The following is a 115,343-nucleotide window of genomic DNA, read 5'->3' on the forward strand; positions in this document are numbered from 1 at the left end:
TTGCGGATGGTGGTCCAGTTGCCCGGCAACGGAATTCCGAAGTTGCGGAACTCGAGCAGCGGTGCGATCAGTTCGCGCTCGGTCCGTACAGCTTCGTCGGTGATCGTCGCCTTGAGGGCGGGGTCACGTGCAGCGGCATCGACCAGCGCCAAGGCCTTTGCGTATTGGGCCTGCTCGCCCGGAAGTGGCGTGGTGTCGGCCAGCACCGTGGCCAATTCATCCCAGAACGTGGCCGGGTCCACCTTGGGCGCTTCGCTGCCATCCGGTTGCGGCGGGGGCGCGGGAAAGTCCGGCGTGCTGCTCCAGTCGCGTGTCTTCATGCGGCCATCGAACTGTGACAGTGGGTACATGTCGATCTGGCTCAACAGTGCCTGCACCGCTTGTCGATCTTCTTCAGTGTCGTCAAGGAAGACGCGTGGTATGGCGTAGCCACTGAAGGTGGTGCTGCGGAAGACACGGTTGATCTTCTCCGGCGGCTCCCCCTTCCAGTCTGGCCCCACCAGCAGGTAAAAACCCGGCGGCGTTGCGTACATGCTGCCCAGCTCGGCGAAGCTGTCGGTCCGCGTGTCGACCACCTGGTACACCCAGAAGCGGGTGCCGAAATCCGGCACCTGCAGGACGACCGGTTCAATGTCCAACGCCAGTGGACCGCCGCCATACACCACGTCCTGGTTGGGGCACGCCACCTCACGTTCGCTCGGTGCGACATAGTCGGTCAGCATGCTCAGCTGGTTGGGGGGCGCCGCCGGCAGGACCCCTCCCAGCCGGCCCGGGCCAGGGAGTGACTGGAAGTTCACCCGACGGTTGTAAATGTTCACCATCGGCCATGCCCAGAAGTACACGTCTCGCGCCGCCGATCGGGCATAGGCTTCGGTCAGTCGCGTGCCCGGCATGGGGCCCGCGGTTTCATCTGATGCAGACGTGGGCGAACGGTGCGTTTGGTCTGCCATGGCAGTTCCCGTGCGGTGGGCCGAAGCCACGATGCTGGGGTATGCGCAGAGCGCCCGCCTCTGGTGTTCTACGCAGGGGAAGCCAGTAAAAGTACGGTGTCTCCTGTACCTGATTAACCAGATTTCGCCGAAAAGCTTATCTCTGGTCACCCAGCTGCCGAAACTTCACCGCTAATCTGCCGACTCCGCTTTCGGCCAGTAGAAGACCTCTGCCCTACCCCTGATAACGATCCCTTATCACTAGGGTCACGGGCCTGGGGAATTCGCGTGAGCCATAGCTCCTGATTCGCCTCGTAAGGGGCAAGTAGGGTTCCAACTGTGCACGCCGGCCATCGTCGGCCACCCACGTACCGATGGAGCCCCGAAATGTCCGCTTCCACCAACCGTCTGCCACCCGGCGTGGAATCGCGGCGAAGGCGCAACGCCGAGTTGCGCCTCGCCTGCGCTGAAATCAAGCCGATGCTTTCGCGGCAATCTTGATCGACTTGACGTTCACGAACTCCTTCAGACCTTCCGGACCGTGCTCGCGACCATAGCCCGACGCCTTCACGCCACCGAACGGAAGCGTTGGCGATGCCACGTCGAAGGTGTTGATGAAGATCATGCCGGTGTCGAAGTACTTGCTGGCCAGCTCCCGGGCGCGCTGCACGTCACGGCTGAAGATGCCCCCGCCCAGGCCGTAGCGGCTGTCGTTGGCGATGCGCATGGCATCCTCATCGTCCTCGGCGCGGATGATGGCCGCTGCAGGACCGAACAGCTCATCTTCGTAGGCCACCTGCCCCGGCGCCACATCCGCCAGCACCGTGGCCGGGTAGAACCAGCCGGTGCGGTCCGGCACTTCACCGCCCACCAGAAGACGGGACCCTTGCGAGACGCTCTTGGTCACCTGTTCGTGCAGCTTGTCGCGCTGCGCCTTGGAGACCATGGGGCCGAGCTGGGTGTCGTCGGCATTCGGGTCGCCCATCCGGATCGCTTCGAACGCCTTTGCATAGCCGCTGACGAAGGCGTCATAGTTCTTCTTTGTCACGATGAAGCGCTTGGCGTTGACGCAGGTCTGGCCGTTGTTGAACAGGCGGCCCTTGACGCAGGTCGCCACCGCCAGATCCAGGTCGGCATCGTCCAGCACCAGATAGGCGTCGTTGGAGCCCAGTTCAAGCACGGTCTTCTTGAGGGCCGCACCGGCCTTGGCTGCCACGGTGCGCCCTGCCGCCTCGCTGCCGGTCAGTGTCACCGCGCGCACCAGATCGTTTTCCACGATGTCATTGGATTGATCGTGGCTGATCAACAGCACCCCGAACAGCCCCTTGGGCAGCCCGGCACTTTCGTAGATATCACGCAGCAGCAGCCCACTGCCGGTGCAGCTCTCGGCATGCTTGAGCAGTACGCCATTGCCGGCCATCAGGCTGGCGATGGAATAGCGGATCGCCTGGTAGGCCGGGAAGTTCCACGGCTGAATGCCGTAAACCACGCCGATGGGCGCGTGGGTCACGATGCCTGTGGCACCGTCCACATCGCGCTCCTCATCGGCCAGCACGACCGGCCCCTGCTTGGCGGTGTAGTCACAGATGCCGGCACACAGCTCGATCTCGGTACGGCTGTCTTCGATGAGCTTGCCGACCTCGTCGGTCATCAGCTGTGCGAACTCTTCCTTACGCTCGCGGAGTGCTTTTGCGATGCCAGCGATGACGGTTGCGCGCTCATCCAGGCTACGCAGACGCCATTGCAGAAACGCTTCATGGCTTGCCTTCACGACGGCGGCTGCTTCAGCGTCGGACATGTAGGAATAGGTGGCGACCACTTCCTCGGTCAGCGGATTGATCGTGGTGAGTTGCTTGTTGGGCATGGAAAGAGACTCTTCACTTCAAAAGGCGGTCCGGAAAGGGTCGCTTTCGTGCAGTTCCTCTGCCGTGAATTCTTCGGCGGTGCGCCTCACTGGAGGTTCACTGGACCCCATTGCTACAGTGCGCCTTCGGCTTGCCCTGACGAACTCCCTACATGCGCTCCTGGTTGCGAACAGTCTCCATCACCCTGACTGCCTCCTTGGCTACCGCCGCTGTGGCCAGCCTGATGCAGACCCAGATCAATCTGCATGCGCTTACCCAGCTGGGCCTTGAGGTCAGCTGGCAGGCCCGGGCTGCCGTTACCGTGGAGGATCTGGCCCGGTTCGGACCTGTGATGGTTGGTTTTTCGCTGGCCGGCTGCGTCCTCGCGCTAGGTCTGCAGGCGGGCCTGCGGCGGTTGGGGTTGAGCGCCCTGCCCTGCGCGCTGCTCGCCAGTCTGGTTGGGTTGGCCATCGTGCTGGCGCTGCTGCGCAGCGTGATCCCGATGCCGGCGATCGCTGCGATCCGGGAGATGCCCGGCCTCGCCGTGCTCAGCGTGTGTGGGCTGGTGGGAGGGTACGTGAGCCACACGCTGAAAGTACGTGTCGTGCACGGAGCACGCCGGCACGGCCGGGCGGCTTACCTGCTGCCTGCTTGCCTGGTGTTGCTGCCGCTTGCGTCGTTCCTGTTGATGCGCCCGATGCCGGAACGGTCACAGCCCCCTGCGGCGGCGGGATACCACGCCACCATCGTCGCCGACGGCCTGCAGTGGCCGTGGTCGCTGGCGGAACTGCCGGACGGAAGACTGCTCGTCACCGAGATGGCTGGCCGCCTGAAGGTGATTGACCACGCCGGCGAACGTGTGGACGTCGACCTTTCCAGATTGCCCGAGGGGTATCAGCGGGAGCGCGTGATCGGTCTGATGGACATCGCCCTCTCCCCCGATTACGAGAACGACCGCCGCATCTATCTGACGCAGGGCTACCGTGATCCGCGTGGCGTGGGCGTCCGTTTGATGCGTAGTGCGCTCAACTTCGCCGGCGATGAGTGGTCGATAGATCAGGTGGAGGTTCTATTCGAATCCACGCCAAAGCCCAGCGACGGCAACAACGGCGGGCGCTTGGCGTTTCTCGACACGCACACCCTGCTGATGACGGTGGGCGATGGGAGTGCACGCCGGGAGGAAGCCCAGAACCAAAGCAACTCGCTGGGCAAAGTGATGCGCATTTCGCTCGCCCCGAGTGCAAACGGCGCGGCCATATACACCTCAGGCCACCGCAACCCGCAAGGCATCGTGCGTGACCCCTTCACCGGCGCCGTGTATGTGAGCGAACACGGGCCGCGCGGCGGCGATGAGCTCAACCGGCTTCGACCGGGTGGCAATTACGGCTGGCCGCTGGTCAGTCACGGAATCGATTACCCGTTTGCCCGGGTGAGCCCGTTTACGCATCACCAGGGGTTCGAGGACCCGGAGGTGATCTGGTCGCCGTCCATCGCACCCTCTGGCTTGGCCGTCTATCAAGGCGCCCTTTTCCAGGGATGGCAGGGCGATTTCCTGGTGCCGGCATTGCGTGAGCGGAGTGTCCGCCGCCTTGTTCGCGATGGTGACCGTGTAGTGCGCCAGGAGCTGTTGCTCGGTGAACTCGGCGAACGTATTCGTGACGTCAAGGTCGCTGGAGATGGTTCCATCTACGCGCTCACCGACGGGGTGGACGGGAAGCTGCTGCGGATGGTGCCAAGGGACCCCTTGAGCACGCCGCTCAAGTGACGCCGGCCGCGACGCTTGCGGTGTCGCGAGCGCTGGAACTATCGGGAATTCATGCCCACTAGCTGCCGTGATCGGCCAACGCATCGTGAAAGTCGAGCTCGTGGACGATGACAACCCGAGATCCTGCTTTACGCAGCTTAATGGCCTTCTCGACCTTGCGTCCGTAGCACGCAAACGCCCAGCACGGATTCCCTTCTGCACCAATGACCAGGTAGTGGACTTTCTTTGAAGGCGATGAATGGGCCGATCCCCCAAGCCTCTTAACGACGCCTTCGAATTCGGCGCGGGTGAAGCGCGACGATGCGCCTGTAAAGCAGAAGCCCCTTTCCATGAAGCTGATCTCTGGATCCACCGCGCATAAGCCAACGATCTGCCGCCCTTCCAACACGCGCGGACTGGTGATTGTGCGGTCGTCAAGCAAGGGCGTGAACTCTGCGAAGAAAGCTTGGAGCATCGCGTGTTCCTTCGCGTCTATCTGCTTGTCGGCAAGCACCCCTGTGATCAGGCTGCCCACCTCGTCGAAGGGCCAGCATGTTTTCAGGTGCTCGTGATCTGCCATCCAATCGGACAGGGCGCGCAGCTCTTCCACGGAGATATGCGTGTCCGCGACGATGCCCCCCATGATGGCGTGCAACCGCTGCAGGTCGGCAGTCACGTCGTCGTAGAACTCAGTCGAGCGCAGGCGTTCACACAGCCACACGATGTCTGCGTGTTCTTCCTCGGTCAGGATGCCGTCGGCTACCGCGGCAGTGACAACCGGCACGAGCTCGTTGAAGGAGTGCTGGTCACGCACGGCGTCGTGCTCGGCCAGCCACAGATTGAGGTAGTCGAGCTCAAGGGCGTTGATCTGGCCGTCGATCACGATACCTTCGACGATGCCGATGAGCGCGTTGACGGACTTGTCCAGCCGGGCTTTCGAGGTGAACTTGAAATAGTTGCGGTGATCCGAGTGCATTGCGTTACGTCCCTGTTCAACGCCGTCCAGTGGCGTGTTGTGGAAACTTACCGCCTTATCGCCATCAGGCGCTAGAGCCGAGATTACACCCGCCCGGGACCGGTCACGGGCATTCTGGCAGCGTGCCCGCGCGTCCACGCGCTATGTGCAGGTTCTTGGGGGGTACCGGCTGGTAGAGGCAATGTCGCGTTTCGCTCCATCCCATGCTGCGCTGTCCCGCGTCATTCCGCGCGTGGGGTAGTTACATTGCCCCAACGCAGCTCGAACCTCAGTTCCAGCGCCTGCCCCGACTCCAGCCGCTTCGGCGCCAGCGTGAACCCATCAGGCGGCCCAGTCTGAGGCTCCACACAGGTCGCGTGCGCAGTCCCGTCATACACCACCCAGTGATCCGAGTCCGCCCGCAGCTCCAGCCGCTGCGCCCCAGACACCAGCACCACCTCAGCCTGGTTGATGAAACAGTCATCCCACGGCCCGGTCGCGGGCGCGGGCGCGACACAAGGCAATGTAGCGATGCCCTCCCCGTCCCGTGGATACATCGCACTCGGCGAGAACAGCAGCTGATCCGGCTTCCGGAACCACGGGTGCCAGCCAAGTACCGCCGGCATCGCCTGGTCGCCGGCTTGCACCGCCAGCCTCAGCTTCAGACGGTCGGGCAGCACATGGATCGCCTGCGTCGCACGCCCCCCGAAAGGCCAATGCCCATCCTCAGGAAGCGCCAGTGACAGCGTCGCGGTATCCGCCCCAAGATTTTCAATCCGCCACGGCCGCGAGAACCCTACGCCATGGATGGCATGCGCCCCAAGGTTCGGTGGGAGCTCAAACGCCTTGCCATCAAACACAAAGCGCCCCTGCCGAATCCGGCCCGCCCAAGGCACCATCGGATAGCACCCCCATCCAATGGCGGCCGCCCCACCCTCGTCCTCGCCCACCAGCCAGTCCACATCGTCGTACCGCATCTGGGCGATACGGCCACCGGCGTCCGGTGCAAGCGCGACCTCCAGCCTGCCCGCGCGCAACCAGTACAGGCGCCCACCATGCAGGGGCGCCTGCGCATCATCCTTGGGTGACGCCGCTTCAAACGCCATACGGATCGATCGTCCGGATGCTGCCGTCCGCCTCCATGTGCAGCGGCGTGCACTTGACTGAGCGCAGATGGGTCACGCCGCCGGACAACAAGGCGTCGTGATAGAAGAGATGCCACTGGCCCTCGAACGCGCAGATGGAGTGGTGCGTGGTCCAGCCCACCACGGGCTTCAGGATCACGCCGCCATAGGTGAACGGTCCGTACGGACTGTCGCCGATGGCGTAACACAGCAGGTGCGTATCACCGGTCGAGTACGACAGGTAATACCGCCCATCGTACTTGTGCAGCCACGGCCCTTCGAAGAACCGGCGCGCGTGGTCATCAGCCCGCAGCGGCTGTCCGTGCTCGTCCAGGATGACGATCTCGCGCGTGGGCTCCGCCAGTCGGGTCATGCCCGCGTCCAGCCGCGCTACACGCGGCCCCAGTGCAGGCGCATCGCCGGTGGGCTCCTCATGTTCCGCATCAAAGCGATTGTCCCGGTACTTCTGCAGTTGGCCGCCCCAGATGCCGCCGAAGTAAAGGTAATGCGCGCCGTCGTCGTCCTCGTACACGGCCGGATCGATGGAGTACGTGCCCTCGATCGGCTCGGGCTCGGCGGTGAACGGGCCTTCGGGACGATCCGCCACGGCGACGCCGATGCGGAACATGCCCTGCCCGTCCTTGGCCGGGAAATAGAGGTAGTAGCGGCCGTCGCGGTGGGCCGCATCCGGCGCCCACATCTGCTGCGCGGCCCAGGGCACGTCGCGCAGATGCAGCGCTAGGCCGCAGTCGGTGGCCTCACCTTCGGGGGAGTCCATCCGCAGCACGTGGTAATCCTCCATGCGGAAGTGGCCACCCTCGTCGTCGAAGGACGCGCCGCCGTCGATATCGTGCGACGGATAGAGGTACAGGCGCCCTTCGAACACATGGGCCGAGGGGTCGGCCGTGTAGATGTGGGTCACCAGCGGCGGGGAGATGGCATGCGCCGCGAGCCGATCAAGGGTGCTTCCCTGCCGACGCAGGTGCAGGTCCTGCTCGATGCGCGTCTCCATCCCTTTGTCGATCTTGTAGAGGAAGAGCAGTGCAACGGCGACCAGGAAGGGAATGGAGCAGTAGAGGCTCACCGTCAGCCGGATGCCGTCCACCACCGCCTGCGGCTGTTGTTCCGCGCCGGTCTGATAGCCGTGGTGCGCAAGAATGCCGGCGACCAGCGCACCGCCGATGCTGAGCCCGATCTTCAACCCGCACAGCATCGCGGAGAAGATGATCGCGGTGGCGCGGCGATGGTTCTTCCATTCGGAGTAATCGGCCACATCGGCGATCATCGCCCACAGCAGCGGGATGGTGATGCCGTAGCAGAACCCGTGCAGCATGAAGGCGCCGAAGGCCACGCCGACCGCCGTGGGCGGAAACAGGTAGAACACCAGCAGGAACACGGTGGATACCAGCAGTGCGCCACCGAATACGTCACGTTTGCCGAAGCGGTCGGCCAGGCGCCGGGAGACCCCGATGCCCAGGATCATGCACAGGATGCCGCAGGCGTTGAACAGGCTGAACGCCGAGGTCGCCGGGTCCTCCGGCCAGGTGAAGCCGGACAGGCCCCACCCGTTGAGTGTCGCGTTCAATCCGCCGATGAAGCGGTTGAAGCCGGTGGTGTCGAGGAAGCCCGCCAGCGCGGCCTCGCTCATGTAGTACTGGAAGTAGTAGATGTAGGTGCCGCCCTTCAGGGCCAGGTTGATGAAGACCAGCACCGTCAGGGCCAGCATCACCTTCCACGGCCGGTTGTGCAGCAGGTCGGACAGGTCCTGCATCACCCCGCCGGTCTGTTCCTTGGCCGGCACGATGCGCTCGCGCGTGGTGGCGAAGGTGACCAGGAAGAACAGCGTGCCCACCACCGCGAACACCGTCATCACCCGCTCGAAGCCCTGCACCCGATCCCCGTCGCCCAGGATCAGCACCAGCGGCAACAGCAGGACCTGGATGATGAACTGCGCGATCATCACCGCCACGAAGCGGTAGGCAGAGAGGCTGTTGCGCTGGGCCATGCTGCCGGTGAGCACGCCGCTGAGCGCGGAGTACGGCAGGTTGTTGGCCGCGTACACGAACATCAGCAGGCCATAGGTCACCAGCGCATAGAGAACCTTGCCCTGCGCACCCAGGTCCGGCGTGCTGAAGGCGAGCAGCGACAGCACGCCGAACGGGATCGCCGTCCACAGGATCCAGGGCCGGAACTTTCCCCACCGGCTGACGGTGCGGTCGGCGGCAATGCCGATCAGCGGGGTGAACACGAAGGCACCCAGCAGGCCGATCACGAAGATGATCGTGGCCGCCGTGGCGGGCGGCAACCGGTACACATCGGTATAGAAGAACGCCAGATAGGTGATCAGCGTCTGGAAGATCAGGTTGGCCGCGAGGTCGCCCAGGCTGTAGCCCAGCTTCTCCCGGACGGACAGGATGTGCTCGGGGGTATCGCCGTGGCGGGCATCAGTCACGATTCGCCTCCACCGTGAAGCGGCTCCGCACGCGGGCATCGGCGCTTGAGCCGCCTATCCGCACCTCATACGCCCCGGCCGGAACGACATAGGTGCCGCGCGCGTCGTCGTACTCGCGCAGCGCCTGCTGCGCGTCCAGCTCGAAGGTCACGGTACGCCGCTCGCCCGGCGTCAGGTGAACGCGTTGGAAGCCGCGCAGGGTCTGTTGCGCATCGCCTGCACCCGCTGCAAGCCGCCGCACATACAGCTGCACCACTTCATCGCCCGCCCGCTTGCCGGTGTTGGCCACCTCCACCTGCACCTTGAGCGTGCCGTGGTCGGCCATACGGGGCGCATCGAGGCTTGGCTTGCCGTAGTCGAAACGGGTATAGGACAGGCCGTAGCCGAAGGGATACAGCGGCGTGCCGCGGAAATAGCGGTAGGTGCGGCCCTCCATCGCGTAATCATCGAACGCGGGCATTGCCTGGTCTGCGCGGTAGAACGTCACCGGCAGCCGGCCGCCCGGATTGACGTCGCCAAACAGCGCCTCGCCCACGGCGGTGCCGCCGCGTTGCCCGGGATACCAGCTCATCAGGATCGCGGAGAGGTTCGTCTGGGCCCACTCCACCGCCAGCGCCGATCCTCCCGTCAGCACCATCACCACAGGCTTGCCCGTGGCGTGCAGCGCTTCCAGCAGGGCGCGCTGGGTAGCGGGCAGACGCAGGTCGGTGCGGTCGCCGCCGGCGAAGCCCGGATAGTTGACCGTCATCTCTTCGCCCTCGACATCGCCGGTCAGGCCGCCGACGAACACCACCACGTCCGCACTCCGGGCGGCATCGACGGCTTCTTCGAACGGCGGCTTCGCCCCGGGCATGCGCCAGCCCAGCCGCACGCCGGCGTCGCGCTCGGCATCGTAGTACTCCAGCGTCAGCGCATAGGCACGGCCCGCCTGCAGGTCCAGATCGACACCGTCGCTGCGCAGGCGATCACTGTTGGCCCAGTGGTCCAGCACCCGCTTGCCATCCACGTAGAGGCGGAAGCCGTCGTCGGCCGCCGCCTCGATCCGGTAGCGGCCCGATACCGGCGGCAGCAGTTGGCCACGCCAGCGGATGCTGAAGCCATCGTTGGGGATGCCCTGCCCTGGTGCGGCCTCGCCGCGGGCCAGCAGGTTGTCGGTCGGCGAGCCGCGGTCCCAGCGGAACCCGATCTGGGCATCGGTGCGCACCAGCGCCGGCGTCCCTGACAGATCGGGCGTACGGAAGTACTCACCGCGCAGGCCGCGTTCCGGGGAGTCGGCCGAGGGCCGCAGATACGCCGCCTCGATCAGCGGCGTCGCGCTGGGATCGTCGCGCCCTTCGACCAGGTCCACACCACGCGCATAGCGCACCTCGATGCCCTTCGCCGCCTCGCGGATGCCCTGCAGGATCGTCACCGGTGCCGCCGGGGTGCCGAAGTAATTGCCGAGCAGTGCCATCGTGTCATCGGCCGTGGGGCCGACCACTGCGATGCGCTTGAGGTTGCGTGACAGCGGCAGCACGCCATCGTTCTTCAGCAGCACCAGTGATGCCTGCGCGGCCTTCAGGGCCAGCGCATCGTGCGCCGGGGCCTGGTTCACCGAGGCCGGAATCCGTGCCCAGCGCACGCGCTCGGGCGGATCGAACATGCCCAGCCGCATCCGCGCGGTGAACAGGCGCGTCACCGCATCGTCGATCTCGGCTTCGCTGATCAGGCCTTGGCGTACGGCGGCCGGCAGCGTGGCGTACTCCTGGCCGCACTCCAGCTCGGTGCCGTTCTTGACCGCCAGTGCCGCCGCAGCTTCGCGGGTGGGGACGATGTTGTGATGCTTCCAGATATCCACGATGGCCCAGCAATCCGACACCACGTAGCCCTTGAACCCCCACTCGCGGCGCAGCACGTCGCGCAGCAGGAACTGGCTGGCGCTGGCGGATTCGCCGTATACCCGGTTGTAGGCCCCCATCACCGCATCCACCTGGCCCTCCTTCACCAGCGCCTCGAACGCCGGCAGGTAGGTGTCGTACAGATCGCGCTTGCTGGGGCGGGCATCGAAGTGGTGGCGATCGGCCTCGGGACCGCTGTGCACGGCAAGGTGCTTGGCCGTGGCGTCCAGCTTGCGGTACACCGGGTCATCGCCCTGCAGGCCCTGCACGAAGGCGACGCCCATCCGCGCGGTGAGGTACGGGTCCTCACCGTAGGTTTCCTGGCCGCGTCCCCAGCGCGGGTCGCGGAAGATGTTGATGTTCGGCGACCAGTAGGTCAGCCCCTGATAGCGGGCGTGAAAACCTTCACGGACGAACTGGTGATGCTTGGCCCGCGCCTCGTCGCTGATGGTGGTGGCCACCTGCCCCATCAACGGCACGTCGAACGTGGCGGCCAACCCGATGGCCTGCGGGAACACCGTCGCCTGCCCTGCCCGCGCGACGCCGTGCAGGCCTTCGTTCCACCAGTCGTAGGCCGGAACGCCCAGGCGCTCGATGGCGGGCGCGGCGTTCTGCATCTGGGCGGCCTTTTCTTCCAGGGTCATCTGCCCCACCAGCGCGGCGGCGCGGGTTTCAAAGCTCGCCGATGTATCCAGCCACGGCTGGGTGTCGGCGGCGTGACCGGTGCTCGCCACTGTCATGGCAGCGCACAGCGCCAGCGTGCGGAAGATGGGGCCGCGACGGCCGCTGTGGAGGGAAGACGTACGCGTCATCAGTTGCTCCTCAAAGCGCGCTCGTCGCGCGCGAATGGTCCCAGCAGGGCGCCGACGAAGCCGCTTGCGCGATCCGTACTCAATACCGTTCCGTCCACGTCGGCGGCGAGGGTCTGCCAGCCACGCCTTTCGTCCGTATCGAACGCGAAGGCATAGCGCCCCTCGTCACCGGCGATCTGCAAGCGCAACGACGTGGCTGCGGTCACCTCACGCGTGGCCAACGTGCGGGTCACGCCGCTGCCGTCGCGCGCTTCAAGGAAGATCGCCACGCGATCGCCGCCGAGGCTGCGCACGCCCAGGAAGTACCAGTACGCCTCGTTCTGGAACGCAGCAAGGCCTGCCGCCACACCCGCCCCCGGCCGCGTCATGTCGGTGCTGGCCTCGAAGCGCAGGTGCTGCTGGCGACGCCCGAGGAAGGCGGGATTGCGCAGCGTGTCCAGGTTCTCCGTCAGCGGATGCACGGCCAGGGCGCCCGGACGCAGGCTGAGGTCTGCCCACGCCTGTTTGGGGACGCGTACCTGCACCCATCCGGTGCCAAGCGTGGGTGCATCGAAGTCGTCGCGATCGATGAAGTTGCCGGTCGACGGTGCCTGCGCGGCATCGCCCTGCATCCATGACGGTACCTTGACCGCATACGGAATGGTCTGCTCGGCCGGCAGGATCACTGGCCAGCCGTCACGCCATTGCACGGGCAGCAGATACGTCTCCCGCCCCGTGTTGTAGTGTCGCGTCTGGTAGTTGCGGCTGGCCAGAAACACGGCCCACCAGGTGCCGTCCGGACCTTCCACCAGGTCGGCGTGCCCGGCATTGGTGATCGGCAGCGGCCGGTCGTCGGGCAGGTCGCGCTGGGTGAGAATCGGATTGCCCGCATACGGGAGGTACGGCCCCCACACCTGGCGGCTGCGCAGAACCACCTGGGAATGCTGCGGGCCGGTGCCACCCTCGGCGTCGGAGAGGTAGTACCAGCCGTCGTGCTTGTAGATGTGCGGCCCCTCGATCCAGATCGGGTTCTTCGCCGGCTCCACGCCGCCGTCGATCAGCACCCTGCGCGGCCCTATCGGCTTGAACGCGGTCAGATCGATCTGCTGCATCCAGATGGCGCGGTGGCCTTCGTAGCGCTGCGGACCGGGCGGCACATCGTTGTTGACCAGGTAGACGGCGCCGTCTTCGTCGAAGAACAGCGACGGGTCGATGCCCTCCACGCTGGCCAGCCAGTGTGGGTCGGACCAGGGGCCGGCAGGGTCGCGCGCGGTCGCGATGAAGTTGCCGCCACTGTCGACGGCCGTGGTGACCACATAGAACATGCCGTCGTGGTACTCGATCGCCGGCGCGAAGATGCCACGGGAGACGTTCAGGCCATCGAAGTCCAGCTGCGTGGGGCGATCGATCACGTTGCCGATCTGCTTCCAGTGCACCAGATCGATGCTTTCGAATACCGGAATACCCGGGAAGTAGGTGAAGCTGGAAGTGACCAGATAGAACCGGTCATTGGCGCGGACGATGCTCGGGTCCGCATGGAAGCCGGCCAGGATCGGGTTGCGGTAGTGACCGGCGGGCAGCGGAGTCTCGAAGGCCGCGTCGTGACCGGCATATTCGAACCAATCGAAGTAGACCGGCGGCGCCGGCGTGGCACCGAGCGATGGCGCAGCAGGCAGCAGCAGGAGCAGCGTGGCAATCAGCAGGCGCATCAGGGGACCTCCGCGGCGGTGAGGGAAATCTCGAAGGGGCCGGCCGGCGCACCGCTGCTGTCGCGCAGCGTGCAGACGGGACCGTCCGCCCAGCAATAGCGCACACGCAACGCGCCGCTCCGGTAGTGCCGGCCGCTGGCCGGCTCCACGCAATCCATGCAATCCAAAACAACCTCACGCCCCTCCAGCACCGCGTCGGCATAGCGGCAGTGGCGTGCGTCGGCGTCACAGAGCTCGAATCCTATGGGGCCGTTCGCACCGGTCGTGGCCAGGGTGCCGGTGACGTTGTCGAACGCGAGCGTTGTTTCGCCCTGCGCGCGCGACGCCGTGCGAACCGTCGGGCCGGAAGGTGCCAGCGCCCGTTCGCCGTAGACCACGTGACGCGCCACCCGGGCGAGGCGCCGGCCCAGCTCCTGTTTGTTGGGCGGGTGGATGTCGTACGCGTCGCCGATGTCGATCGCCACCGCGAGCCCGGTATGCGGGTCTTCCGCCGCGACGCGGCGCTGCGCCTCGCGCACCTGTGCCCAGCCACTCTCGCCCGGGGCTTGAGGCGGCTGCCCATAGCCGGCCAACTGCACCACCAGCAGCGGCATCCGCGCACCGAACCGGCTGCGCCAGTCATCGCGCAGGCTGCGCAGCCGGTTGGCATAAGCGGCGCCGTCACCCGTGTTGGACTCGCCTTGGTACCAGAGCATTCCACGCAGGCCATAGCCGCCGAGCGGCGCGATCATGCCGTTGTACAGCGTCGACAGACCCGTGGCGGCATGCCAGGGCGCCAGCGGCGGTGCCTGTGCACCGGCCGCCACCCGGTAGTGCCACGGCGCGTCCAGGACGATGCGCGTGCCGTCGTCCAGCTCCACCGCATGGGCGTCGGCCGGTCCCGACAGCCCACCCTCGCCGTAGGTATCCAGCACGTTGATCACCACCGTGTTCTCGCCGGCGTTCAAGAGACCGGCGGGAAGGGTATAACGCCGCGCCTCCGCTGCACCGTACTGGCTGCCCACCGCCACGCCGTTGACCCAGGTCATGTCCGTCTCATCGACGGCGCCCAGCGCAAGCCGTGCGCCCTGCGCCGCCTGCGCGGCGGTCAGCGTGACCTGGGTGCGGTACCAGACCATGCCGTTGTAGTCGGCAAGCGCCGGCACGCCCCAGCGCTCCCATGCGCCCAGCCCGGCGGGGGCCGTGTGCCATGCCGTGTTGTCTTCGCCCGGCTGCCAGGGAGTGTCGCCTTGCAAGGCTCCGTCGCGCATCGACCACCACTGCTGCCATACCTCGCCCCAGCCCGCGGTTGCCGCCGCAGGGTTGCTTGCGTAGACCGTGAGCAGGTCAAGCGCGGGGTCCATGCCGCCCTGCATACGCAGCGCGTCGGCGCTGGTCCACGCCTCGATCCGCGAGCCGCCCCACGCCGCCTGGATCAGCCCCATCGGGACGTCGACGGTCTTCTGCAGTTCACGCGCGAAGTAGAAGCAGGCGGCGGAAAAGTCGCGCACCGCGGCTGGCGACGCCGGCTTCCACGCGGTCGGCGCCGGGAACGTGCTCTGCGGCGTAACGGCTGCCGCCTTGGGCACGGTGAACAGGCGGATCGTCGGGTGCGTGGCGGAGGCGATCTCACTGTCTGCGTCGAGCGCGCGCCGCACCGGCAGTTCCATGTTCGACTGCCCGGAACACAACCAGACATCGCCCATCTGTACGTCATGCACGTTCTGGGTGGCCGTCCCTGCGCGGACGGTCATGTCGTGAGGGCCGCCGGCGGGAATGGGTTTCAGCGTTGCATGCCACTGGCCGCCGGCGTCCGCGCGCGTGGTGACGGTTTGTCGCGCGAAGACCACGGAGACCGGGGTGCCGGGCGCAGCATGGCCCCAGACCGGAATCGGCTGGTCGCGCTGCAGCACGGCGTGATCCTGGAACAGCGGATGCAGCAGCGGTGTTGCCGGTTCCTGTGCCACGGCCGTCATGGCAGCGCATGCCACGGCGGTCGCCAGCATCCAGACGATCACCCGTGTCCGACTCATCGCCCATCTCCCGGCGCGGAAGGAAACTGCAGGCGCTGGTACCACGCCAGCGCGTGTGGCGGCGCGGTTTCGCCCGCAGGCAAGGGCCTGCCGCTGACCGACTGGAAGTACGCGACACTGGCATCGCGCCACCACTGCGCTTCGCGCCGCTGGATGCCGAGGAAGGCGGCGACCTGCGCATGCCGCTGCGCATCCACCCTGCCCTGCAGGCCTGCCCAGGTGGCCTTCATGCCCTCTACCTGGCGTACACCCAGGGAGTAACGCCCCACCAGTTCGTCCCACAGCGGTCGTCCTGAGGCCATGCGGTGATCCCACGGGACATGGTGGAACCACAACAGCAGCGGCTCCGGCACCCGTGCCAGGTCGCCGTACACGGCGGCCACCTCGGGGGAGTACTGGGCCACCGCGTTGCTGCCGCGCGCGGTGCGATCGAAGCCGATGCCATCGCGGTCGGCGCGGTGGTAGTACACGGCGGTCCAGTCCGCGCGCGGACCGCCGTCCACCCAGGGCCCCGGCCCGTAATGGTGCCCGCGCGCCATCAGGTGGTGCAGGCCCAGCGGCGTCATGTAGTTCACCGCCGCCTCGCGCGAATCCATCATCATCTCGACGATGGGTTGCACCACCTCGGGATCCGGCGTGAACGTCATCGCCGCCCAGTCCGCCGCGATCTTGCGGCTGGAGCGCTGGGGATTCCAGGCGAGACGACCGAAGGCATACCAGTTGGCCTGATCGAAGTGCGAGCCGCTCCAGGTGCGGTCATTGCCGATGTTGGCGACGCCGGCAATGCCGGTCAGGAGCTGCGCGACCGTGGCGCCCGCGCTGCCTGCATGGGTATCGGACTGCAGCACCTCCTCGTACAGCGGCCCCAGGTACACCAGATGTGTGGCGAAGCCGAGATACTCCTTGGTGATCTGGACCTCCATCATCAGCGGCGTGCGTGGCATGGCCCCGAACAGCGGATGGAACGGCTCGCGTGGCTGGAAATCGATGGGCCCATTCTTCACCTGCACGATCACGTTCGGGAGGAACGCACCGTCCAGGCCGGCGAACTCGGTGTACGCCTGGGTGGCGCGGTCCGTCGGCACCTCGTGCGCGTAGACGAAGGCCCGCCACATCACCACGCCCCCGTGCGGTGCCAGCGCGGCGGCCAGCAGGTTCGCGCCGTCCGCATGCGAGCGACCATAGTCCTGTGGGCCGGGCTGCCCCTCCGAATTGGCCTTCACCAGAAAGCCGCCGAAATCCGGAATGCGTGCGTAGATCTCGTCGGCCTTGTCGCGCCACCAACGCTGCACGGCCGGGTCGAGCGGATCGGCGGTTTTCAGCCCGCCCAGCTCGATGGGGGCGCTGAAGCCCGCGCTCAGGTACACGCGGATGCCGTACGGCCGGAACATGTCCGCCAGCGCGGCCGCTTTGATGAGATATGCCGGCGCAAGGCTCTGCGCGCTCGCGTTTACATTGTTCAGTACGGTGCCGTTGATGCCGAGCGAGGCGTTGGCACGCGCATAGTCCGTATAGCGTGGGTCCCGCCACTCCGGCAGGGTCTGCCAGTCCCACAGCGAGCGGCCCGCATAGCCGCGCTCCACGTAGCCGTCCAGGTTGTCCCAGTGGTCGAGCACGCGCAGCCCGAGCCGTGGCGATTCGCGAACCTCGAGGTCATCGAGTGACGCACCGGTCTGCAGCAGTCGCAGCAGATGGAACACGCCATACAGCACCCCGATATCCTGGCGTGCGGCCACCAGCAGCACCTCGCGCCCGCCGATGTGCGCACGCCTGAGCAGGTAGCCGTCGTCGCCGAGTGATTCCATCTCCTTGCGGAGCGGCGCGATCACGGCCGACGAATCGGGGGTGCCCAGCACCACGCTGGCCTCCGCGCTGGGCGAGATCTGCATCCGCGGCGCGCGACCCAGCAGGCCGGTGAGGCCACGCACAAGCTCCTCGCGCGCGGCACGCTGCGTCGGGGTCTGATCGGGGGCCACGACCCCGCCCAGCCGTGTCCGGTAGTCGGTCGCGAGGGCAGGTTCCAGCGGTGCGTAGCGCAGCCAGAGGGCGTAGCCGTCCTCTGCGCGCACGCTGCCCGCGCAGGCGAAAAGTGCCAGGGCGACACCCAACATCCAGTGACACCGCTCGACATTCCAGCGGAGCAGCAGCGTTGCCAGCAAACCTTGTAAGCTGCGGACGTGCCCGCCTTGCGGCAGCGTCACAAAGAAGAAAGGCAACGCGTATTGGACAAGCCGAAGAAATCGGTCCGCCGCAAAACCAGCGGCGTGACGATCGACGAGGTGGCGGCGCTGGCCGGGGTATCGCCGATGACCGTGTCGCGCGCGATCAACCAGGGCAAGGTGCGCGATGTCACCCGCGAGCGCGTGATGCGCGCGGTGCGCGAGCTGGGTTATACGCCCAACCTGGCGGCGAGTTCGCTGGCCGCCGCGCAGCACACGCGCATTGCGCTGATCTACACCAATCCCAGCGGTGCCTACCTGCGGGAGCTGTTGGTCGGCCTGCTGCGGGTTGCCTCCAACGCCGCCATCCAGCTGGTCATCCACTACTGGGACAACTTCGATCCCGACGCCGAGCGCAAGGCCGCACGTGCCTTGGGCGGACGCGTGGATGGCGTCATCCTGCCGCCGCCATTGTGCGAATCGCAGGCTGCCGTGACCGAGCTGGTCAAGGCAGGCATCCCGGTGGTCGCGATCGCATCGGGTCACCTCAGCAACGATATTTCCTGCGTGCGCATCGACGATTTCCACGCGGGCAAGCAGATGGCCGAGCACCTCATCCAGCACGGTCACAGCCGTATCGGTTTCATCTGTGGCCGCACCGATCTCAGCGCGAGCGCGCGGCGCTACGATGGGTTTGTCAGCGCCCTGCATGACGCAGGCCTGCAGGTGGAACCCGGCCTCATCCAGCAGGGGGACTACACCTACCGTTCGGGGCTTGCCGCGACCGAGAAGCTGCTGTCCCACCGCCGGCCGCCGACCGCGATCTTCGCCAGCAACGACGACATGGGCGCGGCGGTGATCTCCGTCGCACACCGGCGCGGCCTGGAGGTGCCGCGCGACCTGTCGGTGGTGGGCTTCGATGACACCTCGGCCGCAACCACCGTCTGGCCGGAACTCACCACCATTCATCAGCCGATCGCCTCGATGGCCGATGCAGCCATCGATATCCTGCTGCGCACCATCCGCCGCAGGACGGATGATAGCCGCGTGTTGACCGACCACGTCGTGCCACACCGGCTGGTGATGCGCGATTCGGTCGCGAGCCCACCCAAGCGCCGATGACGCAGGGCGCATTGTCACGCGCCCGGGCATGCGATGGTGGTCTCGGCTTCATTCAAGGCACCCAGCGCGACGCGTGACACCGAGACGGTCATGGTTCCCGACGTTGCCAGCGACCAGGGGCGATCCAGCTTGCCGACCTCCGCGCCGGCCGCCGCCAGGCATTTCAACGGCACCCCCACGCGCGTCCATTTGCCTGCGGGCAAGCTCGCCAGGGCCGGTCCGATCGCAATGCGCGCCGTGCAGCCCGTGCCGCAACCGACCGCCAACCAGGCCTCGCCATGCGGGGCGGCGTCAACGCGCAGCGTGGTCAACAGCATCAGATCGCCGTTGCTCTCGCGCTGCAGGTCCAGCGGCGTGTGCGATTGCAGCGCGACGATCGCCTCCCCCTTGCCCGACCACGCAAGCCGACGGCCATCTTCCTGCGCCAGGTGATCCACGCCGGTGACCTTCAGTAGATCGCCCTCGAGCGATTCGGGCACCTGGGTGACGGTCACCCCCTGCCCTGTGCTGTCCTCCAGCCGCAGGGCCATGCCGGAGCCGGCATCCCCGCGCGCAAAGAACACACCGGCCGCCCCTTCGTTGCCGGTGACGCCCGACGCTTCCGGCAGCGCGGCCAGATCGCCATTGTCGGCATAGGTCAGGCCGAAGCCGAAGGCGAACTGCGGGTTGTAGTCCTTCTGCCTGACATTGTTGGCGTACTGCGTTGCCGTGCGCGGCCAGCTGAAGCTCAGCTTTCCCTTGAAGTCGTGCTGCACGCTGCCGTCCGGTCTGCGCAGCAGCACATCGGCAATACCGGCGCCTTCCGAGCCGGGCAGCCATGCCGCCACGAAGGCATCGGCGGCGTTGATCTCACGGTTCACCCACAGTGGGCGCCCGCTGAGGAACACCGCCACCACCGGAATGCCGTCGGCCTTGAGCCGCTTGAGCAGCGCAAGATCCGTGTCATCTCCCGGCTTGTACGCCAGCGTGGGCAGATCGCCCTGGAACTCGGCATAGGGGTTCTCGCCGAACACCACCACGGCCACATCCGGCTTCGTCGTGTATCTGCCATCCACCGCAAACAGCGCCTCGCCGCCGGCGGCCTTCGCCTGCTGTGCAATGCCTTCGTAAATCGTATCGGCATTCGGGAAGTCGTTGCGGGTGGTGCCGGTGCCCTGCCAGTTCAGCGTCCAGCCGCCGGACTGCTTGCCGACATCGTTGGCGCCATCGCCGGCCACCAGGATGCGTTGCTTCGGCGACAGCGGCAGTACGCCGCCTTGGTTTTTCAGCAGTACCAGCGATTCGCGCACCGCCTGGCGTGCAACCTCGCGATGCGCCGGCGCACCGATCAGCGCGAACTGGCCGCCGACCGCGCGCGACGACGGTTTGCCCGCTTCGAACAAGCCGAGTCTCATCTTGACCCGCAGGATCCGGCGCACGGCGTCATCCAGGCGCTCCTGGGTGATGGTGCCGGCCTTGACCGCCGCCAGTGTGGTTTCGTAGAAGCCCTTCCAGCTGTCCGACGCCATGGCCATGTCCAGGCCGGCGTTGATGGTGGCCGGGCAATCGGTGGTGGTGCAGCCTTTGACCTGCCCGTGGCCATTCCAGTCGCCCACCACGAAACCACCGAAATTCATGCGGCCCTTCAGCGCGTCCGTCAGGTACCCGGTGTGCCCGTGCATCTTTTGGCCGTTGACGCTGTTGAACGAGGCCATGACCGTCTGTGCGCCAGCCGCGATCGCTGGCGGGTAGCCGGCGGCATGGATGCGGACCAGCTCGGCCTCGCTGATCCGGGTATCGCCCTGGTCCTTGCCATCGGTGGTGCCGCCGTCACCGAGGAAGTGTTTGACCGAGGCGATGACATGACGGCCGTCAAGGAAGGCTGGCGAGCCCACCTTGCCCTGCAGGCCCTCGACCATCGCACCGGCATAGCTGGCCACCACCTCGGGCGATTCGGAATACCCTTCGTAGGTACGTCCCCAGCGATCGTCCTGCGGTACCGCCACGGTGGGCGCGAACGCCCACTCCATCCCGGTCGCGCGGGTTTCCAGGGCGGTGATCTCACCGATGCGGCGCAGCAGTTCCGGGTTGCGGGTCGCGCCCAGGCCGATGTTGTGCGGGAACAGGGTCGCGCCGATGATGTTGCTCTGGCCGTGCACCGCGTCGATACCGAACAGCACCGGAATCGCCTTGCCGCCGTGCGAGGTATCCATCGAAGCGGCATGGAACGCATCGGCCAGCGCCAGCCATTCGGCAGGCGAGGCATCGTAGCGGCCGCCGGGGTCGGAGTTGCCCCCGGCCAGGACCGAGCCCAGCCGGTACCGGCGCAGGTCCTCCGGCGTGATGCTGGCAATATCCCCCTGCACCAGCTGGCCCACCTTATCCTCCACCGTCATGGTGGCCATGAGGTCGGTGATCCGCCTTTCCAGTGCGGCATCGGGCGGCAGCGGCCAGGTCACCGCCGGCCATGGGTTGGCCGGGGCCTGGGCCTGGGGAGGTGCCGCGGCCTTGTCCTCGCCCTTGCAGGCGGCAAGCGCAAGCAGCAGCACCGACACCAGAAAACCGGTGCGGCACGTGGGGTGGTGGTGGGTCATGGTGCTCTCCTTGCCGCCGCGCTCAGCGCAGCAGGTACTGGTTGATCAGGTTTTCGTAGCGTTCCTGCTTGCCGCTGATCTGCCGGGGCTCGCCACCCTTGGCACCCAGCGCGGCCAGATCGATGAGGCTGAGCCCGCCGCGCTCAAACTCCTTGCCGGCACCGCTGTCGAAGCTGGCATAACGTTCCTTGCGCCACTGCTCCCACGGCGATTCATGCAGCAGGGCGTGGGCGACTTCCAGCCCGCGGGCGAACGCATCCATGCCGCCGATATGGGCAATGAACAGATCGTCCAGGTCGGTCGATTCACGGCGGACCTTGGCGTCAAAGTTCAATCCGCCCTCCAGCCCACCCTGCCGCAGCACCACCAGCATGGCGCCCACGGTGTCGTACAGGTCGCTCGGGAACTGGTCGGTATCCCAGCCGTTCTCGGCATTGCCGCGGTTGGCGTCGATGCTGCCCAGCAGGCCGCTGTCCGAGGCGACCTGCAGATCGTGTTCGAAGGTGTGGCCGGAGAGCGTGGCGTGGTTCGCCTCGATGTTGAGCTTGAAGTCCTTGTCCAGGCCATGCGTCTTGAGGAAGCCCGCCACGGTCGCACTGTCGAAATCGTACTGGTGCTTCATCGGCTCCATCGGCTTGGGCTCGATCAGGAAGTTCCCCTTCAGGCCGATGCTGCGGCCGTAGTCCCGCGCCATGGTGAGGAACCGTGCGAGGTGGTCGACCTCGCGCTTCATCTGCGTGTTCACGAGCGAGGCGTAGCCTTCGCGGCCACCCCAGAACACGTAATGCTCGCCACCCAGTTCAACCGTTGCCTCCAGGGCCGCCTTCACCTGCACCGCCGCCCGCGCCACCACCGCGAAATCGGGATTGGTCGAGGCACCGTTCATGTAGCGCGGGTGCGAGAACAGATTGGCGGTGCCCCACAGCAGTTTCATTCCAGTGGCGTCCTGGCGCGCTTTGGCCAGGCCCACCATGTGCTTGAGGTTCTTTTCGTACACGCCGACATCGTCGGCATCCGGCGCCAGGTCGATATCGTGGAAGCACCAGTACGGCACGCCCAGCTTGGTGAAGAACTCGAAGGCCGCATCCACCTTGGCCTCGGCGGTCGCCATCGGCGAGCTGGCTTCCCAAGGGAAATGGCGGGTGCCTGGACCAAACGGATCATGCCCGGCGTTGCAGAAGGTGTGCCAGTAGCAGACCGCAAAGCGCAGGTGCTCCTGCATGGTCTTGCCGCCGATGATCTTGTGGGCGTCATAGACCTTGAAGGCGAGCGGGTTGTCCGAGTCCCGGCCTTCGAAGGGGATGCGGCCGATGCCGGGGAAGTATTCCTTGGCGCCGATGAAGGGCTGCGTGCTCATGGTGGCTCGTCCTGTCGTTGTGCGAGGGGTCGCGGAAAGGGGGATCAGCCGCGATACAGCGGCGTGAGGGCGTCGAGATGACGCAGGAAACGTGCATACGCGGTGGCATAGGCCTGGGCGCGCGCCGGATCCGGGCGCGCGGACAGCTGCGGCGCGAGCGCGACATGCTGGTCAGCGATAGCGGCGATGGAGGTGGCATCACCGCGTGCCTTGCCGAAGGCCCACAGGGCCTGCAATGCGGCGCCGAACGCCGCGCCTTCGGCGTGGATCGGCACATCCACCGGCAGGCCGAATACATCGGCCACCAGTTGCCGCCACTCGGTGCTGTTGCTGCCACCGCCGGTCAGCACGATGCGCTCGAACGACATGCCGGCGCCCACGAAGGCATCGAAGCCGTACTTCAGGCTGTACGTCGCCCCTTCCATGGCCGCGCGATAGAAATGCGCCGGGGTCATGTTGGTGGTGTCCAGCCCCGCCAGCACGCCCTTGCCGAGCGGCAGATCCGGCGTGCGCTCGCCGTTGAGGAACGGCAGCATCACCAGGCCGTCGGCGCCGGGCGACGTGGCGCGCAGGTGGCCATCGCCGTAGCGGGTGCTGAAGCCGAAGGCGTCGGCGACCTGTTCGGTCACCACCGTGCAGTTCATCGTGCAGATCAGGGGCAGCCAGCCGCCGGTGGAGGAGCAGAACGCGGCCCACGCCCCGTCGGGATCGACCACGGGCGTGTCGGAGTAGGCAAACAGGGTGCCCGAGGTGCCCAGGCTCATCGCCAAGCGGCCCGGTGCAACGCAGCCGGTACCGATGGCCGCCATCATGTTGTCACCGCCCCCAACGGCAACCTTCACGGTGTTAGGCAGCCCCAGTCTGGCCGCCGCGGCCGGATCGATGTCGAACAGCTCGTCGGGCGCGGCGATGCGCGGCAGGCAGAGCGCAAGGTCACGCTCCGGATCGGTCGCACGCAGCAACTCGGCCGACCACGTGCGGGTGCGCACGTCCAGCCAGCCCGTGCCCGACGCATCCCCGTATTCGCAGAAGCGCTGGCCGGTCAGCATGAGGTTGAGATAGTCGTGCGGCAGCAGGATCGTAGCGAGCCGGGCGTAGGCGTCGGGCCGGTGCGTCTTCGTCCAGGGCAGTTTGGACGCGGTGTAACCGGTAAGGACGGGGTTGCCGGCGAGCGCGATGGTGCGCGCTGTTCCGCCGACCGCCTCCATGATCTGCACGCACTCGGCCGAGGTGCTGGTGTCGCACCACAGTTTGGCCGGTGCCAGGACCTGCCCGGCGGCGTCGACGGGTACGAAGCCGTGCTGTTGGCCCGAGACCGCCAGCGCGCAGATGCGGGACCTGATCTTGGAATCGATCGCACGGAAGCAGGCCTGAAGGGCTGCGACCCATGCTGCCGGGTCCTGTTCACGGCTGCCATCGGCAGTGGAGGTCAGTTCCAGGGGCGCGCTGGCGCTGGCAATGAGATGCCGCCCGGCAGGGTCGTACACCACGACTTTCAAACTCTGCGTACCTGCATCGATTCCGGCAACCAGATCCATGTAGTCCATCCCGTGGGTGTTTGAAGGTAGCGCTACCATTTCCGGGCAACAGCGTGCGTCTGTGCTATGCCAAGGCGGAGGCCCGCGGCCATACGTCCTGCGCCGCTTTGCAGTAGCGTTCGATGAACGCTGCCTGCGACGGCATCGTCGCGAGCGCCTGCTCCACCGGCTGGCGGATCCGCATCAACAGCGTGCGCAGGTCCGCGTCCCCGATGGCGGCTGCAAGCGGATGCGCAGGTCCCGGCTGGATCCCCTGCCCCATCAGCACGCTCGTCCAGGAGTCGACCCGGAACAGCTCGCCGGGGTCCTGCCAGGCATGCGCACGTTCGCGCCAGGCACGCAGCCGGACCGCAAGCGATTCGGGCAGTTCCATCTCACGACAGGCCTTCCACATCGGCTCGTCGCGCTGGTTGGCGTGGTAGTGCAGGATGATGAAGTCGCGCACGTGCTCCATCTCCTGCCGGCTGACCTCGTTGTACAAGTCCACCAGCGCCGGGCTGATGCCGTCGGACGGGAACAGCTGGATCAGGCGTACCACCGCGCTGATGGTCAGGTGGATGCTGGTCGATTCCAGCGGCTCGATGAAACCACTGGCAAGCCCGAGTGCCACCACGTTCTTGTTCCAGGCCTTCAACCGCCTTCCGCTGCGGAACGGCACCAGCCAGGGGTCGCGCAGGGGCGGGCCGTCAACGTCGCGCAGCAGCTTGGCGTGCGCCTCGTCATCGGACATGTGGCGGCTGGAGAACACCAGCCCGCAGCCGACCCGGTGCTGAAGCGCGATGTGCCACCGCCACCCGGCTTCGTGTGCGATGGCGCGGGTGTACGGAACCGGCGATCCGACCGACGCGGTCTGCACCGCAACGGCACGATCACTGGGCAACCATTCGTGCCAGTCCTCATAGCCGGTATGCAGGGTCTGCTCGGTCAACAGGCCGCGGAAGCCCGTGCAGTCGATGAACAGGTCGCCCTCGATGACCTGTCCGTCTTCCAGCACCAGCGATTGAACGGCGCCGTCGTGGGCATGTTGGCGGACCTCGCGGATCTTGCCTTCCACCCGTCGCAGCCCGTGGCCTTCGGCTTTGCGGCGCAGGAATTTCGCGTAGAGCCCGGCGTCGAAGTGATAGGCGTAGTTGACCTGGGGCTGGCTCTGCAGCGAGAACCGGTCTTGCCGCGAGGCCGCGCTTTCCAGGCAGAAATCGCCCAGGTCCGATGGCATCCCGCGGCGCAGGCTGTCCAGCCAGAAATGGTGGAACGGCGTGGCCCAGGTCCCCTGCCCGATCGTGCCGAACGGATGGATGAAACGCTCCCCGGGGCGACGCCAGTTCTCGAACGAGATCGAGAGCTTGAACGTGCCGGCGACGGCCTGCAGGAACTCCTGCTCATCGATCTGCAGAAAACGGTGGAACGTGCGGATGGGGGGCACGGTCGACTCGCCGACACCCACCGTACCGATCTGCTCGGACTCCACCAGGGTGATGTCCAGCTGGTCGCGGAACTGGTGCGCCAGCGCACAGCCGGCCAGCCAGCCAGCGGTGCCGCCACCGGCGATGACGATCTTGCGGATCCGTCCCTGCGTTGTGTTCGCCACGTTCAATGCGGTGCTCCCATCAGCGGTTGAGTCGAGCCAGCAGCTGCGCGCGCATGCGGCGCGCCTGCGTCTCGTCGAAGGGTGCCAGCGCGCCCCGGGCGGCGTCGGGCAGGTGTTGCCCTGCACGCTCACCCGGGCCGAAGACGTAGTACTCGAAGATCGTTGCCCAGGCCTGCTTCTCGCGCGGGGGCAGATCGCGCACCGCCCACATCGCGTGATGGAGTGCCGGCAGCGGCGAGGACAGGAAGGCCGGCGAACTGCGCCACCAGTAGTTCACCAGCACATTGAACAGCGCGAGGCTGCGCACGTGGTGCCACCACAGGCTCGGAATGAAGATCGCATCACCCGGTTCCAGCACGGCGGTCTGTGCGCTTGCCAATGCATTACGGAACCGGGGGTGGCGCGCGAAGTCCGGGCGGTCGATATCCACCACGCTGACCACCTGCCCCCCCGGCGTGGGGTCCAGCGGGCCCGGGTACAGGTTGTCGATCTGCTCCGGCGGAAACAACGTGAACCGGCGCCGGCCCACCGCGCAGCACGCCAGGTTGTCGGGCGTGTCGAAATGGCAGGAGGCGGTCACGCGGTTGCCGATCCAGATGCTCGCTGAAGCGTCGATGCCCTGCCCGGCCAGGCCGGCATCGTTGTGCTGCGCGAAGCCGGGCAGTGCCCGCTCGATCAGCAGGGAGGCGACATAGTAGGTGGGCGGCCGCGGTGCCTCGAGGGTGGCTTCAATGTCGTCCAGCACCTGCGTCAGCAATCCACGCCGGACCTCGACGTTCAACCGGGTGAAATCCTCGTTATAGAACGGGCGCCCCTCGATCTCCGGCCCGCCGAAGGAATACGGGACCGGCACACCTGCCTCGAAGCCGCGCAGATAGCCCAGTGCCGCCTGCGTGGAGCGCAAACCTGCCTGCACCATCGGCCAGTCGCGCGCGATGCCGCGCAGCACCACCGGCTCGCCGGCATCCACCAGCGCCTCCAGCGGAAGCGCGCCAGGCTCCAGGCCTTCCAGTGTCCGCATGGCAATGCCGTCCAGCACCGGTCAGTTCCTGCCCGCCGCAGCGGCGGCATCCTGCAGACGCAGGCGTTTCTGTTTCTCTGCGATCAGGCGACGCATGTTGTGCAGCGACGCCAGCATCAGGTACGCACCTTCCAGGTAGCCGGCGCGATTGAGTTCGGCCAGCGCCGGACCGTCCAGCTGGGCAAGCCGGTCACGGTCGATGGCGTGCAGGCCGTTGACACCGACCCGATGCTCCTGGGCAACCTGCACGTCGAGCGTGATCGGTTGAATGAGGTCTTTCGCATCCAGCTCGGCAAACATCGCCGCCCCGAAGGCGTGTCCCTCGTGGATACCACGCAGCACGCCTGCGATGTGGTCCAGATAAGGTGTGTTGCCCCCCTGCGGCAGGAATACCGGCTCGCCCTGCATCGCCGTCACGCGCGGGTGATCCAGATCCACGTGCAGCACCGCTTCCTGGGTGAGCGTGCCATCGATCTGGTTCTCCTGGAAGCCGATCAGGAACGGCCCCTTGGCCGCCGCCCCGGGCAGGTAGGACGCATTCCATCGGCCGTCCTGCAGGTAAAGATTCTCGTGCTGCTCGAACCCGAGCAGGACCACGGACTGCCACTGGCCCGTGGCGGCGTCCTTGCGAAGGAAAATGGGATATTCCCGCTGCAGTTCGGCGAACTCGCTCGGGTAGGCCGGCACCATGCCGACCGCATCGCCGAACGCGGGCCCGAAATCGGTGGCCACGCGCAGATCGCGGTGGGCGATGTTGTTGAGCATTTCGTAACGCGGCATGGTGTTCTTCCCACCCCATCAGGACCCTTGAACGGGTGCCGCTGCCAGGGCAGCGGCACCCCCACACGTCAGAACCTGTAACGAACGCCGAGCATGTAACGCGGGCTCTGGTCAGCCAGCTTCACGATCATCTGCGAGGTGCGCGAGCGCCAACGGACGTCCTCACCGGTCAGGTTGATCGCTTCCAGGCCGAACGACCAGTGATCGTCCAGCGTGTAGTTCACGCTGAGATCCCACTGTTCGTACGCCTCCACGTAGTACGGATTCCGGCTGGCCCCCTGGTTGGCCAGAATCAGATACTGGTCACGCCAGTTCCACGCCAAGCGGACCGACCAACCGTATTTTTCGTACATTAGCACGGCGTTTGCGGTGTCACTGAGGCCGGTCAAGGCGAACTGGTCGATGGCCGGGTCGCCCCCGTTGTTGTAGCCGACATCGCCGTTCACGAGGGTGTAGTTGGCGAGGACGCCAAAGCCGGTATCGCCGAAGAAGTACTGGCCACCCAGCTCCCAGCCATGCAGCTTGGCCTGGTTCTGGTTGATGGGTCGGTTGACGTTGAACGCATAGAGCGGGTCATCACCTTCCCCGTACAGATCGTAGGCCGCTTCGGTGGCCAGCACCTGCGCGTCGGTTCCGTTATAGGCGCCCAACCCGGCCGGGTTGTTGCGCAACAGGGCCAGCGCGGTGAACAGGGCCGTATCGTTGGCCGAGCAGGCCGCCGCATTGGCCGCACCGACCTGGGTGATGCAGGCGCCGCTGTTGAGGAAGGCCAACGCGGCCTGCGCATCCGGACCGGCGGTGGGATCCCTCAGCCCATACAGATTCTCCTGCACGATCGTGTTGCCGATGAAGTTGTTGACGGACTTGTTCCAGTAGGTCAACGACACGTAGCTCGCATCGGCGAAGTACCACTCCAGTGCCAGGTCGAGGTTGTCGGACTCCAGCGGCTTCAGCTGCGGGTTCTGCGCGGTGCCGCTGGCCCGCGAAGACGGATCGATCAGCACCGAGCCAAACGGCTGCTGTGCGGTCGGGCCTGCATAGAGATTGCCGATCGGCGCGCGCGCGATGCTCTTGCCGAACGAGACACGCCCCTTCAGGTTGTCCATGAGGTCGATGCTGAAATCGAGGTTGGGCAGGATGTAGCTGTAGCTGTTCTTCTCGGTGAACGGCTGTTGCTCATCGGACAGCACCACGCGGAAGTCGTTGTTGGACTGCCACTCGATGGCCTCCGGGATGGCGATGACCGACGTGGACACCACATCGGTGGTTTCATAGCGCACGCCCAGGCGGGTATTGGTGCGCAGGCCGCCCAGCTCGCCGTCCAGCTCGACCTGGAAATAGGCCGATTTCGTCTTTTCCTCCACCAGGTTGTCGGCGGCCCGCTGCGGGCTCACGCCAAGGCTGGCGCCATAGTTGTCCGCCGCCCATTGCGCCAGTCGGCCCGCATCGCCGCGCCAGGCGGTGAAGCTGTTGGCATTGAAGTCGTTGAACAACCCGACGATGTTGACCGGCTGCAGCAGGTCCATCAGCCCATTGGCCACATCCCCGTCGACGTTGGCCACGCCCCAGTCGCCCAGTGTGCTGTAATTTTCCGCGGCCTGGATGCGGTGGGTGGTCTGCTTGCTCGAGTCCACGCCAAACTGGAAGCGCCCCTTGTCGAAGCTCCACTCACCGTCGATGCGCCCCTGCTTGATCTCGCTGACCTGGGTCTGCGAATTGATGCGCAGCACCTGCGAGCCGATCTCGCCCGGCACGAAGCCCGGGTTGACCACGCCATTGGCTTTGGCGAGGGCATCGGCGGTGCTCGGGTACCAGACCTGGGTGCCCACCGGCAAGCCGTTGTTGAAGTTCATTTCCTGCACCCACGACCCACCGCAATGCGGCCCGGTGGTGCAGTTGTTGGTACCGGCGATGCTGCTGAAGATGGAGCCGCCCCCGGTGAGCGGATCGTTCGGCCGGCTTTCGTTCTTGGAATCGTGCGCGTCGAAGGTAAGCTTGAACCGGTCGGTGACGTTCCAGAGGGCGTTGAAGCCGAGCGATCCCAGCTTGTACTTCTGCATGCTGCGCTGCTGCTCAAGCCCGAAATCCTTGATGCCCGCGATTTCACGGATATAGACCGGCGTCGCGACCGCACCGCTGGTGTCGAACGTGACATCGGTGTAGTTGCTGTTCTGCAACCACATGCCCTGTTCGCCACGATTCTCGGTGATCTCGTTGGTCGAATAGGTGTAGTCCAGGGTCAGGGTCACCGCGTCGGTCGGCGCGAACTGCAGCACCGCCTGGCCATTGATGCGCTCACGCTCGAACTCGGAGAACGCATAGCGAAGGTCGTTCGGGCGACCGTACAGTGCGCCCACCGCCGGGGCATTGACCACGGTCGGGTTGCCGGGCATCGTGCCGGTCCACGGCTGGATGTTCCAGTAGTTGTTGGTGGCCTGCACCGAGCCACCCTTGCGCTTCTGGTAGCTCGCACTCACGCCGACGCCGAAGGTCTTTTCCGGGTTGCTGTAGCTGAAAATGCCGGACAGTTCGGGCGTCAGGTCGTTGTCGAACGGCTGGCTCTGGTCGGAGACGACCTTCGCACCGGCACTGGCGACGGTGCCGTCATGATCGAACGGGCGTCCGGTCAGGATGTTGATGGTGGCGCCGATCCCACCGCTGGGGACATTGGCCTGGCTGGTCTTGTAGACCTCGATGCCATTGATGGATTCGGCGGCCAGCTGGGCGAAGTTGAAGGCACGGGTACCTCCGTCCACACCGCCGATGGCGACCTGCCCGGACGCGCCGAACGCATCCGCGCCCGGCATCTGCCGCCCGTTGAGCGTGACCATGTTGAACTGTGGACCAAAGCCACGCGCGGTGACCTGTGCACCTTCACCATCACGACGTTCGATGGAGATGCCGGTGATGCGTTGCAGCGATTCGGCCAGGTTGGTATCCGGGAACTTGCCGATATCCTCGGCACTGATGGCATCCACCACGCCGGCCGAGTCGCGTTTGATGTCCATCGCCTGGCTGAGGCTGTTGCGGATGCCGGTGACCTGCACGGTGTCCAGCTGGGTCGGGCTGGGCTGGGCCTGCGGCTGGGCGACGGCCGCGGGCGTTGGCGCGTCCTGTGCAAATGCAGGATTGATGACCAGGACGCCACCGACAAACGTGAACATGGCCCTGGAGGTGAACTTCGCCAGCGTGCGGCTCATGAACGAGCCCCCCGGCCTTGGGTACGACGGAACGTAGAAGCGCTCATGACTCTCCCCTCTGACATAACGATCGAATGGATGTACCGCCCCTCCTGGGGGCACGTACGGGCGATGCCCGTCTTCCACACCGAACATCGCAGCGCGCTGTGCGCTTGCTGCGACTCACACTCGCTTTCAGGCTTGCCAGAACAGCCGCGTGGTAAAGGGGGGGTACCCGTTGGCCCTTACCCCGGCCAAGTGGTAGCGCTACCATCACGTCACGGCCGCAGACTAATCATCCGGGGTCGCGCTTGTCATCATGCAGCGCAGCAAAGGAGCGTGTGTCCTGAAAAACAGCCAGAAAGTCGTGCGTCGGAAAGCCAGCGCCATCACCATCGACGACGTCGCAGCGCACGCCGGCGTGTCCGCCATGACGGTGTCGCGCGTCATCAATGGCCATGCGGGCGTGCGTGACGGTAACCGCGAGCGCGTCATGCGCAGCGTGCTCGCACTGGACTACCGCCCCAATCTTGCGGCGAGCACACTGGCCGCGGCGCAGCACACCTGCATCGCACTGATCTATACCAACCCCAGCTCCAGCTACCTGCGCGAACTGCTGGTGGGCGCACTGCGCGGCTCCACCCGGGCAGCGGCACAGCTGGTGATCGCCACCTGGGATGAACTGGGCACCCAGCAACGTCGCGAGGCAGCACGGCAATTGTCCAACAGCGTGGCGGGCGTGATTCTTCCGCCGCCGCTGTGCGAATCACAGGAGATCGTCGACACCTTCGTGAGCGCCGGCATTCCCGTCGTCGCCATCGCATCCAGCCAGTTCAGCGACAGGCTCTCGTGCGTGCGCATTGATGATCGCCAGGCAAGCCACGACATGGTGTCGCATCTGATCGCTTACGGGCATGCCCGCATTGGCTACATCACCGGCGATCCGAATCAGACCGCCAGCGCGCACCGCTGGCAGGGCTACCGGGACGCCTTGGCTGACGCCGGCATCGGCTACGACGACAGCCTCGTCCAGCCGGGGTATTTCACCTACCGCTCCGGGCTGGAGGCGGCCGAACGGTTGTTGACGCTGCCCCAGCCGCCCAGCGCGATCTTCGCCAGCAACGATGACATGGCGTCGGCCGTGGTTTCCGTAGCGCATCGCCGCGGGTTGGAGGTGCCAGGGGATCTTTCGGTGGTGGGTTTCGACGACACCTCCGCGGCGACGATGGTGTGGCCGGAACTGACCACCCTCCATCAGCCGGTGGCCGAGATGGCGGACACCGCCGTCGATATCCTGCTGCGCGCGATCCGGCATCCCGCGTCCTCGGCGCGCGCGACCGTGAACCATGTGCTGCCCCACCAGCTGGTCACACGGGCGTCTGTCTCGAGGCCTTTGCTGGCCCTTTAGCCAGCGGCTGCCTCACAAGCGGCGGCCAAGCACCTGGCCCGGCCAACCTTCCATGTTGAAGGTCGACAGCCGCTCGTATCCGCACGATTCGTAAAAACGCACCAGGTCGCCACTGCCCCCGGCATAGCAATCCACGCGCACGGAAGCGACACCCGCGGCACGTGCCTGCTCGTCGGCGAACGCCATCAGCCGGCGGCCGATACCGCGCACGCGCGGATCGCGCGAAGCAATCAGCACGCGCACGTAGAGCTCTGGCTCGACCGCCGCGGGCACGTAAGGCATGGCGTCCCCCAACGCCAGGAACGCACGCACCTCGCCCTGTGAGGTTTCAGCCACCCACGCACCCGGCAGCGCGCAGGCGTCGGTCATCTGGGTGATACGGCGCGGAATCGATGACCACGCTTGGCTACCCCACTGCTGCGGGTTGCCGATGGCCACGAACCAGGCAATCACCTCATCGAACAAGCGCAGTACAGCGGGCGCATCGGCCACACTGGCGCGACGCATCGCCAGCGCTTCTTTTGCCGCATCAGTCACGCATACCTCTCCTGCCTGGTGGCGATATGCCACGTCCAGAAGCAGTGTGCCGCCATCGGGGGCAGACACCAAGCCTCTCGCCAGATCGACGTCGGCAGCACAGAGCCGGGACATACCCCAGGTGGCCTCAGCCCGCCGCTTCCAGCGCCGAGGGCGGCGTGGCAAGCCGCGAGGCACGCAGGTATCGCAGGTACTTCCCGATGAAGACGCCGGTGAACCCGCCCGACAGCAACAGATAGGCGGCGCGGAAGCCGACATCGAAGGTGAGCGAAGGGGAAACGGAGAGTGCGACCTCGAAGCCGTACTTCACCACAAACGTGAGCAGCAGCAGCGGCAGCAGGCTGTAGTCCGCACGCCGCCACAACCTCCCCGTGGACATGTTGACGGTGAGCGTTGCCCGTCGCAGCAGCATCCACCCAAGGCCCATGCCCGCACCGATGCCGACCAGCCATTCCGCCCACGCCTCCCAGGAACTACCGAAGCGGTGGCCCAGCGACCAGACTCCCCAAGCGGTGAAGAGGACCGGCACGATGGCCAGCTTCGTGAGCGAGGTTTCACCGGGTTTCATGGCGCTGACGCCACGGGTGACCAGAAAGACCAGAAGCGCCCAGACCCACACAGGGGTACTCGAGATGAGGCTCAGCAGCATGTTCACAGGACGTCCTTGATGTGGGTGGGTGCCGGCGATGCAACGCCGCGCGGGAATGGGTCCATTCTCGCTTTGCACCGACCCATCACAAGTGACAGGTGTCAGGGATCAGGAATTACCCCCCCTCACTCTCCTGGCGACGAGCCAGGGTGCGTGTAAAGGGTCAGGTCCGCTGCAACGCATAGTTGGCCACCATCCTGTCCAGAAGGTCCAGTTCGTCGGGGGGAACTTGCGAGGCGGTATCACACACAATCGATGAGGCCAGATAGTACTCGGTGTCATTGCGGAGGCGGCCACGCCGCAGGATCGCCTTGTAGTGACGAGAGCGGCCCTGCCAGAGCTGACTCATCGTCGGTGCGCCGGCCCGGGCCAGAGAGGCATCGGCTGCAGCGATCTCCTGAGGCGAGAAATCCTCGAAGTCCTCCAGGATGTCATTGACCGCTTGCTTCAGGCCTGGCAGCACACGTGAAACACCCAGCTGGCGCTCGTAGGCCGCCAGGACATTGATGGGATTGTGCGGGTGCTCGAGCCCCAACACCCGATGCGGCGTGAGATGTGTCTCCCAGTGAACAAAGAAGCGCTTGAGTTGGTCGTACTCACGCTGCTTTTCTGCCGATACCGACCTGGCCATAACGGGTTCAACTCCTCCGCATCAGAATCATCTTTTCCTGCGACATGTCCCGCATCGTGTACGGAATCCCGCCCGTGCCATAACCCGATTCGCGGCGGCCGGCGAAAGGCATCCAGTCCGTGCGGAATGCAGTCGGATCATTGATCATCACGGCCGAGGCATCCAAGCGGTTGGCAGCGCGCATGGCGATATCGATATCCTGCGCGAACACGCTGGCCTGGAAGGCGGTGGGCAAGGCGTTGGCGCGAGCAATCGCCTCGTCGAGGTCCGCGAAGCGATACACCGCCACCACCGGCCCGAACACTTCCAGCGTGGTTACCCGAGCGTCGCTGGCTGGATCGAGCAATACGGTGGGCTGCAACATCGTCTCGGAGAGGCGCTTGCCGCCTGTGGCACGCTGCGCACCGCCGCTCACCGCTTCGTCAATCCACTCGGCCACGCGGTCGGCCTCGCGCGGCTGGATCAGCGGGCCCACCTCGGTGTCCTTCAGGGTCGGGTCGCCGGTACGCAGCCGTTCAACCCGGGCGACGAGGGCCTGGGTGAAGTCGTCGGCAATGGTGTTGTGGACGAAGATGCGCTGGGTGGACACGCAGACCTGGCCGGCATGGTAGTAGCCGCCCTTGACGATCGGCTCGATGATCCTGGCCAGGTCAGCGCTGCGATCGACGAGGGCGGGCGCAGCCCCGCCATGTTCCAGCGCCGAACGTGCGCCATGTGCCAGCTTGGCGTGCAGCGACCACCCTACCCTCGCCGAACCGATGAAGCTCAGGAAGGCAATGCGTTTGTCGGTCGCCAGCGCCTCGGCCAGGTCGTTGCCGTCCGGGAGGAAACTCTGGCACCACGGTTCGGGCAGCCCGGCCTCATGCACCATTGCCACGAATTCCAGGCAGGACAGCGGCGTTGCCGAGGCGGGCTTGATGATGACCGGACAACCCACCGCGATGGCCGGCGCGACCTGATGGACGATCAGGTTGAGCGGGTGATTGAACGCCGAGATGGCCGCCACGATGCCGATGGGCTCCCGGGTCGTGAACGCCCAGCGGCCCTCGGACGCTGCCGAAAGACCCATCGGGATTTCGCGGCCGGCAAAGTTGCGCAGCTCGTCGGCCGCGTTGTGGACGCCATCAATCGCACGTGCGGTCTCGATGATCGCATCCGGGAGCGGTTTGCCGCCCTCGCGTGCAATCTGCAGGGCGAGGTGATCGCGCTTGGCGTCCATCAGGGCGGCAAGCCTGCGCAGGATGGCGATGCGCTGGTGCGGGGCGAGCCAGCCGTCGCGGTCCTTGAAGACGCTCTCGGCAGCACTGAGCTTGCGCTCCAGCGCGGCGGCGGTATCCAGCCCGATCTCTGCGATGGGGGCGCGGTCAAAGGCCTGTACGACGGTCAGCATCTTGAGCTCCTTGCGGAAGGGGCAGCCGGGGGGTCACGCGCAGCCCACGTCCGGCGTGCGGTTGCGCAGCTCATCCACCAGCACGCGGGTATTTTCGGCATAGTCGATCGGCACATCCAGCACGTGGACACCGCCACCAGCGAAAGCAGCCTCGATCATCGGCACTAGGTCGTCGACCGCGGTCACCCGGCTCCCCTTCGCGCCATACGCCTCGGCATACTTCACGAAATCCGGATTGCCAAAGCGCATGCCGAAATCCTCGAAACCATCCACCGCCTGCTTCCAGCGGATCATGCCGTAGGCACTATCGTTGAGGATCACCACGACGAGGTTGAGGCCCAGCCGCACGGCGGTTTCCATTTCCTGCGAATTCATCATGAAGCCACCGTCACCGCACACGGCCATGACGCGCCGCTGGGGGTACAGCATGGCCGCCATCATCGCCGATGGCAGGCCCGCACCCATCGTGGCCAGTGCGTTGTCGAGCAGCAGCGTGTTGGCGACGTGCGTTCGATAATTGCGGGCGAACCAGATCTTGTACATGCCGTTGTCGAGGCAGACGATCCCGTCGTCCGGCATGGACTGGCGTACGTCATGCACGACCCGTTGCGGCGTGACCGGGAAGCGGTCCTCCTCGGCACGGTCATTGAGGCGGGCCAGGATCTTCTGGCGCAGCTCGATCATGCCTTCGTCAGTCGCCACGCGGCCTTCCAGCCGCCCGGCCAGCGCATCCATCGAGGCACCGATGTCGCCCAGAACCTCGATATCGGGGTGGTACACCTGCTCCACCGTGGCGGACTGGAAGCTGATATGGATGACCTTGGGCCCGCCGCCGCTCTTCATCAGGAAGGGCGGCTTTTCGACCGTGTCATGGCCGATGGCGATGATCAGATCGGCGCGGGCAACCGCTTCGTGGACATAGTCGCCCTCGGAGAGCGCGGCTGTTCCCATGTACAGGTTGGAGCCGCCGGTGACGGCGCCCTTGCCCATCTGCGTGTTGAAGAACGGCAGGCGGGTCCGTGCGACGAACGCGGAAAGCGCCTCGGCGAGCCACGGGCGGCTTCCCGCCGCACCGATCATCGCCAGCGGCCGTTTGGCCGCCAGGATGGCCGCCTCTGCGCGGTCGAGCGCGGCAGACGGTGCGATCGGACGCTCCAGCGGATGGGCCGGGATGACGGGAATATCTTCGACCTCCTCGCCGGCGACATCTTCCGGGAGCTCCAGATGCACTGGCCCGGGGCGCTCTTCCATGGCCACGCGGAAGGCATCGCGCACCGTGGCCGGAATCGCGGCCGGGCTGACGATCTGACGCGTCATTTTCGTGAGCGGCTTCATCGAGGCCACGATATCCACGATCTGGAACCGTGCCTGCTTGGCGCTCATCACCGGCTTCTGCCCCGTGATGAGAATCATCGGCCACGCGCCGAGGTGGGCATAGGCGGCGCCGGTGGAGAAATTCAGCGCGCCCGGGCCGAGCGTGGCCAGACAGACCCCGGGCCTGCCGGTGAGCCGGCCGTGGGTGGCGGCCATGAACGCGGCCGCCTGCTCGTGGCGGGTAAGCACCAGCTCGATGTGCGAGGTCCGGAGCGACTCGAGGAAGTCCAGATTCTCCTCGCCCGGGACACCAAAGATGCGGTCGACGCCTTCGTTCTCCAGCGCCTTGACCAGTAGATCCGAGCCCTTCTGCATTGCTTCGATCCTTGCGGTGAAGTCACGATCACTATACCCGGGCCGATGTCAGCGCTGCGTCGCCTGTCTGCGGGATGCTGTGCCCCGCGGGTGCCGGTAGTTTTACTGCCCTCATCCCGCATGTATTGCGGTTGAGCGCGTAAAGCGCCGTGGCCAGACTCGAGTGACACCCGGTGCCCGCCGGGCGTGGCGACTTCGTGCATGTAGATCAACACAGCACAACATGGATAAAACGTGGACACTTCCCGATCTGGTCGCCGAGCAGCATCCGGCGTGACGTGTGCGGGTACGTTCGTGTCACCGCAATCGATCCGCGGCAGCCTGCTCGTGGTCGGTCTGGCGGCCGCGGCGCCCTGGTCCGCACTGGCGCAGAGCGTGGACGCCGCCAGCTGCATTACGGTGCCGGCCACCGTACCCGCCCAGCAGGTCCGTGCGAACGGTACGGTCCAGACGATCGCAAGCGGCACGTACGCGCCGACCACCGCCGGTGCACCGGCCTTCTATGCCGCCAATGCCGGCGTGATCAACGCTGCCGGCGCGGTGGCGTTGATCACCAGTGCCGCCAACACGGCCACGGTCTGCTCGACCAACGCGGGCGCGGTCAACTTCCTGGCGGCTGGCTCCACCGTCAGCCGACTGGGCGCCGGAGGGCCTGCTGCCCGCCTGGAGGCAGGCACCACGCTGACCTCGAACGGCACGCGCTTCTACACGTCCCTGGCCAACAGCGAAGGCCTCCAGGTAGCGGGCGGCAGTTTCACCGGCAGCGGCGATGTCATTGCCACCGGAATACTGCTCGGGACGCAACCCGGCAACCCCGCCACCTACGGCCTGCCGGTGGATGCCAGCGGCAATCTCGTCACCGATCCCAGCGCTTACGTGGGCAAGGCCGCAACGGCGGCCCACGGCATCAGTGCCATTGACGGCGCCGTTCGGTTGAATGTGGACAGCGCCGGCATTCCCACGGGTGGCACCACATCGATCCATATCCTGGGCACCGGCGCCGGTGCAACCAATGGCAGCCACGGGCTGCTCGGCGCCAGCGGCGCGCAGTTCGAGGTGCACGCGGTGAACATCCTCACCCGAGGCAACAACAACAGTGGTGGACGCTTTGCCACCGGTTCGCGCCTCAGGGCATCCCAGCTTTCCATCGATACCACCGGCACCGGCGCGACCGGCCTGGTATTCGCTGATGCGCAAGGCATCTTGTCCGGGCTGACCATCAACGCCACCGGCACCACCGCACACGGGCTGTCGGCCGCTGGCACCTCCCAGGTGCAGGTTGATGGGCTGGACATCCGCGTGGCCGGGCAGAATGCGCACGGCGTGCTGGCCGGGGGCGGCAGCACGGTCACACTGGCAGATGCGCCGGGTATCGTCATCGCTGCGGGACAGACCGGCAATGCGCTGCGCGCCGAAGGCAGTGGCAGCGCGCTCACGGCAAACGGGCTGCGCCTCTCAACGCTGCGCAACGGCGCCATCGGTGCCCATGCGCTGACCTCAGGCACGCTCACGCTGAGCGGCAGTGCGATCTACACCTCCGGCATTGCCGGCGGCAATGCGGCGGTTGGTCTGCAGGCGGCCAGCGGCGGCACGGTGCTCAGCCAAGGCAATGTCCTGCTCACGGGCGTACAGCTCGGTACGGATCCTTCCGCCGCCAGCTATGGCCTGCCGGTGGATGCCGGTGGCACTGTCACGACCGATCCGGCCGCCTATGTGGCCACCGGCACCACCGGCGCAAATGGTGCGCAGGTGTCGTCCAGCGGCGGCACGCTGCGCCTGGACGTGGCCGCCAACGGCTCACCGCTGGCCACCGCCACGCGCATCGAAACGTTTGGCAACAACAGCACCGGCGTACTCGTGGCCCAGGCCGCCTCGGCGACATCGCGGCTGCAGGCGGCCAACACGGTGATCACCACGCACGGCATCAATGCCAATGCCGTACTGGTCCAGGGCACGGCTGGCACCACCGGACCGCAGGCCACGTTGCTGCGCCTGGATACACGCACCACGGATCTCAATGCCAACGGCGTGTATGGCCAGGCTGGCGCGCAGGTCAGCGTGACCGACAGTACCCTGACCACCTCGGGAAGCGGCGGCGGCATCCGTGCCGATGGCGCGGCAACCCGTATCACCGCGCGCAATCTCTATATCGGCGGCGGTGGCGCGGGTGGCATCGGCCTGAACGCGACGGGCGGCACCATCGACAGCGCCGGCTCCACCATCATCAATGCCGGCCGCCCCGGGATGACACTCAACGCCAGCGGTGGCACGGCTGGCACGCTGATCTCCAGCGGCGACACCCTCCACACGGGCGTGCTGCTGGGAACCGATCTGGCGCTGCCGACGTTTGGGCGGCCGGTGGATGCCGGCGGCAATGCGGTGACCGATCCCGCCGCATTCGTTCCCTCGGGCATCTCCGGGCATGGGGTATACGTGGGCACGGCCGGCGGCCGGGTCTGGATGAACGTCACTCCGGTGACGGGTCAGGCCGACGGCGCGCGCAGCAGCATCACCACCCTGGGCAACGCCAGCGAAGGCTTCAACATCCAGGGCGTGGATACGATCGCGACCCTGGCCAATGTGAGTGTCTCCACGCGCGGCACCGATTCCATCGGCGCACGCGCGGCGGGGGCCGGGCAGATCCGTACGAGCGGCATGACCGTCACCACCAGCGGGTTGCATGGCTACGGGCTGGCTGCGTATGCCGACAGTCTGCTGACCGCGACGGCAAGCACCATCGTCACCACAGGCGTGCAGGCGCACGGACTGATTGCCTGGGCCGACAATGGGCACCTGCTGCTGGGCGGCGGCAGCCGCGTGACGACCCGTGGTGCGCTGGCCCACGCTGCGGTGGCATGGAACGGCGGGCGGTTGGACGTGGCAGATAGCACGCTGGCCACGACCGGTCCCGGCGCGGCGGCGTTGCTGGTCCGTGGCGATCCCGCCCCCGCGTCGGCCTTCGTTACGCAGTCCACGCTCTCCGCGGCGGACGGCCCCGGCGTAGGCGCCATTGGCGCGGCGCAGATCGGCCTGACCGGCGCGACGGTAGGCGGGCGCGATCTATGGCTGAAGGTCGGTGCCATCGCCGATTTCGATGGGCTCGATGCGGCGGTCCCGGTGCTCCCGCCAGACCTGCCGCCGGATGATCCGGCAGCGCCCTTGCCGATGGCGGTGCCGATGCAGATGCCGCTGTTGCCGGCCGCCGACACCCCGACCATTGCCAGCATCGCCGCGACCGCCAGCGTGCTCACCGGCGCCGCGATCACCCTGCCCGGCAGCCTCTCCAATGTGGCGCTGCACGACACGCTGTGGAATCTGACCGGCAACTCCACGCTCACCACGCTGCTCAATGATCGCAGCCGGATCGCGTTCGCGGTGCCTGGCGGAGATCCCGCCCAAGGGGCCAGCTACAAAACCCTGACCGTGTCGCGCTACAGCGGCAATGGCACGCTCGCGCTGAACACCTGGCTGGGTGACGATGCCTCCCCTTCGGATCAGCTGGTCGTGGTGGACGGCAGCAGCAGCGGCCCCGGCGCATTGGAGATCCGCAACAGTGGCGGCCGGGGCGACCTTACGCTGGCCGATGGCATCGGCGTGGTGCAGACAATCAACGCCATCAGCACGGCGGACAATTTTGCGTTGTCCGCGCCGGTCGTGGCCGGCCCCTACGAGTATTTCCTGTACCGCGGCGGTGCAGCCACGCTCTCCGGCCCGGACGTGGAGAACAGCTGGTACCTGCGCTCGGTGATCGATTGCGCCAGCCCGGGCGCACCGGCACCCCCCTGCCCCAGCCCGCCGCCCGAGCCGCCCGAGCCGCCCCAGCCACCACCGGAGCCACCGCCTACACCGCCTACACCGCCCACCCCGGCGCCGCCCCCGGCCTATCGCCAGGAGGTGTCGCTGATCGCAGCCGCACCCGCGATGGCCCAGGTGTACGGCCGCACCCTGATCGATACCCTGCACGAACGGGTCGGCGACGAGCAGCTGCTGCACCAGCGCGGCGACCTGGAGACCGGACGCAGTGGATTCAATGGCGCGTGGATGCGCTATCTCGGCCACGACGGCGAACATGATGGTGGCCGACGCGGCATCTATGGCGATCACGGCCCCGACTTCGACTACCGCTTCGATGCGTTGCAGATCGGCACCGACCTCTACCGGCGCGTGGATGCCGATGACCTGCGCCGCCGCCATGCCGGTTTCTACCTCGCCTATGGCAAAGGCAAGGGCGAGGTGCGGCACAACCTCCTGGATTACCGCTTCCATGCCGGTACGAACCGGTTCAAGGCCGGCTCGGTCGGCGGCTACTGGACAGCGTTCTCCGCCAAAGGCGCCTATATCGACGCCGTGGCCCAGTACACGTGGTACGACATGCGCCTGCAGTCCCCGCGCACGTCCGACAGTTTTGTCGACGCCGATGGGCTGGCGCTGTCGGTGGAAGGCGGCTGGCCGTTCGTTCTCAACGAGGGCGACGGGTCCTCCGGAGAGGACGGGCGTTGGCGTCTGGAGCCGCAGGCGCAGGTGATCTGGCAGCAGATCGACGTCGACGACCTCGATGATCACACCGCGCAGGTGCACTTCAGCGACGGCGACTCGCTGGTGGGGCGCATCGGCGCGCGATTGAATCGCACCGGGCAGCACGAGACCGCGCAGGGTGAGGCCCGCAGCAGCAATGCCTGGCTGCGCGCCAACGTGTGGCATGAGTTCCGGGGCACGCCCCGCGCCGCATTCGCCACCAACAGCGGCTACGTGCCGTTCGCCGTCGATATGGGCGGCTCATGGGGCGAAGTGGGCATCGGCGGAACCTGGCAGGTCACCCAGACCGGCTACCTGTATGCCGATATCGACTACAGCTGGAGTTTCAACGGCGACGAGACCGCGTGGAACGGCAAGCTGGGCATGCGCTGGAACTGGTAGAAGCGGTGATTCCCACCGGGCAGCTGCAATCCTCCCGTCGCCATTTCTGGGACATCAAGGATGGGCGCGCCAGTACACCTTATGAGTGTCTGCGGCGAGCGAGGCGATACAACACGGTGCCCGCCAGTACCGCGGCCACGGCCCCTGTCAGCGGTACCGAGGCCAACGTTGCATAGCTGATCGTAAGGCTGCCCATGGCGCCCCCAAGCGCGGTGCCCAGGTTGAAGGAGGCGATGTTCAACCCCGCCGCCACCGGGCTGTAGGCGGGAATCAAGCGCTGCGCCTGCTTGAGCAGACGCAGTGTCAGCAGGGTCACGATGCAGAAGAAACAGATGCCGAGCGTACCGATCAGCAGCATCATCATGGCCGGCATGCTGGCGAACACGTAGAGCCCGAGCAGATTCAACGCCAACGCGACCAGCGCCACCTGAAGGCTGCGCTCCCCGTCCATCGCATCGCCCAGCGCGCCCCCGAGCAGATTGCCTGCGATCGCACAGACGCCGAACAACAGCATGCCCAGGCTCAGCCACTGCACGCCCACACCGGTGATCTGCTGCAGGTACGGCGAGACGAAGGTGAAGAACGAGAACGTCGCGACGCTCACCAGCGCGCCGATCCCGGCCGTCGCCAGCAGCTCGGGATGGATGATGGCCTGGATGCCCTTCCATGCGCCGCCGCGGGACGGGGCCGAGCGGGCAGCCCCCCTCGGCATGCACAACGCCAGGCCCAGCATGCCGACCACGCTGAGGACGCCGATGGACAGGAAGACCACGCGCCACGACCAGAAACTGCCCAGGTACGTGCCGATCGGAACGCCGAACGCCAGCGCGAGGGTCAACCCGATCCACACAACCGACAGCGCCCGGCCGGATCGCTGCGGGTCCACGAGCCGGGTCGCCGCGTCGGAGGCGACCGCCATGAAGACCCCGTGGCCGAGGCCGACCACGAAGCGGATGGCCAGCAGTGTGATCAGATTGGGCGAGGCGCTCATCAGCAGGCTGCCCAGCCCGAGCAATGCCGTGGCCAGCAGCAGGATCTGCCGGTCCCGCCAGTGCGCGACCAGGGCGGTGATGAACGGTGCGCCGATGGCCGCGCCCAGTGCATAGGCGGCAATGGCCGTGCCGACGAGGGATATCCGCGCCCCCAGGTCATCGGCAATCGTGGTCAGCAATCCGGCGACCACGAACTCGGAGAGCCCGAACGCGAACGCGCACAGGGAAAACACATAGATGGCAGCGGGCATCGCAGGTCCTATACAGCAGAGCTGCGCAAGCCTAGTGCCTCGCCATGTGCGGGTGAAGGACGGTTTACATACCGCAGCAAGACGCCGCGCGTCCTGTCACCTCAAGGCAGAGTAAGGGACTGCAGGACTGCCTGTATCAACCGGTCGCGGATCGCTGAGGTCCGGGTCTCGTTCCACGCCATGAACAGGTCCAGCCGTGACACGTCCTCGGCCGCATCCACCTGGAGCGGCCGGAACACAACGTCCTCGCGCGTTTCCGTCGCCAGCGAAGCGGGCAGCAGCGCGATACCGAACCCCGCAGCCACCAATGCAATCAGGGTCTGCATCTGCCGGCCGTGCTGCACGATGTCGGGCACGAACCCGGCTGTCTGGCACAGGCCGATCAGCTGGTCATGAAATCCTTTGCCGAGTGTGCGGGGCGAGGCGACGAACGCTTCGTTCCTGAGCAATGCCAGATCGACGCGCGCTTTCGCCGCCAGCGGATGACCGGCCGGCAGCGCGACGCAGATCCGTTCGCTCAGCAGCCTTTGCATGCGCAGGTGCGGCGTCGTGGTGCCCGGTGTCCGCATGAAGCCGATATCCACCTCTCCCTGCTCCAGGGCGTTGACCTGCTCCTGGGTGGTGGCCTCCCGCATCGTGAAGGCGATGCCCGGGTTGCGCTCTCGAAAGTGGCGCAGCGCCTGCAGCAACGAGGCATATGGGGCGATGTTGATGAAAGCCAGGGTCAGATGGCCCTCCATGCCCTGGGCCACGCGGCGCGTCTGCGCTACGCCCTCCTCCAGCGACTGCACGGTACGGCGTGCGGTTTCAAGAAAGGCAGCGCCCGCCGGTGTCAACGCGACGCTGCGAGGGGTGCGCTCGAACAACGGCGCTCCGACGGCGGCCTCCAGCTTGCGGATGGCCTGGCTCAGCGGCGGCTGCGCCATGTGCAGCCGCTCGGCGGCACGATTGAAGTGCAGCTCCTCGGCCACGGCAATGAACTGTTGGAGCAGGCGGGTCTCTATCACTGAAACACCAGACCTCTTGAATACCGGGATTGAGGGTGTTCAACATACCAAATCGCTACATTCGCCAGAACGCGCCTGCGGGAGGGGCTGGTCATGATGCTGCTGCTCGTCAGCCATCATCGACGAGGGGCCGGACAGCGTTACTTCGGGGTGTCGCGCTCCGTCGCGTCCGCTTCGATCAGCTCCCGGCGCTGGGCCTCGATCCAGGCATCCCCGGCGGCACGTGCCTGGGCATCCCGTTCCTTGTTCTGCCGCTCGATTTCCTGATACTCCGCCCATACCTCGGGCGTGATCGTGTCGAGTCGATGGTCCGAACGCAGCGCGATCGAGGGAGAGGCGCCCGTGGAGACCGTGAAGTTGTCGAACAGCCATTGCCGTCGCTGCTCGGGCGGGGCATGCAGCAGGTCGGGTTCCGCATAGTTCTGCATCGGCAGGGTCTGCTCGGCGAGCGGGGTATCGGAAGAAATCCGTGCCAGCCTGACGACGAGGCGCTCATGGTCCCGGTCCTTCCGGTACAGGGCAACGGTGTCGCCGTCGATCCACAGCGCGTACCAGTACCCCGCGATGGGATGGACCTGGAAGGGCCGTTCACGGACCAGGATCAGATCGCCGGGATCTCTGTAAAGCGCCCGCCAGCCCGGCGCTGCCGGGCGGAGGCTGCAGTCGGCGGTCCCTTTCATGATCGTGTCCAGCGTCGGCGTGCCATTGCGTGCGACGAGCCGCGTCGTCCAGCAGCGTGACCCGTCACGGTTATGCGAGGCGATCAGCACCGCGTCTTCGTCCAGCACCACGGCATCGGTATGCACGAACTGATCGCCCGCCGCTTCAGGATCCTGCAGGAGCGCCGAGAATCCTTGGTCGGACAGCCTGTTGCCGTCCACGTACAGCACGTACGTCGTGTAGTGCTGATACTTGCTGACGTTGATGTCCAGTCGGCTTTCGGTCACGGCCACGACCTTCAGCGTGTCCGAGGAAAGCACGGTTTCCCTGTTGGTCCGGGCACATGCCGTCAACAGCGGCGCCGCACACACCAGCAGTGCGGCGGAACGCAGGAGGGAATCCAGTCTGAAACGCATCGCGCTGCGGCCTGCGGGTGTGGGGCGGACCCGTGCAAGCATATCCGCTTCGGCGACGCGTATCGGCCAGCGTTGCAGGCCTTCGTGGCGTTGTCGGCCAGCGCGGCACCGGGAAGGTGCCGCGCCGCCCTGCCCCGCTCGATCAGAAGCTGTAATCGAGCGACACACCCACGGTCCGCGGCTGCATCATCACCGCATTCCAGCGGCGGTACTGCTGCGCGCCGGCGGCAGGAATCGTCCTGCCGGCCGCCACGTAGATGTCCTTGTTGGTGAGGTTGGTGACGAAGAAGCGCACCGTCGTGTTCTGGCTGCTCACTTCGGCAGTCAGGTCAACGGTGGTGTAGCTGGGCAGGTCGAAGGACTGCGTCGCCGCCACCGATGCCGCACGCTCGCCGTAATAGCGCAGCGCGCCACCGACGCTCCAGCCCCATTCGCCGCTCGTCGGGAACTGGTAGTCGGCCTGCAGGCTGCCGGCCCATTCGGGCACCTGCGGCAGCTGGGCACCGGATTCGGCCTGGTTCGGGCCACCCGGGCGCGCCGGGGGAATCGGCGCGGTCAGCTTCGCGTCGGTGTAGGTCAGGCTGCCGCTCAGGCGCAGGCCGTCGACGGGCATCAGCGCGCCGGTGAATTCAACGCCCTGGCTGCGTGCTTCGCCGCCATTGACGCCATAGGAGATGCCCTGCGCCGTGAGCAGGTTCAAGCGGATGTCATCCCAGTCGATCCGGAAGGCCGCCACTTCCACCAGTGCACGACGATCCCAGAAGTGGCTCTTCAGGCCGGCTTCGTAGTTGATCAGCGTGTCCGACTTGACCTGCGACGGCACCTCCGGGGCGGCCGGCAGGATGGGATTCGGGCTGCCGGCGCGGTAGCCGGTGGCCACGCGCACGTAGGCCATGGTGTCTTCGCCCAGGAACAGGCGCGGGCTGGCGCTCCAGGTGGTCACGCTTTCCGAGGAGTCGGTGATCCGCTGCACCCCGTCACCGCCCAGCGGACCGCCGAGGGTCTGGCGGAATTGCTGGTCATTGCGCGCATGGCGCACGCCCAGGGCCAGATCGAAGCGGTCGGTGAACTTCCAGGTGGCATTGCCGAACAGCGCCTTCTCTTTATACGTGGTCAGCACCGAGGCGGTGAACAGATCAAGCACCGGATTGAACGCCGGGCTCAATGCACTGCCGCGCTCGATGTAGGCGGCATCTTCATCGGTATAGAACGCGCCAAGCTGCCATTGCAGGCGACTGTCGCCCTTGGAGGTCAGGCGGAATTCCTGGGTCCACTTCTTCAGTTCGATATCCGTGTCCAGCCCGGCGTATGCCATCACCGGGCCCACGCCGGGCTTCTGGCCCAGCAACGGGATGTACTCCACCGACTGGTCCTGCAGGCGCCAGGAGTTGGATTTCATCCAGCTGCTGGCGGAAGTGAAGTCGGCCCAGCCCAGATCCCAGTCCACCGTCAGGCCGTACACGTCGTACTTGATCGTGCTCGGCTGCAGGAACAGATACTCGTTCGAGTAACCGGGCAGCTTCGGCTTGAAGGTGGCCGGGTCGAGCGCGACCGTCGCGAAATTGTCGCCCTTGTTTTCCTGGCGCATCGCGGTGAGCAGCACGTCCACCGTATCGGAGGCCTTCCACAGCAGCGAAAGGCGGCCGGCGTTCTGGTACACATCGTTGGTGTCGCGGCGATGCAGGACGCTGTTGTCGATCCAGCCCGGACTGGTCTGCTCGGCGTAGCTGGCGCGCAGGGCCAGCTGACCCTTCACCAGCGGCACATTGACGGCGGCGCGCTCGGAATGGCCCACCCGGCCGCCATCGTCGACAACGCGCATCGTGGCACCGGCGCGGCCCGAGAAGTACTCCAGGTCCGGCCGTTTGGTCACGTACTTGACCACGCCGCCCAGTGCACTGGCACCGTACAGCGTGCCCTGCGGGCCGCGCAGCACTTCCACGTTCTGCACGTCGTACGGCAACAGGTCGAACATGCCGGAGGTGGCACCGGACAGTGAGCCATTGGCGGTCAGCGGCACGTCGTCGACGTAGATCGAGGTCGCGGCGGTGTTGCCCATCGGGGTGATGCCGCGGATCGAGATCGTCGAGCGGCCCGGCGCACCGAGGCTGGTGATCTGCAGGCCGGGAACCAGCCCGGCCAGGTCATTCATGTTGTTGACCTGGAGGCGGTCGAGCTGCTCTTCGCTGATGACGCTGATCGACATCGGGATATCGGTGACCACCTCCACGCGTTTCTGCGCGGTCGCGGTCACGGTGCCCAACGTATGTACGTCGTCGCGGTTGGGGTTCTCGGCGGCGACCTGTGCCAGTGCCGTGGCGCTGCAGCCCAGGGCCAGGATGCCTGCAGTGCAGGCCAGCGACAACGCGTTCATTCGGAGCGAACAGTGACTCATGTGATGAGACCTCGGTAGCGAAGCTGGACGCCCACGGCAATGGGCACGGAATGCGGCAGTCAGGGCACCCCGTCGTGCTGGGGTGGGGGCCGGCCTGGCAGTGACGCTCCTGGGATGAATGGCTATGTGTAAGCCCATGTAGGACACAATAGTCCTGTTCAGAGAACTGTCAATCCTGCGTCGCAGCATTGACATGAATTCATGCGCCAGGCGCGCCCCGAACCTCAGCGTCCAGCGCCCCAGACCGCTTCGTCACACCAGATCGTGCCGTCGCGATAGAGCACCCCGGGGGTGCGGTCCTGCTTGAGGAACGTGGGCCCGTCCAAGTCGACGAGATCGCACAACTGCCCGACCACGAAGCCCGGCGCAGCGCCCAGGCTGCTGCAGACCATGCAGCCGACCATGACGCCCAGCTCGGCCTCGCGTGCCGCGGCGGCGATCAGCAGCGCCTCGGTCAGGCCGCCGCATTTGTCGAGCTTGATGTTGAATACGTTGAAGCGACCCTTCAGGCCGTCGACATCGGCCAGGGTGAGCGCGCTTTCATCGGCGGCCAGAGGAATCGGCGACACGAATCCATCCAGATCGGCCTCGCGCCCGCGGGCCAGTGGCTGTTCGATCAGCGCCACATCGGCGTCCACCATCGCAGCCACCAGCCGCTCGAGATCGCCAACCTGGTAACCCTGATTGGCATCGACCCCCAGCCATACCTCGGGGCGCACGGCACGGATCGCTGCGACGCGTGCGATGTCCAGGTCGAGATCACCGGTCAATTTGACCTTGATCGAACGCGCCTGGCGATACGCGACCGCAGCGGCCGCCATGGCCGCCGGCTCATCGGCGCCGACCGTGAAGGTCGTGGGGAGCGGCCGCGGCGGGGGCAGCCCGGCAAGCGCCCAGACGGGCTTGCCCGCCTGCTTCGATTCCAGCTCCCATAGGGCAGCATCCACCGCGTTGCGTGCGCCACCGGCTGGCAGGATCGTGCGCAGTTCCTCGCGCGTGGGGTGTGCCTCGATGGCATCACGCACCGCTTCGAGCTGGATGCGCATGGTCTCGATGTCTTCGCCCAGGTAATAGACGCCGGTCGCCTCACCGCGGCCGATGTGCGTGCCGTCATCCAGGGTGACAAGGCAGGCCAGCCGGCTGTCGAAGACGTGGCTGGCGATGCGGAACGGCGCGGCCAGGCGCAGCGCGTCAACCGCGATGCCGAGGGTGAGGCGGGCCATCAGGCGTTCACTCCGGATGCGGCCACGTCACGCGCCACAGCGGGCGTTGCCAACAGCTTGATCGAGTACATCTGGTTTCCCTGCCTCAAGGTGAGTAATTCTCACATTGAGACATTAGTTCTCCGTAAAGAGAACTGTCAATGGGCGCCGTGTCCGGCGCCCCCTCCCTCGTGGCGCGTTACGGATTACTTCGCAGGTACCGGGGCCGGTGCAAGTGCGGCCGCGATCTGCGACAGATACTTGTTCCAGTCGAATTTCTGCCCTTCCGGCGTCCAGCCCAGACGCACGATCACCGCATCCTGCGAAGGAATCACCGCCATGATCTGATGGTTGTGGCCCATCGCCATGAAGGCATCGGGTGGCACGTCCTGCAGCACCTTTCGACCTTCTTCTGCAGCCGCGGGCCGGTTCAACCACAGCTGCGCGCCGTACGAGGGGCGCGTTGATGCCGGCGTGGGCGTCACCGCGAACTGGAGCCATTCCGGCGACAGCAGCCGCTTGCCACCGGCCTCGCCGTGGTTCAGATGCAGCAGCCCATAGCGCGCCCAATCCCGCGCCGTTGCATACCCATAGGAACTGCCGACCAGCACGCCGGACTCGTCCGGCTCGATCAGCGCGCTGCGCATGCCGGCCGGCTCGAACAACCGTGTCTGTGCAAATCGGGTCATGCCCTCCAGAGTGCCGCCGGTAGCCTCGAAAACGATCCGCGAGAGGATGTTGGTCGTGCCCGAGGAATAGCTCCAGTGCGTGCCTGGCGCATGTTCAAGCGGCATCGCGGCGGCCAGCGCGCCCATGTCACCGGCTTCGAACAGCATCTTGATCGATTCGTTGCCGGGCTTGTAGCTCTCGACGAAGGCCAACCCGCTCGACATCGTCAGCAACTGGCGCAGTGTGATCGCGCCACGTGGATCGGCTTCGCCCTTCCATTCCGGCACCGGAGCGGGGTCATCCAGCTTGAGCACGCCGTCATCCACCAGCAGGCCAACCAGCGTGCCCATGATGCTTTTGGTGGCCGACCAGCCCAGCATGCGGGTGTTCTGGTTGAAGCCGGGCGCGTAACGCTCGGCAACGATCGCCCCACCCTGCACCACCACGATCGCACGGGTGTCCGGGTAACCGCCCACGTTCTGCTCCTCGAAGGCCGCACTCACAGCCGCGTCCAGTGCGGCACGGTCGAGCTTCGCTTCTGCGGCGGCCTGCAGCGCCGGCACCGGGCGGTCGCCCTGCGGCCACGGCCGCGCCGCCAGTGGCGATAGTGGCGTGAGCTGGGCCGCCTGGGCCTTGAGCGCGGTGAGCGGCACGTCGCCCGTGGTCAGCGTGCAGCCGACCGCCGGGCGATGCAACGCCGTCCGGCTGGCCGTACCAGGCGCGGAGGCGGTGACCGTGCCTGCCTTGCGATCGACCGCCAGCGCCACCGTCCTGGTGAACGGCGCCAGTGCGTGGATGTCATCGCGCAGCACGTCGGCCTCAGCGCGGTTGGCCACGAAAATGCCGGCGCAGGCGATCTGTGCCGAGACCGCGGTGCCCAGATCCTCCGCGCTGGTGATCGGTGGTGCGGCGGCCAGTGCCGGCGCGGAGGCGGCGAGCGCCAGAGAGAGAAGACTCCAGCCGGAGGCGTGTCGGATCATGAGGTGTGTCCTGTGTCTGTTGAGGCGCGCACGTGGATCACCGCGCGCGGCATGGGTGGCGCAGCGCAGAGCCCGCCCGGGCGCCGGTGTGCTTGCCGCCCTCGAAGCTCACCACACCGTTGACGATCACGGTTTCGATGCCGGTCGGCGCGCCGGCGGGCGCATCCCAGCTCGCCACATCGTCCAGCGTGTCCAGATCGAACAGCACGATATCGGCGCGCATGCCCTCGCGGATCAACCCGCGATCGCTCAACCCCATCCGCTGTGCGGGCCAGCTGGTCATCTTGCGGACCGCGTCTTCCAGCGTCAGCACATGGCGCCGCTTGACGTACTCGGCGAGGATGCGTGGGAAAGTGCCGTACGCGCGCGGGTGCGGCAGGCCGATGGCACCGTCGCTGCCGTAGTTCACCGCCGCGGCGGCATCACTGCCGATGCTGACCCAGGGTTGGCGCAGCGCGAGCTGCACATCCTCTTCGCTGATCATGAAATACAGCGCGACCGCCCGGTTGGGCAGCCCTTCAAGCGCGATGTCCCAGGCCGCATCGGCCGGATCCAGATTCAGCTCGGCACCGATCTCGGCCAGCGTCTTGCCATGGAAGCGACGGTACTTGTCACTGAAGCTGTTGGCCAGGCGCACGTTCTGGAAGCCACCCGATGCATGCACCAGGTTCGACCAGCCCGGCATCGAACCGGCGGCGACCTCCTTCTTCATGCGCTCGCGCACCTTGGGATCGCGCACGCGCTCGATACCTTTCTCAAGCCCGTCGGCCCAGACCCAGCTCGGCGCGATGATTTCCAGCCCGGTGCCGCCGGCGGTGTAGGGATACAGATCGGCGGCTACATCGACGCCACGGTCCCGCGCGGCATTGATCGTCGCCAGTGCCTGCGGCATCAGCTTGCCCCACTCCGGCGCATAGGCAGCCTTCAAGTGGAAGATCTCCACCTTGACCCCGCCCTTCTCACCAATCTCGATCGCTTCCTCGATCGCCTTGACCACGCCCTCGCTCTCATCACGCATATGCGTGGCGTAGAAGCCGTCGCATTGCGCGGCCACCTTGGCCAGCGAGATCAGATCCGAGGTGCTCTGAAAGCTGCTGGGTGCATAGATCAAGGCGCTGGAGATACCGAACGCGCCGGCCTCCATCGCGATCTTCACCTGCTCGCCCATGGCATCCAGCTGCTTGCTGGTCGGCGCACCGGCGGCATCGCCCATGACATGCACGCGGGCCTGGGTGGAGGAGTAGTACGTGCCGAAGTTGACCGCGATACCCTGCGTTTCAAGCTGCTTGAAGTAGCCCGGCATGCCCGCCGCAGGCACCGGCGGTCCGCCCTCGCCGCCGATCAGCGTGGTCACGCCCATCCGCAGCTTGTTCTCCGCCGCGCCATCCTTGAGCAGCGCCGCGCCGGACTGATCCATCATGTCGATGAAGCCGGGCGACACATAGCGCCCCGTCGCGTCGATCTCGCGGGTGCCCTGCCCGGGGACCTGACCCACCCGGACCACGCGCCCCTCCTTGACCGCCACATCGGCACGGACCCACGGATTGCCGGCGCCGTCGAGGACGCGTCCACCGCGGATCACCAGGTCATAGTCGGCGGCGGCCGCATTGGCGGCGAACAGCATCGATACGCCCGCCCAGAGCAGGGTGCGCTTCATCATTTCATCTCCTTGTCGGTGCGCGCCTGCGCACGCACGTCATCCACGACCTCGCGAACCGCATCCACGACGCGGTCAGGCTGATCGATCTGGATGTAGTGACCGGAATCGCTCACGATCTGTTGCTGCCCACGGCTGGACAGGGCTGCCTGCTCGGCATGCAGGGTGCGCCATTCCTGCTTGAACCGCGCGCCCTCCTCCGCCGTCAGGCCCATCTTCTTCAGCTCGTCGGGCTTGAACGGTTTCAACGCGGTCAGCACGATCACCGGGCGGTCGCCAAACGACGTGACCGCGCGGGCATCGTCCATGGTGCTGTCGAAGCCGTCGAGTTCAGCGGTCGCGCCCGTGACCGAGGCACTGGAGAAGGCAGTGATCTCCGCGGCCTCATCCTTCGGGCGTGGGCCATGATCGGCGCGCGAGAACAGGAAGCGCACCAGGCCGGTCCGCGATAGTGTGGTGGCCGTATGCATCAACAGCGACACCTTCTTCGGGTGGACATCGATGCTCACCACGCTGCCGAGCCGGGCGATCTGATCCGGGTGCGAGGGGTCGACCATCACCAGCCCGGCAACCTGCTCGCCGTAGCGCCCCACATAGGTGCGGATGTACGGCCCGCCGATGGAGTGGCCGACCAGCACCAGCGGATCGGTGATGCCCGCGCCTTTCAACAGGGCATGCAGGTCATCGGCCACGGCCGACGCACGCTGCGGGGTGTCCTTCGCATCGCTGCGCATGATGCCGGCGCGGTCGTAGGCACAGGCGCGGGTGAAGCCGGCGATCCGGTCGTGCACCCGGGTCCAGTCCATCGTGCCGCCCGTGCCGAGGCCGGACTCGAAGATCACGGTCGGGGTGCCACTGCCGCGACACTCGATATGCATCTGGCGTCCGCCGATATCGACCATCTGGCCGCGCAGCGGGTGGTCCACCTCTGCATTGCGGCGCGCCAGCGCCTCGTATACCACCCCGACCAGGGTGAGAAGGATCACGAGCGCGAGCAGACCCAGCAGGATCCACTTCACCCATCGCCAAAACCGCCGCCAACCCTTTACTGCTGTCATGTCGTGCTCTCTTGAATGGCGTACTGAAGCGCGTGCCGCCCCGCGGATCCGGCCCGGGGAGCGTTCAAGGGAGGACTGACCCATGCGGCAGGCAATCATCCCGAATGGGATATAAACGTCCTGATGGGAGAATTGTCAATGTGCGGTGCGCCACCCCGCTGTCGTTTGGGGCGAGGTTGAGCGCGCAGATCACACGGGGGCAAAGACGATGGCGGTATCGATGCCGGGCTGATCGCCTTATTCGGCGGGCGGAATCGCCGGGATGTGCATGGTGTCGACGGGCCTCTGCCGCCCGCCGATCTCGAACTTCAGCGGCATCCGGATACGATCGGCCACCGGCATCCGCACGCGTTGGCGTTCTCCGCTTTGCAATGCAGTTCAGCCAGGCTGACCCGGGCATTGGCCACGGTGCAGCTCTCGTCCAACATGGGCTGTGCCGATGCAGTTGTGGCGGCGAGGTAGATAATGACGGCCAACGTGCCTGCAGTGATGTAGCGCTTGTCCACGGTCAGTCCATTGATGGGCAAAGACAACAAGGGTACCGACATGTGTGAAGACCCGCACTTCACGCGGCGCACACTACCCTCTTGCCGTCACACCCCATGGAGCTGCCCCCTCGTGAGCCGGCATTGGCCGCCAACGCGCGCGTTAAAAGGACTTACCAGTCTCCCCCTGATGCTCTGCAGTGCGTTTGCAGCCGCCCAGGTCGCGCCCGACGGCGCTGCAATCCCGGCATTGGACTGGCAACAGTCGCACCAGCGGCTGGAGCAGGTCTCCGATGCCTTGGCCGCCGCGGACGCGTCGGTGCGCAACAAGCAGGACCTGCAGGACGCCACCCGGCTGCTGCGCCTGCCGGAGATCACCGGTGAAGTGCGCCGCCTGCAGTTCCAGAAGACGCTGACCCTGCCCCTCGGTTCGCTGGCCCCGGTGGCCGAGGCGTTCGGTATCGACTCGCCGCTGCAGTTCACCGAGCGCGATTGGCGCACCCGCCCGGTGGTCACGGCGGTGTTGCCGCTGTACACCGGGGGGGTGATCCCTGCCGCCCAGCAGGCCGCGGCAGGCGCGACCGACCAGGCCAGCGCCGAGCGCGAATCGCAGCGCCAGTCGCTGAGCGTGCAGCTGGTCCAGGCCTATTTCGGCCAGCGTCTTGCCGAGCAGGCCGTAGACGTGCGCCGCGAGGTGCGCGATGGGCTGCAGCGTCACCTTGATGATGCGATGAAGCTGGAACGCGAGGGCTTCGCCACCCGCGCCCAGCGGCTGCAGGCCAACGTGGCCCGCGACAAGGCCGAGCGCGAGTATCAGAAATCGCTGAATGATCTGCAGACCCTGAAAGCGGCACTGGCCACGCTGTTGCGCAGCGGCGGTGAAGTCCGGCCGCTGTCGCCTCTGTTCGTGCATCGCGCGCCGATCGGTGCGCTGCCCACCTTCGAACGCGATGCACAGGCCCGGCAGCCGCAGATTGCCCGGCTGCGGGCCGTGGTGGCGCAGGCCGAACAAGGCGTGCGTGTGCAGCAGGCCAAGCTCAAGCCAACCATCTTCCTGTTCGGCCAGTACGATTTCCGCCGCCGCGACGAGATGCTCACCGACCCGGACTGGGCATTCGGCATCGGCCTGAAGTACACCTTCCTCTCCCCCACCTCGCGCCCCGCCCAGATCAGCGCCGCCCGCGCGCAGCAGGATCAGGCCGAAGCCGGCCTGCGCGAGGCCGAGAACCAGGTGACGCTGGGCGTGCGCAAGGCCTGGTACGAACTGGATACCGCCCGCCAGCAGTACCTGCTGCTGGACAGCAGCATCGAACAGAACCGCGAAAACCTGCGCCTGCAGGAGCTGGCCTTCCGCGAGGGCCAGGCCACCTCGCTGGATGTGATCGATGCACGCCTGGGGCTGGGCGGCGCGCAGGTGGAACGCGCACAGGCTGCCTATCAATATGACGTGGCGCTGGCCCAGCTGTTGGAGATCAGTGGACAGATGGACCGATATGAAGAATTCCGCCGCCGGGGCGACGAGGTGATCACGCATGAATGACACATTGCAGGCACCGGCCGACGCGCCGCCGCCGAAAAAACGCAAGGTCGGCCTCCTCATCGGGCTGGTGCTGGCGATCGTGGTGGTGGTCGGGCTGTGGCTGGCCTGGCGCACCCCGGCCGAACAGTTGCAGGGCATGGCCGACGCCGACACCATCAACGTGGCCGCGAAGATCACCGCCCGGCTGGCCGAGCTGAAGGTACGCGAGGGTGACCGGGTCGCCGCCGGTCAGGTGCTGTTCGTGCTGGACAGCCCGGAAGTCGCTGCCAAGGAGGAACAGGCGCACGGTGCACTCGAAGCGGCGCGTGCGGTGGCCGACAAAGCCGATGAAGGCGCGCGCAGCGAGGACATCCGCGCCGCGCAGGCCAACTGGAAACGTGCCGAGGCCGGTGCCACCCTGGCCGATGCGACCTATCAGCGCGTGCAGAACCTCTTCAACGAAGGGGTGATGACCCGCCAGAAACGTGACGAAGCACTGGCCCAGGCGCGCAGCTCGCGCGAGCTGGCCAATGCCGCACGCGCCCAGTACGACCAGGCACTGGCGGGCGCACGCGACCAGGACAAGCGCGCCGCACAGGGTCAGGTGCGCCAGGCGCAGGGCGCGGTTGCCGAAGTGAACGCCGCCCGCGAGGAGGTCAATGGCCGCGCGCCCGTGGCCGGCGAGATCAACAAGCGCATGTCGGATATCGGCGAGCTGGTTCCGGCCGGCTACCCGGTCTTCACGCTGGTCGACATCGACCGCATGTGGGTCTCGGTGAACCTGCGCGAATCGCAGATGCGGGGCCTGAAGGTCGGCGCCCGTCTGCGTGGCACGGTGCCCGCGCTGGATCGTGATGCGGAATTCGAGGTGTATTTCATCAATCCCGCCGGTGACTACGCCACGTGGCGTGCCACCCGGCAGTCCTCCGGGTATGACGTGCGCAGCTTCGAAATCCGGCTGCGCCCGGTCGCCCCGGTGGAAGGCTTCCGCCCCGGGATGAGCGTGTTGTTCGGGTGGCCGCAGGGATGAGCCGGCCGGTGTGGGCGAGCGCTGCGGCGTCGTTCCAGCGCGAGCTTCAGCACCTGCGCCGCGATCGTGCCGATCTGCTGCTGGTCACCCTGCTGCCGGCGCTGATGCTGGGCGTGATGGCCTGGCTGTTTGCCGCCTCGGTGATGCGCGATATCCCCATCGCCATCGTCGACCTGGACCGCAGCGCGGAAAGCAGACAGCTGGCCCGCATGCTCGATGCCAGCCCCGGCGTCAGCGTGGCCAGCCAGCCGTCCAGCCTGGCCGAGGCGCAATCGCAGCTGCGCCGGTTGGACGTCTTTGCAGTCGTACTGGTGCCGCGCGATGCCACGCGGCAGGCACTGCGCGGCGAACAGGGCACGGTGTTCGCGTACTACAACGCCACCTACCTCACCACCGGCCAATCGGCCGTGCGCGATATCGTCGAAGCGGTCAGCGCCTGGAATGCGCGGCTGCTGGGCGAGCGCATCGGCAAGCAGGTGGGCCCGGGCAAGCTGCGCGCGCCGCCGATCGCGGTGCAGTCGGACATCCTGCACAACCCGGCGCGCAGCTATGAGTTGTTCCTGCTGCCCTTGCTGTTCCCGGCCGTGCTGTCGCTGGGGCTGGCATTGACGGTCGCGGCCAGTCTGGGGCGCGAAGTGCGTGACGGGCACCTGCGCGAATGGCTCGGCGATGCCCCATGGTCGGCGATCGCCGGCAAGGTCGTGCCGTACGTGCTGCTGTTCTCGGTCTACGGTGCGCTCGGGGTGCTTTACCTTGCCCTGCTCCGTGGCGACGGCATCGCCGGCAGTGCCCTGCTGCTGATGTTGGGGCAACCGCTGTTCTACCTGGCCTGCGCGGCGGTGGCTCTGCTGTTTGTCGGGCTCACCCGTGACATGGGCACGTCACTGTCGGCGATCGGCTTGAGCATCGGCACCGCGCTGGCGTTTTCCGGCGCCACCTTCCCGGTGGTCGATGCGCCGCTGTTCACCCGTATCTGGAATCTCCTGCTGCCGCTGACCGCCTACGTGAAGCTGCAGACCCAGCAGCAGTTCGTGGGCGCGCCGTGGAGTGTCTCGCTGTGGCCGCTGGGCACGCTGCTGCTGATGGTGCTGGTGGCCGGTGGCATCGGTGGCTGGCGATTGATGGCGGCCGCGCGCAACGCCGATCCGGTGCTGCCGGGTGCACCGCGCGAGACCCGCGCATGAACCGCTTCGTCGACAGCCTGCGCCTGACCCTGCGCACGGTGCTTACCGATCGCTATGCCGTCGTGCTCATGGTCGGCGCGGTAGTGCTGTACTCGTTCTTCTACCCGGCCGCCTACCGCCACCAGGTGGCCAGCAACCTGCCCATCGTGGTGGTCGACCATGATCAGAGCGCCACCAGTCGGGAATTGCTGCGCCGGGTGGACGCGCTGCACACGGTACGCATCGTGGATCAGCCGGCCAGCATCGACCAGGCCCGCGACGAGATGGAGGCCGGCAGGGCCGAGGGCATTCTGCTGATACCGGCCAACCTTGAACGGGACGTCCTGCGCGGCGGCCACGGCTATCTGGTGTTGATGGGCAACGGTGCCTACCTTGGCCGCGCCAGTTGGGTGCTCGGCGGCGTGGCCGAGGCCCTGACCGCGTTCGCGCGCGAGGCGGCCGTGTCCCAGGCGGCGTTCATGGGGGCACCCCAGGCACCGCCGATCACGTTGGTGCAGCGGCCGCTGTTCAACACGCAGGAAGGGTACGGCAGCGCCATCGTGCCCGGCGTGGCCGAGCTGATCGTGCATCAGACGCTGCTGATGGGCATCGGCGTGCTGCTTGGCGCCCGGCGGTTGGCGCTGGGTCGGCGCCTGCGTTTCGATCTGCCCACATTGGCCGGCATGGCGGTGGGCTTCGGTGCCATCGGCCTGCTCGGGCTGCTCTATTACGCCGGTTTCACCGCGTGGGTGCAGGATTACCCGCGCGGTGGCAATCCACTCGGGCAGCTGCTGGGCGGCACCTTGTTCATCGCCGCCACGGTGGCATTCGGTTTGTTCGTCGGCAGTTTCTTCGCTACCCGCGAGCGTGCGTTCCAGGTCGTGATCGCCTGCTCGATACCGTTGTTCTTCCTGGCCAACCTGTCCTGGCCGGCGGTCACTTCGCCGCCGGCGCTGGTCGCGCTGGCGCACCTGCTGCCCACCACCCCCGGCATCAACCTGATGGTGCGGTTGAATCAGATGGATGCCCGCCTGGGTGAAGTCAGCCACGAGCTCTGGACATTGCTCGCGCTGCTGGTGCTGTACGGGGGCCTGGCGATATGGCGGCTGGGTGCCCGCAGGTCGAACTGACTCATGCTGTTGCGGACACTCCGCGCGTTAGATCAATACCTGCCGCGTGCTGCGAAGAAACTGATGGATCTCTTTCTCCACCGATTCATCCAGCATGTAGACCGGCCGCTGGCCGTTGGGGCAGCGCAGGCTGGGGGTCGTCCCGAACATGCGGCAGATCAAGGGGCGTTCCTCGTAGACCTCACAGCCCTGCTTGCCCAGATACGGGCAACTCAGGTCCGCCAAGGCTGCCGCATGCTCGGCATCGCTCTTGACCGGCAGCCGCGCCACTTCCTCGCTTGAAGCGGTGACTGGGCCACAACAGTCCGTACACCCCACGATGCAGCGGAAGGTCGGGATCTGGTCGCGCAGACGCTGGATCGCGTCGCGGGTGGCGTAAGGCATTGCGATGGGCCTTGGAACGGCGTTGGCGGTGGGCCATTTTAACGCGTCGGCAATCGCGACGTATCCAGGGTGCTTCATCTGGGCGCGCAGGCGTGATCCCCTCGTCCGCTGGGTATGATGTCGCGTTCGCCAAGCTGTGTGCCCAAGCAACCCCTCCATGCACGTCCCCACCCCCTCCCTGATCATCTGGATAGTGACCGCCGTTGCCACCAGCGGCGTCATCTTCCGTCCCTGGCGGATCCCCGAGTATGTCTGGGCACTGGGCGCTGCCGTGCTGCTGGTCGCGACCGGGCTGGTGCCCATCCCCACGGCCATCGCGGCGGTCGCTGAAGGCGGCGATGTCTACCTGTTCCTGATCGGCATGATGGTACTGGCCGAGCTGGCGCGTCACGAAGGCCTGTTCGACTGGCTGGCCATGTATGCCGTCCAGCATGCCAAGGGGTCTGGACGGCGCCTGTTTGACCTGGTCTTCCTGGTCGGCACGCTGGTGACCATTTTCCTTTCCAACGACGCCACCGCCGTGGTGCTCACACCGGCGGTTTACGCGGCCTGCAAAGCGGCCCGCGCCAATCCCCTGCCCTACCTGTTCGTCTGCGCGTTCATCGCCAACGCAGCCAGCTTCGTGCTGCCGATCTCCAACCCCGCCAACCTGGTGGTGTTCGGCAGCCACATGCCCTCGCTGCCGGAGTGGCTGCGGCAGTTCAGTCTGCCGTCGCTGGCCGCGATCTTGATGACGTACCTGGTGCTGCGTTTGGCTCAGCGCCGTGAGATCGCGCACCCGCTGGCGGAGCGGATCGAGCACCGCGCCCTGTCCGAGGGCGGTCGCCTGTGCGCCATCGGTGTCGGGCTCACCGGCATCGTGCTGCTGGCGACCTCGGCGATGAACGGCCCGCTCGGCTTGACCACCTTCTGCGCCGGTGCGCTCACGTTGGCGGCGGTTCGCCTGCGCCAGCGGCGCAGTGCCATGCCGATACTTCGGCACGTCGCCTGGGGGGTGCTCCCGCTGGTGGCAGGCTTGTTCGTGCTGGTCGAAGCCGTCGCGCAGACCGGCGTGATCCGCACGGCCGCGCATGCATTGGAAGCACTCGCACGAACCTCGCCGAGCGAGGCCGGCTGGGCTGCGGGTATTGCCGCCGCCATGGCGAGCAATCTGGCCAACAACCTGCCCATCGGGCTGGTCGCCGGATCACTGGGGCAGATGGCTGATTTGCCGGCGCAGACGCGCGCGGCGCTGCTGATCGGCGTGGATCTCGGGCCGAACCTGTCGGTCACCGGCTCGCTCGCCACGATGCTGTGGCTGGTCGCGCTGCGGCGGGAGGGCGAGAACGTCAGCGCCCTGCAGTTCTTCAAACTGGGGGTACTGGTGATGCCGCCGGCGCTGATCGCGGCGTTGCTGCTGCTGTAGCGATGCTGATGCGCTAACGGTGCAACCGTGTCGTCGGGCTGCCGTGACGCTACATCCGTCTCAGGCGGCGTTCGGCGTCCACTGGCGCAGGGTGGCGGCTTTCAGCGACTGCTCGCCGCAGCCGGTGGGGCAACGCAGTACCCGCGCGGCCGCGTTGCTGACAAAACCAGCGCCTTCCTGCGCCTTGAAGATCACCTCACACGACAGGCAGCGCGCCACCATCGAATACAGGTGAACGATGCGGCCGCTGCAGGGATCCTGCAGCGCGCTCACATCCAGCAGGTCGAAGTGGCAGCTGTCGGGCATCGCGCGGCGGGGAAACGGTGGGGAAACGGTCGTCTGCGGATTCACGCGTGCCAGCCTCGATGGTGTGGGCATCACTTTAGGTACCCGGATGTGGAGCGTGCGTGCATTGGACGACCGTCCCGCGTGATCACAACGTCGCCTGCGCCTGCAGCGTGAACACCCAGCTGTCCGGCCGGCTCTCATACGCCCCCGGCCGGGCCACATACTGCACCGCAGGCCGCAGGATCAGCCACGGGGTCACCTGCACACCGTAATTGAGCTCCACGAACTGCTCGTTGCTCTGCACGTCCTTGCCGGTGATGCGCTGGTACTGGGCAAGGCGGTCGGAGATGTCCAGCCGGGTCCACGCCAGGCTGAGCACATCATCCTCGCGTGAGGCCACCACACCGCGCCAACTCAGGCCGGCTTCCCACGAATACCGCATGAGTCCGGTCTTGGCATCGGCACGCGTGGCCACGCCGAATACCGACAGGCCGCGCACGGTGTCGCCTTCGGGCTTCAGCACGCGCTGCGCCAGCTGGATGTACGAACCGCTGCGATGCGAAGCGCGCGGCGCGGCCGGATTGCCGATGTCGTCGGCGTTGGAGGTATCCAGGTAGTAGCCGGCCTTGTAGGTACCGCCGTAATGCTCGCCGGTGTTGCCGTGGCTGTAGCCCACTTCCACGGGCAGGAACAGGCCGGTCTTGCCGCGGTCGGACACGCGGAAGCCACTGCCCTCCTGCTTTCGCATCGGCACGACATCGTAAATGCCGGTCTGTGCGTACCAGCCTGAGGGATCGGCCCACTTCACCCGCATGCCCCACTGGCCGGTCGGGTTGTCCAGCCAGCCGGAACTGTAGATCGGCCCCAGCGGATGCCCGCACTGGCCGTTGTTGTTGAAATTGCAGGTGTACGGCAAGCCGCCGAAGTCGTTGCCCATCGAGTAGAAGCCGCCCTTCAGGCTCAGCCGCTTGTCCAGCAGCCAGCGCTCGTAGGAGAGTTCGTTGAAGCGCAGGTTCTGCCCTTGGCCATAGAACGCCTGGTTCTGCACGTAGGAACCGGTCGAGCGGTCATTGACCGCATTGCCGAAGCGGTCGGAGAACACCACCCGCATCGTGCCGTCGAAGCCGAAGGCCTTGCCGGTATCGATCATGGCACCGAAATCAACGTGCTCGGTGGTGGACCAGCCGGTGCCCTTGTAGCCGTCGCTGTTGACGCCCGTGGCAATCACGATGCGGGCGCTCGGCGTCACGCCCCGGTCCTGCAGCCAGATCCGGGCCGCCCAGTCCGCGCTGAGCGGGGTCTGGGCAATGGTGTCCACCGGTTTGGGCGTGGGCGCATCGCTGGCGGCGGCCCAGGCCGGTAGGCTGGCGGCGATCGCCATCAGCCCGAGGCTGATCAGATAAGGGGTGTGTTTCATGTCGAGGCCCTCCGCAGCCTGCGTTTCTTCCAGGCGCGTCGCACCATCAGGATCACCACCACGAACGCCGCAAGCCCGAGGATGAGCAGCGGCAGCCACAGGCGCGCGATCTTGGCCAGCAGCGGTTTCTCACCGCCATCGCGGATCAGCGCGACCTGGGCTTCCGTGACCTGGTCACCGGGCCCAAAGCTGGTCCGCACATAGCTCGCGACCGCCGCGACATCGGCATCGCTCAGCGCCTGCACGTACGAGCCCTCCGAAAAGTGCGGCATCACTACGTGCTGGCCGTCCACCTCGCGGTCGATGCCGCCGATGATGGTGGCCACCAGATTCTGCGGCCGGGTCATGCCGACGGTGCTGTTGTGCACCAGCGAGGGGTAATAGCCGTCCTTGCTGCCCTCCCCTTTGGGGCCATGGCAGCTTGCACACAGCCCGGAATACAGCACTGCACCGGAGGCCAGGGGGGCATTGGTGCCACGCACCGGTTGTTCGCCCGGCGCCGCGGTGGGGTCACCCCAGGCAAAGGCCGCACGCGTGGCGTCCTTGTCGGCCACGGCAGGCACGGTGCGCAGGTAAGTCACGATGGCACGGATGTCTTCATCGCGCAGTTTGGAGAGGCTGTTCGTCACCGCTTCGGCCATACCGCCACCGGCCTGCCCCTTGCCCTCAACCCGACCGGTCTTCAGGTACTGGGCCAGTTCGTCATCGGTCCACCCGCCGATCCCGCTGATCGGGTGCGAAGTGATGTTGGGCGCATACCAATCGCCCAGCGAACCACCGGCGAAGGCTTTACCGCCCACCTCCTGCATCATCAACCCGCGTGGACTGTGGCAGCTGGAGCAGTGCGCCAACCCTTCCACCAGGTAGGCACCCCGATTCCACTGCGCGCTCTGTGCCGGATCCGGTTTGAACGGGGTCTTGTCCAGGAACAGCAGATTCCACACCGCCATGGACGAGCGCACGCTGAAGGGGAATGGCAGTTCGGTGGCACGTGCTTCCTCATCGACCGGTGCGACCGCCTGCATGAAATAGACGTACAGCGCGTGGATGTCCTCGTCGGTCAGCTTGGCGTAGGAGGTGTACGGCATCGCCGGATAGAGGTGGGCGCCGTCCTTGCGTACACCTTCGCGTACGGCCTGGGCGAAATCGGCCTCCGTGTAGTTGCCGATGCCGTGGGACTTTGACGGAGTGATGTTGCTCGCCCAGATCTCACCCAGCGGCGAGGCGATCGCGTAACCGCCGGCGTAGGGCTTGCCCTGCTTCGGGCTGGTATGGCACGCCACGCAGTCCGCGGCCACGGACAGGTAGCGCCCACGTTCGATGGTGTCATCGGCGCGCGCAGTGTGGCTGACGCCAGCCAACAGGCCCGATGCGATGAGCAGAAAGGCCTTCATACGGCACGCTCGATGGCATCGGCCGCGCGCAGGGCCAGCGCGGCCATGGTCAGGGTGCTGTTGACGACGCTGGCCGAGACCATCGCGCTGCCTCCCGGCAGCCACAGATTCGGGTGATCATGCGCGCGGCAATCGCCATCGACCACGGAATCGCGCGGATCCGCGCCCATGATGGTGGAGCCCATGATGTGGTTGTTGGCATTAAGCGCCGTGGTGATCACGAACTCTTCGGCGTTGAACAGCGTGCCGATGTGCCGTAGCTGATCGCAGGATTTGTCGTAGCCTTTGCGCGCGTAGTCGCCCAGCGAGTAATGGATGTCCGGGCAGGCCAGGCCATGGCCATCGACGCGGGTCGTGGACAGCGTCAGCCGGTTGCTCGGGTCGGGCAGCGGCTCCAGGCTGATCGACAGATCCACCCCGTAGATCGCGCGGCGTCGGATTTCCGCGTCCAGCGCCTCACCGGCGAGCCCCATTTTCAGTGCCTGGTCGGTGGCGATCGCCACCCGGCTGATGTTGTTGAGGATGATCTTGGTCGCAGAGTATTCCGACCGGAACGCGCCGTCACGCGGCCCGACCATGCAGCTGGACTGCGCCGGGCCACGCCCCAGCCAGATCGGGCGGTCGGCAATGAAGGAGCAGTGGAAGCCGGAGTGGTCCAGCATGTTGCGGCCGACCTGATCGGACGAATTGGCGATGCCGTTCGGGTTCTGCTCATTGGCGGCGAGCAGCAGCAGACGCGGCGTCTCCAGCGCATTGCAGGCGATCACGAAACTGCGGCCGGTGGCCTTGTGGCTGACCTTGTCGCTGTCATACCAGTGAATGGCGGTGACACGGTTCTGCGCATCGGTGTCGATCTTGTACGCCACCGCTTCGGCCAGCACCTTGGCGCCCAGCGCTTCGGCGGCCTGCACGGTATGGACGCCGTTGTACATCGCCCCGATCGGGCAGATCGGCTGGCAGTTGTTGTTGCCACAGCACGCGGGGCGATCGTTCCAGGGCTTGATCATGCGCCCCTGCGGAATCGGCACCAGGTTGTAGCCGTGCGGATTGACCACCTCGGCGAATACCTTATCGCCGTTGCCCCACGGAATCATGTCGGCCAGGTACGGCTTGGAGCGCTCCGAAGGGCTCTGCTGCGCGGGGTCGTTCGGCCCGGAGACGCCCATGGCTTCCTCCGCGCGGCAGTAATACGGCTCGATGTCCTCGTAGCTGATCGGCCAATCGCGCCCGACCCCGTAGGCGGACTGCATTTTGAAATCGACCGGAAGATGGCGCCAGCAGGAGGCAGCCCAGTGCCAGGTCGTGCCACCAACCGCCTTGATGAAGCCCTGGTGGAAGCTGCTGGCATCGGGGCCGGTCAGGCCGACGTAGTCGTTGGCGGGGAAATACAGTGGCGCCGTCGCGAATTTCGATTGCGGGAACGGGCCTTGGAAATCGCTGCCGATGCGTCGTTCGAAGCTGACGTTGCGCCAGTTCTCAACGACGTCGGAACGGTTCAGACGGGGGCCGGCCTCAAGGACCAGGACCGATTTGCCGGCGCGCACCAATTGGTGGGCGATCAATGCACCGACGACGCCCGAACCGACGATCACGACGTCGGCATCGGCGTCGCCATCACGGAAAACCGGAGCTTTCATGAGAGGGGTTCCAGATCGATAACAGAGAAAAAAGGACTGCGCAGGCTCAGGCGTGGGCGCGAATCGGGGCCGGCGGCTCAGCCGTCCACCAGCCGGGGCCGCCTTGGACGTAGGTCGGTGGTGAAAGACCGTCATCCACGCAGCGCTGCATCAGCGCATCGCGGTAGGACACGGTCACGGCGTGCACGCCTTTGCCCACGGTGCCGGTGTACCAGGCGGTGATGATGGCCAACGCCGCCGGCTTGGCATCGCCTGCGGCCGCGACCAGCGCCTGCGCACCACTGACCTGCCCTGCCAGGGTGACCAGGGTGGGGAACTGCGCATGCAGCTCGGGCTGAAGATGGGCGAACGCCTGCTCGATCCGGTCGGCCGTGGCCGGGTCCAGATCGGTCTTACCGGTCAGCGCGTGAGAGAGCTCGAGGAAGGCGGTGTCGGTCTTGGCTGCGGGCGCTGTTGCGGCTGGCGCTGCAACGGCAGGCGCTTTGTCACGGCAGGCTGCGAGCAGTGAAACCGAACCGACCGCAAGAAGGAAGCCTCGTCGTGTGAGGCCTTGCCCCCGACGATGCTCGTCCAATCCCTCGGGAATACTCATGATGTGAACTCTGCTCCGTAACACGCCGGCTCCCCGCCCGTAGACCACGGAACGGCTAAGCTTCGACGGCGACAAGGCTACTCCCCCTGTCTGTCATCACGGAGTGATAAGTGATGACTCACGCACCGCGCACGGAATCAGCGCTACAACGCGGGCTAGTCTCAGTTCCGGAGAGTTGCCATGCGAACCCTGTTGTTCAGTGCCCTCGCGGCGATGGCGTTGTCGGCCTGCAATCAGGCCGAGCCTACCGATCAGGGTAAGCACGCCGATACCATCGAGCAGCCTGCACCGGCGGCAGGCAGTGAGCCCGCCCGTAACGTGCCCGGGGGCGGCAGTGGTACAGCCGCCTCCGAACAGCAGGACTCCGGGCATGGCACCGGGACCGGTGCGGAGCCGAAGCGCGAATCGCCGCCGAAGCCGTAGCACGTCATGACGCCACTCGATAAACCACTCCGCCGGGAAGTCCAGATCGACGACGAGGTCTATACGTTGACCCTTGATCCGGAGGGCCTGAAGCTGGTGCCCAAGGGCAAGCGGAACGGTGTGACCCTGAAATGGGCGGAACTGGTCAACGGTGACGCGGCGCTGGCGACGGCGCTTCAGGCGTCACTCGGGCACTGAGTGGCGGGGCATCGAGCGTCCAACGCGATGCGATGCGCGGCAGGTGGACTGAGGTCAATGAGCAGCAGTGCCCGATGCCGTCGTCACCGTACGGCAGCGCGAGGCCGCCGATCCAGAACGACACCGCTGCCGCCAGAGGCCCTGACGCCACGTGTTTCGGCCCGCACACGCTTTCTCCATTCAGGTTGATGGCGACGGGAAAGCAAGCAGACTCAGGATCAGGGACAATAGCCACCCACCGTATGCCCCGGGCTGCTGGCGGATGCCCCCATCAGGGGCCGTCGCGCGGCGGCCCATGCCTGTCTTCCTGCTGCTTTCCGGATCCGAATTGAATACCACCGCCCTGCCCCTTGCCGACGACGACCTGCCCCTGACCGACCGCCTGCGCACCGCGCTGGACCTGCTGGAGGCCATCGAAGCCGACCGCAGCGTGCTCGATACGCTGCCCGAAGCAGACCGCGTGCGCCTGCACCAGGTGGTGGCCAAGGTGTATCACCCCGAGCCCAAGGCCCGCCGGGCCAAGCTGAAGCAGCAGGCCAAGGCGCGGCACCAGGAAAAGGTGGCCAAGTCCGAGGCGCTGCTGGCGCAGACCGGTATCCGCGCCCTGCGCCGCAAGCCGGTGTTCAGCACCCCGAACTATTTCCCGCCGCACGCGGCCGGCCTGCATGACGCCTCCAACGGCGAGAATGCGGCGGCCACGCCGGAACCGGTGCATTCCCCGGAATTGCGCCATTGCTATGTCTGCAAGCAGAAGTTCACCCAGCTGCACCACTTCTATGACCAGATGTGCCCGGCCTGCGCCGAGCTGAACTTCGTCAAGCGCACCGAGACGGCGGACCTCACCGGCCGCGTCGCGCTGCTGACCGGCGGCCGGGTCAAGATCGGCTACCAGGCCGGCCTGAAGCTGCTGCGGGCCGGTGCCGAGCTGATCGTGACCACGCGCTTCCCGCGGGATTCGGCCGCGCGCTACGCCGAAGAGCCGGACTTCGGCGTGTGGGGCCACCGCCTGCAGGTGTACGGCCTGGACCTGCGCCATACCCCGAGCGTGGAGGCCTTCTGCAACGAGCTGCTGGCCACCCGTTCGCGTCTGGATTTCATCATCAACAACGCCTGCCAGACGGTCCGCCGCCCGCCGCAGTTCTATGCGCACATGATGGCCGGCGAAACCGCCGCGCTGCATGAGGTGCCCGAGACGCTGCGCAAGCTGATCGGCGATTACGAGGGCCTGCGCAGTGCCGAACTGCTCGGCACCACCGCCTCGGCCGCGCTGCCGGTGGTCCAGGGGCGTGATTTCAATGCCGCCAATGGTCTGACCCGTGCCGCCGAGCTGTCGCAGGTCCCGCTGCTGGAGGATGAGCTGGTCGCCCAGCAGCATCTGTTCCCGGATGGCCGGTTGGATCAGGACCTGCAGCAGGTGGATCTGCGCGGTCGCAACTCCTGGCGCATGCTGATGGCCGAAGTGCCGTCGGTGGAACTGCTGGAAACCCAGCTGGTCAATGCCATCGCGCCGTTCATCATCAATGCGCGCCTGAAGCCGCTGATGCTGCGCACGCCTGAGCGTGACAAGCACATCGTCAACGTCTCGGCGATGGAGGGGCAGTTCTACCGCAACTTCAAGACCACCCGCCATCCGCACACCAACATGGCCAAGGCCGCGTTGAACATGATGACGCGCACCTCGGCCGCCGATTACCAGAACGACGGCATCCACATGAACAGTGTGGACACCGGCTGGGTGACCGACGAGGATCCGGCGGACATCGCGGCCAAGAAGGTGAAGGAAGAGCGCTTCCATCCGCCGCTGGATATCGTCGACGGCGCTGCGCGCATCGTTGATCCGATCATCCACGGGTTCAACACCGGCGAACATGTCTGGGGCCAGTTCCTGAAGGACTACGCGCCGACCGACTGGTAAGCGCATCCAGGGGCGTGTTTCGTCCGTATAGCGTGGAATGACGCCCCCCACCTCACAACGCGACGAACGCAGCGCGGTCCTCAGTGCCATGCAGCTCGATGGCCTGGCATCCGTGCCGGCGCTGGACCGGCTTACGGCACTTGCCGGGTACACCTTCGATGCCCCGGTGGCGTTCGTCTCCATCCTCGGGGATGTGGAGCAGCGCTTCCTTTCCCGGATCGGCCTGCCCATGGCGCAGACCGACATCCGCGCCTCGATCTGCGCCCACGCCGTCACCTCCGAGGGCGTGCTGGTGGTGCCCGATCTCCAGCAGGACCCCCGCTTCCGGGACAACCCGCTGGTCACCCACAGCCCGCATCTGCGCTTCTACGCCGGCGCCCCCCTGGTGGCCAAGAACGGCGTGCCCATCGGGGCCTTTTGCATCATGGACACGCGCCCGCGCACGTTCGATCAGGGGGATCAGGAGCAACTGAGCACCCTGGCCGAACTGGTGGTCGCGCAGCTGGAGCTGCGGGCGATGTCCGGTCGGCTGGACCCGGTCAGCGGCCTGCCAAGCCGGCACCAGTTCCATGCGGATCTGCCCGGTATCCTTGCGCGCTGCGCCGATGGAACCGCGTATGCCGTTGCCGTGGACATCCTCGACATTCCGCGGGCCAACCAGGTCGGTCAGGTGCTCGGGCTGCGCCCGCTGGAGGCCCTGATCCGGCGCGCCGGTGTCCGCCTGCGCGCCGCGCTGGGGGGCGTGGCGACGGTCTACCACGTGGGGGTGACGCGGTTCGCCTTCGTGGTCGAGATGCCTGCCGCGGCACAGGTCGAGGCGCTGATCCTGGAGTTGAGAACGCGCATGTTGCGTCCGCTGATGGCCGCGGCGGTCCCGATGTCCCCCCGTTTCCATGCCGGCATCTGTGCGGTCGATCCGGATGAAGAAGACAGCCACGACCTGTTGCGGCGGCTTCTGGTGAGCATGCAGGGCGCGTTCGACGCGCGGCAGCCCTTCTGCTGGTATTCCGCACAGCGCGACGAGAAGATGCACCGCGCCTACCGTCTGGCCTCGGATGCCGAACGCGGCCTGCAGAACGGCGACTTCCATCTGGACTACCAGCCGCGCTTCACCCTTGACGGTCGGCGCCCGGTCTCGGCCGAAGCGTTGATCCGGTGGAACCACCCCACCCTGGGGCCGATCAGCCCGGGCGAGTTCATTCCGGTCTTCGAGCGGACGGCGCTGATGGACGAGGTGACCCACTGGGTCCTGGACACCGCGCTGGATCAGGTCCAGGCGTGGCGCGCCCAAGGACAGGACATTCCGGTCTCGATCAACCTGTCCAGCAGCTATCTGTCCAATGCCTCGGCCTGGCAGGACATCCGCAGCAAGCTGGAGCACAGGGCGCTGCCGTTCTCGATGATCGAACTGGAGATCACCGAAGGCGAATGGCTGCGCCCGGGATCGCCGGCCATCGGCCACATCGCGGCGATGGCACAGGCCGGCATCACGGTGGCGATCGATGACTTCGGCAGTGGCTACAGCAATTTCAGCTACCTGTCCGACCTTCCCATCCACACCGTCAAGCTGGACAAGTCACTGATCGATGGCATCGCCAGCAGCTCGCGCGCGCGCGCCAAAGTATCGGCCATCCATCATCTGGCCCACGAGCTGGGCTACCTCACCGTGGCCGAGGGCGTCGAGCATCAGGCGCAGGTGGATGTACTGGCCGCGATGGGGGTCGACGAAGTCCAGGGCTACCTGCTTGCCCGGCCCATGGCGCCGGCCGCGGTGATGCAGGTATTCCAACAGGCCGCGATCACACCGCGCCCCGTCAGAGTTTGAACACCTGCTGCAGCTTGCGCGCGAACCACCCGCTGAAGACCAGCGGCGCATCCAGCGCTGACACACAGATGCACGCCACACCGGGGGTGGTCACGGGCTGATGCTCGACGTCGCTGTCCAGATCGGCCACATCGCCGGGGGCGAAATGCCCCAGGGAATCGTCATAGGCGCCGCGGAGAATCTGGGTCAGCTCGCTGTTGCCATGGCTGTGCATGGGCAGGCATTTGCCGGGGGCGATCTTGAGCATGATCAACGACGGGTGCGCCGGTGCACGGATGCAGTGGACACCCGGCGCCATCCAGCGCCATTTCAGCGAGCGGTAGGACGTCCCGAAATGCGGTGCCAGTGCGGCCGGCAGTTGATCCGGATCGTGCACCCGCGCGTGGCCCGGTTCCGCACCCTCCCGCGCCACCGGAGGACGTGCCGGCGCATCAAGCCGGCCCAGCATCGCCTCGCGCAGTGCTGCCTGGCGATTCTCCTCGGGCGGCGGCGACAACTGCTGCTCCAGCAACACGCCCCCCAAACGCTCGGCCGAACGCAGCTGCTCCCGGCAGTGGGCGCACCCTTCCAGGTGGGCAGCGGTGACCACGGACATCTCCGGGGCCAACGTACTGGTCGCAAACCCCAGCACGGTGGCCGGATCCAGATGGTGGCGAGGATTCATCGCTGCTCTCCCATCAACGCCTGCAGTTGCAGGAAGGCCCGCCGGATATGTGATTTCACCGTGCCCAGCGGCATGTTCAACTCGTTGGCGATCTCGGCATGGGTCTTTGCTTCGAAATAGGACATCCGGATCAACCGTGCCTGGGTGGCGGACAGTTCATCCAGCCGTTGCTTGAGCCGGACATGCTCGGTGTGCAGCTCGGCCAGAGAGCCGCGCCCGTCGTCCTGCTCTGCCGCCTGCTCGACCACGTCATGGGCATGCACCCAGATGTGCTCGCGCCGCACGCGATCGATATGGAGGTTGCGGGCCACCCGGTACAGCCAGGTGCCCAGGCTGCTCCGCATCGGATCGTAGAGATCGGCGCGGTTCCACAACTTGAGCAGGACCTCCTGGGCCAGGTCCTCGGCCACGCCGTGGGGCGCGCCCAGCCCGTTCAGATATCGGCACAGGCGCGGCATGAAGTGATCGTAGATCCGCATGAAACACTCACGATCCCGCGTACTGGCAACCGCCGCCACGTCCGCAGCCCAGGCTTTCAGCTCCACTGGGTGTTGAGCAGGCGCGGCAGTCATCCGGGCAACCTCGAAGGGCGTCATCCTTGCAGCAGGCAGGTCAGCGTCCATCGTAGGCCACTTCCGGGCGATCGGCGAGTTGGGGTTCATGGGCGGTCTACGGGCGGCAGAGCCGTTTGGATGCAGCCGCTACCTGACCCGGCACCGCGGCGGGATCCGCGGCGCCACTGCCGGCGCGCTGGCTGCTGATATAGTCAGACGAGCATGGCGGGCACGGTGCCCGGCCACGAATCGCAGGGAGTGGGTCATGGGTCTTCGTCAGGCAGTGGCAGGGGCAGTCGGTGGCGTTCTGGCCGACCAGTGGAAGGATTTCTACACCGTGCCGACGGGCCTGCCCTCCACGGCAGCGCTGTTCGCGGCGGTGCCGCGTGGCACCAATGCCGGGCGCGGCTCCAACACCAGCGCCTCCTCCAACATCATCACCAACGGCTCGAAGATCGTCGTGCCCGAAGGGTACGGCCTGCTGCTGTTCCAGGACGGCGCGATCACCGGCTTCGTTGCCGAACCGGGTGGCTATGAATGGCGCTCGGACGATACCAATTCGCAGTCGATCTTCGCCGGTGACGGGTTCGTCAGCCCGCTGATCAAGCAGAGCTGGGAGCGCTTCAAGTTCGGCGGCCAGCCAGGGTCGCAGCAGGCGGCGTTCTTCGTCTCACTGAAGGAACTGCCGGACAACCGTTTCGGCACGCAGTCCGAAATCTACTGGGATGACGGTTTCCTCGGCACGCAGGTCGGCGCGGTCACGCGCGGCTCGTACACGCTGAAGATCGTCGATCCGATCCTGTTCGTGAAGAATTTCGTGCCGGCCAGCTACCTCCAGCCCGGCCAGGTGTTCGATTTCACCGATCTGGACAACGCCGCCGCCAGCCAGCTGTTCAATGAAGTGGTGGGCTCGCTCGCGCCAGCCTTCAGCCTGTATACGAACGATCCCGGCAAGGGCAACCGCATCACCAAGCTGCAGCAGGATTCGCTCGGCTTTGCGCAGAGCCTGTCCGCTGCCGTCGAGCAGGGTTACCAATGGAAGTCCGACCGTGGCCTGGCCATCGTCAAGACCGCCATTGTCTCGATCGAGTACGACGCCAACACCCGCGAGCTGCTCAAGACCGTGCAGCGCGCCGATGCCCTGGCCGGCTCGCGTGGCAATTCCAACCTGCAGGCCAGTGTGGCCCAGGGCATCCAGTCGGCGGGCGAGAACGGCGGCGCGGCCGGCCTGGTCGGCGTGGGCATGGCCTCGGGCATGCTCGGGGTCGGCGGCATGCAGCAGCCGGTTGCTCCGGCCGCGGATGATCCGGTCGCCAAGCTGAAGAAGGCCAAAGAGATGCTGGACCTCGGCCTGATCACCCAGGACGACTACGACAAGCTCAAGGCCAAGGCGCTGGGGCTGTAAGACACCGAGCGCACCGACACCATGTCCGACCCCAAGATTCCACCGCCGATCCCGGCGGTTCCGCCGCCGTTGCCGCCTTCCCCGGTGGCCCCGGTCACTGGCCCGGGCTCGCCCCGGGAGGTGCCGCCGTTGCCGGGCAGTTTCCCGGTGGATCCAGCCACCCTGCCCCAGCCCATCCGCGATGAGGTGCAGGCCCCGGATCCGGTCGCGCTGGACACCGCCGCGGCCGAGCTGAAGGACGGTCTCAACCGCTGCCCGAAGTGCGGCTCCAGCGATATACGGCTCAAGCTGGGCACCGATGTGCTGGTCTGCCAGTTCTGCCGGCACGAATGGCACGGTGAGCGCGTTGAGGAGGCCTTTGGCTTTGGTGAAGGCATCGGTGAGCTGCGCGGCACGGTCATCGCCTCGGGCGCACGCGACATCGAAGCCGATACCGCCAGCCTGATGAGTTTCAAGTGCACTGGCTGCGGTGCCGAAGTCACGATCAACACCGAAAGCACCATGACCGCACGCTGCCACTGGTGCCGCCATGTGTTCGGGGTCAACGAGCAGATCTCCAATGGCGCGGTGCCCGATGCGGTGCTGCCGTTCCATATCAGCAAGGACGATGCGGTCGCGCGGATCCGCCAGTTCGTGGACAAGCGCCGCCTGTTCGCACTGAAGGCGTTCAAGGATCAGTTCACGCCCGAGAATGTCTCCGGCGTCTACCTGCCCTACATGGTGGTGGACAGCAATGTCAGCGCCAGCGTATCGGGCAAGGGCGAGATCCAGACCCGGCAGTACACGCGCGGCACCGAGAAGAACAAGAAAACGTATTACGACGCCGACGTTTACCAGGTGGACCGCCAGGTGGATTTCACCGTGGACGATCTCACCATGGAATCCTCGGCCGAGCGTGGCAACCTCGATACGCAGACCAACACCAACAACATCATCAACGCGATCCTGCCGTTCGACACCAAGAACGCCCTGAAGTGGAACGCCTCCTATCTGGCCGGCTTCACCTCGGAAAAGCGCAACCTCGACGTGGAAAAGCTGCGCCCACGGCTGGAGGACCAGCTGCTGTCGATCGCCCGCGCCCAGGTGGAAGGCTCGGTGCGCCGCTACGATCGTGGCGTGCGCTGGGAACGCGAGCGCGTGGATGTGCACGGCACGCGCTGGGTATCGATGTACCTGCCGGTGTGGCTGTACTCGTACCACCAGCCGGGCCGCAATGGCGGCATGCTGCACTACATCGCGGTGAATGGCCGCACCGGTGAAACCATGGGCAGCGTGCCGGTGCAGCAGTGGAAGCTGCTGCTGGCCGCGCTGACCACCGGCACCATCATTGAAGCCCTCGTTCTCTTCTTCCTGGTAGCTGCCTCATGAGCGATGACAGTGGACTCTGGCTGCTTGCCGCCGGCCCCGCCGGTGCCACGGCGTTGTACTGGGCGTTGTACCGGTACTACCGCAACACCGACAAATCGCATGCGTTCGAGCGTGATACCGCGATCGAGGCCAAGCCGGTGACCGGCGCGGACCGCAAGGTCGATACGGTGATCGGCACGCAGGAGCGACGCATCCGCGGTGACAACGTGGCGGCGTATCGGACGCGGGTGCAGCGCGACAGGGACAGCGCGCCGCCATTGTGACGCGTCACGGACGCGGCTCGACGAACCCGGGCGGTATCATGGGGCGTCAGTTTTCCGTAGGACGCCCACCATGCGCACGCTTTATCCCGCGATCACACCCTTCCGCACCCATCAGGTGGCGGTCGATGACCTGCACACCTTGTTCGTCGAGGAGTGCGGCGCTGCGGACGGCATCCCGGTGGTGTTCCTGCATGGCGGGCCGGGTGCCGGCGTATCGCCCACCCACCGGCGCTTCTTTGACCCGTCACGGTATCGCATTGTCCTGATCGATCAGCGCGGCAGCGGCCGCTCCACGCCGTTCGGTGAGCTGCGGGACAACACCACCCAGCACCTGGTCGCCGACGTGGAGATCATCCGCGCGCGGCTGGGCATCGAGCGCTGGCTGGTGTTCGGCGGCTCCTGGGGCTCCACGCTGGCACTCGCCTACGCCCAGGCCCATCCGGAACGTGCCACCGGCCTCATTCTTCGAGGGGTCTATCTGGGCCGTGCCGAAGAGAATCGCTGGTTTGCCGAAGCCGATGGCGGTGCGCGCTGGGTGTTCCCGGAGCGCTGGGCGGCCTACGAGGCGCATATCCCTGAAGACGAACGCGGCGACATGATCGCCGCATACTGGCGTCGCCTGGACAGTCCGGACCAAGCGACCCGCATCGCCGCCGCGCAGGCCTGGCTGGGGTGGGAAGATCACGCTGCCACGCTGGAACACGACGTCGACGCGGTGTCCGGTGACGATCCGCTGCACACCCTGGCCAAGGCGCGCATCGAAGCGCATTACTTCCGCAACCATGCCTTCCTCGATCATGCGCAGCTGCTTCGCGATATCGACCGCATCCGGCATCTGCCGGGCGTGATCGTGCAGGGCCGCTACGACATCATCTGCCCGGCCCGCAGTGCGTGGGACCTGGCCTGTGCCTGGCCCGAGGCCTCGCTGCAGATGGTGGTGTCCGGTCACAGCGCAACGGAACCGGCGACCGCCGATGCCCTGGTGCGCGCGACGGATGCCTTCGCGGACGCGCAGTAAGGAGTCGTCGTGGATTCGATCTACCTGGTGGTGGCGTTGGGCGCCATCGTGGCGGGCTTTGTGCAGGGGCTGTCGGGCTTCGCGTTCGGGCTGGTGGCGCTCTCCTTCTGGGCGTGGGTGCTGGCTCCCAGGCTGGCGGCCACCCTCTCGGTGTTCGGTGCCCTGACCGGCCAACTGCTGGCGGCGTTCACCGTGCGCCGCGGCTTCAATCTGAAGACCCTGCTGCCTTTCGTGCTGGGCGGGCTGGCCGGGATTCCGCTGGGCGTCTACCTGCTGCCCCTGCTCGACATGCACTGGCTCAAGGCGATCCTGGGCACCTTGCTGGTGCTGTGGTGCCCGGCGATGCTGCTGTCACGTCAGCTGCCGCGTATCTCGGCGGGCGGGCGCGCGGCCGATGGTGTGGTGGGATTTGCCGGCGGCATCATGGGCGGTCTTGGAGGATTCACCGGCACCCTGCCGACGCTGTGGTGCACGCTGCGCGGTTATGAGCGTGACGTGCAGCGCTCCGTGGTCCAGAACTTCAACCTGTCCATGCTGCTGGTGACCATGGGCACCTATGTCGGCACCGGCATCGTCACCCGCGAAATGCTGCCGATGTTTGCCATCGTGGCGCCAGCCATGTTGATCCCGACCCTGCTCGGCACCCGCCTGTACATCGGCATCAGCGACCTGCGGTTCCGGCAGATCGTGCTCAGCCTGCTCACCGTGTCCGGGATCGCGTTGCTGGCCTCGTCGTTGCCGGCGCTGCTGGGCTGGCGCTGAGGCCGCGCTGCGGCAGCGGCAGACGGTTGCCGACGAAGTTGACCACGTTCTCCATCGCATCGGGATCGACATTGCTCAGCCCGATCACCACGTAGCCGTTGCTGGGCAGCACGATGAGCGCGGCATTCGCACCGGGCGCCCCACCCTCGTGGCCATACTGGCGCTGCTCTCCCTCACCGCTCACCATGAAGCCGTAGCCGTACCAGCCCTTGGTATTCTGCGGTGAGGTGGCCGCGTCCAATGCCGCGGCCGGGATCAGCCGGCCACTGCGCAACGCCTCGGCGAACCGGAGCAGATCCTGGGCGGTGCTGTAACCGCCGCCCGCCGATGTACCGCGCAACGGCAGGCTCTTGGTCTCGCGCACCCAATGGCCCTCGCTCAGCGTGTAGGGCACCGCGCGGCCTGGCACCAGGGTCGCCTCGGGCGCCGCTCCCGTGGAAGTCATGCCCGCCGGCGCAAAGATGTGCTGTTCGACGTAGGCATCGTAAGACTGTCCCGATGCCGCCTCGATGATCGAGCCAAGCAGGATGTAGCCGTAGTTGGAATACTGGTCCTGGGTGCCGGGTTTGAAGGCCGGGGCCGCAGCGCCATAGACGGGCCAATAGTCGGCCAGCGTTTTGAGCGATGTCTTCCGCGCCTCGAATGCCTCGTCGAAGATCTCTCCAAGGCCGCTGGTGTGGTTGAGCAGCTGCCGGATCGTGACACCGGTGGCGACGGCCGGATTGGGGTAATGCTTCAGATGCTGGGCAATCCTATCGTCCAGTGTCAGCTTGCCCGCCTCGGCCAACTGCAGGATCGCCACCGCGGTGAACATCTTGTTCAACGAGGCGAGCCTGAATGTCGTGGTGCTATCCACCGGAATACCCTGCTCCCGGTCGGCCAGCCCGCCCTGCCACGCCATCAGCACCTTGCCGTCCTGCGCCAGCAGAAAGGTGCCGGAGAGCTTGTCCTGTGCTGCCAGCGCATCCAGACGGGCAGGGCTCTGCGCGATGAGCGCGGGCATCTCAAGCCGCGCGGGCCGGAAGGCGACGGGTATCTCCACGCCTTCCAGCTGCAAGGTCTTGAGCCGCGGTCTGTTGGCAGGATCGATGGCCACGGTGATCAGCACCCCGCGATCGCTGGTTGTGCCGCGCACGATGGCCGCGACGGTATCGGGTGTCTCCACGGTTCTGGTCAGCACCTCGAACGGGCCGAAGGTCTCGCGGATATCCAGATACCGCTGCGCGGTGTGGTCGATGCCGTAGGTCGACAGCACGGTCCGCAGTGTGTCGGGATCGCCGACGTTGTAGGCCGCGAGCCAACGATTGAAGATCTGTTGGGCCGAAACAGGGGCCGCCGGTGTGGCGGCCCAGACGCTGGCGCTGACGAACAGCAGCGCAAAGGTGAGCAATCTGATCAACACCATCCGGTCCTCCCGTGCACGGGGCTTCGGCCCGGCCGTGAGATGGATTATGCATGCGCTCCTCAACCGCGCTGCATGCGCATCCACAGGGCAGCCCTGCCGATCCAGACGCTGCTCACCTGCTGGTGCTTTGCGTACTGCCGCTGCTTACCAGCGTGCGTTGAGGCCCAGCTGCGCACTCACACTGCGATACCCAGCATCGCCACGCTGCAGGCCGAGGTCGCCCCACGCCGACCAGCGCGTCCCCAACTGCAGCATCGCACCGCCGCGCACTTCGTAACGGTTCTTCGGCACCGCACCCTCGATCAGCGCATCGTCCATCCAGATCCGGTTTCCGCCACCCTCGTGAAGCCAGTGCGCAGCAACGAACGGCTGCACGCGGCGCTCCTCGGTGCGCACGTCACCACTCAGGCGCACGCCCAATCGAGAGGAAAGCCCCCCCGCGGCACCGACGGCGACCTGGGTGCCGTTGTGTTCGGTGATCCGGTCGGCACGATAGTCGGTGTAGGTGAGCTGCAGCTGCGGCTGCACCATCAGTTGGGTCCCGCTGCGCATCCGCATGGCCCACGCGTAGCCGGTCTCAACCGAGGCGGCCTGCGTCTGCGCGTCCTGACGCTCCTTCGCCAGACCGATGCCCTGCACGGTGTTGCGGTAGCGGCCATGCTGGACCCAGCCATCGGCATACGCGCCCGTTCCTTCGCCCGGACGCTGCAGCCACGTCGCATAGATGCCCAGCGCACCGCCCTTTACCGTGCCCGTCGCCGCATAACCGCTCAGCCGCGAACGCACGTCGGTCGAGGCCTGCCCGGCCGCCAGCAGCACACCGGCGCTGCCCTGGCTGGCCCCGCCCCAATGCAACACATCCAGGCCGCCCATCAGCACCGTTGCACGGCCTGTCAGTGCCAGCTGCCCGGCGACGTCCTGCCGGGTCTGGCTGCTGCTGACACGCAGCCAACCGGCACCGCGCACCTCGCCCATGCCGTCAGCACCATTACGGTCCTGCAGCCGATGCTGGAACAGGGACACGGCGGCCGCCTGGTTGGCCAGATAGGCCCCCGCTTCGGGCCGCACGATCTGCGGCGGCGGCGGGCGATCGCAGGCGGTGTCGCCTTCCGCGGCTTCGCAGGGATCCGGCGGTACGATGCCGCAGCCGGGGCCAGTGGGGTCGGCCTCACACGGTTCCGGCGGCGGTACGATGCCGCAGCCAGGGCCGGCGGGGTCGGCCTCACACGGTTCCGGCGGCGGTACGATGACGCAGCCGGGGCCGGTCGGGTCGGCCTCACACGGTTCCGGCGTCGGTACGATGACGCAGCCTGGGCCAGTGGGGTCGAGATCGCACGGTTCCGGCGGCGGCACGATGACACAGCCTGGGCCAGTGGGGTCGAGATCGCACGGGTCCGGCGGCGGTACGGTGACGCAGCCGGGGCCAGTCGGGTCGAGATCGCACGGGTCCGGCGGGGTCGGGGTCAGCGCAGAGCGCAGGTACCAACCCCCATCGCCGGGCGTGGTGACGCCGCCCTTGTGCAGGAAATAGTCATAGCTGCCTGCCACGGCCCGCCCGTTCAAGGTGTAAGCCGCATCGGACCGGCCATCGACCTGGATCAGCTGGATGCCGTTGCTCGTCTGCGCGCCCAGGCCGTGCACATTGTTGACCTGGATGCCCGCGCTGCCGCGGGTGTCGCCGCGCACGTGCAGGAAGTCGATCAGCGAGGTGTCATCGCCCAGCGCGCCGTTGAAGATCAGCAGCGCATTGTTCGCCTCGACGTCGCCGGACACGGTGAGCCGGTTGAAGCTCGTGCTGCCCGCTGCCGACAGGGCCAGGGTGCTGTCCTGCAGGTTCAGCTGGCCGACGCTGGCGTCCCCCGTGAGGGTCCAGCGGCTGTTGTCGGACAGCGCCACCTGGTTGACCGCGGTAGTGGCGCCCACCCAGTGCGAACGGCCGTTGAGGCGTACGCGGATGTCGGCCAGTACCGGTACGCCGGCGGCAATGTCCTCCGGGGTGATTGCGATGTCGCCCTGCGCGTAGACATCCTGGTCCAGGTGGAGCTCGAACGGGCTCGAGAAAGCAGCATCCACATCCATCAACGTCCCATTGCCGCCGATCAGCTGGGCGCCGTTGCGTGCTGCCACCTCACGCGCGGTACGCACCCACAATGCAGCATGGCGCTCACTGATCAGCGAGCCGCCATCGATATCCAGCCGGCCGTTGGCATTGACCACGCCTGCATAGGCCTCCAGGCCCTGGGTGCGCACGTGCGTGTCGCGCAGCGTCAGCTCCCCCGGGCCACCGCTGAGCACGCCGTAGCCCTTGGCGCCAGTGGTCAGCAGGGTGCTGTCGCGCAGATGCACGATGCCGCCAAGACGTGCGACCGCACCAATGCTGCCTGCGCCGGTGGTGGTGACGTCGACGCCATCGGCTTCGAAGAGCGGCTGCCGCCCACCCGTGTCGTAGGACGCATACAGACCATGCGCCGAGGCGCCACCGGTGTGCATCGTCAACCCATCCAGCGTTGCAACGCCTTGGCGATTGTCGATGCCCACCCCACCATCGCCGCTGGTGGTGATGCTGCCGCGAAGCATGGTCAAAGCAGACGCTCTGGGCATCCAGATGCCGCTGCGCCGGTTTGCGGTGATCTCCACATCGCTCAGCCGCACATCGCTGCCGTCGCCGTTGATGTTGATCCCGTAGCCCCCGGCCGTGATCGTCGTCCCGATGATGTCGGCCCGGCTGTTCGCCCTGAGGTAAACACCATCGCCACGCTCGTGGTCCGAGCGCAGTGCACTGTTCTCGATGCGCAAGGTGCCACCGCTGAGTTCAACGCCCATGGCGTATTCGCCGGCGACGTGGAGATCGGAATTGATCAGCGACAGCGTAGCGCCCCCCGCCACCCGCGCCCCGGCGCTGCCATCGGCTGCGGTGCTGACCTGCACGTTGTCGCCCTCGATGCGTCCACCATTGAGCGCATACAGGCCGTCAGAGTAGCTGGCACCGGTCTGGATCCGTGCATCGCGCAGCGTCACCACCGCGTTGTCTGCCATCACGGCGTGGGACCGGTCACCGCTGGTCTGGATCCGGCCTCCCACCATCTCCACCTGCGCAGTGCCGGTGGCCACCAGCCCGTGCGACCCGCTACCGGTGGTTTCCAGCGTCGCATTGCCCATCACCAGCGTGCCCGAATCGACCTGCGCCGCCGTGCTGCCCCGGCCACTCGTGGCGACCCTGGTGCCCTGTCCGCCAGCATCGGCCTGCAGCTCGATGCGGCCGCCCGTGGCGACAGAAAGCCCAACCGCACTGGCCCCCGAGGTGGTGATGTCGCCCGCAGCGAAGATGAGCGTGCCAGCACTTTCGGCGCGGGCGGCGGCCGTATTGGCACCGCTGGCGGTAAGCGATACGGGCCCGCCGGAGCCGATACTGCCGCCATTGAGCGCATGGAAGACATACCCGGCGGCTCCGTCATCGGCGGACGCATAGCTGCCCGAGATGACGTCGAGCGGGTGACCATCGGCGACGACCGGCCCCAGGCTCTGGGCCAGGACGGGCCCGCTGCACGCGCAGGTCGCGGCAATGGCGAGCGAAAGCGGGCGCAGACGGTTCAGGCGACTGAGGGTGCGAGTGGTCATGTCGGGATAGCCGGTCGTTATGAAGCCGACGACTTTAGGAGCGCTGCCCTCTTGAAGATATGCAATTAGTTGTAATGTCACAGACGCCGGCATGTCCTTAACGCGACGATATCCGCCCAGATCGCGAGAGACGCGGTGCCATACACGGCTTACGCTTGCCCCGTCGATGCCCATGGCTCCATCCGCTCCTGATCCTGCCCCCATGACCACTGAAACCGCTGCCCCGCCCGTCCTCCCCACCGAACCCCTCACCCCCGCCCCCAACCAGGGCTTTGCGATCCGCATCGTCGGTGCCGCAGCGTTCGCGCACCTGCTCAATGACATGATCCAGGCGGTGCTGCCGGCGGTGTACCCGATGTTCAAGAGCGAGTTCTCGCTCACCTTTGGCCAGATCGGCATCATCGGCCTGGTGTACCAGGTCACGGCCTCGCTGCTGCAGCCGTGGGTGGGCATGTACACCGACAAGCGGCCGCTGCCGTATCTGCTGCCCTCGGGGATGATCGCCACGTTCGTCGGCATCGCGCTGATGGCGATGGCCACGAGTTACGAAATGCTGCTCATCGCCGCGGCCATCGTTGGCATCGGGTCGGCCACCTTCCATCCGGAAGCCTCGCGCGTAGCGCGGATGGCCTCGGGCGGTCGCTTCGGTACCGCGCAATCCACGTTCCAGGTCGGTGGCAATACCGGCTCGGCGATCGGGCCGCTGCTCGCCGCCGTCATCGTGATTCCGCATGGGCAGCGTGCGATCGCCTGGTTCATGCTGGCGGCCGCATTGGCCATCACCGTGCTGTTCCGCCTCACCGGTTGGACCGTGCAGCATGGTCAGGCCAAGATGAAGAGCCTGGCCAAGAGCCATGGCGTCGGGCTGAGCCGTGGCAAGGTGATCCAGGCCATCGCGGTGATCGCAGTGCTGATGTTCGCCAAGTTCGTGTACATCGCCTCGTTTACCAACTACTTCACCTTCTACCTGATCGAACGCTTCGGCCTGAGCGTGCAGCAGAGCCAGATGTACCTCTTCATCTTCCTGGCTTCGGTCGCGCTGGGCACCTTCATTGGCGGCCCGGTCGGTGACCGGATCGGTCGCAAGGCGGTGATCTGGATTTCCTTCCTGGGCGTGGCGCCGTTCGCGCTCGCCCTGCCCTACGCCAACCTCATGGGCACCGCCGTGCTGGCAGTGGCCGTCGGGCTGATCATGTCCTCGGCATTCGCCGCACTGGTGGTGTATGCGCAGGAAGCGGTGCCGGGCCGCGTGGGCATGGTGTCGGGCCTGATGTTCGGCCTGATGTTCGGCATCGGCGGTATTGGTGCAGCCGGGCTGGGCAACCTGGCCGACGTGCATGGCATCGTATGGGTCTACCACTTCACCTCGTACCTGCCACTGCTCGGGCTGGCGACGGCGTTCCTGCCGAAGACGACGATGCACTGAGGCGTTTGCCTCAGTGGAAGAACTGACTCGGCAGCTGGCCGAAGCGCTTTTTGAACATCGCGGTGAAGGCGCTCGGACTGGCATAGCCCAGCGCGAGCGCCACGTCGATCACCTTTTCGCCGTGCGCCAACTGTTCCAGTGCACGCAGCAGGCGCGCCTGTTGCCGCCATTGCCCGAAGGTCATGCCCAGCTCGCGTGCGCACAGGCGCTGGATGGTTTTGACATCCACGCCGAGGCGGCCGGCCCAGTCCTGCAGGGTGGACGGATCGTCGGGCATGGATTCCAGCTGCCGGCCGATCGCCTGCAAACGTGGATCGGCGGGCTGCGGCAGGTGCAACGGCAGTACCGGCAGCATCTGCAGCTCATCCAGAATCAACTGCATCAGCCGCCCGTCGCGCGAATCCGGCCGGTACGCTGGCTGCACCTCCATCGCGGCATGGATCAACGCCGCCAGCAACGGCGTCACCGATACGGTGGACGCGCTGGCCGGCGGGTGGGCGATCGCCTGCGGCAGGATGTACAGGCTGCGCATGCCGACCGCGCCGATGCAGCTGACCTTGTGGCCCATGCCGGCCGGGATCCAGATCGCGCGCGTGCTGGGCACTACCCAGCGCCCTGCCCCGGCCTGAACCACCAGCACGCCGGTTTCGGCGTAGACCAGTTGATGGCGGTCCGGATGGTGATGCAGCGCGATGATCGTGCCGGCAGGATACTCGCGCGCCCGGCAGAACACGGGCGTTTCCGGGCCGGCCGGCAGGCGTTTACCTTCGCCGACGCTTGGGGCGATGTCCCTTTTCCGATATGGCATGGCAATACCCTCGCAAACGACCTGCCGGAGGACTGTAGCGTGTCCAGCGTGTTTTCGATATCGGGCCGGTGCGGCTATCGGGGCTTGGGTGGCGCCACGATTTCGATCCAGGTCGGTGCATGGTCGCTGGGCTTTTCCAGCGCCCGCACCCAGCGGTCCACGCCCGCGTCCTTGAGGCGAGGCGCAAGCACCGGATTGAGCAGCAGATGATCGATGCGCAGCCCTCGGTCGCGGGCGAAGTGTTGGCGGAAGTAATCCCAGAACGTGAAGATCTGCGTGTCACCGTGCACCGCACGCAGGCTGTCGGTCCAGCCCTGCCCGAGCAGCGCCTGATACGCATCGCGCACCTCGGGCTGCAGCAGCGCGTCTTTGCGCCACGATTTGGGGTCGTAGATATCCGCATCCGTGGGCACGACGTTGAAGTCGCCAATCAACGCGACCGGGTGCGGCAGCGCGACCAGGCTGTTCGCGTGCCGATGCAGGCGTTGCATCCACGTCAGCTTGTAGTCGAACTTGGGCCCCGGCTGCGGATTGCCGTTGGGCAGGTACAGGCCGCCCACGATCACACCATGCGCAGCCGCTTCCAAATAGCGGCTCTGGTCGTCTTTCGGATCGCCAGGCAGGCCACGCCGGCTCTCGATCGGGTCCTGGCCGCGCGCCAGCAGCGCGACGCCATTCCATGAGCGCTGTCCCTGCCAGATGCACCCGTAGCCTGCATCGCGGATGGCGGCCTCCGGGAAGGCCTCCTGGGTCGCCTTGAGTTCCTGCAGGGCAACGATATCCGGTTGTTCGCGCGCCAGCCACGCGAGCAGATGCGGCAGCCGGGTCAGCACGCCGTTGACGTTGAAGGTCGCGATTTTCAGGCGCTTTCTGGCAGGCATGGTACGTGCTGCATGGCGGCGGAGACAGGCCTCGAGGATTGCCCTGCGCCAATCAACCTGCCGCGAATGCCAGGCGAGCATGGCGTGACGATGCCGGCGCCTTGATCGTGCATTGACCCTCGCCGCGTCACAGTAAGCGCTGGTTCCAGGCTGACAAGGTGCAACCATTGCGCGGAAGGTCATGAAGACGTGGAAGGTTCTACCGCGGCGCTTCTACCAGCGCCACCCGGCCGAGGTGGCGCCCGAGCTGCTGAACAAGCTGCTGGTGCGCGATGACGGTCGCGCGGGGCGCATCGTGGAAGTGGAAGCGTACGCAGGGGACCAGGACCCGGCGGCGCATTCGTATCGCGGCATGACCGCGCGCACCGCCACGATGTTCGGTGAAGCGGGTCATCTGTACGTATATTTCAGCTATGGCATGCACTGGGGCTCGAACGCGGTGTGTGGCGAGATCGGCCAAGGCTGGGGCGTGCTGCTGCGGGCGCTGGAGCCGGTGGCGGGACTGGCGTTGATCCAGGAGGCGCGGCCGGCGATCAAGCGCGCGCGCGATCTGGCCAGTGGCCCGGGCCGGCTGTCGCAGGCGATGGGCATCACCAACGCCCTGGACGGCGCGGATCTGGTGCGCAATGACCGTGGCATCCGGATCGTGTCCGATGGGATGGCGCCACCGCAGGCCCCGGTGGTCGGGCCGCGGATCGGCATCAGCAAGGCGATCGAGTTTCCGTGGCGCTGGCATGTACCGGCGCATCTGCATGTGTCGGGACGCACGGCGGCGAAGAAGAGGGGCGGGACCACATCGTGAGTGCCTCACCGTCCGCCACCTCCCCCGCCCGACGCGTACGACGCTGGCTCGTACGGGTGTTCGTGCTTGTCGTCTGCATCGTGGTGGCCGGGGTGGTGTGGAACAGCCCCATCGCCGAATCGCCCCGGGCGCTGTGGCGCCTCTCGCAGATGCCCGCCCCCACTGCCCTGCCTGTGCCGGTAGCCGGCGTTGCCGCACGCCAGGTGGCCGATACGTTCGGTGCACCTCGCGGGCGCGACCGTACGCATGCCGGCGTGGATATCTTCGCCAAGCGGGGCACCGAGGTGCGCAGCGCCACCCCGGGGATCGTTGCCGATATCCGCGAGAGCGGCCTGGGCGGGCGTCAGGTCTGGGTAATGGGGCCGGCGCGCGAGCGCTATTACTACGCCCATCTGGATGACTGGCGCGAAGACCTGGCGCGTGGCGACATCATCGCGCAGGGCGACGTGCTGGGTTACGTCGGTGACACCGGCAATGCCAAGGGCACGCCGCCGCATCTACACTGGGGCATCTATGGTGCCGACGGCGCCTACGATCCGCTGCCTTTGCTGAAAGCGTGGCCAGACGCGCCCTGAGCGCGTGCAGAGCCCCTTCACAACAAAGCGCACCGGACTAACACCCACGCGCCTAGCGTCGGACACTCAAACCCACCGGCAGTACCTCCATGGCGATCAAGACCGCAGAAGACCTGTTCATCCACGAGCTGTCGGATATCTACAGTGCAGAAAAGCAGCTGACCAAAGCGCTGCCCAGGATGGCGCGCGCCGCCTCCAACCCGGACCTGGCCGCCGCCTTCACCCTGCACCTGGACGAAACGCAGGGGCAGATCGAGCGCATCGATCAGGTCGTCGAACTGCTGGGCATCCGGCTCAAGCGGATCAAGTGCGCTGCGATGGAAGGCCTTGTCGAGGAAGGCAAGGAGGCCATCGACAGCATCGAAGAAGGCCCGGTGCGTGATGCCGCACTGATCGGCGGTGCGCAGAAGGTCGAGCATTACGAAATCGCCTCGTACGGCACCATCGCCGCATTGGCCAAGCAATTGGGCTACAAGGCGGCGGTGCCACTGCTGCTGGAAACGCTCAAGGAAGAGAAAGACACCGACGAGAAGCTGACCCTGCTGGCCTTGGCCGGCGGGGGCAATGCCAAGGCCGCTGCGGCCTGATCGCCACCACAAAGGAGCCTTGCATGTCGCTGCGCCCACCCGTTCTCTACCACGCCTCGCTCGAATACGCCGACGCGGACGAAGCCACGCACATCCGCGAGCTGACCGAGGTATTCGCGCGCATGGCGTTGACCGTGGCCGAGCAGGAAGGCCATGCGCATCGTGCGGTCCATGCCAAGGGCCAGGGGTTGTTGAAGGGGCGGCTGCGCGTGCTGGATGGATTGCCGGCGGAGCTGCGCCACGGCCTGTTCGCGCGGCCGGGAAGCTACGACGCACGGGTGCGCCTTTCCTCCCCGCCGGCCGAGCAGCTCCCCGATGCCGTGTCCACTCCACGCGCGATGGCGCTGAAGGTCATCGGCGTGGAAGGCCCACGTGCCGAGGGTGCCGAAGAACAGCACACGCAGGATTTCCTGATGGTCAACGGCCCGGCCTTCAACACACCCGGCGTGGCCGGTTTCCTGCGCGCGGCCAAACTGCTGGCCGCCACCACCGAGCGGATGCCCCGCACCAAACGCATGATCTCGGCGACATTGCGCAGTGCGGAGGCGGCGCTTGAAGCGCTCGGCGGGCAAAGCGCCACGTTGAAGGGCATGGGCGGCGAGCCGCAGCATCACCCGCTGGGGGAGACCTTCTTCAGCCAGGTGCCCTTCCTCTACGGCCCGTACATGGCCAAGTTCTCATTGGCCCCTGTCTCGCCTGCCCTGCTCGCACTGACCGGTGACAAGATCGGCTCGGACGAAGATGCACAGCGCGAGGCGGTGGTGGCCTTCTTTACCGACCTCCCCAATCCGGTGGAGTGGGAGCTGCGGGTGCAGCTGTGCCGGGACGTGGAGCGCATGCCGATCGAGGATGCATCGGTCGCCTGGCCCGAGGCCGACAGCCCGTTTTTCCCGGTGGCGCGCCTGAGCGTGGCGCAGCAGCAGGCGTGGCAGCCCGACACCTCGCCCGGCATCGAGGATGCACTGGCGTTCGCGCCGTGGCACGCGCTGGCCGAACATCGTCCACTGGGTGGTTTGAATCGCGCGCGCCGCGTGGTGATGGCCGCCTCGCGTCAGTTCCGCTCGCGGTTCAATGGGTGTCCGATCCACGAGCCGGTGGGCTGAGGCCAGCTTCGGGCGCAGGCGCGAGGTGCGCCTCAGCGGATGTCGTGCAGTTCCATGGCGCGCATCACGATCGGCTTGGCCCAGTCCGGGGTCTGCAGCAGCTCGATCGCCGAGGCCGGATAGTGCAGCCCGTTGCGGTCCAACTGCAGCACCGGCAGCGGTTCGGCGCCATCGGCATCGGCCGGGGCACTGTTGTCGTAGACGTGCAGCTCAGCCAGGTGCGGCAGCAGGGCCAGCAGGTTCTCGCGCGATGAATCGTAGCGGGCGCGGATCTTGTCGGCGGGAATATCATGCCCGCCGCGGCTGACCCGTGCGGCCACGCGTTCGATGTGCAGCGCCACGCTCTGCAGGCCGCAGAACCAGATCGCCACATCGTGGCGGTCGCAGGCCTCGCGTAGCAGGCGCGGGATGGTATTGCCGCCCAGCGTGGTTTCGAACGCGAAGTCGGTGCCTTCGTCGATCGCCTGCCGCAGCCGGCGCGCGCCTTCGTTCCACGCCGCGGCATTGGCCTCGCCCAGCGACCAGCCCGTCTCCACCAGGCGGCGGGTGAACGTATCCGGGTTGAACCAGGTCAGGCCTTCTTCTTCCAGCCACATGCCCAGCAGCGAACTCTTGCCGGCGCCATTGACGCCGGCCAGCACCAGAATGCGTCCCATCGGTCAGAGCGGACTGCCGAGGGCAACCTTGCGGCCGCGGCGGATCGGCTGCCCCAGTACCTTGCCCAACCCGCCATCGCGGCCAAGGCTGGCCAGCGTGGTATCGAAGGCGTCGCGCAGACGTTCCAGCTCGCCCAGGCGCTCGTCGGCATCGCCGCCGGCGGCCTTGGCCAGCAGTTCCTGGTAGGTCTTGATGTCCACGATCACCGCTTCGGGGTGATTGTGGTTGGTGATCACCAGTGCCTGCTTCTCGCGGACGGTGCGCATCAGGCTGGGCCAGCCGCGGGTTTTCACCGACGAGGCCGTGGCCTTCTCAAGGCCGGGCAGATCCAGTGGCAGGGTCATGGCACGCTCCAGGACGGGATGTGCCCACTATACCCCTTCTGGCCAAATTGGACATAAATCCCATTTTGGCCAGAGGGGGGGCCGGCTGCCGGTCAGTGGGACATCGAGTACGGCTGCTCGGCGCCCTGCCCCGGCCAGGCCTTGTTGGGCTCGGCCTGCAGGGTGAAGCGCAGCTCCCCGCCGGCCAGGATCTCGTCGTGGCGCAGGAAGGTGCGCTGCAGCGGCTGGCCATTGAGGGTCACCGAACCGACATAGTCGTGGCCCTTGCCCAGCCCGTCGGTGACGATGGTGAAGGTCCTGCCGTTGGGCAGGTGCAGCGCCGCCCTGGGCAGGAACGGACGGCCGATGATGTACTCGCCGCTGCCCGGCGCCACCGGGTAGAAGCCCAGCGCGGTGAACACGTACCACGCCGACATCTGGCCCAGGTCGTCATTGCCGGCCAGGCCATCGGGACGGTCGGCGTACTGGGTATCCATGATCTGCTTCAGCCGGGCCTGGGTGCGCCACGGCTGGCCGGCATGGGCATACAGGTAGGCCACGTGGTGGCTGGGCTCGTTGCCGTGCGCGTACCAGCCGATCAGGCCGGTGATGTCTTCCATGTGCTCGAAGATGGACGGGTCGACCTTGGCCTCGAACACCTGGTCCAGACGGGCCAGCAGCGCATCGCTGCCCCCGTGCGCGGCGGCCAGGCCGGCCACGTCGTGCGGCACGTACCAGGAGTACTGCCAGGCGTTGCCTTCGGTGTAATCCGTGCCGTAGCCGCTGGCGCTCGGATCGAACGGCGTGCGGAAGCTGCCATCGCGCTTGCGCGCCCGCATGAAACCGGTGTCCTTGTCATAGGCATTGCGCCAGTTCGTGGCGCGCTTCTCGAACTCGCTGGCGACCTGGGTGTTGCCCATCGCCTTGGCCATGCGCGCGATGGTCCAGTCGTCGAACGCATATTCCAGTGTCTTGCTGGCGGCCTCGCCTTCTTCATCGATCGGCACCCAGCCCAGCTCGCGGTACTGCGCGATGCCGTCGTACGGGCCGTAATTCGCGGTGGCCACCATCGCCGCCAACGCCTTGTTCTCATCGAACCCGCGGATGCCCTTGAGGTAGGCATCGGCGATCACCGGCACGGCGTGGTAGCCGATCATGCACCAGGTTTCCTGACCGTGGAACGCCCAGACCGGCAGCATCCCGTAGGCGCTGTTGTGCTGGTGCGCGAGCAGTGAATTGATGAAATCGCTGTTGCGCTTCTCCGGCTGCACCAGGGTCAGCAGCGGATGCAGGGCGCGGTAGGTGTCCCACAGCGAGAACGTCGAGTAGTTGGTATAGCCCTCGGCGCGGTGCACGGCATTGTCCGAGCCGCGGTACTGGCCATCGCTGTCCATGAACACGGTCGGCCCGAGCAGGCTGTGGTACAGCGCGGTGTAGGCGCTGCGACGGTCGTGCTCGGGGCCGTCGATATCCAGCACCGACAGTGCCTGCGTCCATTGCGTTTTCGCCTCGGCACGGACACGATCGAAATCGAAGCCCGGTACTTCACTCTCCAGGTTGGCGATCGCACCGGCCTCGCTGACCGACGAGATCGCCACCGTCACCACCAGCGGCGTGTCCAGCGTGCCGAAATCGAAGGTGCCGACCAGCTGGCGGCCTTCGATCTGCGCACGCTGGGCCGGGCTCTGATGCCCCGGCGGCGGGAAGCCTTTGTAGGCGATGTCGGTTTCGGTGTTGTGGAAGGCGTGACCGGTCAGCGGCCGCGAGAAGCGCATCGCGAAATACAGCTGGCGCCCCGGTGCCCAGCCGCGGGTCTCGCGGAAGCCGGTGATGGTGCCGTCCTCACGGGCGCGCAGGCGCGACCACATGATCTTGCCGGGGTAGTCGTAGAGGCTGGTGCGCAGGTCCAGCAGCACGCGTGCGGGCTGGTTGGCCGGATAGGTATAGCGATGCACGCCGACGCGGGTGCTGGTGGTCAGCTCGGCGCGCACCTTCGGATCATCCAGGGTGACGGCGTAGTAGCCTGGTTCGGCGCGCTCGTCGTCGTGGCGGAAGCGCGAGGTATAGCCGCTGCCGGGTTTGTCCGGATCGCCCCGCTCCAGGCTGGCATCGGTGCGCACCGGCATCAGCAGCACATCGCCCAGATCGGAATGGCCGCTGCCGGAGAAGTGCGTGTGCGAGAAGCCGACGATGCTGGTGTCGTCATGCCGGTAGCCCGCCGCCCAGCCATACGCCTTCTCGCGCGGCTGGATGCGGGTGTCCGGGCTGAGCTGCACCATCCCGAACGGAACGGTCGCGCCGGGATAGGTGTGCCCCTCCCCGGCCGTGCCGATGAACGGATCGACCGCCGCATAGGCGCGTTCGCCGAGCTTCGCCGGTGCCGCCGTGGCCGTGCCGGCCACCAACATCGCGCCTACCGCGAGCCCCAACCACCGCACCGTCCCCGTTTTTGTCATGGCGTTGAATTTAGATCGATTCAGGTGAGGTTGATCCTAGCACTGGCCGATCGAGCTGACATGTTGCGGTGCGGGTGTTGCCGGCGCCGGGCCGAGCGGACGGCGCCTACGCGGGACGCGCATCCTCCGGCACCGCAGCCACCGGCAGCGTCGGCTGGGTCGCATCCACCGTGACCGGCTCGTCGCTGTGCATCAGCGCACGGGCTTCGGCCTCGCTGGCTACCGCCGGCGGCGAACCACGCAGCGGCATCCCGGCCGTCTCACGCACGAACAGCATGGTGATCACGCCGATCACCGCCGCGCCCATCAGGTAGTACGCCGGCACCAGCGGATCGCCGGTGCGCTCCACCAGCCAGGCGGTCACCAACGGCGTGGTGCCACCGAACAGCGAAACCGAGACATTGAAGGCGATCGACAGCGCGCTGTAGCGCACCGGCGTGTAGAACAGCGCCGGCAGCGTGGACGGCATCGAGCTGGTGAAGCACACCAGCGCCACGCCGAGCAGCATCAACCCGAGGAAGATCAGCCAGTCATTGCCACTGCCGACCAGCTTCAGGCACGGGATCGCCAGCAGGAACAGCGCGATGCAGGCACCAATGATCATCGGGCGGCGGCCCAGGCGATCGCTGAACAACCCGCCCAGCACATTGAGCGGCATCATCACCAGCATCACGATGATGATCAGCAGCAGGCCCTTGCTCTCGGCGTAGCCCATCGTGACGCTCAGATAGCTGGGCATGTAGGTGAGCAGCATGTAATCGGTCACGTTGAACACCAGCACCAGGCCGACACAGATCAGCAGCTGTGCCCAATGCACGCGGAACAGCGCGCCCAGACCAGGGCGCTCGTGATCGCGCTTCTCGGCCTCTTCGGCATACGCGCGGAAGGCAGGTGTCTCTTCCAGCTTCATGCGCATGTACAGGCCAAGCAGACCCAGCGGACCGGCCACCAGGAACGGAATGCGCCAGCCCCAGTCCAGCATCTGGGTGCTGCTCAGGGCCATGTGCAGTGCGGTGACCGTGCCGGCACCGGCGATGTAGCCACCCAGCGTGCCGAACTCCAGCCAGCTGCCCATCAGGCCGCGGTTGCGGTCGGTCGAATACTCGGCGATGAACGTCGCCGCGCCGCCGTACTCACCGCCGGTGGAGAACCCCTGCACGATGCGGGCAAGCAGCAACAGCGCTGGCGCCCAGATGCCGATACGGTCGTACGAGGGAATCAGGCCGATGCTGAAGGTACCGGCGGCCATCAGGATCATGGTGGCCGCGAGCACCTTCTGCCGCCCGTACTTGTCACCCAGCGGGCCGAACACCAGGCCGCCCAGCGGGCGCACCAGGAAGGCGACGGTGAAGGTGGCAAACGTGGCGATCAGCTGTGCGGTCGGGCTGCTGTCGGGGAAGAACACGTGGCCGAGGGTGACGGCGAGGTAGCCGTAGACACCGAAATCGAACCACTCCATCGCATTGCCGAGCGCGGCGGCGCCAACGGCCTTCTTCAACATGGGGCGATCAACGACGGTGACTTCGTCGACATGCATCTGGCGGCGGCGTTTGAACCAGCCGAAATGAGCGTGTGCGGCAGGCAGGTCCTGCATCTGCTTTCTCCTGGAAGCAGGCCATCGCGGCGCCCGAGGTCCCGCGCACGGCACAGGAAATACCGCCTCTGATGACACAGCGCGATGCGCGAGGAGGGGTTGCAACAGACGATCCCGGACGGCCGCGTGGACTCAGCGACGCTGCGGGAAGGATGACCAGGAAGCGGGCAATGGCCCGGGGGTGATCAAGCGGACCATATTACTACACTTGGCGCACTCGATCCCCTCCATGCGTGTCTGCGGCGCATGGAACAGCGTGTTTCAAGCTGTTTCCCTGGCGCTACTGGCCGCGTTCCAGCGCGTCGATCAGCGGCGCCAGATCCTCGCGCTCATGCGGCCGCACCGCCCGCGCGATTTCCTGGCCATCGCGAAACAGGATCACGGTCGGCCACAGCTTCACGGCAAAGGAGCGGCCCAATGGCCGCCCCTTCCCATCCTCGACCTTCAGGTGCGTCGCATCGTAGCCGCCAAGGAACTTCTGCAACAGGGGCTGGGCGGCACTGCAATGGCCGCACCAGCCGGTGCCGAATTCCAGCAGCACCCATCCGCTGCCCGCATCGATGTCGGCACGGGTGATGTCCGATGGGCTGTACTCACGCACGAAGGCCATGGGCGGTCCTCAGGACAGTGCGCGCTGGATGTCCTCCAGCGGCGCGTTGGTGAAGTCCTTGGCGAGATCCTTGATCAGGCGCTCCTGCGTTTCCTTGTGCAGCAGTGGGCGGATACGGCCCAGTGTCTGCGGATCGGCGATCAGGATCAGATGTGCGTAGCGGTTCTTCAACGCGTCTTCGTTCAACTGCGCCGCAACCTGCTTGGCAAACGTCGCCTCGTTGAGCTGGGAAATCGTCATTTCCTGCGGCACCGAGCCGGACGGGCCCTGCCCGGACGCGCCGGTTTCGCTGACGGCCTGCAGCTGCAGTTCCCCCTCCTGCTTGAGTTGCAGCTTATGCGACGTGCCGACGTTGGTGAACACGCGGGCCGAGCCGCCATCGGCGACAACAACGAGGGTACCTTCGGGGATCTGCTGACTCATCATCTACTCCTTATGGGGAAAGCCGAGCGCGGTTGCACTCTGACTCTGGGTCCACCGTAGGCAACCGAGTGTGTGCGCAGTGCATAGGGATGTATGCATCCTGTATGCAGCCCCGCAGGCACGCATCGTTCGCCGCCGCAAGAACGCCGATGCAGGTCGATCCGCCAGCCGTGGCGGTGGTTTGGATTCCGTTTATTGACGCATTTGCCTCTACTGTTCGGATGCCCGGCCTTTCTAGACTGCGCACACGCCTTTTGCCCCCCGCGAAGCGCGTCGCGACAGACAGCACAACGCGCAAGCGAGCGCATCGACGGCGGACGCTGCATCGACAACCCTGCTTCAGGCACATGCGCCATGCACCCCAGATCGACGCCGTTCATCATGCTGGGCACGCTGCTCACCGCCGCGGGCTATGGCGCCACCTTCCTCATCTCGCTATGGTTCCGCGCGCACGGCGGAACCGATATCGATGCTGGCAGCACCCTTGGCATGGCCTTGATCGGCACCCTGATCGGTGTTCCTGCGGTTGGCTGGAGCGCTGGCCGGATCGATGCGGCGCGTCTGGCGGCCCTGGGCGCGTTCACCCTCGCCTGCGGCTATGCCCTGCTGGCCAGTCTCCGCGGATTGGAACCGGCTCACCTGCCTGGGCTGGCTGCGCTGCTGATTGGCCTGGGCTGGGGAATGTTCTATCTAGGTGCGCCTCTCGCCTTGTCCGAGCGGCTGACCGATAGCGCCCGGGGCACTGCCTTCACCCGCTTCAGCGCGTTCCAGATGACGGGTATCTGCGGAAGCCCGATCCTGCTCGCGCTGGCAGTGACACACGGCGGGTTTCCGTTGAGTACTGCATTCATCGGCGTAGCCGTGGGCGGACTGGTGGCCTCACTGCTGCTGGCCGTATTCGCTCTGCGTGAACCGCGTTGCCCACGCGAGGGCGCGCTGCGACCGTGGGTGCGCAGCATCGCCACGCTCGGCAGAAGCGCCGCCATTCGTCCGATTGTGATGGCCGGATTCGGTGGCGCCGTCTTCTCCGGCATGATGGCCTTCCAGGGATCGCTGAGCGAAGGTACACGGGCGAGTGCCACCACCTTTTTTGCGGTTCACGCCGGCACCGCCGTGATAGCACGCTTGTTGCTGGCACGTCTTCTGCCCACATGGTCGCGGACCCCGTTGATCAGCTGTCTGTTGGGCTGCCTGATTGCAGGGCTGGCGTGCCTGCTCTGGGTGCCGGTGCATCCGGCGTTCCAGATTGCCGCCGCTGTCCTCACCGGCGCCGGTTACGGCCTGCTCTATCCGGTGATTCAGACCTGGGCGGTCCACGGAGCGCGCCAGGAAGACCGCCACGCAGCACTGACCTGGTTTGTCGTCGCCTATTTCATCGGCATCTTCGGATTCCCGCCCTTCGGCGGTTGGCTGCTGGTCACCGCCGGCAAGGCCGTGTTCATCTGGGCATTGGTTGCCTTGGCCGCCCTTGAGCTGGCCGTAGCCGTGTTGAAGAGACGCACCTGACTACAACTTCCGGCACCTGCATTCGGCTCTGCACCCTGCCACCCTGTGAAACACAACGTGTGCACAGGAGCCGTAATGAACAGGATGTTGGTCGTGGGTGTGGTGTTGGCAATGCTATCGCTGCCGGCAAGGGGCGCTCCGCCTGAAGCGGCAACCCAGGTGATCGTGCTGGGCGTGGATCATGCCGCACAACTGGTGGCGCGCGAGGATCGGCCGGCGGTGCTGGCGGCGTTCATGGATCGCGCTGCACCCGATGCGATCTGCATAGAGCGATCGCCGGAGGCATTTGCGCGTAACGATTTCTATGAGTTCACCTACGAAGTGCAGGACGTGGTGGTGCCGTTCGCCCGGGAGCGCAACATCGACGTGTGCCCCTTCGACTGGCATCCCTCGACGGAAGACGCGCAACTGGGCTTCGGCATGGACCTGGAGGCGATCCCTGAGATCCGGCCGATCCGGGGCTTCCAACAGTTCCTCACCTTTCCCGAACCGGCGCAATTGCACCGGACCCTTTTCCACGCCGACGATCCGCAGAACGTGGCGCGCTCCACGCAATGGAGCCTCACCCCAGCGACACGTACCGCGCAGGACCTGCCGCGTCGCCTGTTCCTGTATCGCACCTTTTTGCAGGCCAAGCGCATCGCGGCGGCCGCGCGGGCGCATCCAGGCGGCACCGTGGTCGTGGTGGTCGGTGAGTTCCACAAGCGCGACATCGATGCTGTGCTGGCCGATGAGCCCGGCATCGTGGTGGTGCAGCCGTCGAGCCTGGGTGCCCCGAGCGATGCGGATATCCAGCGGCAGGAACTGCCGGCGTACCGCTTCGCGGTCGCCAGCTTCAACCTGCTCGGCAGACAGGCACAGACCGGCAACCGCGACGATGCCTTCCTGCGCGAAACGGTGGACGCCCTCTCCGGCAGCAGCGCTACCGCCGAGCTGCAGTTGCTGGCGACGCGGCTGGACCTGCTGCAGGGCCGCATCAGTCGCGCCGAGGCGATCGGGCGTTACAAACAGATTGCGGCGGCCGCCGGCGAGGCACGATTCACCTGGACCGGGGTGAAGGATGTGCGCCGTCTGGATTCCTGGTTCGACCCCTTCGGTAATCTCAGCGTGCGCCAACGCGCCCGCCTGGAACTGGCGCGCGAATCGATCCTGGCCGGCCGGCCCGCTGAAGCGGACCGGCTCAGGACCGCACTGGGCCGTGAGCTCACCGCCCGCCAGCGCCGGCAACTGGACGGCTATTGGCCCCTGCTGGCGAAGTGAGGGCCCGCCGAGGCTGAACCCCGGGGCCGGGCGGCCACCGGTCATTACGGTGTAAAATTCATCGTTTTAACCGGAACAATGGCCAAAACCGCGCAACGGACGCCTGTCCCGGGCCCGGCCTTCATCCGGCTGCTGGCCCGCCTCGCTGAGAGCAACCTGTCTTCGACGGGCCCTGCCCTGTCAGACCGGCTCAGCGAGTGGGTGGACTGGACGCGGGCGGTGACGTTGTCCAAGGCGCTCGATGGCCGGCTGCCGGCCGCGGTCGAGGGGCCGGACTTCGATGCAGACGAGGACGCGGAATGCCAGCGGATCCGCGCGGCGCTGGAGGCGAGTATTGTTCAGGAACCTGAGCCCACCAAACCGCCTCGCCGGGTGGTTGACGCCGACGGTGCCGACGCCCCCATCGAATACACCGTGTACGGCGAGCGCTATCTCAGCCTGCAGCGCGCCATGCTCAGCGCCACCAGCCGTCTGCGGGGGCGCCTGCGCGACATGCTGACCCGCAGCTCGCCCGAGATGGCGCGCCTGGCCGAGGTGGATGCGCTGATGGAGCAGACCCTGAGTGCGCGGGAGTACAGCCTGCTGGCCAAGGTGCCGGTGCTGCTGAGGGTGCATTTCGAACGCCTGCGCGATAACGGCACCGATGATGCCTGGCTCGAGGTGTTCCGCCGCGACATGCAGAGCCTGCTGCTGGCCGAGCTGGATATCCGTTTTCAACCGATCGAAGGCCTGCTTGCAGCGCTTCGCACCCACTAACCGGGACGTCATGTTCAGAACCAGTCTTCACTACGTTGTTTTCCTGCTTGGCCTTGTTGCGGTGTGCTGGATCGGCGCGGGCTATGCCAGCACCAATCCGGTCGGTTTCGCGGTCGCCCTGCTGATCGCTATCTGCTACCTCGCCGGTGGCCTCGAGCTGTATCGCTACCGGCAGGCGACCGCCTCGCTCACGGCAGCCAGCACCAGTGCGGGCACCGCCAGCGCCGGGCTCGCCACCTGGCTGGGCCAGCTGCATCCCAGCCTGCGCAACGCGGTGCGCCTGCGCGTGGAAGGCGAGCGCGTTGCCCTGCCCGGCCCGGTCCTGACCCCGTACCTGGTCGGGCTGCTGGTGCTGCTGGGCATGCTCGGCACCCTGCTCGGCATGATGGCGACGCTGCGCGGCACCGGACTGGCGCTGGAAAGCGCGACCGACCTGCAGGCCATCCGCGGCTCGCTGGGTGCGCCGGTGGAGGGCCTTGCGGTCGCCTTCGGCACCTCGATCGCCGGTGTCGCCACCTCCGCGATGCTGGGCCTGCTCTCGGCCCTGTGCCGGCGTGAACGTCTGGAAGCGGTGCAGCGGCTGGACGTGGAGATCGCCACCACCCTGCACACGCATTCGCAATCCTGGCAGCGCAATGAAGCCTTCCGTTTGCTGCAGCAACAGGCCGAACTGATGCCGGCGCTGGTGGATCGGCTGCAGGCCATGACCACCGCGATCGAGCAGCAAAGCAGCGCCTCGGGTGACCGCCTGCTGGCTAACCAGCAGCGTTTCCATGCCAAGGCGGACGAGGAATATGCCCGCCTGACTGCGGCCATCGAACAATCGCTCAAGGCCAGCGTCGCCGAGAGCGCACGTGCGGTCGGTGCGGCCTTGCAGCCGGTGATGGACACCACGCTCGCCGGCATCGCGCGTGCCAACGCCACCATGCACGAAACGGTGACCGATGCGGTGCAGCGCCAGTTGGCCGGTTTGACTCAGGGTTTCGATGCCAGCCGTGCCGCCACCGCCGCGTCCTGGCAAGCCGCGCTGGACAGCCAGCAGCAAACCAATACCGCCCTGACCACCGACCTGCGCGCCGCGCTGGACGGGTTCACCGCGCAGCATGATCAACGCGCACTTGGCCTGCTCGATGCGGTCTCCGCGAAGCTGGTCAGCACCGCTGACGGTTGGCAGGCGGCACAGTCCGAACAGCAGCAGACCAATGAAGCCATGGCGACCGAGCTGCGCAGTGCACTGGCCCAGTTCGCCGAGCAGCATGGCGAGCGCTCCAGCGCGTTGCTTGAAGCCGTCTCGACCGAGCTCAACGCGACCGCGCAGCGCTGGCAGGAGGCTCAGGCTGCGCAGCAGCAGACCCATGCCGCGCTGACTGCCGATCTGCGCAGCGCACTGTCCAGCTTCACCGACACACATGACGCCCGGGCCACCGGCCTGATCGACGCGGTCGGCAGCCGCATGGAGGCCACCACCGCGCAGATCGCCGAGGCATGGCAGCACGCCCTCGCGCGCCAGGATGCCGCTGCGACCGCACTGAGCGAGCGCCACCAGCACGCGCTGGATGCCGCCGCCGCGACGCTGCAGGCGCAGGCGGTCTCGCTCGGCGAGGCGATGCAGCACTCACATACCCAGCTGCAGGACGCACTGGAAGCGCGCGATCAACAGCGCCTGAGCGTGTGGACCGATGCCTTCACCGGCATGAGCGCCAGCCTCGGCGAACGCTGGGAGCAGACCGGCGCCAGCGTGGCCAGCCGTCAGCAGGAGATCTGCGACACCCTCGCCCGCACCGCCAACGACATCACCCAGCAGGCCCAGGCGCACGCCAGCGAGACGATCAGCGAAATCTCGCGGCTGGTGCAGGCCGCTTCGGAAGCGCCCAAGGCCGCGGCCGATGTCGTTGCCGAGCTGCGCAGCAAACTCTCCGACAGCCTGGTCCGCGACACCGCCACGCTGGAAGAACGCAGCCGTCTGCTGGCGACCGTGGAAACCCTGCTGGATGCGGTCAACCACGCTGCCAACGAGCAGCGCGTCGCCGTCGATGCACTGGTATCGACCTCGGCCGAACTGCTGGACCGGGTTGGCACCCGCTTCACCGATCACATCGAAGCTGAGACCGGCAAGCTGGGCAGCGTGGCCGCGCAGGTCACCGGCAGCGCGGTGGAAGTCGCGAGCCTGGCCGATGCGCTGGGCAGCGCCGTGCAGTCCTTCGGGACGGCCAGCGACGGCCTCAACGAGCGGTTGGCCCAGATCGCCGCCTCGCTGGACGGCTCGCTGGCACGCAGTGACGAGCAGCTCGCCTACTACGTTGCCCAGGCGCGTGAGGTGATCGACCTCAGCGTGCTCTCGCAGAAGCAGATCATCGATGAGCTGCATCAGCTGGCCGGCCGCCGCAGCAGCAAGGCCGGAGCCGCCTCGGCATGAGCGACGAGATCGAAGTCGAGGCCGACGGAGGTGCGCCGATCTGGGCCGCGTTCGGCGACCTGATGTCGGTGCTGCTCGGTGCGTTCGTGCTGATCCTGGTCGGCGTGGTCGCGCTGCAGCTGGAGCTGACCCATCGCCTGGATGAAGAGGTCAAGCAGCGCCAGGCCGAAGTGCAGCGCCGCCAGACGCTGGAGCAGGCCTTGGCCGGCCCGCTCGCGGCCGGGCGTGTGACGCTGGTGGATGGCCGCATCGGCATCCGCGGCAATGTGCTGTTCGCGTTGAACTCGGACCAGCTGCAGCCGGAAGGTGCCGACGTCCTCAAGAGTCTGGCCGGGCCGTTGAAAGGCTATCTGGCCTCGCGCGAGGAAATCCTCATGGTCAGCGGCTTCACCGACGACCAGCAGGTGCGCGACGGCAACTGGCGTTTCGCCGACAACTGGGAACTCTCCGCCGAGCGTGCACTGACCGTGACCCGTACCCTCATCGCCGAGGGCGTGCCGTCCGATGCGGTGTTTGCCGCGGCGTTTGGCTCGGAGCAGCCGGTGAGTTCCAACGCCGACGAAGACGGCCGCGCCAAGAACCGCCGCGTCGAAATCGCCCCGATCCCGAAACCCAAGGCGAGCAAGGCCGCGGATGCCCCGTAACCCTGTCGCAACCGCTGAGATTCTCGAGAACTGGCGGGCGGACAAGCTCGACCAGATCGACCGCACGCGCTTTGCCGTGATCGAGGCGTTGCATGCCCGCGCGCAGGCGCATGACGGCGAGGTGCAGGCGCTGTTGCAGGCCAGGCTGGATGCGTTGATGGCGAGCTATAGGGAGCGGATTGCCCAGGCATCGACAGCGGTGCGATCCGCGCCGGGCCCGTCAGCCGGGCGCATCGGCCTGCAGGCGCTGGTCACGGAACTGACCGGGCAGCACAGTGCTGCGTATCCGGAATTGCCGGTGCTGGGCGAGGTCCGTGCGACGTGGGCCAGGCTTCGCAATGCCAGCCAGCTCAAGGAATCACTGGCCCAGATGCCCACCAATGGTGGGCCGTTGAACTCCGGTGTACTGGTCCATCGCGCGCTGACGCTGATGAAAGAGACCTCGCCCGGCTACCTGACGCATTTCATGGCGTACCTGGACGCGCTGTCGGGCATGGAACACCTGCATCAGTGGGGCGTGCTCGTGGCAACCCCGAAGGTGGTGCCGCGGGGGGCGAAGCCGCGGCGGCCGCGTGCGGGTAAGGCGCCTAGCTGATCGTCAGGGTCACGCGACAGACCCGCATCACGCGCCACTTTACTCATGCCTTGCGCGCGCGCGATCTCCCCAAGCGCCTTGGCGATGAACGCCGCATCGCCGTCACTTTCGATGATGCAAGCATCGAGATACGCCGCCATCTCGTCGGGTGTTCGCAGGTGCTCGGCCACATCAAATGTCTCCAAGCGCGTTTTCTTGTTCATTGCCATGGCATCTGTACTCCGAACCATTCGGGGCTATTGTCTTTTGTAGCCCACCGGCTACAACTCGTCCAAGCGCCCTGGGTAGGGTCCGCGCGGGCGCTCGGTCAACACGCATTTTGAACGAGGCAGGCATTCAACGCTGCAAACATGAATACGCCGTTCCAGCAATCTCATTCCAGCCCCCTTGCCCCCGCCAATCTTGGATGGTAGTTTCGTAATTACAGCGTAATTATGTAGAGGCAGCAGATGGCTCGAGACTGGAACACGCTTGCGGACCGCCGCCAGGCACGGCTGCAGCGGGCCACCGATGCCGGCCTTGGGCGCCTGGTGCCGCATGCCGAGGTCCCACAGCTCCTGCACACCGTGCTGGAACCCGGCGACCGGGTCTGCCTGGAGGGCAACAACCAGAAGCAAGCCGATTTCCTGGCCGAGTGCCTGGCCCAGCTCGATCCGGCGCAGGTCCACGGCCTGCACATGGTCCAGTCCGTGCTGTCCCTGCCCTCGCACCTGGATGTCTTCGAGCGCGGCATCGCCCAGCGCCTGGACTTCTCGTTCTCCGGCCCGCAGAGCGGCCGGCTCGCCAATCTGGTTGCCGAAGGCCGGATCGAGATCGGGGCGATCCACACCTATCTCGAACTGTTCGGCCGCTACTTCATCGATCTGACCCCGCAGGTCGCGCTGATCGCCGCCCAGGCCGCCGACCGTCACGGCAATCTCTACACCGGCCCCAACACCGAAGACACCCCCGTGATCGTCGAGGCCACCGCGTTCCGTGGCGGCATCGTGATCGCGCAGGTCAACGAAATCGTCGACACCCTCCCCCGCGTCGATATCCCGGCCGATTGGGTCAACTTCGTCACCGAGGCGCCGCGCCCGAACTACATCGAGCCGCTGTTCACCCGCGACCCGGCACAGATCTCCGAGATCCATGTGCTGATGGCGATGATGGCCATCAAGGGCATCTACGCCGAGTACGGTGTGCAGCGCCTCAACCACGGCATCGGCTTCGATACCGCCGCGATCGAGCTGCTGCTGCCGACCTATGCCGAATCGCTGGGCCTGAAGGGCAAGATCGGCACGCACTGGGCGCTCAATCCGCACCCCGCGCTGATCCCGGCGATCGAATCCGGCTTCGTGCAGTCGGTGCACTCGTTCGGCTCGGAGCTGGGCATGGAGCGCTACATCGAAGCGCGCTCGGATGTGTTCTTCACCGGCAGCGACGGCAGCATGCGCTCCAACCGCGCGTTCTCGCAGACCGCCGGGCTGTACGCCTGCGACATGTTCATCGGTTCCACCCTGCAGATCGATCTGCAGGGCAACAGTTCCACCGCTACCCGCGACCGCATCGCCGGCTTCGGCGGCGCGCCCAACATGGGCTCGGATGCCCGCGGTCGCCGCCATGCCAGCCCGGCCTGGCTGAAGGCGGGCCAGGAAGCGGCACTGCCCGGTCAGATGCCGCGCGGTCGCAAGCTGGTGGTGCAGATGGTGGAGACGTTCCGCGAGCACATGGCGCCGGCCTTCGTCGACCGTCTTGATGCCTGGGAGCTGGCCGAGCGCGCCAAGATGCCGCTGCCGCCGGTGATGATCTACGGCGATGACGTCACCCACGTGCTGACCGAAGAAGGCATCGCCAATCTGCTGCTGTGTCGCAGCCCTGAGGAACGCGAACAGGCGATCCGCGGCGTGGCCGGCTACACCGCGGTCGGCCTGGGCCGTGACCGCGCGATGGTCGAGAACCTGCGCGACCGCGGCATCATCCGCCGCCCCGAAGACCTCGGCATCCGCACCCGCGATGCCAGCCGCGATCTGCTCGCCGCGCGCTCGGTCAAGGATCTCGTGCGTTGGTCCGGTGGGTTGTACAACCCGCCCAAACGCTTCCGCAACTGGTAAGGGGCACGCCATGGAAACCCTGCGTTATCGCTTCCCCGGGCAGCACGATCTCACCGAGCGCGATCACCACGCGCTGGTCGGCGTGGTCGCCTCGGGCAATCTGGAAGTGCTGATCGAACCCACCCCACTGGACGGCGCAATGGAGATCGAGGTGATCACCTCGGCCACCGGCTTCGACACCATCTGGCAGGCCGTGCTGGCCGATTTTGCCGCCCGCCACCCGCTGCGCAATGTGCGGTTGTCGATCAACGATGCCGGTGCGACCCCGGCGGTGGTCAGCCTGCGGTTGCAGCAGGCGCTGGAAACTCTGCAGGAAGGAGACGCCGCGTGAGCAGTCACAGCTTTTACGAGGCCGATGCCCGCGAGCGTATCCACGGCCTGCTCGATGCCGGCAGCTTCAGCGAGTTCGTCGGCCCGGCCCGCCGCATCATCAGCCCGCACCTGGCCCAGCTGGATCAGCCGGGCGCGTTCGATGACGGCATCGTGGTCGGCACGGGCAGTTTGGACGGTCGCAGCGTGCTGATCGCCGCGCAGCAGGGCCAATTCATGGGCGGCGGCGTGGGCGAAGTGCACGGCGCCAAGCTCACCGGCCTGCTGGAGCGTGCCGTTGCGGTGCGTCCAGAGGCGGTGCTGCTGCTGCTCGACAGTGGTGGCGTGCGCCTGCATGAGGCCAACGCCGGCCTGATCGCCATTTCCGAAATCATGCGTGCGGTGCTGGCCACGCGCGCCGCCGGGATTCCGGTGTTCGCGCTGATCGGCAGCGGCAACGGTGCGTTCGGTGGCATGGGTATCGTCGCCCGCTGCTGCACGGCGGTAGTGATGTCCGAAGAGGGTCGTCTCTCGCTGTCCGGCCCGGAAGTGATCGAGACCGTGCGCGGCGTGGAGGAGTTCGACTCGCGCGACCGCGCCCTGGTCTGGCGCGTGACCGGGGGTAAACACCGCTACCTGATCGGCGACGCCGTGCAGCTGGTGCCCGACAGCATCGAGGCATTCGGTGATGCCGCAACGGCGCTGATAGCCGCACACGTCGAGCCGCAGGATCCGCTGGACGCGATTGATCAGGCGCACGCCCGGCTTGCTGCGCGAATCACCACCTATGGCGGCTGCCGCGATGGCCTGGAGGTCTGGCGTCTGCAGGGCATTGCCGATGCCGAGCAGCTGCCGCTGCTGGAGACCGCTGACTTCCTTGACGCCGTCAAGGACCGGAGCCTGCCATGGAACTGACTTCCCTGCTCGATGCCCTGTTCCCGCTAGGCCACGCGGTCACCCGCAAGGACGATGTGCTGGGCGGCACCGCCACCACCGCCGCCGGCGAGGTCACTGTGATCGGCACCGCCAACAAGCTGGAGGTGGGCGTCGATCACGCACTGGCGCTGGCCGCCACCGTGCTGGCCAGCACCCGCGCATATCCGCAGCGGCCGATCGTGATGCTGGTGGACACCGCCGGTCAGCGCCTGGCGCGCCGCGATGAAATGCTCGGCATCAACAGTTACTTCGCGCACCTGGCGCGCACGTTGGATCTGGCCCGCCGCCGCGGCGCGCCACTGGTCAGCCTGGTGTATGGCGAGTCCGTGAGCGGCGGCTTCCTGTCGTTCGGGCTGATGGCTGATCGCATCTTCGCCCTGCCCGAAGCGCAGGTGCGGGTGATGGATCTGCGCGCGATGGCCCGCGTCACCAAACAACCGCTGGAAAAACTGCAGGCACTGAGCCAAAGCTCGCCGGTGTTCGCGCCGGGGGTGGAGAACTACGTCAGCATGGGCGCCGTGGAGGCCATCTGGGAGGGCGACCTCGCGCAGGCGCTGGTGGATGCGCTGCAGGCGCAGGTCATCGGCGATCAACGCCGCGAACGGGGCGCCGAGCGCGGTGGCCGCCGGTTGGCACGCGATGTCGCCGCTGCCGTGGCCGCAGGGGAGGCCTGAACCATGCGCCGCCACGACCTGGTCTGGCTTGCTCCGCAGGCACCGTGGCAGGTGCTGACCCCGGGCGCGGATGCGCGCCTGCGGGCGTGGGCCGAAGCACGCTTGCCCTTCGTCGTGGCGCGACGCGATCCGGTCACTGATGGCGATCAGCTGCGGCTGGGTGTGCCGTTGCCCTTGGCCGAGCGGCGCCAGCGGCTGTCGCTGCGGATCGAACGCACCCACGTGCAGCGCACCGCGCCGCCGCCGTTGCTGCCCGAGGTCGCCGAAGCACTGGCCGCCCCCTGGCGCGATGCGCTGCCTCCCTTGCTGGCCGACCTGCCCGAGCCCACCCCACCGCCCCGCGTGTTCGGCAGCTTCGCCTGGCAAAGCCTGACCGGCCTGCCGTATCTGCACGCCGGCTCCGATCTGGACCTGCTGTGGCAGATCACCGAGCACACGCACGCCGCGGCGCTCACCGAACGCATGCGCCGCTGGGAACGCGAGCACGGCCTGCGCATCGATGGCGAGCTGCGTTTCCCCGGCGGGCGATGCGTAAGCTGGCGCGAGTACGCCGGCGGTGCCGCCCGCCTCCTCGTCAAATCGGATGACGCCTGCTGGTTGTCCACACGCGATGCCCTGCTCACGCAGCCGGTGGCCGCATGAACGCCGTGCCGCACCCCGCCCCGTTGCCACCGCCCTCCCCCACGGCGGCTGCGCATCGGCTGGCCCGGATGGCGATCACCAGCCTGCATGCCGAACTGGCCTGCGCCCCCAAACCCGGGTTGGTCACACCGTGGAGCCGCGGCAGCCACGATGACATGGACGCGGCCACCTTCCTGCGCAGCCTGTTCGCGCTGCGTGGCTATTTCGTGGCGGTCGCCGCCGCCGGTGCGCGCAACGTGCCGTTCGATGATCTGCGCATGCTCGGCATCGAGGCGGAAGCCTCAATGCTGCGGGCGACGGGTGGCATCAACACCCATCGCGGCGCGATCTTCAGTCTCGGCCTGCTGGTCGCCGCGTCCGCACGTCTGCGTCATGTCGAGCATGCTGCGCCCCAAGGCACTGCGGTCTGTCATGCGGTGCGCGGGCACTGGGCGTCCGCGCTGCTCGCCGCGCCGTTGAACAGCACCAGCCCTGGCCAGCGCGCCCGCCAGCGGCATGGCGTGCCCGGCGTGCGCGAACAGGCGGCGCAGGGATTCCCGCTGCTGCGCGAGGTGGCCCTGCCCACCCTGCAGGCCACCCTGCGCGCCACCGATGACCGGCAGGCCGCGATGGTGCAGACACTGATGTCGCTCGTCGCGGTCACTACCGATCTCAACCTCCTGCATCGCGGCGGCGAACGCGGGCTGGCTTTTGCACAGCAGCAGGCACGTCGCTTCCTTGCCGAGGGCGGCGCACTCGAGGCCGGCTGGCGGGCACGGCTCGGGGCGGTGTGCGACGCGTTCGAAGCGCGTCGACTCAGCCCGGGCGGCAGCGCCGATCTGCTGGCCTGCGCGTGGTTCCTGCACCTGCAGGAGCGCGCATGAGCCTGGTCCTGCTCTGCCCCGGTCAAGGCGGCCAGCATCCGGATATGTTCAAGCGGGTGCGCGCGAATGCGCAGGCGCAGCCGGTGCTCGATCTGGCCAGCACGCTGCTCGGCGCACCCGTCGCACAGATGGCGGCCGATGCGTCGCGCTTCCACAACGCAGTGGCCCAGCCGCTGGTCTGCGCCGCGGCGCTGGCACATTGGGCGGCGTTGCAGACGCAGCTGCCGGCCATCACCGCCGTCGCCGGCTACAGCGCTGGCGAGCTGGCCGCGCACGCGGTGGCGGGCAGCTTCGACACGGCCACCTGTCTGGCGCTGTCGCGTGAGCGCGCCCGGTTGATGGACGCTGCAGCGCCGGTCGATGCCGGCTTGCTGGCGGTGATCGGGCTGGACGAGGCTCACATCGCACATCTGTGCGCGGCGCACGGGGTGTTCCTGGCCATCGTCAACGGGCCCGACCACGTGGTCGTTGGCGGCCTGCGGCCTGCGCTGGAGGCCGTCGCCGCCGACGTGGCTGCCCACGGTGCCCGCACCGTCCCGCTGCCAGTGGATGTGCCCGCGCATACCCCGTTGCTGGCCGCAGCGGCGCAGGGCTTTGAGAAGCCGTTGCGCGCACTGCCACTGCACGCCCCCCATCTGCGCCTGCTGGCCGGCATCGACGGCCGCCTGGTCAGCGATGTTGGGCGTGTCGTGAGCACCTTGTCGGCGCAGATCGCCCAGTCCGTGCAGTGGCAGACCGTGCTGCAGCAGGCGGTCGAGCGCGGTGGGCGCGTATTTCTGGAACTGGGCCCGGGCGCGGCGTTGAGCCGTCGTGCACGCGAGCTGCATCCGCAGCTCGAGGCGCGTTCCGTGGAGGATTTCCAGACGCTGGAGGGCGTTCTGGAGTGGGTGGACGGTGCATGCGCGCGCGCATGAAGGTCTGCCGGTAACCGCAGCACCACGTAACCCCGGATGGCGGGTCGCCATCATGCTGCACGCGTATCAAGTGTCTCGGGAGGGCGCATGAGTCCGCAAATCGCAACGATCATCGGCTTGGTGATCATGTTCATCGTGGCCACCGCGCTGCCCATCAACATGGGTGCGGTGGCCTTCGCGCTGGCCTTCATCATCGGCGGCCTGTTCGTCGGGATGGAGGGCAAGGAGGTGTTGGCCGGCTTCCCGGGCGACCTGTTCCTGACCCTGGTCGGCATCACCTACCTGTTCGCCATCGCACAGAAGAACGGCACCATCGATCTGCTTGTGCATTGGGCAGTCAAGGCCGTGCGCGGGCACATCGTGGCCATCCCGTGGGTGATGTTCGTGGTCACCGCGGTGCTGACCGCCTTCGGCGCGCTCGGCCCGGCCGCGGTGGCGATCATCGGTCCGGTCGCGCTGCGCTTTGCCAAGCAGTACAAGATCAACCCGCTGATGATGGGCCTGCTGGTGATCCATGGCGCGCAGGCCGGTGGCTTCTCGCCGATCAGCGTGTATGGCGGCATCACCAACCAGGTGGTGCAGAAGGCCGGCCTGGAAGTCACGGAAATGGCCGTGTTCCTGACCAGCCTGGGCTTCAACCTGCTGATGGGCATCATCTGCTTCTTCGCCTTTGGCGGGCTGGCGCTGATGCGTCGCGCACCGACGGCGACCGAACCGCTGGTCGCCGGCAGCCAGGCCTCCTCACGCCAGTTTGCGATCGAAGGTCACGGTGCCCTGGTCTCGGCCGGTGGTGGCACGCTCTCCAATGATCCGGACGCGCTGGATGACGTGCGCATCAACCGTGAGCGCGTGTTCACCCTGATCGGCCTGCTGGGCCTGGGCATCGCCGCACTGGTCTACAACCTCAACGTCGGCCTGGTCTCGATCACCGTCGCGGTGGTGCTGGCCCTGCTCTCGCCGAACTCACAGAAGGGCGCGGTGGATGGCATCAGCTGGTCGACCGTGCTGCTGATCAGCGGCGTGGTCACCTACGTGGCCGTGCTGCAGCAGGCCGGCGCGGTGGATTACATCGGGCATGGCGTGGGGGCGATCGGCATCCCCCTGCTGGGTGCGCTGCTGGTCTGCTATGTCGGCGGCATCGTGTCGGCGTTCGCGTCCTCGGCGGCGGTGCTGGGCGCCACGATTCCCCTGGCCGTGCCGTTCCTGATGCAGGGGCATCTGAGCGCTGCGGGGGTGATCTGCGCCTTGGCGATCTCCTCCACCGTAGTGGACGTGAGCCCGTTCTCCACCAACGGCGCGTTGGTGGTGGCCTCGGCCGCGAAGGAAGAGCGCGAAGCGCTGTTCCGCCGCTTCCTGGTCTACAGCGGGCTGGTCGTCGCCTTCGGCCCGCTGCTGGCGTGGCTGCTGTTCGTGGTACCGGGCTGGATGTGACCCCATGGCGGGCCTGCTCCGGCAGGCCCGCCCTGACCCGTTAGAATGCTGCACACCTGCACAAGAACTCCTGCCATGCCCCTGGCTCCTGGTCCCCGTCTGTCGAAGAAACGCGTGCCGCTCTATGAAGAGGTCGCCGAGCAGCTGCGCCAGAAGATCTACGACTACGAACTGCCGCCGGGTGAATGGATCGATGAGCCGATGCTCGCCGAGGAACTGGGCATCAGCCGTACCCCGTTGCGCGAGAGCCTGAAACTGCTGGCCGCCGAAGGGCTGGTCCAGCTCGATGCCGGCCGCGGCAGCCGCGTCACCCGGCTCACCCTGGAAGACCTCAACCAGCTGTTTCCGGTGATGGCGATGCTGGAAGGCCGTTGCGTGCATGAAGCGGTCAAGCGTATCGATGCGGACGGCGTGGCGCAGCTGCAGGCCCTGCATGACGCGATGGAGGTCGCCGCCGCCGCGGGCGATCTTGCCGAGTACTACCGCAACAATTACCTGATCCATGAAAGCCTGCAGAACCACGCGGGCAACCCGTGGTTGATCCGGGTGACGCACGATCTGCATCGCATCCTCAAGATGCACCGCGGCCGGCAACTGCTGACCCCGGGCCGCATGGCCCAGTCACTGGCCGAGCATCGCGCACTGATGGAATGCATCCGCAACCGCGATGCCGAAGCCGCCGAGCAGAGGATGAACCGGCATCTGCTCAGCCAGGGCGAAGCGCTGGCGGCCTATGTCGCCGCGGGCGGCCAGTTGAACGTGCCTGCGCCGTTGCCGCGCCACGGCGGAATCTGAGGCGCCGCCTAGGCGAGCTCCACGGTCAATCGGGTCAAGGATTGCCCCAGCAGATGCAGCCGGATCTGATCCAGGCTGGTGAAGTAGCAGACGGTCTCAGTCCCGGCCAGGCGATAGATGCCGCGCTTGCCGCCGAGCAACACGAACTTTTCCTGGTCCACCAGGTACTGGGCGACCGGCGGCACGCCCTGTGCCTTGAGTCCATCGATATCGATGGGTTCAAGTGCGTCGAGATCCTGCAGTGCTGTGGTCATGGGTGGGGGAAGCGTCTTGATGGGAGCTCCAGCTTAGGAGGCGGGTAAGCAGCAGCGCGTGGAATCATCGTGAGGATGATGCGAGTGCGTTGCGGCGGCGTCATGGCTCGGATAGGTCTACTCGCTGTCAGGTCACATCACGCCCCCCACTACGGATAGTCCATCGTCAGCGTCACCGCGCTGGCGATCGTGCCCGGGGTCAATGCGCCCGTGCGGATGTAACGCACGGCAAAATCCAACGGCGCGGTTACGTTGGCGGCCGTCTTGGCCTGCGTCCAGCTCGATCCCATGTTCTGCACCACGTAAGTGCCCGAGGCATTCTTGCGCAACAGCTGAAGCTGCAGCCCTTTGCTGGTGGTGCTGCCCGGGATCGCCGCCAGCAGGTTGCTCGTGCTTCCCGTGGTGTGGGCATCGCGCAGGGTAAACCGCACATTGGTGGTCATGGTGACCGCCCCCGTGCAGGTCAGCGGCATGATGAACCCCGCATTGGCAGTGACCGTACTGTTCACTGCCCCCAGGTCCGTCGCGCGCACGTCCGCCAAAGGCGGAGCATGATTGGCCAGGCGGCAGAACCCCGGCAGCATGCCGAAGGTAAAGTCGGTCCGGAACGTGCTGGCGTCAACGCTGGGGCAACCGGAATACGCATTGACTTCGCAGATCCACACCGAGATGTTGGGCGCTCGATTGTCGTGAGTAACCGTGGTGCCATTACGCCGGATGACCTCGAATGCCACCGAATAGGTCCCTGACGAGGGTGCGCTCATGATGTCTGTGGTGCCCAGAGGCCTGAGGACGCCGTTCACCCGAACCCGCACGCCGAACACATTGGCACTGTATGTATTGTAATGGGCCAGGGTGGCCGCATCCGTGGACCCGGCCGACATCGTGAGGTGAATACGGATCCCCTTGGAGCACCCTGAGAACGTAAAACTGGTGCCGTTGCTGGTCGATACCGTCTGGCCAATCGCCGGTAAAGGCACGTTGGTGGGCGCGGCGAGCGCTCTTACCCCGGGGTTGCTCGCATTGCAATCCGCCCACGCTGGCGCGCTCAGCACCAGCAGCACACTGGCGGCCAGCCAGCTGCGCCATCGCAGGCCTGCCGCGGCCCACCTGCTCACTGCGCCAGCGCCGCCGACGCGCTCAGGTGCCCACCAAAATCGTCGATCCAGTCGAACTGCACGGCCTGCCCTGCGCCCGGCGCCTTGTCCAGCGCCATGCGCAGCGAACTGCCCGGCGCAATCATGCCCGGCTCGGTCACGCTGGCACCGCCCACCGAGGCCGTCGCAAGCGAGACGTGATAGCGGCTGGGGTTGTGCGCCTCAAGGTACTCACCATCGGCATCGCGCCCTCTGCTCCACCGCAGGTTGGCGGCCGCCTCGCGCGGCTTGCCCTCCAGGCCCACGGGGCGATAGAACAGTTTGATGCGGCTGCGCACGGCCAGCTGCAGCAGATTCTCATCCGGCGCGGCCTCGCGGCGCGGGGGAATCTCCAGCACGTTGAAATAGAACACCGACTCACGGTCCGTCGGCAGCTCCGGCATCGCCTGCGGCGTATGCAGCAGCCGCAGCGACTGGCCCTGCCGCGGTTCTATGCGCGCCAGCGGCGGGGTCAGCACGAACGGTACCCGGATCTCGCTGGCCTTGGCGTCGGCGTCACCCGCATCGATCCAGGCCTGCACCATGGCGGGCGCATCGTCCTGGTTGTTGAGCTGGATGGTGCGGTCCTTATCGTTGGCATCAAAGATGATGCGGGTGCCGACAATCACCACGCCGGCATGGGCGTGGGGAACGATGGCCATGGATGCGCCGGCCATCAAGGCAGCGGCCAACAGCGGGCGGAAAGAAAAGCGATGCATGAGGAAACTCCAGTCAGGCCCGGCCTGGCCGGGCGCCCGCCTCGCCGGAGCCGCAGCTGCGGCCCCGGGCTGCGTGGGATCAGGGATAGGCAACCGTGAAGGTGGCATTGGATTTGGCGGTGCCCGCACCGGCCGCGCCGCCAACGGCAACGTAGACCGCGGTGTAGTCCAGCTTCACCGCACCGGTGGTGATCGGCACGAACGAATCGGCGGTCGGCAGGCCATTGATGATCTGGCGGGTGCCGGCGGCGTTGTCGATACCGATCTGCACATTCTTGGCGGTGCTGGCGGCAGTCAGGCGCAGGTTGCCGGTGGCGTTGTCCCCAAGCGTGGGGCTCTCAAAGCGCACCGCCACCGTGCCGGTGGGCGCCGCGCCCGGGCAGGTGAGCGTGATCGGCATCGAGGCGCGGCCGGTCTCATTGCCGGCGGCCGACAGCGCCGATACATCCAGCTTGCCGAACTTGACGTCCACCTTCGCCGCCGCCGTGACGGTGCAGGTACTGGCCACCAGCTCGCCGTCGAAATCGATGGTGTTGGCCGAGGCCAGCGCGGGCAGCAGCAGGGCGGCGCACAGCAGGGCGGTCATGGGTCGTTTCATGGGAAATTCCTTTGAAGTGGGCTTGAGGGATATGCAGTGGTCCGGCCTGCTCAAGCGACAGATCGGCGCGTAGGTTTCAGTCGTAGGTCACCACGACCGTGGCGGCGCTTTTGAAGCTGCCGTGCTGGAGGGGGCTGCCGTTGTGCCGATAGAAGTAGCTGCGGCCCTGATATGTCGCCGCGCCGCTGGCCACCGCCAGGCTGGCGTGGTGGCCGGCGGCCGGCATCACGGCCTCCGAGCCCTGCTCCACCAGGTGCAGACTCACGCCGGTGGCAGTACCGTGGTTGGCGTATTGCGGCTGACCGGCGGCATGCGGGGGGCCGGCAAACACCAGCGCGACCCGGCGCACGCCGCGGCAATTGACCAGGCGGAACTCCCAGTCCAGTGCCGTGGCGGCCACCACCCCGGTGGCCGCCCCGATCACGTGCAACTGCACCCTGGGCAGGTCCACCCGTTTGGCCTGGTCCTCGGTGTGTACCTCACACGTGCCGGGACGCACGCTGCCGGCCAGATCGACCACACCGTCGGCAAACGCAGGCCACGGCAGGAGGATCACGCACAGCGCGATCGCACTGCCGCGCTGCGGTGCTGCGCTGGCGCGCGTGCGACTCATTGGTAATCGACAGTCACGGTGAAGGTGCTGCTGATGTCACCCGCAGTGACCTCACCCGTGCCGACCTTGGTGTACTGCGCGCACAACGCTTCGGTATGGGTACCGGTGAAGGTGCGGGTGAGCGTGCTGCCCGGCGCCACGGTGGTACCGGTGGCCGAGCACGCGCCCTGCTGCAGCCAGATGCCGGTATTGGGAGCAGCGCCGGTGGTCAGTTTGTTGCGGAAGATCGTGGCATTCGGTGCAGGTGCTGCATCGGCGGCGGCGCCGAAGGTGAGGCGCGCACCTTTGACGCCGCTGCAGGCCGTCAGCGCCAGCGAGAACGGCGTGTAGCTGTCCGCCACCCCACCGCCGGCCGTGGCCGGAAACTTGTCGGCACTCACCGCGGGCATGGTGTGGGTCGGATTGTTGAGGGTGCAGGTACCCGGGCGAACGGTCCCGGTCAGGCTGACGTTCTGTGCGTGCACGGGAGCCAGCAGGAGCCCGGACGCCATGATCGCAATGCAGGCAGGAAATCGCATGATGGAAGGCCTCAGCGGTAAGTGATGGTGACGGTGAAATTGGTGGACAGCGGGCCCATCGACACCAGGCCGCCGGCGATCTTCACGTACTGGGCGCACAGATAGAGCTGGTACGTGGCACCCGTGAAGTTCCTGGTGATGGCCGCGCCCGGGGCAACGGTGGTGCCGCTGGCGCAGCGGCCGGTACCCTCCTTGATCCAGTAGCCGGTGAACGGCGCGCCATTGGTGGCCTTGTTCCGGAACACATTGGCCTGGGTGCTGGCATCGGCCACCGCCCCCATCTGGAACGTCGCCCCGGTAACACCCGAGCAACCGGTCAAGGCGATCTCGAAATTGGTGTAGCTGGCAGCGGCGGCGCCGGTGTTTCCTGCTACCTGGGGGAAGACATTGGCACCCACTGCGGGAATGGTCTTGCTCACCGCAGCCGCCGTGCAGGTACCTGCCTGGATGCTCCCATTGAGATCAACGCGCACGGTGCTCTGCGCCGCGGCCAACGGGCAGGCGCACAGGGCCAGTAGCGGAAGGCAGTTGAGAAGGTTCATCCCGGTCTCATTGATAGGTGATCGTGACGATGAAGCTGGTGCTGGCCGGGCCCTGCGTGACCAGGCCACCAGCGGACTTGTAGTACTGAGCGCACAGCGGAAACGAATAGGTTGCTGTGGTGAAGGTCTTCGTGACGGCTTGCGCAGGCTGATAGGTCGGCCCCGCGCTGCAGCTGCCGCGCAACCAGATGGCGATGTAGGGCGATCCACCAGCGCCTTTATTGCGGAAGCTGTCGCGCTCGGTGGCGTGACGGTCCGCATCGGTGCCGAAGACGAACGTCGCGCCGGTGACGGACGAGCAGGCCGTCAGATTGATCGTGAAATCGGTATAGCTGGCCGCGGCCCCCCCCTTGCCGGCGGCGGTCTGCGGGAAAGCATTCACGCCCACGGCGGGCATGTTCTTCGACACGGCCGTCGCGGTGCACGTACCGGCCAGGAGCGTGCCGTTGAGATCGATGCGCGCCCTCGAAATCTCCTGTGCCGCCGCCGGCAGCGGCGCCGCGAGCAGCACGGTGACCAGCGCCTTGGCGAGGGTCATGCGCGCCCTCATTGGTAGGTGATCGTGACGGTGAAGCGGGTGCTGATCGCACCCCGCGTGACCACGCCGCCGGCAAGCTTGACGTACAGCGCGCACAGCGGCACCTCGTGGGTCGACCCACTGATGGTTTCGTTGCGCGTACTGGCGGGCGCGATGGTTCCGCCAGTGGCGCAATCGGTGGTGGGCCGCAGCCAGATAGCCGCGTACGGTGCGGCATCCGCCGTAGCCTTGTTCCGGAACATCGACGCGCGGGATGGCTCTGCATCTGCGGCTGTCCCGAACACCAGCGTTGCGCCGGTCACTCCTGCACAACCGGTCAATGTGAGATTGAACGGTAGCCAGCTGGCGGAATTGCTGTTCTCGCTTGCGGGATTGTTGTTGAACGTGTTCGCCATGACGGTTGGAAAGCGTTCATTGACCGCCGCCACCGTGCAGGTGCCCGGCTGGATCCGGCCCGTAAGCGCGACGTTGGATGTGCCGGTGCTCTGCGCACGCGCAGGCAGCACGCTCACCAGCATCAGCAACGGCAGGAAGCACACTATGCGCATCATGACCCTCATCGGTAGGTAATCGTCACGGTGAAATCGGTGCTGATGCCGCCCTGGGTCACCAGGCCGCCGCGGTACTTGGCATACTGCGCACACAGCAACAGCTCGTACTCCGGCGTGGAGAAATCACGGGAGAACGGCGCGCCGGGCGTGATCGTGCTTGAGGACGCGCAGGTGCCCGCCTTCAGCCAGATGGCGGCAAACGGCGCTGCATCCGCCGCCTTGTTCCGGAACAGATTGCTATGCGTTGGCTCGCCATCGGCAGGGGTGCCCATCACGAATTCCGCGCCCAGCACACCCGCACAGCGGGTAAGAGAAAGTGCGAACGCCGTGTAGCTGGATGGGACACCAGCGGTTCCCTCTGCGCTCTGCGGAAAGACGTTGGCCGTCACCTCAGGCAACGTCCTGGCCACAGAGCCCACCGCGCACGTACCGGCCTCGATCTGCCCGCCCATGGCGAAGCTGGCGGTGCCCCCCGCCTGGGCCAGCGCGGCTCCGGGCAGCACCAGGCCGAGCAGCAGTAACGGATGCAGACTTGCCATGGCTCAGAGGAACGTCACGGTGAGAGTGAAGGCCGTACTGATCGCGCCCTTGGTGACCAGCCCGCCCGCGAGCTTGTAGTACTGCGCGCACAACGGCACGTTGTGGGTCGCGGTGGCGAAAGTGCGGTTCAA

97 protein-coding genes and 2 pseudogenes (2 of these 99 running past the window's edge) are annotated in these 115,343 nt (G+C 66.6%); 38 read left to right on the forward strand and 61 right to left on the reverse strand.

What is annotated here, in order from left to right; genetic code table 11:
- Both BCL79_RS01425 and BCL79_RS01430 read right to left on the reverse strand, forming a co-directional pair.
- On the reverse strand, positions 1-950 hold the 5' portion of the coding sequence (locus BCL79_RS01425) for a DUF1254 domain-containing protein (protein WP_121036829.1). The gene continues 472 nt to the left of window position 1, outside the view; the window shows 950 of its 1,422 coding nt (coding positions 1-950); the start codon lies at positions 948-950; the stop codon falls past the left edge of the window.
- 451 nt (positions 951-1,401) lie between these two features.
- The gene (locus BCL79_RS01430) at positions 1,402-2,793 is read right to left on the reverse strand and encodes an aldehyde dehydrogenase family protein (RefSeq protein ID WP_121036830.1); all 1,392 of its coding nucleotides are present in this window, start codon (positions 2,791-2,793) and stop codon (positions 1,402-1,404) included.
- A 152-nt stretch (positions 2,794-2,945) separates the two neighbouring features.
- On the opposite strand from BCL79_RS01430, the gene BCL79_RS01435 reads away from it, so the two are divergent.
- On the forward strand, positions 2,946-4,538 hold the full coding sequence (locus BCL79_RS01435; RefSeq protein WP_121036831.1) for a PQQ-dependent sugar dehydrogenase: 1,593 nt from the start codon (positions 2,946-2,948) through the stop codon (positions 4,536-4,538).
- 58 nt (positions 4,539-4,596) lie between these two features.
- Here the strand turns inward: BCL79_RS01435 and BCL79_RS01440 are convergent, their stop codons facing one another.
- The 8 genes and pseudogenes from BCL79_RS01440 to BCL79_RS01470 form a co-directional block, all read right to left on the reverse strand.
- On the reverse strand, positions 4,597-5,493 hold the full coding sequence (locus BCL79_RS01440) for a BRCT domain-containing protein (protein ID WP_121036832.1): 897 nt from the start codon (positions 5,491-5,493) through the stop codon (positions 4,597-4,599).
- A gap of 221 nt (positions 5,494-5,714) precedes the next feature.
- On the reverse strand, positions 5,715-6,578 hold the full coding sequence (locus BCL79_RS01445) for an aldose epimerase (RefSeq protein WP_121036833.1): 864 nt from the start codon (positions 6,576-6,578) through the stop codon (positions 5,715-5,717).
- A complete protein-coding gene (locus BCL79_RS20430) occupies positions 6,568-7,584 on the reverse strand; it encodes a glycoside hydrolase family 43 protein (protein WP_310793642.1) in 1,017 nt (338 codons plus the stop codon). The genes BCL79_RS01445 and BCL79_RS20430 overlap by 11 nt, the downstream gene beginning before the upstream one ends.
- Positions 7,561-9,087, reverse strand: a pseudogene (locus BCL79_RS20435) (MFS transporter); the annotation flags it as partial. The pseudogene BCL79_RS20435 and the gene BCL79_RS20430, both read right to left, overlap by 24 nt.
- Positions 9,041-11,665, reverse strand: coding sequence for a glycoside hydrolase family 3 protein (locus BCL79_RS01455; RefSeq protein ID WP_183073738.1), 2,625 nt, complete (start codon positions 11,663-11,665; stop codon positions 9,041-9,043). The gene BCL79_RS01455 and the pseudogene BCL79_RS20435, both read right to left, overlap by 47 nt.
- 71 nt (positions 11,666-11,736) lie before the next feature.
- Positions 11,737-13,425 carry a glycoside hydrolase family 43 protein gene (locus BCL79_RS01460; protein WP_121036835.1) on the reverse strand — a complete coding sequence of 563 codons (1,689 nt, stop codon included), beginning with the start codon at positions 13,423-13,425 and terminating at the stop codon, positions 11,737-11,739.
- Complete coding sequence (locus tag BCL79_RS01465) at positions 13,425-15,437, reverse strand: sialate O-acetylesterase (protein ID WP_183073625.1); 2,013 nt, start codon at positions 15,435-15,437, stop codon at positions 13,425-13,427. The genes BCL79_RS01460 and BCL79_RS01465 overlap by 1 nt, the downstream gene beginning before the upstream one ends.
- A complete protein-coding gene (locus tag BCL79_RS01470) occupies positions 15,434-17,548 on the reverse strand; it encodes an alpha-glucuronidase family glycosyl hydrolase (RefSeq protein ID WP_121036836.1) in 2,115 nt (704 codons plus the stop codon). Before BCL79_RS01470 ends, BCL79_RS01465 begins: the two co-directional genes overlap by 4 nt.
- Positions 17,549-17,659: 111 nt before the next feature.
- Here BCL79_RS01470 and BCL79_RS01475 point away from each other — a divergent pair, with 111 nt between their 5' ends.
- Positions 17,660-18,718 carry a LacI family DNA-binding transcriptional regulator gene (locus BCL79_RS01475; RefSeq protein ID WP_121036837.1) on the forward strand — a complete coding sequence of 353 codons (1,059 nt, stop codon included), beginning with the start codon at positions 17,660-17,662 and terminating at the stop codon, positions 18,716-18,718.
- A 14-nt stretch (positions 18,719-18,732) separates the two neighbouring features.
- Here the strand turns inward: BCL79_RS01475 and BCL79_RS01480 are convergent, their stop codons facing one another.
- The 7 genes from BCL79_RS01480 to BCL79_RS01510 form a co-directional block, all read right to left on the reverse strand.
- Positions 18,733-21,291: a glycoside hydrolase family 3 protein gene (locus BCL79_RS01480; RefSeq protein ID WP_121036838.1), complete on the reverse strand. Its 2,559-nt coding sequence runs from the start codon at positions 21,289-21,291 to the stop codon at positions 18,733-18,735.
- A gap of 22 nt (positions 21,292-21,313) precedes the next feature.
- Complete coding sequence (gene xylA / locus BCL79_RS01485) at positions 21,314-22,648, reverse strand: xylose isomerase (protein ID WP_121036839.1); 1,335 nt, start codon at positions 22,646-22,648, stop codon at positions 21,314-21,316.
- A 44-nt stretch (positions 22,649-22,692) separates the two neighbouring features.
- Positions 22,693-24,186, reverse strand: a complete 1,494-nt coding sequence (gene xylB, locus BCL79_RS01490; protein WP_121041064.1) for a xylulokinase — start codon at positions 24,184-24,186, stop codon at positions 22,693-22,695.
- Between the two features lie 64 nt (positions 24,187-24,250).
- Positions 24,251-25,780 (reverse strand): tryptophan halogenase family protein, encoded by a 1,530-nt coding sequence (locus BCL79_RS01495; RefSeq protein ID WP_121036840.1) that lies wholly within the window; start codon positions 25,778-25,780, stop codon positions 24,251-24,253.
- Between the two features lie 13 nt (positions 25,781-25,793).
- Positions 25,794-26,795, reverse strand: a complete 1,002-nt coding sequence (locus tag BCL79_RS01500) for a cupin-like domain-containing protein (protein WP_428999435.1) — start codon at positions 26,793-26,795, stop codon at positions 25,794-25,796.
- 21 nt (positions 26,796-26,816) lie between these two features.
- Positions 26,817-27,575, reverse strand: coding sequence for a SapC family protein (locus tag BCL79_RS01505; RefSeq protein ID WP_121036842.1), 759 nt, complete (start codon positions 27,573-27,575; stop codon positions 26,817-26,819).
- Between the two features lie 68 nt (positions 27,576-27,643).
- Positions 27,644-30,775, reverse strand: coding sequence for a TonB-dependent receptor (locus tag BCL79_RS01510; protein ID WP_121036843.1), 3,132 nt, complete (start codon positions 30,773-30,775; stop codon positions 27,644-27,646).
- A 325-nt stretch (positions 30,776-31,100) separates the two neighbouring features.
- Here BCL79_RS01510 and BCL79_RS01515 point away from each other — a divergent pair, with 325 nt between their 5' ends.
- Positions 31,101-32,162, forward strand: a complete 1,062-nt coding sequence (locus tag BCL79_RS01515; RefSeq protein ID WP_428999436.1) for a LacI family DNA-binding transcriptional regulator — start codon at positions 31,101-31,103, stop codon at positions 32,160-32,162.
- 12 nt (positions 32,163-32,174) lie between these two features.
- Here the strand turns inward: BCL79_RS01515 and BCL79_RS01520 are convergent, their stop codons facing one another.
- The 5 genes from BCL79_RS01520 to BCL79_RS01540 all read right to left on the reverse strand — a co-directional run bounded on the left by BCL79_RS01520 (position 32,175) and on the right by BCL79_RS01540 (position 37,058).
- Positions 32,175-32,699: a GNAT family N-acetyltransferase gene (locus tag BCL79_RS01520; RefSeq protein ID WP_121036845.1), complete on the reverse strand. Its 525-nt coding sequence runs from the start codon at positions 32,697-32,699 to the stop codon at positions 32,175-32,177.
- A 127-nt stretch (positions 32,700-32,826) separates the two neighbouring features.
- Positions 32,827-33,348, reverse strand: a complete 522-nt coding sequence (locus tag BCL79_RS01525) for a DUF6622 family protein (protein ID WP_121036846.1) — start codon at positions 33,346-33,348, stop codon at positions 32,827-32,829.
- Between the two features lie 163 nt (positions 33,349-33,511).
- On the reverse strand, positions 33,512-33,979 hold the full coding sequence (locus BCL79_RS01530) for a hypothetical protein (RefSeq protein WP_121036847.1): 468 nt from the start codon (positions 33,977-33,979) through the stop codon (positions 33,512-33,514).
- Positions 33,980-33,986: 7 nt separating this feature from the next.
- On the reverse strand, positions 33,987-35,369 hold the full coding sequence (locus tag BCL79_RS01535) for an aldehyde dehydrogenase family protein (RefSeq protein ID WP_121036848.1): 1,383 nt from the start codon (positions 35,367-35,369) through the stop codon (positions 33,987-33,989).
- Between the two features lie 33 nt (positions 35,370-35,402).
- Complete coding sequence (locus tag BCL79_RS01540; RefSeq protein WP_121036849.1) at positions 35,403-37,058, reverse strand: acetolactate synthase large subunit; 1,656 nt, start codon at positions 37,056-37,058, stop codon at positions 35,403-35,405.
- A gap of 294 nt (positions 37,059-37,352) precedes the next feature.
- Between BCL79_RS01540 and BCL79_RS01545 the strand changes: the two genes are divergently transcribed.
- Positions 37,353-41,975, forward strand: coding sequence for an autotransporter outer membrane beta-barrel domain-containing protein (locus BCL79_RS01545; protein WP_147433826.1), 4,623 nt, complete (start codon positions 37,353-37,355; stop codon positions 41,973-41,975).
- 79 nt (positions 41,976-42,054) lie between these two features.
- Here BCL79_RS01545 and BCL79_RS01550 read toward each other — a convergent pair whose 3' ends face one another.
- The 9 genes from BCL79_RS01550 to BCL79_RS20020 form a co-directional block, all read right to left on the reverse strand.
- Entirely contained in the window at positions 42,055-43,218 is a 1,164-nt protein-coding gene (locus BCL79_RS01550; protein WP_121036851.1) for an MFS transporter, read from the reverse strand.
- A gap of 101 nt (positions 43,219-43,319) precedes the next feature.
- Positions 43,320-44,225 (reverse strand): LysR substrate-binding domain-containing protein, encoded by a 906-nt coding sequence (locus tag BCL79_RS01555; protein ID WP_121036852.1) that lies wholly within the window; start codon positions 44,223-44,225, stop codon positions 43,320-43,322.
- A gap of 140 nt (positions 44,226-44,365) precedes the next feature.
- Complete coding sequence (locus BCL79_RS01560; protein ID WP_121036853.1) at positions 44,366-45,301, reverse strand: hypothetical protein; 936 nt, start codon at positions 45,299-45,301, stop codon at positions 44,366-44,368.
- Positions 45,302-45,443: 142 nt separating this feature from the next.
- Positions 45,444-47,675 (reverse strand): TonB-dependent receptor, encoded by a 2,232-nt coding sequence (locus tag BCL79_RS01565; protein WP_183073626.1) that lies wholly within the window; start codon positions 47,673-47,675, stop codon positions 45,444-45,446.
- A 245-nt stretch (positions 47,676-47,920) separates the two neighbouring features.
- On the reverse strand, positions 47,921-48,919 hold the full coding sequence (locus tag BCL79_RS01570) for a dipeptide epimerase (protein ID WP_121036855.1): 999 nt from the start codon (positions 48,917-48,919) through the stop codon (positions 47,921-47,923).
- Positions 48,920-49,104: 185 nt separating this feature from the next.
- Positions 49,105-50,547 carry a serine hydrolase domain-containing protein gene (locus BCL79_RS01575; protein WP_121036856.1) on the reverse strand — a complete coding sequence of 481 codons (1,443 nt, stop codon included), beginning with the start codon at positions 50,545-50,547 and terminating at the stop codon, positions 49,105-49,107.
- A gap of 37 nt (positions 50,548-50,584) precedes the next feature.
- On the reverse strand, positions 50,585-52,204 hold the full coding sequence (locus BCL79_RS01580) for an N-acyl-D-amino-acid deacylase family protein (RefSeq protein WP_121036857.1): 1,620 nt from the start codon (positions 52,202-52,204) through the stop codon (positions 50,585-50,587).
- Positions 52,204-53,223 carry an alpha/beta fold hydrolase gene (locus BCL79_RS01585; RefSeq protein ID WP_183073627.1) on the reverse strand — a complete coding sequence of 340 codons (1,020 nt, stop codon included), beginning with the start codon at positions 53,221-53,223 and terminating at the stop codon, positions 52,204-52,206. The genes BCL79_RS01580 and BCL79_RS01585 overlap by 1 nt, the downstream gene beginning before the upstream one ends.
- 347 nt (positions 53,224-53,570) lie before the next feature.
- Positions 53,571-53,768: a hypothetical protein gene (locus BCL79_RS20020; RefSeq protein WP_147433827.1), complete on the reverse strand. Its 198-nt coding sequence runs from the start codon at positions 53,766-53,768 to the stop codon at positions 53,571-53,573.
- Positions 53,769-53,937: 169 nt separating this feature from the next.
- On the opposite strand from BCL79_RS20020, the gene BCL79_RS01590 reads away from it, so the two are divergent.
- From BCL79_RS01590 to BCL79_RS01605, 4 genes are read left to right on the forward strand one after another with little or no spacing between them, the layout of a single operon-like run.
- The gene (locus tag BCL79_RS01590) at positions 53,938-55,287 is read left to right on the forward strand and encodes a TolC family protein (protein ID WP_259462073.1); all 1,350 of its coding nucleotides are present in this window, start codon (positions 53,938-53,940) and stop codon (positions 55,285-55,287) included.
- A complete protein-coding gene (locus BCL79_RS01595) occupies positions 55,280-56,296 on the forward strand; it encodes an HlyD family secretion protein (RefSeq protein WP_121036860.1) in 1,017 nt (338 codons plus the stop codon). Before BCL79_RS01590 ends, BCL79_RS01595 begins: the two co-directional genes overlap by 8 nt.
- Positions 56,293-57,480 carry an ABC transporter permease gene (locus tag BCL79_RS01600; protein WP_121036861.1) on the forward strand — a complete coding sequence of 396 codons (1,188 nt, stop codon included), beginning with the start codon at positions 56,293-56,295 and terminating at the stop codon, positions 57,478-57,480. The genes BCL79_RS01595 and BCL79_RS01600 overlap by 4 nt, the downstream gene beginning before the upstream one ends.
- Positions 57,477-58,589 (forward strand): ABC transporter permease, encoded by a 1,113-nt coding sequence (locus tag BCL79_RS01605; RefSeq protein WP_121036862.1) that lies wholly within the window; start codon positions 57,477-57,479, stop codon positions 58,587-58,589. Before BCL79_RS01600 ends, BCL79_RS01605 begins: the two co-directional genes overlap by 4 nt.
- 27 nt (positions 58,590-58,616) lie before the next feature.
- Here BCL79_RS01605 and BCL79_RS01610 read toward each other — a convergent pair whose 3' ends face one another.
- Entirely contained in the window at positions 58,617-58,973 is a 357-nt protein-coding gene (locus BCL79_RS01610; protein ID WP_121041066.1) for a YkgJ family cysteine cluster protein, read from the reverse strand.
- Positions 58,974-59,130: 157 nt separating this feature from the next.
- Here BCL79_RS01610 and BCL79_RS01615 point away from each other — a divergent pair, with 157 nt between their 5' ends.
- Complete coding sequence (locus BCL79_RS01615) at positions 59,131-60,378, forward strand: arsenic transporter (protein ID WP_121036863.1); 1,248 nt, start codon at positions 59,131-59,133, stop codon at positions 60,376-60,378.
- A 60-nt stretch (positions 60,379-60,438) separates the two neighbouring features.
- Here BCL79_RS01615 and BCL79_RS01620 read toward each other — a convergent pair whose 3' ends face one another.
- The 5 genes from BCL79_RS01620 to BCL79_RS01640 all read right to left on the reverse strand — a co-directional run bounded on the left by BCL79_RS01620 (position 60,439) and on the right by BCL79_RS01640 (position 65,706).
- On the reverse strand, positions 60,439-60,729 hold the full coding sequence (locus BCL79_RS01620; protein ID WP_121036864.1) for a hypothetical protein: 291 nt from the start codon (positions 60,727-60,729) through the stop codon (positions 60,439-60,441).
- 82 nt (positions 60,730-60,811) lie between these two features.
- The gene (locus tag BCL79_RS01625) at positions 60,812-62,083 is read right to left on the reverse strand and encodes a carbohydrate porin (protein WP_121036865.1); all 1,272 of its coding nucleotides are present in this window, start codon (positions 62,081-62,083) and stop codon (positions 60,812-60,814) included.
- Entirely contained in the window at positions 62,080-63,477 is a 1,398-nt protein-coding gene (locus BCL79_RS01630; protein ID WP_121036866.1) for a c-type cytochrome, read from the reverse strand. Before BCL79_RS01630 ends, BCL79_RS01625 begins: the two co-directional genes overlap by 4 nt.
- Positions 63,474-65,114 (reverse strand): GMC family oxidoreductase, encoded by a 1,641-nt coding sequence (locus tag BCL79_RS01635; protein ID WP_121036867.1) that lies wholly within the window; start codon positions 65,112-65,114, stop codon positions 63,474-63,476. The genes BCL79_RS01630 and BCL79_RS01635 overlap by 4 nt, the downstream gene beginning before the upstream one ends.
- A gap of 46 nt (positions 65,115-65,160) precedes the next feature.
- A complete protein-coding gene (locus BCL79_RS01640; protein WP_121036868.1) occupies positions 65,161-65,706 on the reverse strand; it encodes a sugar dehydrogenase complex small subunit in 546 nt (181 codons plus the stop codon).
- A 180-nt stretch (positions 65,707-65,886) separates the two neighbouring features.
- On the opposite strand from BCL79_RS01640, the gene BCL79_RS01645 reads away from it, so the two are divergent.
- The 4 genes from BCL79_RS01645 to BCL79_RS01660 all read left to right on the forward strand — a co-directional run bounded on the left by BCL79_RS01645 (position 65,887) and on the right by BCL79_RS01660 (position 70,067).
- Complete coding sequence (locus BCL79_RS01645; protein ID WP_121036869.1) at positions 65,887-66,129, forward strand: hypothetical protein; 243 nt, start codon at positions 65,887-65,889, stop codon at positions 66,127-66,129.
- A gap of 6 nt (positions 66,130-66,135) precedes the next feature.
- On the forward strand, positions 66,136-66,327 hold the full coding sequence (locus BCL79_RS01650) for a hypothetical protein (RefSeq protein ID WP_121036870.1): 192 nt from the start codon (positions 66,136-66,138) through the stop codon (positions 66,325-66,327).
- Positions 66,328-66,622: 295 nt separating this feature from the next.
- Positions 66,623-68,242: an SDR family NAD(P)-dependent oxidoreductase gene (locus BCL79_RS01655; protein WP_428999391.1), complete on the forward strand. Its 1,620-nt coding sequence runs from the start codon at positions 66,623-66,625 to the stop codon at positions 68,240-68,242.
- Positions 68,243-68,279: 37 nt separating this feature from the next.
- Positions 68,280-70,067: a putative bifunctional diguanylate cyclase/phosphodiesterase gene (locus tag BCL79_RS01660; protein ID WP_259462074.1), complete on the forward strand. Its 1,788-nt coding sequence runs from the start codon at positions 68,280-68,282 to the stop codon at positions 70,065-70,067.
- Here the strand turns inward: BCL79_RS01660 and BCL79_RS01665 are convergent.
- Positions 70,057-70,731, reverse strand: a complete 675-nt coding sequence (locus BCL79_RS01665) for a ChrR family anti-sigma-E factor (protein WP_121036872.1) — start codon at positions 70,729-70,731, stop codon at positions 70,057-70,059. The genes BCL79_RS01660 and BCL79_RS01665 overlap by 11 nt on opposite strands.
- Positions 70,728-71,354, reverse strand: a complete 627-nt coding sequence (locus BCL79_RS01670) for a sigma-70 family RNA polymerase sigma factor (RefSeq protein ID WP_259462075.1) — start codon at positions 71,352-71,354, stop codon at positions 70,728-70,730. The genes BCL79_RS01665 and BCL79_RS01670 overlap by 4 nt, the downstream gene beginning before the upstream one ends.
- A 196-nt stretch (positions 71,355-71,550) precedes the next feature.
- Here BCL79_RS01670 and BCL79_RS01675 point away from each other — a divergent pair, with 196 nt between their 5' ends.
- From BCL79_RS01675 to BCL79_RS01695, 5 genes are all read left to right on the forward strand, one after another.
- Complete coding sequence (locus BCL79_RS01675; RefSeq protein WP_121036873.1) at positions 71,551-72,690, forward strand: SPFH domain-containing protein; 1,140 nt, start codon at positions 71,551-71,553, stop codon at positions 72,688-72,690.
- 21 nt (positions 72,691-72,711) lie between these two features.
- Positions 72,712-74,058 (forward strand): TFIIB-type zinc ribbon-containing protein, encoded by a 1,347-nt coding sequence (locus tag BCL79_RS01680; protein WP_121036874.1) that lies wholly within the window; start codon positions 72,712-72,714, stop codon positions 74,056-74,058.
- Complete coding sequence (locus BCL79_RS01685) at positions 74,055-74,321, forward strand: hypothetical protein (RefSeq protein ID WP_121036875.1); 267 nt, start codon at positions 74,055-74,057, stop codon at positions 74,319-74,321. The genes BCL79_RS01680 and BCL79_RS01685 overlap by 4 nt, the downstream gene beginning before the upstream one ends.
- A gap of 70 nt (positions 74,322-74,391) precedes the next feature.
- Positions 74,392-75,339 carry a prolyl aminopeptidase gene (gene pip / locus BCL79_RS01690; protein WP_121036876.1) on the forward strand — a complete coding sequence of 316 codons (948 nt, stop codon included), beginning with the start codon at positions 74,392-74,394 and terminating at the stop codon, positions 75,337-75,339.
- 9 nt (positions 75,340-75,348) lie between these two features.
- Entirely contained in the window at positions 75,349-76,101 is a 753-nt protein-coding gene (locus BCL79_RS01695; protein WP_121036877.1) for a sulfite exporter TauE/SafE family protein, read from the forward strand.
- Here BCL79_RS01695 and BCL79_RS01700 read toward each other — a convergent pair.
- Both BCL79_RS01700 and BCL79_RS01705 read right to left on the reverse strand, forming a co-directional pair.
- Positions 76,040-77,506 carry a serine hydrolase domain-containing protein gene (locus tag BCL79_RS01700; RefSeq protein ID WP_121036878.1) on the reverse strand — a complete coding sequence of 489 codons (1,467 nt, stop codon included), beginning with the start codon at positions 77,504-77,506 and terminating at the stop codon, positions 76,040-76,042. The genes BCL79_RS01695 and BCL79_RS01700 overlap by 62 nt on opposite strands.
- A gap of 144 nt (positions 77,507-77,650) precedes the next feature.
- Positions 77,651-81,124, reverse strand: a complete 3,474-nt coding sequence (locus tag BCL79_RS01705) for an autotransporter outer membrane beta-barrel domain-containing protein (protein ID WP_183073628.1) — start codon at positions 81,122-81,124, stop codon at positions 77,651-77,653.
- Positions 81,125-81,326: 202 nt separating this feature from the next.
- On the opposite strand from BCL79_RS01705, the gene BCL79_RS01710 reads away from it, so the two are divergent.
- Positions 81,327-82,550: an MFS transporter gene (locus tag BCL79_RS01710; protein ID WP_121036880.1), complete on the forward strand. Its 1,224-nt coding sequence runs from the start codon at positions 81,327-81,329 to the stop codon at positions 82,548-82,550.
- Positions 82,551-82,560: 10 nt separating this feature from the next.
- On the opposite strand, the gene BCL79_RS01715 is transcribed toward BCL79_RS01710, so the two are convergent.
- Both BCL79_RS01715 and xth read right to left on the reverse strand, forming a co-directional pair.
- Positions 82,561-83,358 (reverse strand): AraC family transcriptional regulator, encoded by a 798-nt coding sequence (locus BCL79_RS01715; RefSeq protein ID WP_121036881.1) that lies wholly within the window; start codon positions 83,356-83,358, stop codon positions 82,561-82,563.
- Positions 83,359-83,438: 80 nt separating this feature from the next.
- Positions 83,439-84,239: pseudogene (gene xth / locus BCL79_RS01720) on the reverse strand (exodeoxyribonuclease III); the annotation flags it as partial.
- 181 nt (positions 84,240-84,420) lie between these two features.
- Between xth and BCL79_RS01725 the strand changes: the two are divergent.
- The 4 genes from BCL79_RS01725 (at position 84,421) to BCL79_RS01740 (ending at position 87,306) form a co-directional block, all read left to right on the forward strand.
- Positions 84,421-85,041 (forward strand): DNA-3-methyladenine glycosylase, encoded by a 621-nt coding sequence (locus tag BCL79_RS01725; RefSeq protein WP_121036883.1) that lies wholly within the window; start codon positions 84,421-84,423, stop codon positions 85,039-85,041.
- Complete coding sequence (locus tag BCL79_RS01730; protein WP_121036884.1) at positions 85,038-85,616, forward strand: M23 family metallopeptidase; 579 nt, start codon at positions 85,038-85,040, stop codon at positions 85,614-85,616. The genes BCL79_RS01725 and BCL79_RS01730 overlap by 4 nt, the downstream gene beginning before the upstream one ends.
- A gap of 89 nt (positions 85,617-85,705) precedes the next feature.
- Positions 85,706-86,203: a ferritin-like domain-containing protein gene (locus BCL79_RS01735; protein ID WP_121036885.1), complete on the forward strand. Its 498-nt coding sequence runs from the start codon at positions 85,706-85,708 to the stop codon at positions 86,201-86,203.
- Between the two features lie 23 nt (positions 86,204-86,226).
- Positions 86,227-87,306, forward strand: a complete 1,080-nt coding sequence (locus tag BCL79_RS01740; protein ID WP_121036886.1) for a catalase family protein — start codon at positions 86,227-86,229, stop codon at positions 87,304-87,306.
- A gap of 32 nt (positions 87,307-87,338) precedes the next feature.
- Here BCL79_RS01740 and BCL79_RS01745 read toward each other — a convergent pair whose 3' ends face one another.
- From BCL79_RS01745 to BCL79_RS01770, 6 genes are all read right to left on the reverse strand, one after another.
- Entirely contained in the window at positions 87,339-87,962 is a 624-nt protein-coding gene (locus tag BCL79_RS01745; protein WP_121036887.1) for a hypothetical protein, read from the reverse strand.
- 3 nt (positions 87,963-87,965) lie between these two features.
- On the reverse strand, positions 87,966-88,307 hold the full coding sequence (locus BCL79_RS01750) for a type II toxin-antitoxin system prevent-host-death family antitoxin (RefSeq protein WP_121036888.1): 342 nt from the start codon (positions 88,305-88,307) through the stop codon (positions 87,966-87,968).
- A gap of 92 nt (positions 88,308-88,399) precedes the next feature.
- Positions 88,400-90,742, reverse strand: coding sequence for a GH92 family glycosyl hydrolase (locus BCL79_RS01755; RefSeq protein ID WP_121036889.1), 2,343 nt, complete (start codon positions 90,740-90,742; stop codon positions 88,400-88,402).
- A gap of 106 nt (positions 90,743-90,848) precedes the next feature.
- Entirely contained in the window at positions 90,849-92,336 is a 1,488-nt protein-coding gene (gene proP / locus BCL79_RS01760; protein WP_121036890.1) for a glycine betaine/L-proline transporter ProP, read from the reverse strand.
- A 280-nt stretch (positions 92,337-92,616) separates the two neighbouring features.
- On the reverse strand, positions 92,617-92,946 hold the full coding sequence (locus tag BCL79_RS01765) for a thioredoxin family protein (RefSeq protein WP_121036891.1): 330 nt from the start codon (positions 92,944-92,946) through the stop codon (positions 92,617-92,619).
- A 9-nt stretch (positions 92,947-92,955) separates the two neighbouring features.
- Complete coding sequence (locus tag BCL79_RS01770; protein WP_121036892.1) at positions 92,956-93,369, reverse strand: host attachment family protein; 414 nt, start codon at positions 93,367-93,369, stop codon at positions 92,956-92,958.
- A gap of 93 nt (positions 93,370-93,462) precedes the next feature.
- On the opposite strand from BCL79_RS01770, the gene BCL79_RS01775 reads away from it, so the two are divergent.
- The 6 genes from BCL79_RS01775 (at position 93,463) to BCL79_RS01800 (ending at position 100,546) form a co-directional block, all read left to right on the forward strand.
- Positions 93,463-94,875 carry an MFS transporter gene (locus BCL79_RS01775; protein ID WP_343182207.1) on the forward strand — a complete coding sequence of 471 codons (1,413 nt, stop codon included), beginning with the start codon at positions 93,463-93,465 and terminating at the stop codon, positions 94,873-94,875.
- Between the two features lie 75 nt (positions 94,876-94,950).
- Positions 94,951-96,135, forward strand: coding sequence for a hypothetical protein (locus tag BCL79_RS01780; protein WP_147433828.1), 1,185 nt, complete (start codon positions 94,951-94,953; stop codon positions 96,133-96,135).
- Between the two features lie 78 nt (positions 96,136-96,213).
- Positions 96,214-96,891 carry a DUF3348 domain-containing protein gene (locus BCL79_RS01785; RefSeq protein ID WP_121036895.1) on the forward strand — a complete coding sequence of 226 codons (678 nt, stop codon included), beginning with the start codon at positions 96,214-96,216 and terminating at the stop codon, positions 96,889-96,891.
- 10 nt (positions 96,892-96,901) lie between these two features.
- On the forward strand, positions 96,902-99,307 hold the full coding sequence (locus tag BCL79_RS01790) for a DUF802 domain-containing protein (protein ID WP_121036896.1): 2,406 nt from the start codon (positions 96,902-96,904) through the stop codon (positions 99,305-99,307).
- Positions 99,304-99,951, forward strand: a complete 648-nt coding sequence (locus BCL79_RS01795) for an OmpA family protein (RefSeq protein WP_121036897.1) — start codon at positions 99,304-99,306, stop codon at positions 99,949-99,951. The genes BCL79_RS01790 and BCL79_RS01795 overlap by 4 nt, the downstream gene beginning before the upstream one ends.
- The gene (locus BCL79_RS01800) at positions 99,941-100,546 is read left to right on the forward strand and encodes a DUF2894 domain-containing protein (RefSeq protein WP_121036898.1); all 606 of its coding nucleotides are present in this window, start codon (positions 99,941-99,943) and stop codon (positions 100,544-100,546) included. Before BCL79_RS01795 ends, BCL79_RS01800 begins: the two co-directional genes overlap by 11 nt.
- Here BCL79_RS01800 and BCL79_RS20575 read toward each other — a convergent pair.
- Positions 100,459-100,776: an addiction module antidote protein gene (locus BCL79_RS20575; protein WP_428999392.1), complete on the reverse strand. Its 318-nt coding sequence runs from the start codon at positions 100,774-100,776 to the stop codon at positions 100,459-100,461. The genes BCL79_RS01800 and BCL79_RS20575 overlap by 88 nt on opposite strands.
- 219 nt (positions 100,777-100,995) lie before the next feature.
- Between BCL79_RS20575 and mdcA the strand changes: the two genes are divergently transcribed.
- The 9 genes from mdcA to BCL79_RS01850 all read left to right on the forward strand — a co-directional run bounded on the left by mdcA (position 100,996) and on the right by BCL79_RS01850 (position 109,203).
- Positions 100,996-102,639, forward strand: a complete 1,644-nt coding sequence (mdcA, locus tag BCL79_RS01810) for a malonate decarboxylase subunit alpha (protein WP_121036900.1) — start codon at positions 100,996-100,998, stop codon at positions 102,637-102,639.
- 10 nt (positions 102,640-102,649) lie between these two features.
- A complete protein-coding gene (gene mdcC, locus BCL79_RS01815; RefSeq protein WP_121036901.1) occupies positions 102,650-102,970 on the forward strand; it encodes a malonate decarboxylase acyl carrier protein in 321 nt (106 codons plus the stop codon).
- Positions 102,967-103,863, forward strand: coding sequence for a biotin-independent malonate decarboxylase subunit beta (locus tag BCL79_RS01820; RefSeq protein ID WP_121036902.1), 897 nt, complete (start codon positions 102,967-102,969; stop codon positions 103,861-103,863). Before mdcC ends, BCL79_RS01820 begins: the two co-directional genes overlap by 4 nt.
- Positions 103,854-104,558: a biotin-independent malonate decarboxylase subunit gamma gene (mdcE, locus tag BCL79_RS01825; protein ID WP_121036903.1), complete on the forward strand. Its 705-nt coding sequence runs from the start codon at positions 103,854-103,856 to the stop codon at positions 104,556-104,558. Before BCL79_RS01820 ends, mdcE begins: the two co-directional genes overlap by 10 nt.
- Positions 104,559-104,561: 3 nt before the next feature.
- Positions 104,562-105,200: a malonate decarboxylase holo-[acyl-carrier-protein] synthase gene (gene mdcG, locus BCL79_RS01830; protein WP_121036904.1), complete on the forward strand. Its 639-nt coding sequence runs from the start codon at positions 104,562-104,564 to the stop codon at positions 105,198-105,200.
- The gene (gene mdcB, locus BCL79_RS01835; RefSeq protein ID WP_121036905.1) at positions 105,197-106,063 is read left to right on the forward strand and encodes a triphosphoribosyl-dephospho-CoA synthase MdcB; all 867 of its coding nucleotides are present in this window, start codon (positions 105,197-105,199) and stop codon (positions 106,061-106,063) included. Before mdcG ends, mdcB begins: the two co-directional genes overlap by 4 nt.
- Positions 106,060-106,977 (forward strand): malonate decarboxylase subunit epsilon, encoded by a 918-nt coding sequence (gene mdcH / locus BCL79_RS01840; protein ID WP_121036906.1) that lies wholly within the window; start codon positions 106,060-106,062, stop codon positions 106,975-106,977. Before mdcB ends, mdcH begins: the two co-directional genes overlap by 4 nt.
- Positions 106,978-107,064: 87 nt before the next feature.
- The gene (locus BCL79_RS01845) at positions 107,065-108,408 is read left to right on the forward strand and encodes an SLC13 family permease (protein WP_019184589.1); all 1,344 of its coding nucleotides are present in this window, start codon (positions 107,065-107,067) and stop codon (positions 108,406-108,408) included.
- A gap of 75 nt (positions 108,409-108,483) precedes the next feature.
- Positions 108,484-109,203, forward strand: coding sequence for a GntR family transcriptional regulator (locus tag BCL79_RS01850; RefSeq protein ID WP_121036907.1), 720 nt, complete (start codon positions 108,484-108,486; stop codon positions 109,201-109,203).
- Between the two features lie 8 nt (positions 109,204-109,211).
- On the opposite strand, the gene BCL79_RS01855 is transcribed toward BCL79_RS01850, so the two are convergent.
- From BCL79_RS01855 to BCL79_RS01905, 11 genes are all read right to left on the reverse strand, one after another.
- Positions 109,212-109,457, reverse strand: a complete 246-nt coding sequence (locus BCL79_RS01855; RefSeq protein ID WP_121036908.1) for a hypothetical protein — start codon at positions 109,455-109,457, stop codon at positions 109,212-109,214.
- A 149-nt stretch (positions 109,458-109,606) separates the two neighbouring features.
- The gene (locus BCL79_RS20025; RefSeq protein ID WP_147433829.1) at positions 109,607-110,521 is read right to left on the reverse strand and encodes a fimbrial protein; all 915 of its coding nucleotides are present in this window, start codon (positions 110,519-110,521) and stop codon (positions 109,607-109,609) included.
- Positions 110,522-110,571: 50 nt separating this feature from the next.
- Positions 110,572-111,312: a fimbrial biogenesis chaperone gene (locus BCL79_RS01865; protein WP_183073630.1), complete on the reverse strand. Its 741-nt coding sequence runs from the start codon at positions 111,310-111,312 to the stop codon at positions 110,572-110,574.
- A 79-nt stretch (positions 111,313-111,391) separates the two neighbouring features.
- Entirely contained in the window at positions 111,392-111,910 is a 519-nt protein-coding gene (locus tag BCL79_RS01870; protein WP_121036911.1) for a fimbrial protein, read from the reverse strand.
- 76 nt (positions 111,911-111,986) lie between these two features.
- Positions 111,987-112,523 (reverse strand): fimbrial protein, encoded by a 537-nt coding sequence (locus BCL79_RS01875; protein WP_121036912.1) that lies wholly within the window; start codon positions 112,521-112,523, stop codon positions 111,987-111,989.
- On the reverse strand, positions 112,520-113,014 hold the full coding sequence (locus BCL79_RS01880) for a fimbrial protein (RefSeq protein ID WP_183073631.1): 495 nt from the start codon (positions 113,012-113,014) through the stop codon (positions 112,520-112,522). Before BCL79_RS01880 ends, BCL79_RS01875 begins: the two co-directional genes overlap by 4 nt.
- A gap of 38 nt (positions 113,015-113,052) precedes the next feature.
- Complete coding sequence (locus BCL79_RS01885) at positions 113,053-113,583, reverse strand: hypothetical protein (RefSeq protein WP_121036914.1); 531 nt, start codon at positions 113,581-113,583, stop codon at positions 113,053-113,055.
- A gap of 7 nt (positions 113,584-113,590) precedes the next feature.
- Positions 113,591-114,121 (reverse strand): fimbrial protein, encoded by a 531-nt coding sequence (locus tag BCL79_RS01890; protein WP_183073632.1) that lies wholly within the window; start codon positions 114,119-114,121, stop codon positions 113,591-113,593.
- Between the two features lie 8 nt (positions 114,122-114,129).
- Positions 114,130-114,672: a fimbrial protein gene (locus BCL79_RS01895; protein WP_183073633.1), complete on the reverse strand. Its 543-nt coding sequence runs from the start codon at positions 114,670-114,672 to the stop codon at positions 114,130-114,132.
- A gap of 5 nt (positions 114,673-114,677) precedes the next feature.
- Positions 114,678-115,211, reverse strand: a complete 534-nt coding sequence (locus tag BCL79_RS01900; RefSeq protein ID WP_121036917.1) for a hypothetical protein — start codon at positions 115,209-115,211, stop codon at positions 114,678-114,680.
- A 3-nt stretch (positions 115,212-115,214) separates the two neighbouring features.
- On the reverse strand, positions 115,215-115,343 hold the end of the coding sequence (locus tag BCL79_RS01905; RefSeq protein ID WP_121036918.1) for a fimbrial protein. The gene runs 429 nt beyond the window's last position; only the last 129 of its 558 coding nucleotides appear in the window; its start codon lies off the right edge, out of view; it ends in the stop codon at positions 115,215-115,217.

The sequence above is a fragment of the Stenotrophomonas rhizophila genome (genome assembly GCF_003651185.1).
In the GTDB taxonomy this organism is placed as follows: domain Bacteria; phylum Pseudomonadota; class Gammaproteobacteria; order Xanthomonadales; family Xanthomonadaceae; genus Stenotrophomonas; species Stenotrophomonas maltophilia_Z.

Excerpts from the sequence above, each read along its gene's own strand:
- BCL79_RS01430 (WP_121036830.1), bottom strand. The coding sequence starts at position 2,793 with ATGCCCAACAAGCAACTCACCACGATCAATCCGCTGACCGAGGAAGTG.
- BCL79_RS01435 (WP_121036831.1), top strand. The coding sequence starts at position 2,946 with ATGCGCTCCTGGTTGCGAACAGTCTCCATCACCCTGACTGCCTCCTTG.
- BCL79_RS01440 (WP_121036832.1), bottom strand. The coding sequence starts at position 5,493 with ATGCACTCGGATCACCGCAACTATTTCAAGTTCACCTCGAAAGCCCGG.
- BCL79_RS01445 (WP_121036833.1), bottom strand. The coding sequence starts at position 6,578 with ATGGCGTTTGAAGCGGCGTCACCCAAGGATGATGCGCAGGCGCCCCTG.
- BCL79_RS01455 (WP_183073738.1), bottom strand. The coding sequence starts at position 11,665 with ATGACAGTGGCGAGCACCGGTCACGCCGCCGACACCCAGCCGTGGCTG.
- BCL79_RS01460 (WP_121036835.1), bottom strand. The coding sequence starts at position 13,425 with ATGCGCCTGCTGATTGCCACGCTGCTCCTGCTGCTGCCTGCTGCGCCA.
- BCL79_RS01465 (WP_183073625.1), bottom strand. The coding sequence starts at position 15,437 with ATGAGTCGGACACGGGTGATCGTCTGGATGCTGGCGACCGCCGTGGCA.
- BCL79_RS01470 (WP_121036836.1), bottom strand. The coding sequence starts at position 17,548 with ATGTTGGGTGTCGCCCTGGCACTTTTCGCCTGCGCGGGCAGCGTGCGC.
- BCL79_RS01480 (WP_121036838.1), bottom strand. The coding sequence starts at position 21,291 with ATGACCCACCACCACCCCACGTGCCGCACCGGTTTTCTGGTGTCGGTG.
- xylA (WP_121036839.1), bottom strand. The coding sequence starts at position 22,648 with ATGAGCACGCAGCCCTTCATCGGCGCCAAGGAATACTTCCCCGGCATC.
- xylB (WP_121041064.1), bottom strand. The coding sequence starts at position 24,186 with ATGGATCTGGTTGCCGGAATCGATGCAGGTACGCAGAGTTTGAAAGTC.
- BCL79_RS01500 (WP_428999435.1), bottom strand. The coding sequence starts at position 26,795 with ATGCGGACACTGGAAGGCCTGGAGCCTGGCGCGCTTCCGCTGGAGGCG.
- BCL79_RS01505 (WP_121036842.1), bottom strand. The coding sequence starts at position 27,575 with ATGCCGCGTTACGAAATGCTCAACAACATCGCCCACCGCGATCTGCGC.
- BCL79_RS01510 (WP_121036843.1), bottom strand. The coding sequence starts at position 30,775 with ATGAGCCGCACGCTGGCGAAGTTCACCTCCAGGGCCATGTTCACGTTT.
- BCL79_RS01525 (WP_121036846.1), bottom strand. The coding sequence starts at position 33,348 with ATGCTGCTGAGCCTCATCTCGAGTACCCCTGTGTGGGTCTGGGCGCTT.
- BCL79_RS01530 (WP_121036847.1), bottom strand. The coding sequence starts at position 33,979 with ATGGCCAGGTCGGTATCGGCAGAAAAGCAGCGTGAGTACGACCAACTC.
- BCL79_RS01535 (WP_121036848.1), bottom strand. The coding sequence starts at position 35,369 with ATGCTGACCGTCGTACAGGCCTTTGACCGCGCCCCCATCGCAGAGATC.
- BCL79_RS01540 (WP_121036849.1), bottom strand. The coding sequence starts at position 37,058 with ATGCAGAAGGGCTCGGATCTACTGGTCAAGGCGCTGGAGAACGAAGGC.
- BCL79_RS01550 (WP_121036851.1), bottom strand. The coding sequence starts at position 43,218 with ATGCCCGCTGCCATCTATGTGTTTTCCCTGTGCGCGTTCGCGTTCGGG.
- BCL79_RS01560 (WP_121036853.1), bottom strand. The coding sequence starts at position 45,301 with ATGCGTTTCAGACTGGATTCCCTCCTGCGTTCCGCCGCACTGCTGGTG.
- BCL79_RS01565 (WP_183073626.1), bottom strand. The coding sequence starts at position 47,675 with ATGAACGCGTTGTCGCTGGCCTGCACTGCAGGCATCCTGGCCCTGGGC.
- BCL79_RS01570 (WP_121036855.1), bottom strand. The coding sequence starts at position 48,919 with ATGGCCCGCCTCACCCTCGGCATCGCGGTTGACGCGCTGCGCCTGGCC.
- BCL79_RS01575 (WP_121036856.1), bottom strand. The coding sequence starts at position 50,547 with ATGATCCGACACGCCTCCGGCTGGAGTCTTCTCTCTCTGGCGCTCGCC.
- BCL79_RS01580 (WP_121036857.1), bottom strand. The coding sequence starts at position 52,204 with ATGAAGCGCACCCTGCTCTGGGCGGGCGTATCGATGCTGTTCGCCGCC.
- BCL79_RS01590 (WP_259462073.1), top strand. The coding sequence starts at position 53,938 with ATGCTCTGCAGTGCGTTTGCAGCCGCCCAGGTCGCGCCCGACGGCGCT.
- BCL79_RS01595 (WP_121036860.1), top strand. The coding sequence starts at position 55,280 with ATGAATGACACATTGCAGGCACCGGCCGACGCGCCGCCGCCGAAAAAA.
- BCL79_RS01600 (WP_121036861.1), top strand. The coding sequence starts at position 56,293 with ATGAGCCGGCCGGTGTGGGCGAGCGCTGCGGCGTCGTTCCAGCGCGAG.
- BCL79_RS01605 (WP_121036862.1), top strand. The coding sequence starts at position 57,477 with ATGAACCGCTTCGTCGACAGCCTGCGCCTGACCCTGCGCACGGTGCTT.
- BCL79_RS01610 (WP_121041066.1), bottom strand. The coding sequence starts at position 58,973 with ATGCCTTACGCCACCCGCGACGCGATCCAGCGTCTGCGCGACCAGATC.
- BCL79_RS01615 (WP_121036863.1), top strand. The coding sequence starts at position 59,131 with ATGCACGTCCCCACCCCCTCCCTGATCATCTGGATAGTGACCGCCGTT.
- BCL79_RS01625 (WP_121036865.1), bottom strand. The coding sequence starts at position 62,083 with ATGAAACACACCCCTTATCTGATCAGCCTCGGGCTGATGGCGATCGCC.
- BCL79_RS01630 (WP_121036866.1), bottom strand. The coding sequence starts at position 63,477 with ATGAAGGCCTTTCTGCTCATCGCATCGGGCCTGTTGGCTGGCGTCAGC.
- BCL79_RS01635 (WP_121036867.1), bottom strand. The coding sequence starts at position 65,114 with ATGAAAGCTCCGGTTTTCCGTGATGGCGACGCCGATGCCGACGTCGTG.
- BCL79_RS01640 (WP_121036868.1), bottom strand. The coding sequence starts at position 65,706 with ATGAGTATTCCCGAGGGATTGGACGAGCATCGTCGGGGGCAAGGCCTC.
- BCL79_RS01645 (WP_121036869.1), top strand. The coding sequence starts at position 65,887 with ATGCGAACCCTGTTGTTCAGTGCCCTCGCGGCGATGGCGTTGTCGGCC.
- BCL79_RS01650 (WP_121036870.1), top strand. The coding sequence starts at position 66,136 with ATGACGCCACTCGATAAACCACTCCGCCGGGAAGTCCAGATCGACGAC.
- BCL79_RS01655 (WP_428999391.1), top strand. The coding sequence starts at position 66,623 with ATGCCTGTCTTCCTGCTGCTTTCCGGATCCGAATTGAATACCACCGCC.
- BCL79_RS01660 (WP_259462074.1), top strand. The coding sequence starts at position 68,280 with ATGACGCCCCCCACCTCACAACGCGACGAACGCAGCGCGGTCCTCAGT.
- BCL79_RS01665 (WP_121036872.1), bottom strand. The coding sequence starts at position 70,731 with ATGAATCCTCGCCACCATCTGGATCCGGCCACCGTGCTGGGGTTTGCG.
- BCL79_RS01670 (WP_259462075.1), bottom strand. The coding sequence starts at position 71,354 with ATGGACGCTGACCTGCCTGCTGCAAGGATGACGCCCTTCGAGGTTGCC.
- BCL79_RS01675 (WP_121036873.1), top strand. The coding sequence starts at position 71,551 with ATGGGTCTTCGTCAGGCAGTGGCAGGGGCAGTCGGTGGCGTTCTGGCC.
- BCL79_RS01680 (WP_121036874.1), top strand. The coding sequence starts at position 72,712 with ATGTCCGACCCCAAGATTCCACCGCCGATCCCGGCGGTTCCGCCGCCG.
- BCL79_RS01685 (WP_121036875.1), top strand. The coding sequence starts at position 74,055 with ATGAGCGATGACAGTGGACTCTGGCTGCTTGCCGCCGGCCCCGCCGGT.
- pip (WP_121036876.1), top strand. The coding sequence starts at position 74,392 with ATGCGCACGCTTTATCCCGCGATCACACCCTTCCGCACCCATCAGGTG.
- BCL79_RS01700 (WP_121036878.1), bottom strand. The coding sequence starts at position 77,506 with ATGGTGTTGATCAGATTGCTCACCTTTGCGCTGCTGTTCGTCAGCGCC.
- BCL79_RS01705 (WP_183073628.1), bottom strand. The coding sequence starts at position 81,124 with ATGACCACTCGCACCCTCAGTCGCCTGAACCGTCTGCGCCCGCTTTCG.
- BCL79_RS01710 (WP_121036880.1), top strand. The coding sequence starts at position 81,327 with ATGACCACTGAAACCGCTGCCCCGCCCGTCCTCCCCACCGAACCCCTC.
- BCL79_RS01715 (WP_121036881.1), bottom strand. The coding sequence starts at position 83,358 with ATGCCATATCGGAAAAGGGACATCGCCCCAAGCGTCGGCGAAGGTAAA.
- BCL79_RS01725 (WP_121036883.1), top strand. The coding sequence starts at position 84,421 with ATGAAGACGTGGAAGGTTCTACCGCGGCGCTTCTACCAGCGCCACCCG.
- BCL79_RS01735 (WP_121036885.1), top strand. The coding sequence starts at position 85,706 with ATGGCGATCAAGACCGCAGAAGACCTGTTCATCCACGAGCTGTCGGAT.
- BCL79_RS01740 (WP_121036886.1), top strand. The coding sequence starts at position 86,227 with ATGTCGCTGCGCCCACCCGTTCTCTACCACGCCTCGCTCGAATACGCC.
- BCL79_RS01745 (WP_121036887.1), bottom strand. The coding sequence starts at position 87,962 with ATGGGACGCATTCTGGTGCTGGCCGGCGTCAATGGCGCCGGCAAGAGT.
- BCL79_RS01750 (WP_121036888.1), bottom strand. The coding sequence starts at position 88,307 with ATGACCCTGCCACTGGATCTGCCCGGCCTTGAGAAGGCCACGGCCTCG.
- BCL79_RS01755 (WP_121036889.1), bottom strand. The coding sequence starts at position 90,742 with ATGACAAAAACGGGGACGGTGCGGTGGTTGGGGCTCGCGGTAGGCGCG.
- proP (WP_121036890.1), bottom strand. The coding sequence starts at position 92,336 with ATGCAGGACCTGCCTGCCGCACACGCTCATTTCGGCTGGTTCAAACGC.
- BCL79_RS01765 (WP_121036891.1), bottom strand. The coding sequence starts at position 92,946 with ATGGCCTTCGTGCGTGAGTACAGCCCATCGGACATCACCCGTGCCGAC.
- BCL79_RS01770 (WP_121036892.1), bottom strand. The coding sequence starts at position 93,369 with ATGAGTCAGCAGATCCCCGAAGGTACCCTCGTTGTTGTCGCCGATGGC.
- BCL79_RS01775 (WP_343182207.1), top strand. The coding sequence starts at position 93,463 with ATGCATCCTGTATGCAGCCCCGCAGGCACGCATCGTTCGCCGCCGCAA.
- BCL79_RS01780 (WP_147433828.1), top strand. The coding sequence starts at position 94,951 with ATGAACAGGATGTTGGTCGTGGGTGTGGTGTTGGCAATGCTATCGCTG.
- BCL79_RS01785 (WP_121036895.1), top strand. The coding sequence starts at position 96,214 with ATGGCCAAAACCGCGCAACGGACGCCTGTCCCGGGCCCGGCCTTCATC.
- BCL79_RS01790 (WP_121036896.1), top strand. The coding sequence starts at position 96,902 with ATGTTCAGAACCAGTCTTCACTACGTTGTTTTCCTGCTTGGCCTTGTT.
- BCL79_RS01795 (WP_121036897.1), top strand. The coding sequence starts at position 99,304 with ATGAGCGACGAGATCGAAGTCGAGGCCGACGGAGGTGCGCCGATCTGG.
- BCL79_RS01800 (WP_121036898.1), top strand. The coding sequence starts at position 99,941 with ATGCCCCGTAACCCTGTCGCAACCGCTGAGATTCTCGAGAACTGGCGG.
- BCL79_RS20575 (WP_428999392.1), bottom strand. The coding sequence starts at position 100,776 with ATGGTTCGGAGTACAGATGCCATGGCAATGAACAAGAAAACGCGCTTG.
- mdcA (WP_121036900.1), top strand. The coding sequence starts at position 100,996 with ATGGCTCGAGACTGGAACACGCTTGCGGACCGCCGCCAGGCACGGCTG.
- mdcC (WP_121036901.1), top strand. The coding sequence starts at position 102,650 with ATGGAAACCCTGCGTTATCGCTTCCCCGGGCAGCACGATCTCACCGAG.
- mdcE (WP_121036903.1), top strand. The coding sequence starts at position 103,854 with ATGGAACTGACTTCCCTGCTCGATGCCCTGTTCCCGCTAGGCCACGCG.
- mdcG (WP_121036904.1), top strand. The coding sequence starts at position 104,562 with ATGCGCCGCCACGACCTGGTCTGGCTTGCTCCGCAGGCACCGTGGCAG.
- mdcB (WP_121036905.1), top strand. The coding sequence starts at position 105,197 with ATGAACGCCGTGCCGCACCCCGCCCCGTTGCCACCGCCCTCCCCCACG.
- mdcH (WP_121036906.1), top strand. The coding sequence starts at position 106,060 with ATGAGCCTGGTCCTGCTCTGCCCCGGTCAAGGCGGCCAGCATCCGGAT.
- BCL79_RS01845 (WP_019184589.1), top strand. The coding sequence starts at position 107,065 with ATGAGTCCGCAAATCGCAACGATCATCGGCTTGGTGATCATGTTCATC.
- BCL79_RS01850 (WP_121036907.1), top strand. The coding sequence starts at position 108,484 with ATGCCCCTGGCTCCTGGTCCCCGTCTGTCGAAGAAACGCGTGCCGCTC.
- BCL79_RS01855 (WP_121036908.1), bottom strand. The coding sequence starts at position 109,457 with ATGACCACAGCACTGCAGGATCTCGACGCACTTGAACCCATCGATATC.
- BCL79_RS01865 (WP_183073630.1), bottom strand. The coding sequence starts at position 111,312 with ATGCATCGCTTTTCTTTCCGCCCGCTGTTGGCCGCTGCCTTGATGGCC.
- BCL79_RS01870 (WP_121036911.1), bottom strand. The coding sequence starts at position 111,910 with ATGAAACGACCCATGACCGCCCTGCTGTGCGCCGCCCTGCTGCTGCCC.
- BCL79_RS01875 (WP_121036912.1), bottom strand. The coding sequence starts at position 112,523 with ATGAGTCGCACGCGCGCCAGCGCAGCACCGCAGCGCGGCAGTGCGATC.
- BCL79_RS01880 (WP_183073631.1), bottom strand. The coding sequence starts at position 113,014 with ATGGCGTCCGGGCTCCTGCTGGCTCCCGTGCACGCACAGAACGTCAGC.
- BCL79_RS01885 (WP_121036914.1), bottom strand. The coding sequence starts at position 113,583 with ATGAACCTTCTCAACTGCCTTCCGCTACTGGCCCTGTGCGCCTGCCCG.
- BCL79_RS01890 (WP_183073632.1), bottom strand. The coding sequence starts at position 114,121 with ATGACCCTCGCCAAGGCGCTGGTCACCGTGCTGCTCGCGGCGCCGCTG.
- BCL79_RS01895 (WP_183073633.1), bottom strand. The coding sequence starts at position 114,672 with ATGATGCGCATAGTGTGCTTCCTGCCGTTGCTGATGCTGGTGAGCGTG.
- BCL79_RS01900 (WP_121036917.1), bottom strand. The coding sequence starts at position 115,211 with ATGGCAAGTCTGCATCCGTTACTGCTGCTCGGCCTGGTGCTGCCCGGA.